The organism is Blautia intestinalis, from assembly GCF_014297355.1.
GTDB classification, from domain to species: Bacteria; Bacillota; Clostridia; order Lachnospirales; family Lachnospiraceae; genus Blautia_A; species Blautia_A intestinalis.
In genome coordinates this window covers 288,357-391,748 of the sequence record NZ_JACOQE010000003.1, presented here as the reverse complement: position 1 = coordinate 391,748, position 103,392 = coordinate 288,357, and the positions used below count along the sequence as shown (strand labels likewise).

At 38.1% G+C, this 103,392-nt stretch carries 88 protein-coding genes and 2 pseudogenes (1 of these 90 cut by a window edge); 10 read left to right on the top strand and 80 right to left on the bottom strand.

Annotation, left to right across the window (positions count from 1 at the left end):
- Positions 1-349 (top strand): tyrosine-type recombinase/integrase (locus H8Z79_RS08145; protein WP_187002790.1); only part of this gene is annotated, 349 nt, incomplete at its 5' end.
- Here the strand turns inward: H8Z79_RS08145 and H8Z79_RS08140 are convergent.
- Entirely contained in the window at positions 287-2,239 is a 1,953-nt protein-coding gene (locus tag H8Z79_RS08140; RefSeq protein ID WP_187002789.1) for a fucose pyrophosphorylase domain-containing protein, read from the bottom strand. The genes H8Z79_RS08145 and H8Z79_RS08140 overlap by 63 nt on opposite strands.
- A 299-nt stretch (positions 2,240-2,538) precedes the next feature.
- Complete coding sequence (locus H8Z79_RS08135; protein WP_118039475.1) at positions 2,539-3,702, bottom strand: ATP-binding protein; 1,164 nt, start codon at positions 3,700-3,702, stop codon at positions 2,539-2,541.
- Positions 3,703-3,940: 238 nt separating this feature from the next.
- Between H8Z79_RS08135 and H8Z79_RS08130 the strand changes: the two genes are divergently transcribed.
- From H8Z79_RS08130 to H8Z79_RS17600, 3 genes and pseudogenes are all read left to right on the top strand, one after another.
- A complete protein-coding gene (locus tag H8Z79_RS08130) occupies positions 3,941-4,123 on the top strand; it encodes a hypothetical protein (protein ID WP_118039476.1) in 183 nt (60 codons plus the stop codon).
- Positions 4,124-4,491: 368 nt separating this feature from the next.
- Positions 4,492-4,835 (top strand): annotated as a pseudogene (locus H8Z79_RS17125) (IS66 family transposase); the annotation flags it as partial.
- Between the two features lie 33 nt (positions 4,836-4,868).
- Complete coding sequence (locus H8Z79_RS17600) at positions 4,869-5,087, top strand: transposase domain-containing protein (protein WP_225876948.1); 219 nt, start codon at positions 4,869-4,871, stop codon at positions 5,085-5,087.
- A gap of 229 nt (positions 5,088-5,316) precedes the next feature.
- Here H8Z79_RS17600 and H8Z79_RS08115 read toward each other — a convergent pair whose 3' ends face one another.
- From H8Z79_RS08115 to H8Z79_RS08020, 20 genes and pseudogenes are all read right to left on the bottom strand, one after another.
- Positions 5,317-5,580 carry a hypothetical protein gene (locus H8Z79_RS08115; protein WP_187002788.1) on the bottom strand — a complete coding sequence of 88 codons (264 nt, stop codon included), beginning with the start codon at positions 5,578-5,580 and terminating at the stop codon, positions 5,317-5,319.
- Positions 5,581-5,613: 33 nt separating this feature from the next.
- The gene (locus H8Z79_RS08110) at positions 5,614-7,167 is read right to left on the bottom strand and encodes a lipopolysaccharide biosynthesis protein (protein ID WP_118039482.1); all 1,554 of its coding nucleotides are present in this window, start codon (positions 7,165-7,167) and stop codon (positions 5,614-5,616) included.
- A gap of 14 nt (positions 7,168-7,181) precedes the next feature.
- The gene (locus tag H8Z79_RS08105; RefSeq protein WP_182279221.1) at positions 7,182-8,402 is read right to left on the bottom strand and encodes a polysaccharide pyruvyl transferase family protein; all 1,221 of its coding nucleotides are present in this window, start codon (positions 8,400-8,402) and stop codon (positions 7,182-7,184) included.
- Positions 8,392-9,609: a hypothetical protein gene (locus tag H8Z79_RS08100; protein ID WP_118039484.1), complete on the bottom strand. Its 1,218-nt coding sequence runs from the start codon at positions 9,607-9,609 to the stop codon at positions 8,392-8,394. Before H8Z79_RS08100 ends, H8Z79_RS08105 begins: the two co-directional genes overlap by 11 nt.
- A 21-nt stretch (positions 9,610-9,630) precedes the next feature.
- Complete coding sequence (locus H8Z79_RS08095) at positions 9,631-9,846, bottom strand: acyltransferase (RefSeq protein WP_270498955.1); 216 nt, start codon at positions 9,844-9,846, stop codon at positions 9,631-9,633.
- 43 nt (positions 9,847-9,889) lie between these two features.
- Positions 9,890-10,192, bottom strand: coding sequence for a hypothetical protein (locus H8Z79_RS08090; protein WP_182279222.1), 303 nt, complete (start codon positions 10,190-10,192; stop codon positions 9,890-9,892).
- A 12-nt stretch (positions 10,193-10,204) separates the two neighbouring features.
- Positions 10,205-11,257, bottom strand: coding sequence for an alpha-1,2-fucosyltransferase (locus tag H8Z79_RS08085; protein ID WP_207662810.1), 1,053 nt, complete (start codon positions 11,255-11,257; stop codon positions 10,205-10,207).
- A gap of 10 nt (positions 11,258-11,267) precedes the next feature.
- Positions 11,268-11,840 (bottom strand): serine O-acetyltransferase, encoded by a 573-nt coding sequence (locus H8Z79_RS08080; RefSeq protein ID WP_118039486.1) that lies wholly within the window; start codon positions 11,838-11,840, stop codon positions 11,268-11,270.
- A 10-nt stretch (positions 11,841-11,850) separates the two neighbouring features.
- On the bottom strand, positions 11,851-12,768 hold the full coding sequence (locus H8Z79_RS08075; RefSeq protein WP_118039487.1) for a glycosyltransferase family 2 protein: 918 nt from the start codon (positions 12,766-12,768) through the stop codon (positions 11,851-11,853).
- A complete protein-coding gene (locus H8Z79_RS08070; protein WP_118039488.1) occupies positions 12,765-13,934 on the bottom strand; it encodes a glycosyltransferase family 4 protein in 1,170 nt (389 codons plus the stop codon). The genes H8Z79_RS08075 and H8Z79_RS08070 overlap by 4 nt, the downstream gene beginning before the upstream one ends.
- A gap of 27 nt (positions 13,935-13,961) precedes the next feature.
- The gene (locus tag H8Z79_RS08065) at positions 13,962-14,696 is read right to left on the bottom strand and encodes a glycosyltransferase family 32 protein (RefSeq protein WP_118039489.1); all 735 of its coding nucleotides are present in this window, start codon (positions 14,694-14,696) and stop codon (positions 13,962-13,964) included.
- The gene (locus H8Z79_RS08060; RefSeq protein ID WP_207662811.1) at positions 14,696-15,772 is read right to left on the bottom strand and encodes a glycosyltransferase family 4 protein; all 1,077 of its coding nucleotides are present in this window, start codon (positions 15,770-15,772) and stop codon (positions 14,696-14,698) included. The genes H8Z79_RS08065 and H8Z79_RS08060 overlap by 1 nt, the downstream gene beginning before the upstream one ends.
- A 5-nt stretch (positions 15,773-15,777) precedes the next feature.
- Positions 15,778-16,773 carry an acyltransferase family protein gene (locus H8Z79_RS08055; RefSeq protein WP_279210228.1) on the bottom strand — a complete coding sequence of 332 codons (996 nt, stop codon included), beginning with the start codon at positions 16,771-16,773 and terminating at the stop codon, positions 15,778-15,780.
- 48 nt (positions 16,774-16,821) lie between these two features.
- The gene (locus tag H8Z79_RS08050; protein ID WP_118039491.1) at positions 16,822-17,610 is read right to left on the bottom strand and encodes a WecB/TagA/CpsF family glycosyltransferase; all 789 of its coding nucleotides are present in this window, start codon (positions 17,608-17,610) and stop codon (positions 16,822-16,824) included.
- A 33-nt stretch (positions 17,611-17,643) separates the two neighbouring features.
- Complete coding sequence (locus tag H8Z79_RS08045) at positions 17,644-18,894, bottom strand: nucleotide sugar dehydrogenase (protein ID WP_118039492.1); 1,251 nt, start codon at positions 18,892-18,894, stop codon at positions 17,644-17,646.
- A gap of 86 nt (positions 18,895-18,980) precedes the next feature.
- Positions 18,981-19,232 (bottom strand): annotated as a pseudogene (locus H8Z79_RS08040) (sugar transferase); the annotation flags it as partial.
- Between the two features lie 122 nt (positions 19,233-19,354).
- On the bottom strand, positions 19,355-19,729 hold the full coding sequence (locus tag H8Z79_RS08035) for a hypothetical protein (protein ID WP_119200814.1): 375 nt from the start codon (positions 19,727-19,729) through the stop codon (positions 19,355-19,357).
- A 37-nt stretch (positions 19,730-19,766) separates the two neighbouring features.
- Positions 19,767-20,486: a hypothetical protein gene (locus H8Z79_RS08030; RefSeq protein WP_187002787.1), complete on the bottom strand. Its 720-nt coding sequence runs from the start codon at positions 20,484-20,486 to the stop codon at positions 19,767-19,769.
- Positions 20,483-22,360 carry a recombinase family protein gene (locus H8Z79_RS08025; RefSeq protein ID WP_187002786.1) on the bottom strand — a complete coding sequence of 626 codons (1,878 nt, stop codon included), beginning with the start codon at positions 22,358-22,360 and terminating at the stop codon, positions 20,483-20,485. Before H8Z79_RS08025 ends, H8Z79_RS08030 begins: the two co-directional genes overlap by 4 nt.
- A complete protein-coding gene (locus H8Z79_RS08020; RefSeq protein ID WP_330607541.1) occupies positions 22,293-23,288 on the bottom strand; it encodes an AAA family ATPase in 996 nt (331 codons plus the stop codon). The genes H8Z79_RS08025 and H8Z79_RS08020 overlap by 68 nt, the downstream gene beginning before the upstream one ends.
- Positions 23,289-23,500: 212 nt before the next feature.
- On the opposite strand from H8Z79_RS08020, the gene H8Z79_RS08015 reads away from it, so the two are divergent.
- Positions 23,501-23,854 carry a helix-turn-helix domain-containing protein gene (locus H8Z79_RS08015; protein ID WP_118486063.1) on the top strand — a complete coding sequence of 118 codons (354 nt, stop codon included), beginning with the start codon at positions 23,501-23,503 and terminating at the stop codon, positions 23,852-23,854.
- A 95-nt stretch (positions 23,855-23,949) separates the two neighbouring features.
- Here H8Z79_RS08015 and H8Z79_RS08010 read toward each other — a convergent pair whose 3' ends face one another.
- The 3 genes from H8Z79_RS08010 to H8Z79_RS08000 all read right to left on the bottom strand — a co-directional run bounded on the left by H8Z79_RS08010 (position 23,950) and on the right by H8Z79_RS08000 (position 27,223).
- Entirely contained in the window at positions 23,950-25,773 is a 1,824-nt protein-coding gene (locus tag H8Z79_RS08010; protein ID WP_187002784.1) for a PIN domain-containing protein, read from the bottom strand.
- A 148-nt stretch (positions 25,774-25,921) separates the two neighbouring features.
- Positions 25,922-26,275, bottom strand: coding sequence for a hypothetical protein (locus tag H8Z79_RS08005; RefSeq protein ID WP_187002783.1), 354 nt, complete (start codon positions 26,273-26,275; stop codon positions 25,922-25,924).
- Positions 26,276-26,287: 12 nt separating this feature from the next.
- Positions 26,288-27,223, bottom strand: a complete 936-nt coding sequence (locus H8Z79_RS08000; protein WP_154252989.1) for a ParM/StbA family protein — start codon at positions 27,221-27,223, stop codon at positions 26,288-26,290.
- A 267-nt stretch (positions 27,224-27,490) separates the two neighbouring features.
- On the opposite strand from H8Z79_RS08000, the gene H8Z79_RS07995 reads away from it, so the two are divergent.
- The gene (locus H8Z79_RS07995; RefSeq protein WP_187002782.1) at positions 27,491-28,111 is read left to right on the top strand and encodes a helix-turn-helix domain-containing protein; all 621 of its coding nucleotides are present in this window, start codon (positions 27,491-27,493) and stop codon (positions 28,109-28,111) included.
- Positions 28,112-28,179: 68 nt separating this feature from the next.
- On the opposite strand, the gene gloA2 is transcribed toward H8Z79_RS07995, so the two are convergent.
- On the bottom strand, positions 28,180-28,557 hold the full coding sequence (gene gloA2 / locus H8Z79_RS07990; protein ID WP_118486058.1) for an SMU1112c/YaeR family gloxylase I-like metalloprotein: 378 nt from the start codon (positions 28,555-28,557) through the stop codon (positions 28,180-28,182).
- Between the two features lie 83 nt (positions 28,558-28,640).
- On the bottom strand, positions 28,641-29,135 hold the full coding sequence (locus H8Z79_RS07985) for a hypothetical protein (protein WP_118486057.1): 495 nt from the start codon (positions 29,133-29,135) through the stop codon (positions 28,641-28,643).
- A 164-nt stretch (positions 29,136-29,299) separates the two neighbouring features.
- Here H8Z79_RS07985 and H8Z79_RS07980 point away from each other — a divergent pair, with 164 nt between their 5' ends.
- Complete coding sequence (locus H8Z79_RS07980) at positions 29,300-29,536, top strand: helix-turn-helix domain-containing protein (RefSeq protein WP_207726337.1); 237 nt, start codon at positions 29,300-29,302, stop codon at positions 29,534-29,536.
- Between the two features lie 95 nt (positions 29,537-29,631).
- On the opposite strand, the gene H8Z79_RS07975 is transcribed toward H8Z79_RS07980, so the two are convergent.
- The 7 genes from H8Z79_RS07975 to H8Z79_RS07945 form a co-directional block, all read right to left on the bottom strand.
- Positions 29,632-30,063: a helix-turn-helix domain-containing protein gene (locus H8Z79_RS07975; RefSeq protein ID WP_119201017.1), complete on the bottom strand. Its 432-nt coding sequence runs from the start codon at positions 30,061-30,063 to the stop codon at positions 29,632-29,634.
- Positions 30,060-30,389 (bottom strand): DUF6050 family protein, encoded by a 330-nt coding sequence (locus tag H8Z79_RS07970; RefSeq protein ID WP_118486054.1) that lies wholly within the window; start codon positions 30,387-30,389, stop codon positions 30,060-30,062. Before H8Z79_RS07970 ends, H8Z79_RS07975 begins: the two co-directional genes overlap by 4 nt.
- Positions 30,389-31,993 carry a recombinase family protein gene (locus H8Z79_RS07965; RefSeq protein ID WP_118486053.1) on the bottom strand — a complete coding sequence of 535 codons (1,605 nt, stop codon included), beginning with the start codon at positions 31,991-31,993 and terminating at the stop codon, positions 30,389-30,391. The genes H8Z79_RS07970 and H8Z79_RS07965 overlap by 1 nt, the downstream gene beginning before the upstream one ends.
- Before the next feature lie 6 nt (positions 31,994-31,999).
- Complete coding sequence (locus H8Z79_RS07960; protein ID WP_187002780.1) at positions 32,000-33,685, bottom strand: recombinase family protein; 1,686 nt, start codon at positions 33,683-33,685, stop codon at positions 32,000-32,002.
- Positions 33,669-35,186 (bottom strand): recombinase family protein, encoded by a 1,518-nt coding sequence (locus H8Z79_RS07955; RefSeq protein WP_187002779.1) that lies wholly within the window; start codon positions 35,184-35,186, stop codon positions 33,669-33,671. Before H8Z79_RS07955 ends, H8Z79_RS07960 begins: the two co-directional genes overlap by 17 nt.
- Complete coding sequence (locus tag H8Z79_RS07950) at positions 35,183-36,829, bottom strand: recombinase family protein (protein WP_119201012.1); 1,647 nt, start codon at positions 36,827-36,829, stop codon at positions 35,183-35,185. The genes H8Z79_RS07955 and H8Z79_RS07950 overlap by 4 nt, the downstream gene beginning before the upstream one ends.
- Positions 36,830-36,967: 138 nt before the next feature.
- A complete protein-coding gene (locus H8Z79_RS07945; RefSeq protein WP_118486049.1) occupies positions 36,968-37,240 on the bottom strand; it encodes a DUF6870 family protein in 273 nt (90 codons plus the stop codon).
- 374 nt (positions 37,241-37,614) lie between these two features.
- Between H8Z79_RS07945 and H8Z79_RS07940 the strand changes: the two genes are divergently transcribed.
- Both H8Z79_RS07940 and H8Z79_RS07935 read left to right on the top strand, forming a co-directional pair.
- Positions 37,615-37,992: a plasmid mobilization protein gene (locus H8Z79_RS07940; RefSeq protein WP_187002778.1), complete on the top strand. Its 378-nt coding sequence runs from the start codon at positions 37,615-37,617 to the stop codon at positions 37,990-37,992.
- Positions 37,979-39,628: a relaxase/mobilization nuclease domain-containing protein gene (locus H8Z79_RS07935; RefSeq protein ID WP_187002777.1), complete on the top strand. Its 1,650-nt coding sequence runs from the start codon at positions 37,979-37,981 to the stop codon at positions 39,626-39,628. The genes H8Z79_RS07940 and H8Z79_RS07935 overlap by 14 nt, the downstream gene beginning before the upstream one ends.
- Positions 39,629-39,712: 84 nt before the next feature.
- On the opposite strand, the gene H8Z79_RS07930 is transcribed toward H8Z79_RS07935, so the two are convergent.
- From H8Z79_RS07930 to H8Z79_RS07805, 26 genes are all read right to left on the bottom strand, one after another.
- Entirely contained in the window at positions 39,713-40,771 is a 1,059-nt protein-coding gene (locus H8Z79_RS07930) for a hypothetical protein (protein ID WP_187002776.1), read from the bottom strand.
- A gap of 136 nt (positions 40,772-40,907) precedes the next feature.
- The gene (locus H8Z79_RS07925) at positions 40,908-41,819 is read right to left on the bottom strand and encodes a YodL domain-containing protein (RefSeq protein WP_187002775.1); all 912 of its coding nucleotides are present in this window, start codon (positions 41,817-41,819) and stop codon (positions 40,908-40,910) included.
- On the bottom strand, positions 41,816-42,067 hold the full coding sequence (locus H8Z79_RS07920; RefSeq protein WP_055056601.1) for a transposon-transfer assisting family protein: 252 nt from the start codon (positions 42,065-42,067) through the stop codon (positions 41,816-41,818). The genes H8Z79_RS07925 and H8Z79_RS07920 overlap by 4 nt, the downstream gene beginning before the upstream one ends.
- Entirely contained in the window at positions 42,064-47,403 is a 5,340-nt protein-coding gene (locus tag H8Z79_RS07915) for a DUF3849 domain-containing protein (RefSeq protein WP_187002774.1), read from the bottom strand. The genes H8Z79_RS07920 and H8Z79_RS07915 overlap by 4 nt, the downstream gene beginning before the upstream one ends.
- Before the next feature lie 54 nt (positions 47,404-47,457).
- The gene (locus H8Z79_RS17675; RefSeq protein ID WP_187002773.1) at positions 47,458-55,626 is read right to left on the bottom strand and encodes a DEAD/DEAH box helicase family protein; all 8,169 of its coding nucleotides are present in this window, start codon (positions 55,624-55,626) and stop codon (positions 47,458-47,460) included.
- A gap of 19 nt (positions 55,627-55,645) precedes the next feature.
- Positions 55,646-57,742: a DNA topoisomerase 3 gene (locus H8Z79_RS07905; protein ID WP_117456761.1), complete on the bottom strand. Its 2,097-nt coding sequence runs from the start codon at positions 57,740-57,742 to the stop codon at positions 55,646-55,648.
- Positions 57,743-57,825: 83 nt separating this feature from the next.
- Positions 57,826-58,509 (bottom strand): CD1107 family mobile element protein, encoded by a 684-nt coding sequence (locus H8Z79_RS07900; protein ID WP_117456760.1) that lies wholly within the window; start codon positions 58,507-58,509, stop codon positions 57,826-57,828.
- Complete coding sequence (locus tag H8Z79_RS07895) at positions 58,499-58,828, bottom strand: DUF4315 family protein (RefSeq protein ID WP_117456759.1); 330 nt, start codon at positions 58,826-58,828, stop codon at positions 58,499-58,501. The genes H8Z79_RS07900 and H8Z79_RS07895 overlap by 11 nt, the downstream gene beginning before the upstream one ends.
- Positions 58,829-58,844: 16 nt before the next feature.
- Positions 58,845-61,313, bottom strand: a complete 2,469-nt coding sequence (locus tag H8Z79_RS07890) for a C40 family peptidase (RefSeq protein ID WP_187002772.1) — start codon at positions 61,311-61,313, stop codon at positions 58,845-58,847.
- 29 nt (positions 61,314-61,342) lie between these two features.
- Entirely contained in the window at positions 61,343-61,654 is a 312-nt protein-coding gene (locus H8Z79_RS07885) for a hypothetical protein (protein WP_055056584.1), read from the bottom strand.
- 95 nt (positions 61,655-61,749) lie between these two features.
- On the bottom strand, positions 61,750-64,569 hold the full coding sequence (locus H8Z79_RS07880; RefSeq protein ID WP_187002771.1) for a VirB4-like conjugal transfer ATPase, CD1110 family: 2,820 nt from the start codon (positions 64,567-64,569) through the stop codon (positions 61,750-61,752).
- A complete protein-coding gene (locus H8Z79_RS07875; RefSeq protein WP_055052947.1) occupies positions 64,547-64,921 on the bottom strand; it encodes a PrgI family protein in 375 nt (124 codons plus the stop codon). Before H8Z79_RS07875 ends, H8Z79_RS07880 begins: the two co-directional genes overlap by 23 nt.
- A gap of 17 nt (positions 64,922-64,938) precedes the next feature.
- Positions 64,939-65,808, bottom strand: coding sequence for a VirB6/TrbL-like conjugal transfer protein, CD1112 family (locus H8Z79_RS07870; protein ID WP_055052948.1), 870 nt, complete (start codon positions 65,806-65,808; stop codon positions 64,939-64,941).
- A 23-nt stretch (positions 65,809-65,831) separates the two neighbouring features.
- Positions 65,832-66,047, bottom strand: coding sequence for a Maff2 family mobile element protein (locus tag H8Z79_RS07865; protein ID WP_005338487.1), 216 nt, complete (start codon positions 66,045-66,047; stop codon positions 65,832-65,834).
- Positions 66,048-66,188: 141 nt separating this feature from the next.
- Positions 66,189-68,084 carry a VirD4-like conjugal transfer protein, CD1115 family gene (locus H8Z79_RS07860; RefSeq protein ID WP_187002770.1) on the bottom strand — a complete coding sequence of 632 codons (1,896 nt, stop codon included), beginning with the start codon at positions 68,082-68,084 and terminating at the stop codon, positions 66,189-66,191.
- Entirely contained in the window at positions 68,081-68,599 is a 519-nt protein-coding gene (locus H8Z79_RS07855) for a PcfB family protein (protein WP_187002769.1), read from the bottom strand. The genes H8Z79_RS07860 and H8Z79_RS07855 overlap by 4 nt, the downstream gene beginning before the upstream one ends.
- A 20-nt stretch (positions 68,600-68,619) precedes the next feature.
- Positions 68,620-69,480: a DUF6017 domain-containing protein gene (locus H8Z79_RS17255; protein ID WP_303168768.1), complete on the bottom strand. Its 861-nt coding sequence runs from the start codon at positions 69,478-69,480 to the stop codon at positions 68,620-68,622.
- Between the two features lie 58 nt (positions 69,481-69,538).
- On the bottom strand, positions 69,539-69,784 hold the full coding sequence (locus H8Z79_RS07845; protein WP_117788142.1) for a hypothetical protein: 246 nt from the start codon (positions 69,782-69,784) through the stop codon (positions 69,539-69,541).
- A complete protein-coding gene (locus H8Z79_RS07840) occupies positions 69,759-69,917 on the bottom strand; it encodes a hypothetical protein (protein ID WP_167338125.1) in 159 nt (52 codons plus the stop codon). The genes H8Z79_RS07845 and H8Z79_RS07840 overlap by 26 nt, the downstream gene beginning before the upstream one ends.
- A gap of 105 nt (positions 69,918-70,022) precedes the next feature.
- A complete protein-coding gene (locus H8Z79_RS07835; protein ID WP_187002768.1) occupies positions 70,023-76,019 on the bottom strand; it encodes a SpaA isopeptide-forming pilin-related protein in 5,997 nt (1,998 codons plus the stop codon).
- A gap of 508 nt (positions 76,020-76,527) precedes the next feature.
- Positions 76,528-77,232, bottom strand: coding sequence for a sigma-70 family RNA polymerase sigma factor (locus tag H8Z79_RS07830; protein WP_118486153.1), 705 nt, complete (start codon positions 77,230-77,232; stop codon positions 76,528-76,530).
- Between the two features lie 165 nt (positions 77,233-77,397).
- On the bottom strand, positions 77,398-77,538 hold the full coding sequence (locus tag H8Z79_RS07825; protein ID WP_167338126.1) for a hypothetical protein: 141 nt from the start codon (positions 77,536-77,538) through the stop codon (positions 77,398-77,400).
- 158 nt (positions 77,539-77,696) lie between these two features.
- Positions 77,697-78,047: a helix-turn-helix domain-containing protein gene (locus H8Z79_RS07820; RefSeq protein ID WP_182439037.1), complete on the bottom strand. Its 351-nt coding sequence runs from the start codon at positions 78,045-78,047 to the stop codon at positions 77,697-77,699.
- A 745-nt stretch (positions 78,048-78,792) separates the two neighbouring features.
- Entirely contained in the window at positions 78,793-79,029 is a 237-nt protein-coding gene (locus tag H8Z79_RS07815; protein ID WP_004612933.1) for a hypothetical protein, read from the bottom strand.
- 185 nt (positions 79,030-79,214) lie between these two features.
- Positions 79,215-79,817 carry a transcriptional repressor LexA gene (lexA, locus tag H8Z79_RS07810; RefSeq protein ID WP_004612934.1) on the bottom strand — a complete coding sequence of 201 codons (603 nt, stop codon included), beginning with the start codon at positions 79,815-79,817 and terminating at the stop codon, positions 79,215-79,217.
- Between the two features lie 111 nt (positions 79,818-79,928).
- Entirely contained in the window at positions 79,929-80,171 is a 243-nt protein-coding gene (locus H8Z79_RS07805; protein WP_044987291.1) for a helix-turn-helix domain-containing protein, read from the bottom strand.
- 149 nt (positions 80,172-80,320) lie between these two features.
- On the opposite strand from H8Z79_RS07805, the gene H8Z79_RS07800 reads away from it, so the two are divergent.
- On the top strand, positions 80,321-80,677 hold the full coding sequence (locus H8Z79_RS07800) for a hypothetical protein (RefSeq protein WP_117456752.1): 357 nt from the start codon (positions 80,321-80,323) through the stop codon (positions 80,675-80,677).
- 45 nt (positions 80,678-80,722) lie between these two features.
- Here the strand turns inward: H8Z79_RS07800 and H8Z79_RS07795 are convergent, their stop codons facing one another.
- From H8Z79_RS07795 to H8Z79_RS07700, 20 genes are all read right to left on the bottom strand, one after another.
- On the bottom strand, positions 80,723-81,445 hold the full coding sequence (locus H8Z79_RS07795; RefSeq protein ID WP_004612937.1) for a hypothetical protein: 723 nt from the start codon (positions 81,443-81,445) through the stop codon (positions 80,723-80,725).
- 83 nt (positions 81,446-81,528) lie between these two features.
- The gene (locus H8Z79_RS07790) at positions 81,529-82,173 is read right to left on the bottom strand and encodes a VanZ family protein (protein ID WP_187002767.1); all 645 of its coding nucleotides are present in this window, start codon (positions 82,171-82,173) and stop codon (positions 81,529-81,531) included.
- A gap of 16 nt (positions 82,174-82,189) precedes the next feature.
- Positions 82,190-83,128 carry a nucleotidyltransferase family protein gene (locus tag H8Z79_RS07785; RefSeq protein ID WP_187002766.1) on the bottom strand — a complete coding sequence of 313 codons (939 nt, stop codon included), beginning with the start codon at positions 83,126-83,128 and terminating at the stop codon, positions 82,190-82,192.
- Between the two features lie 25 nt (positions 83,129-83,153).
- On the bottom strand, positions 83,154-84,992 hold the full coding sequence (glmS, locus tag H8Z79_RS07780; protein WP_187002765.1) for a glutamine--fructose-6-phosphate transaminase (isomerizing): 1,839 nt from the start codon (positions 84,990-84,992) through the stop codon (positions 83,154-83,156).
- A 98-nt stretch (positions 84,993-85,090) separates the two neighbouring features.
- Complete coding sequence (locus tag H8Z79_RS07775; protein ID WP_055299463.1) at positions 85,091-85,285, bottom strand: 4Fe-4S dicluster domain-containing protein; 195 nt, start codon at positions 85,283-85,285, stop codon at positions 85,091-85,093.
- Positions 85,286-85,296: 11 nt separating this feature from the next.
- Positions 85,297-86,157, bottom strand: coding sequence for an acyltransferase family protein (locus H8Z79_RS07770; RefSeq protein ID WP_055299465.1), 861 nt, complete (start codon positions 86,155-86,157; stop codon positions 85,297-85,299).
- Positions 86,158-86,256: 99 nt separating this feature from the next.
- A complete protein-coding gene (locus H8Z79_RS07765) occupies positions 86,257-87,303 on the bottom strand; it encodes a Coenzyme F420 hydrogenase/dehydrogenase, beta subunit C-terminal domain (protein WP_207726335.1) in 1,047 nt (348 codons plus the stop codon).
- Between the two features lie 41 nt (positions 87,304-87,344).
- Positions 87,345-88,202 carry an ATP-grasp fold amidoligase family protein gene (locus H8Z79_RS07760; RefSeq protein WP_187002764.1) on the bottom strand — a complete coding sequence of 286 codons (858 nt, stop codon included), beginning with the start codon at positions 88,200-88,202 and terminating at the stop codon, positions 87,345-87,347.
- Positions 88,203-88,218: 16 nt separating this feature from the next.
- Entirely contained in the window at positions 88,219-89,619 is a 1,401-nt protein-coding gene (locus tag H8Z79_RS07755) for a lipopolysaccharide biosynthesis protein (protein WP_177387069.1), read from the bottom strand.
- 35 nt (positions 89,620-89,654) lie between these two features.
- Positions 89,655-90,764 carry a polysaccharide pyruvyl transferase family protein gene (locus H8Z79_RS07750; protein WP_187002763.1) on the bottom strand — a complete coding sequence of 370 codons (1,110 nt, stop codon included), beginning with the start codon at positions 90,762-90,764 and terminating at the stop codon, positions 89,655-89,657.
- 62 nt (positions 90,765-90,826) lie between these two features.
- Positions 90,827-91,765: a glycosyltransferase family 2 protein gene (locus H8Z79_RS07745; protein WP_187002762.1), complete on the bottom strand. Its 939-nt coding sequence runs from the start codon at positions 91,763-91,765 to the stop codon at positions 90,827-90,829.
- Positions 91,755-92,945, bottom strand: a complete 1,191-nt coding sequence (locus tag H8Z79_RS07740) for an O-antigen ligase family protein (RefSeq protein ID WP_187002761.1) — start codon at positions 92,943-92,945, stop codon at positions 91,755-91,757. Before H8Z79_RS07740 ends, H8Z79_RS07745 begins: the two co-directional genes overlap by 11 nt.
- A 117-nt stretch (positions 92,946-93,062) precedes the next feature.
- On the bottom strand, positions 93,063-94,010 hold the full coding sequence (locus H8Z79_RS07735) for a hypothetical protein (protein ID WP_118616290.1): 948 nt from the start codon (positions 94,008-94,010) through the stop codon (positions 93,063-93,065).
- Positions 94,011-94,296: 286 nt separating this feature from the next.
- Positions 94,297-95,481, bottom strand: a complete 1,185-nt coding sequence (locus H8Z79_RS07730) for a radical SAM protein (protein ID WP_173704260.1) — start codon at positions 95,479-95,481, stop codon at positions 94,297-94,299.
- A 17-nt stretch (positions 95,482-95,498) separates the two neighbouring features.
- Positions 95,499-96,749, bottom strand: coding sequence for a glycosyltransferase (locus H8Z79_RS07725; RefSeq protein ID WP_173704259.1), 1,251 nt, complete (start codon positions 96,747-96,749; stop codon positions 95,499-95,501).
- 27 nt (positions 96,750-96,776) lie between these two features.
- Entirely contained in the window at positions 96,777-98,027 is a 1,251-nt protein-coding gene (locus H8Z79_RS07720; protein ID WP_276529928.1) for a nucleotide sugar dehydrogenase, read from the bottom strand.
- Between the two features lie 33 nt (positions 98,028-98,060).
- Positions 98,061-99,092, bottom strand: a complete 1,032-nt coding sequence (locus H8Z79_RS07715) for an NAD-dependent epimerase/dehydratase family protein (protein ID WP_187002793.1) — start codon at positions 99,090-99,092, stop codon at positions 98,061-98,063.
- A gap of 22 nt (positions 99,093-99,114) precedes the next feature.
- On the bottom strand, positions 99,115-100,260 hold the full coding sequence (locus tag H8Z79_RS07710) for a glycosyltransferase family 4 protein (protein ID WP_187002760.1): 1,146 nt from the start codon (positions 100,258-100,260) through the stop codon (positions 99,115-99,117).
- An 88-nt stretch (positions 100,261-100,348) separates the two neighbouring features.
- Positions 100,349-101,800 carry a sugar transferase gene (locus H8Z79_RS07705; RefSeq protein ID WP_118486136.1) on the bottom strand — a complete coding sequence of 484 codons (1,452 nt, stop codon included), beginning with the start codon at positions 101,798-101,800 and terminating at the stop codon, positions 100,349-100,351.
- A 675-nt stretch (positions 101,801-102,475) separates the two neighbouring features.
- A protein-coding gene (locus tag H8Z79_RS07700; protein ID WP_225876938.1) for a sugar transferase crosses the window boundary here: on the bottom strand, positions 102,476-103,392 show its 3' portion. It continues 361 nt past the right edge of the window; only the last 917 of its 1,278 coding nucleotides appear in the window; its start codon lies off the right edge, out of view; the stop codon is at positions 102,476-102,478.

Below are 103,392 nucleotides of genomic sequence, written 5' to 3'. Positions count from 1 at the left end.
GTATTATGAATACTATCACCTTGACGGAACGCAGGAAGTCCCGGCAGATTATAAAGAAATATCCTTTGTCTGCCTCAGACCGGATGGTAGTCTGGAACTGCCGAGTACACTCGGCATTGTATGCAGGTCAGTGTCAAAGAAGCTGGAAGGATTTGAAGATTTTCACTTTCACCAGTTACGGCACACCTACACCAGCAACCTGCTCTCGAATGGGGCGGCTCCGAAAGATGTACAGGAACTGTTAGGACATTCTGACGTAAGTACCACAATGAATATTTACGCTCACTCAACAAGAAAAGCTAAACGGGATTCCGCAAGACTTCTTGATAAAGTAGCGAGCAATGCTTAAATACAGAGAACTTGCCACTGGCAACTTCTCTTGCATACTTTGGCATAAAATTTCCCTTATTTCCCTTGCGGATTCCTCACAAGGGCAAAAATAAGGGAAAATACATATCATTTCACTATCTAAGGGGCTGGAAAGCCTGTAAAATAAGGAAAGTTCAGGAAATCTCTCCACAAAATCCGATTTGTCAAGTCGCTTCTTCAGCCATTCCCTCTGAATTTTGGTAAGAGTTGTCCGTTTCTGCAGCTTCTGCGCAGGCACCTTATGTCGGATTGCCTTAGTGATCTCGTCCATTGCGACCAGATCCTCCATACGCTTATTCCATGCAATGATCGCATCCGGATCCGCTGCATTAAATCCGGAACAAAGCGATTTTTTCTCTGCATTTCTCCATTGTTCGATATCAGCAGCAGATTCATCATTTACTATTCTGTACAGATTAAGTGCGGCATCTACCCCGTCCTGAATATTATCTGCTTCCGCATAAAGATTGGCTTCCCATAAACTGTGTGCAGAATTTTCCCACAGACGGACTCCAAGCTTCTGCTCCAGTTCATTCAGATCTTTGCCAAACAGTTTATTTTCTTTTGGATTGTCGCCAATACCAAAAATACGTACCACAAAGCTTCCGTCTCTCTGCTTCAGACCATGCAGCACCACATTGTCCGGAATTTCGCGGTCAGAAACTTCAATATAGGACAATACGCAATGATCGCCGATCTTAGAATTCCTATGTACATAGGAAATCTCCAGATAACAGCCTTCTCCGATCGTTGACCGGCTGCTGAGTACGCTGTTATATCCGGCCGTATCTCCCTTAATACTACTTCCGACTATACGGCTCCATCCAAGATCTTTGTACTCATCTACACCGCCGTTCATCAATCCGAGAATCTCACGGGTAGTTCCGAAATGGATAAATTTCGCCGGTGCAAGCCGCAACAGTTTCATTCTGTACGGACGCAACACATTCCATACACGCTCGCGCGCGGCTGTAAGCTCCGGACAAAATTCACCTTCCGGCTTCTCCTTATAGAACTCCTCCAATGTCGAATCCTCAGCCAGAGGATAAAGAAAATCTGCATATAAGGACAATCTTGTTTTTGCATTTACATGTCGGTCATAATCCTCCGGTGCTGCGATCAGAGAATACAGAGATTCCATCATTTCCGTACTGAAAATCAGCGCACCTGTATCAATATCTACACAATCGGAATCATTGACTGCACCAACTGATCTCAGTACCTCTACAGACTTCTTCTGCAGACAGCATTTCACATTTCCATTCTCACCATTCAGGTAAACACCATGGTTCTTGCCTGTCTCAACATGCTCTTTAAAGGAAATCGCAGCTGCGCCGACATTGTTATAATCAATCTGCAAAGGATTAAACAGCAGCAGCACATCGCCTGATAAGAGAACCATTCCCTCGCGGATACGTGACGGTACAGAACTCATGCAGATCATAAATTCATCAAACAATGTAGAATTACGTCCATTCGGCAGTTTATGCGGAACCGGTGAAAAAAGCTTGCCCAGTGCCGAATACTGCGGCACACGTTTACTGTCTCCACCGGAATGAATAACCAGCACACGAAGCTTTTCGAAAGATTCTTCCTTTGAACGGAGATATTTCAATACTTCCAGCGTCGCACCACCAGAGCCCACACGCAATCCATCACGATCAGGAATCGCTACAAATTTTGTGTGCTTTGGAAGAAAACTCTTACGTTCCTCCAGATGCTTCCTGAAACCTTCTGCCTGCTGCTCATTTGACGCGGTCAAAATCACATAATCCCATCTGGGGAATTTTTTCAGTTTTAAAGATCTGTTGTAATCATCCCAGCAATCTCTATATGCCTGGGATAAAAATAAAGATGGTATGTTCTTCATACGTAACTCTCTCCTTAAATATTAATCCTCAATAGTCAGTCTCGTTCTAGTTTACCATATTTCCTATAGCTATCTATGTGTAAGATTTTATTATTATTGCAATCCGCACATTTCATATTCTCATCTCCTGCCAAGCACTATCAAACATTTATTGTAACTGTTCAGTACCCTCACAGTTACGAGTCAAAATGCATTCTAAATCACCTTCGGTGATGGCATTTTGCCTTGTATGTCTCGGGATTTTGGCAGAAAACATGCCAAAACGCCTCGCGGGATACTACCTTCTGAATAGTTACCATTTATTTTCTTATTCCAAGTGAATACTTTGTCATCCGGATGCAGTTTTCTATGCCTTCTCTTACTTGCTGATCATCTTGAATATTCCGAATTTCGATTGGCATACACACTATTTGATTGCGGTCCACTTTCGTTGGTGTATTTGCTCCATATGCATTGGCGGTATAGTTCCAGAGGTCTTTGCAGCCAACAATCGTTACACACACATACATAGCAGTCGAACGTCCCAATTTTTGGTACATTGTTGATGTTCCATATATCAAGTTCTTGAGTTCTTCTACAAAGTCAAATATAATCAAATATCGCTCCGTTTTTAGCTGCTGGCTTTTTGAATTTTGTTCTCTTATCTCAAAATCTATTTTCAGCTCAACAGTACCATTATTAAAAATCTGTAGCTTCTCAAAATCTCGCAGTTTAGAATAATCAGGGAAATAGACACCGTCCACATTTGGAACTGCACGATCACGGATCATACCATTAAACAAATCATCAAAATCCAACTTTCCTTCTCTGTACATATCATACATCGGAACATAATCACTTCTAAATGTGGCTGGAATTATCTGTACAAGTGCAAATGGTTTTTTCGCTTCTGTGATGTGTTCTTCCAGTCGTTCTTTTCTAAAGCTCTTGATATCTTCTGACAGCATTGCAGCGTTTAAGAATCCATTTCGTATCTCTGTATAACTCATTGCCTGTTTTTTATTTCCATGTCTTATATAAAAATGAAACTGTCCTTCTGGTTCTTCTGTAATATATGGTTTATACAACCCCCGTTGAATATGAAGTACCACAACATATTTATCATCTTGTATTGAAATGAACGAAAAGTCAACCTCTGGCACAGTCGGGCGAATTGCCTGCAGTTCATTCCGGCGATCCAATTCAAAGCGATCAATATTAGAAATTGAAATACCCGCTAATATACTGGCTGCTCCAGAACTTTCTCCAATGCCAAAAAAGATGTAGCCCCCGTCTGCATTCGCAAAGGAGCAGACATCATTTCTGAACTCAGCTTGTTTTTCCCTCTTTTTGTCCTTATCTATAAGCGGTGCAAAATTCACCTTATAATCAATAAAATTATTCTCTCGATAGGCATCATTATTAAGAAGAACCTGAAGATCATCTGCGGTCCATTCTCTAAATTCTTTATTATTTATCTTCATGTGGTTTATTCCTCCTATCCAGAGTTGCTTCTTCACATCTGTTAATCTTCATTAAAAAGTGTCTAAAGCTCTGTACGGCACTTTTTCTTTTTAACTGTATCCCATTTCCGGGATCCTCATACGTCCTTTCTCCTGCCTTTCAGCCATAGTCATTTTTACTTTTCTGCCTCTTTTATAAAGTGTCCTTTTTTCACCGCTTCTGGTATAATGTTCTTATTAACACAGGCGGTGACACAACATGATCCAGTTATCAGATGAACAGTTAAATAATCTCGGCAAAGAAGCTCTCGTCGTTATCGTATCTTCTTTACAGGATCAGCTCCCTGCCCTGCGGTCCCAGCTGGATCATGCCAACGCTCAGCTCTCCCTGTTCGATTCCTTCAATGAAGTTGAATATCTGAAACAGAATTCTTTAAAATAAGCTGAGATCACTGGATCTTTTCTGTAACAGTATCGCTACCCCTGCACTGGTCGCTTCCATCATCAATGGTAAGTATACAAATGCCCTTCCTCTGGAACGACAGGGAAAACTTTTAAAACAAATGGTGTCCAGCTTTCCACAAATACCATGGCAAACTGGGTGATCAAAAGTACTTTATATATCTGTCCCTGATTTATGACCGCCTCCATGAACTGATCTATGACAGTAAGGTCATACATGCAGATGAGTCACCGGTAAAAGTTATGCGGATTGATCATGCAAAGATCAAAAACGGCAAGAAAACTTACATGTAGGTCTACCATAAGCTTGCAAAAGAACGCCAGGATCTTAAAGTCACAGGTTGCTGGATCCACACCAGAAGACCTTTTGCAGAATTCATAAAATCTGTCGGTCAGGACACTGCCAGAGGATTGATTGCCCAGGAAGCATACCGTATGATCACAGAGACCATGCACATCGACAATACCTTCGATGATCTCTCAGTTACAGACCGCAAAAAGCAGCGTCAGCTTGTTCTTTCTGAAAAAGTGGATGCTTATTTCGCATGGAAAAACAGAAGTACTTACAGGTGACTCACAACAGCACGATCGGAAAGGCTCTTGCTTACAGCATAAGTCAGGAAGAATATCTTCGTGTGTTTTTATCTGACGGGAATGTCCCAATGGACAACAGCTATGTAGAACAGCCAATCCAGCCTTTTACCATTGGCCGTAAAAACTTCGTAATGATTGAATCTTCCAATGGTACAAAGACAAGTGCGATCTTGTACAGCCTGGTCAAAACAGCGAAGGCAAACATGCTAAATATTTTTGAATATTTCAACCTACTGCTCACCGAGGTTCCACAGCACATGGAGGATAAAGATCTTCATTTTCTTGATGATCTCCTCCCATGGTCACCCAGAGTCCAGAAAGAATGCCCAAGTCGATACAAAAAGTCTTGATTTTTCAATGTGCCTATCTATTCTGTAAAATCTGCTCAATCCTCGCTAGAATGCGGGGATTTTTGATACCCATTACTCATGTTTGAGGATTTACTCTTGGTCCATAAGTTGTTCCTTTCCAACATCACTTTTTCCTTTGCTTATATCCAACTGGTGGGACTGCATCCTTTGGAATATGCCACGGCGATCCTTATTTCAATATGCCTTTGCATTTTAGACTCTTACCTTATTACCCATCTTTTATATAATTATCCATTGTTTCAAGCAATGAATCCATATTATTTTTTCCAAATCCTGCTCTAAAATTCACATATGCTAGACCCTTTTCAATTGTATGATACCATCTAGTAATAACAGCTTCATATTGTTCAAAATTCGAACATTTATTCCCTTTAAAAGCGCACTCATCAAAACGATTCTCGTATTCTTTACTTTTATTGTTCAGTTGTTTTTTTACATCTAATTTACGTTTAATCTTTCCCAAAATTTTCATTTATGTCCAATCCTTTCACTAAAAAGACTTAAATTATCCTTTTATTATTCTTACAATAAAATTCAACCTTGAAGGAAGAACTTTTTCTGCTAATGTGCAAATATATTTGAACTCGGCTGTTTTTCTAAAAAGTATAATGTATATGATATTAGGCAAAATAATACAAATAATTATTTTTATAGCAAACAACCATATACCCTTATCTGGAATTATTGCACAAATAATAAATGCAGGAATGACACCCAAGAACAGTACTATTATATACAGCCCAATTTTTTTCAAATAGTCTTTCATTTTACTTTCATACATCGTAGTAAACAAATTATGAAGCAACCATGGTATACTTATTACAACTTGACTTATAACTGTAGACAAAACAACTCCATATAAACCAAGCCATTTAACCGTCATCAAATTTAACACCAGATTGATTAGGGAACTTATTAATGGACGAAATCTATCCTGATGCCAAATTCCTGCTGCATCTTTGAACATACAAAACATTTTGACAAGCTCATATACAAAGAAATATATACATATACAGATAACAATACTATAATCTAATACTAATTTATCTCCCACCCATATCTTCATAAATGGCTGAAATAAGCATAACAAGCAAACTGTGCACCATCCTGTAAGCCAAAAAATGACAAGTGAAATCGCACTAAAAATCTGATAATTCTTTTCTTTGCTTTCAATAACGAGACTATTTCCAATACCTGCTGCACACGAATCATATATCACTGCAACAAACGCCATCAATGAGGAAATAACAAAATAGTAATTTTGATAAATAGCCAACACTGTAAGACCCAAAAAGGCAGATATCACAACCGTATCTGCTGAAGATGTAATTGTTCCTCCTACTTTTGCTGTAAATAAATCTTTAACCTTTCTATTTATCTCCCTAATTTCTTTATAATCTAGTTTTCCCTCTGGTCTAAAATTAGGAAACATTTTTTGAGCACAAATCGCTGTTACAACATTATTTATAATTTGTGATGCAATAGCAATAATCAAAAAAACATAATAGTTTTTAAATATAACCAACATAGAAATTTGGAGAAAATACTTGAAACTCTCGGCAAATAACGTGATTTTACTTATCACATCATTCCTCTGATGTGCAACGATAATGCAGTTCTTATATGCAAACAACCAATATGTCAAAACTGTCGCTCCCAGATTCAATCCGTATAAAATATATAGATTTAATCCACCTGGAATATCTCCCTTAATCAGTCTTGGCAAAAATGGCACTATAATAATTCCAGCACATAAAATTATCAATCCAATAATACGATAATACAATCTATATAGCCGCATTAAGGCACATATTTTTTTCTCATCATCATCTGCAATAGGTTTATACATACTATAAACCATTGCATTTCCTACCCCTAATTCTGCCATATTAAGAATCTGCAATATAGATGCAAATAGACTATTTAATCCCAAATATCCAACGCCAAGTTGATATATCATAACCGTTCTTATAATAAACGGCATCACGATTTGGTAGATTTTAAGTATTGAACCAAATACTATATTTTTTGATGTATTTTTTGATCTTTCTATTTTCATAAAAAATCTTCCTATTATTCCTCCATAAGTATATCAAAACAATTTTGACCCTGTACTACCTTACGAATACTCGAGATCTTTTGTGATTCTAATAAGTATCTTTCTTCCATCTCTTTTATTGCAGATACAAGTTTTTCCTCTCCAACTCCTTTGCGAATATCTAGCATATAATTATTCTGTTCAAATAAGGCCAATAACTCCACATATTTCGTTGCCCATCCCAATACAATACAAGGAACATCATTTTTATAAGCGTGTACAATTGAATGATATCTCGATGCTATTGCAAAATTCATTTGAGTAACAAATGCACTGTATTCCAGACAATTCAATTCTTGTTCTACTAACTCAACTCTTTCACTGTCCTCAAAACATGATTTTATTTTTCTGCAAAGTTCTAAATCTTCATGCGCATGGCTTACTAAATAAATTTTATATCGTACGTTTATACATTCAATTGCCTTAACAAAAAAAGAAATCACTTCTTTCTCCGTTTTATTTTCCAACAACTTGTAATTCGGCAAAACTGCTATATTAAACTTACCTGTTGCTTTAGGATAAATCAAAGATGGTCTATGGGAAAATACAAGAGAAAAATCCAAATTTTTATTTTCAAGAACTAAGTCTGTTGACACTCTGACATTACTTAATCCGTATTTATTTTGAAGCAAATCTGCACCTTCTTTTTCTCTTGCAAAAATTGTTTTACAATATGGCAGATACTCCTTAATATATTTTTCAATGGCAACCTTAGAGTTATTGTATTCAAACGGTCCGAATGATTGTGGAAACAAATACACTGTTGTATTATGCTTTTTTGCATACCGTATTAAGTTTATATAATTCATATTTGCGGCAATTGGCCAGTTGGATGCCAAACCATAGCCACTAATATCAACAATGGCAGTTTTCGATGTTAAAATTTGATTATAAATCTTCTCGATTTTTTTCAAATCGCCTGTAACCATATTTAATATACAATATTTCAAAAATGATTTTATTTTTTCCAAGCGAAAATCTCTAGCTAAATAACGACGTACTTCAACATTATCTTCTATAAATACAGTTCTTAAATTAGAGTGTTTTTTTTCCTCTAATTTAGCATTTCCAACTAATGTATAAATTTCCGCCTGTGGAAATCTTCTTCTAATTTCGCAAATCGCAATATACATCATTGCTTCTGCACCTTTATTGTTGAAATTACCTCCAACAATCAAAAAAGTATCAAAACTCATTTTGCGCCTCCTCATATGAGTCCATTACTTGCTCCAATAAGCACATAAACACTACAAGTATAAGAAAATTGCTCCAATACCAATGTGCTTCATTCATACATCCAATAATCCAATATAATGGCATTACAAAAAATAAATATACGCCATTTTTCAACAGTTTATACGCATATTTATAAATCTTTCCAAATATAGCAATTATCCACAGAAATCCTATTCCTCCGTAAAAGAACACTATACCAAATACCCCATTATCTACCCAAGATATCCCCTCTCCAGCTCGTGCTGCAACATATGCAGGATGCCACTGCGTATTTATATAGCCAGCTCCAAGAATAGGATGTTCATAAACTGTTTGAAGATAAAACTCTCGGCCAATATCTCTAATAGCTAATGTATCAATTTTCCCAGTTCTGTTAATTGCTGGCAGTATACTTTGTATTACCTCTGTATTGCTAATCATGACAGCAAAAACAACTCCTAATATCACAAAGAGCATTTTTACTGATCCTCCCTTTCTCCAAAGAAGAACGCCTATCATTATAGCTGCAGCGACAGAAATAAAATTCAATCTCATTTTTCCAACTGCAAGAATCACAAGCATAGCAGCGAGAATCACAAAAGAATTAAAAATAATCTTCTCTTTATGAAAAATTTTATCCAAACAAATAAAAATCAACAGACACAATAGTATCGTACTGATATAATATCTAGTTGATGAATACACATTATTCTTTTTCACTGCAAGAAATGTAACCATATTTCTTAGAATGAACTGTCCCAAGTACAAAATTATCTCAGCTATTCCAACTTTATAGATCAGTTTCTCGATTTTTTCATACGCTAATATCTCGTTACCCATCAACTTCCTTATTGGAAAATAGGACAACGCAAAAACTAAAAAGTAACGTTGTGGACGAATTCCCAAACCGATTCCCTGTCCATATAAACGGTAGCTTTGAATCGAACTAAGAAAAACCAAAAATACAGAGAATATCATAATCCACTTAAATCTGTATTTCACTTCATTAGTATTTTTATAATGTTGCGTTACTGCTATGATCCATATTACTGTAATAATAAGAACGCTATCAATTATTGGAACACCCATAATTCTTTGATCTGGTCCAATCAAACTCAAAAAATTTTCACTTAACAATACTGTAAGGATTAGTCCCCAGTATGCTAATGTACTTACTTTTACCAGCAAAAGCGCACCTCCATTTATCTTTTACAACCTCTTGATAAATTGTGCTGGATTTCCAGCCCAAACTTCATCGTGTGGAATAGACTTTGTTACAACAGATCCAGCTCCCACTATACTTCTTTCACCAATTGTGACACCTTTCAAAATAATAGAACGTGTTCCGATAAATGCTCCATCTTTAATCATAATAGGTGCAGCATTTATATTTTTGTCACCATGAATTCTATCTTCATAATTCACAGAGTGAAAATCATTATCATAAATTCTGCAATCAGACCCAATATTAACATCCTTGCCTATCGTTACCGATACCCTTGCCGTAATATGCGTATTGGATAATCCTGAATTTTCTCCTATGGTTATTGCCTCCCCACACAAGATTAAAGACAGTATATTCTCCGCCTATTGGATTTGCGCGCCAGTCTGATACAATACGAACATTTTTCTTGATTTTAAGCAAACCATCTCCGCCGCATAAACGCACTCGACCAAATATCTTTACATCTTTTGATATCTCTGCATGTTTTCTATAAAATTCAAGTTTATTCCATAAATTACAATAGCAATAATATATTTTTCTAAACATTTCTTTTCCTCGTTAGCAATGGTGTGTTGTATTAATTGTAATGTCCGGAGAAACAGTAATCTTAGTTTTGTTTCCAATTAAATATGTTCCCCACCATCCAAATGAACTATTTGTAATAATCGCATGTTTACAAAGACTAATTAATTGCATATCTCTATAACTCTCTTCGCCTTTATTCCAATCCACAAAATATACTTGATCTTTTTCAAAATTCAATCCAAAGATTTTTTCATTATCTTTACACCATTGTACACTTCCTGGATCACAGAAAAAAACAAAAACGGGATTATCTACATATTTTCTAATTAGATTTGTTGCCCTTTGAAAATAGCCATATTTATAACAGCTTCCATTAAAACTCAACATATCTCCACGCCTTGCGTGAATCGCTACCGAATTACAATTTCCCAAAAATCTAGCCATTTCATTATTTTTTTCATCTCGAAACTCAGGAAAAATAAATGTATTCCGAATTGCGGCATCAATTCTCTCAATATCATTATTTCGATACTTAAAAGATAACCATTGACCTGTAAATACATTATCTTGATTTGCATTCAAAAATATATTTTCTCTATTATCTACCTCTTGAAGTTTCTTTTTTTCTTGAATATGATACATTAATCTTTTCAATGTATCACCTAATTTCGTATCCACAATTTTCGAACGAAGTGTTTTCCTTCCTGAGTATCGCGCTAGAAAATTGGGTTCTTCAAAATCTCCTCTTATGTTCTTCACTGGAAATCCACAATCATTAAATGCCTTCGTAAACCAGACTGGATAGTTCCAATTCCTTTTCCAAAACTCACTCGATCGAATTTCTCCCATGAATTTTTCCCATTTTTTTTCGTCGAATCGTTCTCTAATATTAGGTGCATTTATCCCAAATATACGATTCAACTCATATCCATTCCATTGACAAATAATATCATTGCATTCCGGGATGTCATAAATAACAGTTTCAACATAGACATCATCCTCCGGATTCATCATTTTTAATGCTATATATTCGCAAAAGCTCAGCATCTGATTTCCCAAGCCTGATTCTATATGAACAATTTTCATGACGTTCCTCCTAATCCAATCTATCACAAATAAATATCTTAGAGCTATTTTCGCTTATTTTTTTTGCTGGATTTCCTGCAATTGTAATTCCTGGTTCCATAAACGACTTTACAACAACTGCACCTGCACCTATCGCTATATCATCAGCAATAACTATATCTCCTATAATTTTTGCACCGCTTCCAATAAATACATTGTTGCCAATTTGAGGTGCTTTTTCATTCCCAGATGCACCTATATTTACACCTTCTTGCATTCTACAATTTTTACCGATTTTGGCATTGGAATTCACAACGATTGTTCCATAATGTGCAATAGAAAGTCCAGGTCCAAATACATTAAGTGGAATACTAAAACCACATTTAACACTCCACCAATGAAACACTATTTTTCTCATTAATTTATATGGAAGATATAAAATTCCGTTTTTACAGTTAACCGCATACTCCGCTTTTCTTAAAGCTATTTGAAATTTCCACACCTCATCATAGAATGGTCGAGGCTTTTTTTCATTCTCATAAAGCATTAGTGCGATTTTATCTTGTTTTAGATAAAAAAGTAATTCTTCCTTATTTTTTATCATATTTCTCCTATCATTTCACTCTATATAAGAGTGCTACAGGAAATGCAAGGATACTTATACCTTTAGCTTCTGAATTCGCTAGCAATTCTTTTATACTTATTTTTCCATACATTCCATATCTATAGTAATTAATGCAAAAGAACAAACGTTCCTTAAATGGAATTTCTTTTATACCAGAACTTAGATTATCCGCACTAGCTCTTGATTTAGGGCTTTTTTTTGCCATCTCTTTTCCATTTCTGGTAAGACCATCTTCCAAATATTCAGTGATATAAATCACCGAATTAAACCACCTGAATTTATAATCATCTTTGCTCAGCTGATTCCATAAATATCTTTCTGGCATAAAACGCTCGTTAGTGTATGCTGGAAACTTATACTGTTTGAGAATATCTGTCCTTATAATTTCAGCTCTATCCCCAGCAATTTTCATTCCATAGCGATACTGAACTGATGTGGCATCAATAAAATCTCTTTTTTTATTTTCTTCTGTAATCTCAATATTTCCTTCTTGAATATTTCCTGTACTCCACACTTTACCTTTAGAGTCTCCTCGTAAACCAACTACGCCAGCAAACCCACTAAGAAAATCAATTTGATCGCAGTATCTTTTTGAAATTATAAGAGCATCCTCAGTTAGCATATCATCGCTATCAACAATAAAAAACCATTTTCCTCTGGCTTTTTCTGCCCCTATATTTATAGCTACATGCTTTCCTTCATTACACTTATATATATATCGAATATTTATTCTTTTCTCAGAAATAAACTCATTCACTAATTCTTTAGTGTCATCAGTCGATCCATCGTCGATAATCAGCCATTCGAAATCTCGAAAAGACTGTAATTTTAAAGAATTATATAAATCTCTCAACTTATAGGCTCTATTGTAAGTTGGAGTAAATATTGTAAAAAAAAATTCACTCATAATTTTCTCCTATTTTGTTCCTCAATTGCCTCTTCAACTGTTGCTGTCAATCTTTTTCCAACACTTCCCCAATTTAATGAGTCTTGATAAAATGCGAATGTATTCATCGCAAGCGATTTATACATTTCTTTGTCCGTTAAAACAGGAAGAATCTTTTTTACATATTCATTTGCAGTATCATCAGTTTCCAATAAAAAACCATTTCTTTCTGTGACTACACCACTTACTCCTCCTGTATTCGTTGCAATTACTGGAACACCAAATGCGCTTGCTTCAGTATATGCGATTCCTTGAGCCTCTTGTTTACTCGGCTGCAGATAAAAGTCCGATTTCAAAAATTCATTTTGAAGACGTTCATTTTCAGTTGGAATAGATTTATCTAAAAATCCTATCAGTTCAATATATTTTTTTTGAGAATCGTTAATAACCGGCTTGCATCCAACAACAATTAGACGAGAATGATACCCCATTTGATTCAACAAAGTTACAATCTCCAATGCCAACGGGCCACCTTTTCTTTCCCAATTTCTTCCGACAAATAAGAAACGATACTCACCCTTGGATGTCACGCAAGCTCTATTTTCTACCCACTTTCTTATATCATTCATTTTCAATCCATGATAGATATTAGCGCCCCTATTTATTACCACACATTTTTGAGGATCTATTCCATAACACTTTATTGCAGTATTAGTAGCCCATTGTGATGCATAAATTGCACGATTACAATTTTCCAATGCCATCTTCTCTACTAAATTACCATGTTTAAGACTAAATGAAGCCCAATCTTTAGGATTCCAATAGTAATCCAACATTCCACCAAACGATGCATCCGTATAAAATACAATAGGTTTTTTTCCTTTGTAAAATGCACAGAGTACACTTGTTTGAGAAAATACTGCATCAAAATCTAAATTTTTTGATCGTTTCTCAATTTCAGAAGCCATTTTTTTCAATACATAGGGTTCTCGCAGAATATCTGTCTGTTTAGACGAAAGCTTACTTACTATTTTCAAAAAAAATGAAAACCATTTTGGAATATGTAAATCATCAATTACTGTCACTTCATTTCCAGCATCAATCAATGCATTTTTAACAGATACTACTGTACCTGATGAAACTCCATTATCATTAATTTTGTAAGGAGTGATATATAATATTTTCATTTATTTCCCTTCTCTTTACATTTATTATCAATTCTTAGTAGTTCTTCTCTTTACAATTTTTCTAAGAAAACGATATGGTTTTCCTCCTAGTAAGCTAGCAAGAAATTTCTTTATGGCTAGTTGTAGCTTAAAACTACTTGTTCCCCAAGTTGCCATACAGTGATGAACCAAATATGTATTCTTCGTAATTTCAAAGCTTGAATTATCTGCGTCAAAAGCGCCAAATGTTTTATAATTAAACACATGAATATCTCCAATATTTTGTGCCTTTCCGTTTATTATAAGACCATATTTTTTCAGGCATTCAGTAACGTAGACCGTGTTCGCAGTCAGATCATTGCTTCCGTCTTGGTTAATAAAGCTCCTTGTTAAATACGCTTCCAATAATTCATTAATCACCTGACTATCTTTTTGGGCTGCCATAAACCCTGTCATTAATAATGTATCTGATTCAAAGGAAAAAATCTCACTCGCATCCAATTCAGATGTAAAATCTTTCAAAATCTCTACATCTGTATCCAAATAAACTCCACCGTATGTTTTCAAAGCATATAGTCTCGCAACATCTGAAACAAAGGCATATTTTCTCCGCTGATATGCTTCTTCCGTGTATCTACAATAATCTATTGAAAAATTTTTCTCATTCCATTCTATTATCTGATATCCCGGTAAAATATTTTTCCATCCATCAATGTATTTTTGTACTTTTTCCGGTTTATCTAATCCTCCAAACCAACAATAATGAATTATTTTGGGAATCATCACTTCACCTTGCTTTCATACAGTTTTTCTAGTTGTTTGATATGTGCTGCAAACGAATATTTTTCTTTTACAATTTTCTGGCTTTGCTTTCCTGCTTGTTTTCTATACTGATCATTACTAAGTAACAGTACTAAGTAATTCGTAAACCCCTGTATATCTCCTGGATCACAACAATATCCATTCTCTCCATTATGAACAATCTTAGGAATTCCACCAACATTCGTACTTACAACAGGTAAACCATACCCCATTGCATCTAACACAGACATGGGCATTCCTTCGTTATAAGATGGCAAGAAAAAAACATCTGCCTCTTTTAACGCTTTATCCTTTTTTGCTTCACGAATCCAACCAGGGAAAACAATATTATCCATAATATTTTTTTCCCTGATTAATTTTTTTATAGCCTCTTCGTCAGTCTCCGATCCTGCCCCTGCCATAATACACTTAACGTTTGGTATTTTTTCTTTTACACGTTTAATAACTTCCGGTATATCATAACACCCTTTTCGTCTACCAAGTTCGCCCAAAAAAAGAATCATTTCATTGCATTTTCTCTTTTGACGTTGCTCTAAAACGTCCTCATAAAGAGTGCTATAATTTTCTATGACAACTATCTTCTCATTTGAAACTATTTGGCATAGATTTTTTTTCCACTCTTCTGATAAAGCAATCAAGACAGTACACTTGTTATATATTTTTTTTATTCTCTTTTTCTTATTTTCTGAAGCATTCACATAAAAGTCATCAAAGTCTGCCCCATGAATATGATTAATAACCGGCACCTTGGCCCAAGTTGCCATATAAATAAAAGGCATTTTCCGGTAAAATGATGGTCCAAATGAAGAGTGGATATGTACTAAATCTGGTTTATGCAATAAAAGGACTCGAATAAAATGAAGATAGCCACAAATTCCTTTTAAGAGTTTTTCAAACTTACTCCCATCTTTATACGACTCAACATATGTAATATCATATTTTTTTTCTAATTCTGATCCTCTATATCCATTAACAACAGCTGCTATTCCACCTTTTACCATTGGATTTGGAACCACCATACAAATCCGTTTTTTCATAGAATTCACTCCAATATTTTTGTTATTACTTTTTTTGATTTTTTTCCAATAAAGTGCCAAGATAACCACGCCAATAAAAATGTAACACCCAAATATAGCAGCAATGGCATAATCCACGGCAGGTAATTCATCAGCTTGAAATGCACAATTATATTAAGTACAATCCAATGGTACAAAAACATTCCGTATGTGATGTCACATCTGAATCGAATCGCAGGCAACTTATACGCCCCCCCTATAGTAATTAACGGACACAAAACTCCTACAACAATATCAGCATAATATCCAGGAATTGCGAAAGGTATTAACCGAATGAATATATAAAGAACTAACAGTGGGAAGAAAAACTTACTCAATTTAGTCAAAACATCTTCTCTTCGTACGTAACAAAACACTCCGATAAAAAACCATATCGCATATGGTAAAAACACTCTCTCAAGCAGTTTGGCTGGTAAGCCACCCATTTTTTCTGCAATATATCCAGCAAAAATATTAATAGCCACTAACACACCAAGAAAAATATACCATTCTTTATTCACTAATTTTTTCAATTTCGGATATATGACTCCCAGTACAACGTAAAGTTGAATTTCTACAAATATCGTCCATAATGCCCCATTCACGCTTCCTGTTGCAAATTTAACCAAACAAGACGGTGTGTTAGCTATTCCGAATATTTGTGTTCCCAACCACACTATAATAGATTTGTCCAGCTGTTTTCGAACCAGAAGAACAATAACTCCCAGATTAACTACCGTACACATCCACAACTCTGGATACATTCTAAAAACACGTTTAACAAAAAATTCCTTTCTATTTTTTGAACGTTCAAAGGAAGCAGCTATTAAATATCCACTCATTGAGAATAAAATTACCACTCCAGGAAAAAAAGCCGCAACATTTCGCAAGAAATGCATAATTTCAAGTCCTTCTGTTGATAATGTCAAAGCATATCTTGTATAATGAAGCATCATAACTGATAATGCTGCCCAATATCGGATGAGATCGAAGCAATTACTTGAAAATATATTTTTTTACTTTCCCATTTTTTACTTTCCCCTTATCATAGCATTCCAAATAAATTTTGTATTTGTATGCCAGTACCTTCCAAATAACCGCTTTGGATCTTGCAGAAGCCTATATACCCATTCCAAATTACTTTTCTGCATCCACTCTGGTGCCCGATCAATATTTCCTGCATGGTAGTCAAATCCGGCTCCCACACCTACCATTAATCCATTAATTTTTCCCTGATGGACAGCCATCCACTTTTCTTGCTTCGGTGCGCCAAGTCCAATCCACACAAAATCAGGATTGGTTTTATTGATTCTCTCGACAATTGCTTTATCCTCTTCTTCTGTCATTGGTCGAAAAGGCGGGCTATACATTCCTGCAATTTGAATTCCAGGATATGTCTCCATCAGCACTGAGTAAAGCTTTTCGAGTGTTTCATCAGTTGATCCATAAAAATAATGCCGGTAACCTTTTGATGCAGAAATTTTGAAAATTTCCCCCATCAAACTGGGTCCGGTAGTACGTTTCATATTTTTAAATCCACGCTTTTGACCAACTGAAGAAAGTGGCCCACCATCCGGAATCGCCATAATTCCACCATTCTGAACTTTCCGATATGCCTCTTCTTCATACGCAGTAACAGTGGTATGTACATTAGACACACAAATATAATCACCAGCCAAGGCTTTAATATTATTATCCAGATACGTCAACAGCCACTCCATATCAATGGCGGCAATATCCACTCCTAAAATATTACAAGTTGGGATTTCGGCCTTCTTCACAGTGCGATGAAACTCCTTGTTATACGTCGCTGTGTTCATTTTCCTCTACCCTCCTTCTTCTTTCGTTTTCTCTTAATCACGCTGGAAAATATCGCGTGTATAAACCTTATCCTTCACATCATCAAGGCACTTGTCATAGCGGTTTGCGATGATGGCGTGGCTCATTTCCTTGAACTTCGCCAAATCATTGACTACGACAGAGCCGAAGAAGGTCTCTCCGTCTTTCAGGGTTGGCTCGTAGATGATAACAGTTGCGCCCTTAGCCTTGATGCGCTTCATGACGCCCTGAATAGAACTCTGGCGGAAGTTGTCGCTGTTACTCTTCATGGTCAGACGGTACACGCCGATGGTCACAGATTTTTCCTGTTCCTTGTCGTACTCGTTATCTTCGTCATAACCATAATATCCAGCCAGCTTCAAAACACGATCAGCAATGAAATCTTTACGAGTTCTGTTACTTTCCACAATTGCTTCGATCAGATTTTCCGGCACATCGGCATAGTTAGCCAGCAGCTGTTTGGTGTCTTTCGGCAGGCAGTATCCGCCATAACCGAAGGACGGGTTGTTGTAGTGGCTGCCAATACGAGGATCGAGGCAGACACCATCAATGATCTGCTGAGTGTTCAAGCCCTTGCTCTCCGCATAGGTGTCCAGCTCGTTGAAATAAGCAACACGAAGAGCCAAATATGTATTGGCAAACAGCTTGACAGCCTCTGCCTCGGTGAAGCCCATAAACAGAGTGTCAATGTTCTCCTTGATAGCACCTTCCTGCAGCAGACCAGCGAACTCATGAGCAGCCTCAACCAGACGCTCATCACTTAAATCAGTGCCAACGATGATACGAGAAGGATACAGGTTATCATAGAGAGCCTTGGACTCACGCAGGAACTCCGGGCTGAAGATGATATTCTTGCTGTTGAACTTCTCACGCACGGATGCGGTGTAGCCCACAGGGATCGTGGACTTAATGACCATGATGGCGTTCGGGTTATATTCCATGACTAGCTTGATCACAGCTTCGACCGCAGATGTGTCGAAGTGCTGAGTGTGGCTGTCATAGTTCGTAGGAGCCGCAATTACAACAAAATCCGCATCAGCGTATGCAGCCTTTGCATCCAGAGTTGCGGTCAGATTCAGTTCTTTTTCTGCCAGATATTTTTCAATATATTCATCCTGAATCGGAGATTTCCGATTATTGAGCATCTCGACTTTCTCCGGGATAATATCCACAGCAGTCACATGATGGGTCTGGGAAAGCAAAGTCGCAATCGACAACCCTACATAGCCAGTTCCTGCTACCGCAATTTTATAGTCCTTTTTCATAATCCTATATCCCCCTAAAGTTAATTATGTAAGGCTCTCTTCGAGCCAGTTAATTCGTCTTGAAACAAATATGTCTTGCTATTTTTTTACATCGAACCGTCTTTTCTGAATACAACCAGTACTGTTTTTAACAAAATCTTTATATCCAGTCCGATATTCCAGTTTTCGATGTATTCTTTATCAAGTCGCACAACCTCTTCGAAATCTGTAATATCACTTCGTCCGCTTACCTGCCACATACCGGTAATTCCCGGTTTGATAGCCAGTCTTGCCCGATGATGAAGCTCATACAGGGAAGTTTCCGAAAGAAGGGGCGGACGGGTTCCTGCTAATGTCAATATAGGAACAACTTTTTTTCAAAATTAGCTCATAAAGCATAAGATTATTAAATCACCCTCAAAACAAGCATAAAAAAAGAACCTCTGATTTCTCAGAAGTCCTATAATCTTCGTTTTTTCTTCTATTCACTTTCCCCAACTTGCACGACAACAGCCTGTTTTAAGTCAAATTCCACCAGATTATATTCTGGATAATGTGTTCCTGCTATTCGATATGTGGCATTTTCACTCCAGTCACACACTTTCCAGATCATTCTTTGCATCTGAATACTACATATTTTAAAATCCCAGTCCTTTGGATTATATTCTGGCACACGAAAACACTCCGCTTCCTTTCTTTTCGCTGCCTGGACTGCCAGTGTCCTCTTTTCCGGATTAAATAAGAAGCGAATATACTTCGGATCACTTAATTCTTTTATTGTTGATCGAAAAATTCTTATTGTTCCTGTTTTTTGGCACAGAGATACCCCTGTGATGTTTGCTGTGATTTTCGACATCTGCACTCCTCCTTTCAAAATGAGTGCTATTCTTCTATCACCTTGCCGATGAAAATTCTATATAGCCGTCTGTTAAATTAGTTTCCAATGCTTTTTTATGCTCCTCTACTGGCAAACCAAAAGAATCCTTCCATCCTTTTGGATAAAATGGTATTCTATTCAGCTTTCTAGCCACTTTCGCTGCGATTTCATCCTGTTGCTGCTCTGGTGTCTGATTTGTTGATGTAGAAACAGTTGTTTCCTTTGCAGAAGATTCTGCTTTTACTTTTTTCTTTCTCTTAGTGTCCATGAAAATCTCTGTTTCCAATAAATCAAAGATATACATAGTCTCATCTTCATGCGTTATTTTATGTCCCAAAATCTTGTACCGGCAGTCCATGTCCCATCCCATCATGTCATACATCATGGCTGAGAATAATTTGTTTGACATTTTTCTACTTTTTCTTTTATCTGGTTTCGCAATACACCAACGCAAAGCATCCTTATCATTTTCTTCGCATTTACGCACTACCATTCTTTTATTATCCTGATTCACCAAAATTTGAATATAAACCGCATCTTCTAAACCAGCAATACAAGCAGTATTAAATGTCACACTGTCCCTCCGTATTACAACCGCCGGTTCTCGTAAATGGGCAAAAAGCTCCCTTCTTACAACCTGGTAGCCATCATAACTAAAGTCCTGTGCCAGTTCCAGTGCCTTTTGATCTACATTTTCCGTATTATCATTAGCCTGACGCATCATCATTTCACTCATACTGCACACCTCATTTTCTCTATCATGTTCTGTGCTTCATTATCCAGCTTTTTTAAAAGATTTTCCGATATAACTTCCATACCTTCTATTGTTTTAGCTGGACGCAGCACATCCCAGTTCCCGCAATACTTAACTCTATGTAAAAGAACAACTTCCTCTGTCCGACATCCAAAATGATTCTTCCACTGCTTCGGAAAAAGTGTTCTGACAATCTTCTTTATTTTATTTTCTTCTTTATTCTCTGTATCTTTTACACCTTCAGATGTATTAACATCTGGTAAATCTTCCTGAATTATTTCATGTTTAATTACTTCTGGTTCTTCTAAATCGAATAATAAGATTTGCTCATTATTTTCCTTTGAATACTGCCCTCTAAAGCGATATTTACATTCATCATTCCAGTTCATCAAGTCGAATAATGGTTCTGAAAAACCCTTGCAGCTTTTCGGCAAAACCACCCATTTTCCGTTTCGTATAGTTCCCCATTTTACTGCGTTTATATCATCTTTATCACATGGTCTTACAGCAATACACTTTTCAACGGAATTGAATAGTATTTCAACATATTCCACATTTTCAAATTTTTTCAGACAGGCAGTATTAAACGTAACCTTTCCTTCTGAAATTGTCATTGCCGGATTCAATCTGGTAGAAAAGAACTGTGCCCGGACAATCTCATATCCCGATAAATCGAAGCCGCTGTCTTTTCTTTCTTCTTTTTCAGTATCATTTATATCTGTCTGATCAGAATAGGCACTCTGACTTGCTTTTTCATAATCTTCCCCAGTAAATCCTGTCCATGACCGGTTGACAGAAACAAATCCTTTTAACGCTCCTTCATCCACCACTTTTAAATTTGGAAACGGAAATCCCTTCTTAGCATATCTGGCTGCAGTCAGCATCTTCTGTGCCGCATTGTAAATATCCCTGTCAACAATAGCTTCATGGTGGTCTGATTGTCTATACTGGTTACGATCATGACGATTTTTCTTTGCCTTATGGTCAAGATAATTTGGTGTAAATGTTTTTCTGGAAAGTACATCTCCACAATATCGTTCATTTCTCAGTAAACTCACTATGCTGCTACTTGACCACTTGATATTTCCCGGTTTTGTCTTTCTCTTTAGTTGTGTCAGTATGTCTGCAATTTCTGCTGTCGGAAATCCATTAAGAAACAAATAATAGCATAAACGCACTGTTTCCGCTTCTTCCTCATTAATCACCAGATTTCCATCTTCACCAATATCATATCCTAACAATTTAGGTGTAAGAAAGATTCCTCTGGAAAAACGCTGCTCTATGGAAATGTTCATAATCTCACTCTTCGTATGAGATTCTTCCTGTGCAGCTGCCGATAAGACCGCCAGCATCATTTCACTGGTATTATCCAATGTATAAATATGTTCTGTTTCAAAAAATACTCCCACCTGCGGCCGCATATTTGCCAGTTCACGAACCTTTGCAATGCAGTCCACAATATTTCTGGCGAATCTGGAAACACTTTTTGTAACAATCAGGTCTATTTTCCCTGCCTTACAGTCCTCTATCATCTGGTTAAATTCATCCCTATGCTGCAAGGACGTTCCAGATATTCCTTCATCAGCATAAATCCCGACTAATTCCCACCCCTGATGTTCCTTAATCATGTCCTCATAATGATTTTTCTGTAACTCATAGGATGAAGTCTGGTTAACATCATCAGTAGAAACACGGCAATAGGCACAAACTCGCTTCGTTCCTGTATCTTCAAATAGCTTCTCTTTTTGCTTTGCCGGAATAAACTCCAATTCGCTACGATCTACACCTTTATATCTGGCACGAATCTTCTCTTTCCGTTCTTCCTGGCTTACAGCATATCTCTCCTGTTCCGTCATCTGCTGCACCCCTCTCCATGTGCCAATACCATGCATTTCCCTTTTTATATGCCTGGATTCCTGCTTCTTTCTTTGCATTTTGTACAGTTCTTTTTGAGAATCCATACCGGCTCATCTCTTCAAAGATTTTTACGCTCGCTACATCATTCTCCGCCAGAATCGTATGCAAATAATTGACCGCCATATCTTTCTTGGCAGAAGATTTCTGTCCTGCTGCCAACTCATTTATATCTATCTCACATTTACCAATCCACGAAAATCCTTTATCTCGATCCAGTTCAAAAGCTATTGGTTCCCCTTCTGGAGCAAGACTTGATTTAATTGGAAGCATATATCGTTTTGAAGGCTCATCCTTATCCCTGGCAACCAACAACACACTTCTTGCAGCTGCCGCTATATCTATACTTCCAAGTCCCCTGTATATGTTCTTTCCCCCATTGGTTTTGTTCATGTGTCCAACTAAAACAATCGCACAGGCATATTCTGATGCAATGTTTGCCAGCTTTGTCATCGTTTCTCTCATTCTGACAGCACTCTGCATATTCCCATTCTTTCCTATAAAAGCCTGTATCGGGTCCAGCACCAGTAGCCTTGCACCAGTCATTTTTACTGCAAGTTCTATACGCTCATCATCCAGTGTCAAATCCCCATCATCGTCTTTAATAAATGCTACTTTACGACAATCAGCACCAGCTCTTTCCAGTCTTGGCTTTATCGTATCACCCTTGCTGTCCTCAGAACATTGGTAAATCACTGTCATCGGATTCTGTATCTTATTTCCATCTGGCAAAGTAGCACCTTTAGTCAATATTGCAGCTATATGAAGAATCAAGGTTGACTTTCCTTCCCCCGGATCTCCCTGCAATATTGTAATCTTCCCACAAGGAATGTATGGATACCATATCCATTCAACACTTGAAGATTTCACATTGGAATAATATTCAATTCCGCTGAATGAATTATCCCATTTCAAATTTATCTAACCCGCCCATTTTTCTAGTATTAATATACTTTTCTTTTAAACTTCTAGTTATACTTAATTATAATATAACTTATTTGGGAATACAATAAGAAATATCAATTATCAGTTAAAGTTTCCGCAAAACATCAACATTCAGTTAAAGTTTGGGAGGTGACACTTTGGAAGTAGATATTGATTATATTGCAATCGGAAAGCGAATCCGTTCTGCTCGTCTGGCAAAAAAGATGACCCAAGAAACCCTTTCAAATATGATTGACGTTACACCGACCTATATCAGTACCATAGAAAATGGACATACCAAGCTGAGCCTTTCTACTTTACTCAGTATTGCACAAATCCTTGACACCACCGTAGATCAGCTGCTCTATGACAATACGCCGGTACTCATTTCACAATTTGATGCTGATATTAAGGAATTGACAAGTGACTGTTCCAAACAGGAAAAAGATTTCCTGCTGGAAATAATAAAATCAACCAAGGCGGCACTGCGTAATTATAAGCCTGGAAAATAACAAGAGTGCAGAGATTATTGTATCTCTGCACTCTTGTCATATCGCATTGCGTTCTTGCTTCCTTGCGTTCTTAAAGTACCTTTATTTTGTATAATTTATTCTTCTGCAATCATAACCTCGAACTTTTTAGCAATGCTCCATTCATTTGCTATATCTTTTTGAATAGATTCTGCAATGGTTTCCAGTCCATTTACAATGTCACTGTGATAATATTCTATGCTATCCGCTAACCCATTACCAGCATTACCCTCTTCATCAAATTCAATATATCCTACTGTAAGACTCACTCGTCCTTTGGCTATAATATTTCCCTCATGATCTTCTATTGATAAATCAATATCTTCTTGATCTCCAGCTGTTGCCATTCCAGAAAACTCACCAATATTTAATTGATATGTTTCTAGTCCGTTATGTATTTCTATTGTATCCCCATATATAAAGTTATCTGGTAAGCTTTTCTGTTCACTAAGTTTACACAATCTTTCATACGATTGATCCACCCATAAAACAATCTCATCTTTTTCTTCAGAATCTATATCATTTACATTATGCGGAGTTGGAAATCCTTCAACATCTTTTAGAGCAAACGATAATTTTTTTATAACCTCTGATGATTCTGCGTCCTTAATAACTGATAGAAGTTCATCATATACTATCGCTATTTCCTCATACTCTTCGTATAGCTTGTTTATTTTTTCAAATTTTTCCACAATATCATTCATAAATGATGATTCTATCAAATCTTCATCTAAATAATCAGCATAGCAATCTAATGAACATAGTCCTACATCTTCTCTTTCTTGATTTATTAGATCCATTTCATCATTATTTTCGGTTATTTCAAACCTATCACACAACGTATCTCCATTTAAGATTATTTTAAATGGAATAATTCTTATACTGTTTTCTTTACGATTTAATTCAATTCTCAATGCAAATCTTGCTGTATGTTTCTCAAGATTTGTTCTAGTTTCCAAATAAAAATATGCTTTATTTTCAGAATCCCATATTGCATTACCATAATCTTCATAAGAACATGCCACTTCCATATCTACCGTACCCAATAATGTAGCCCATGCTATTTCATCTGTAATTTCATCAATAGTTCTTACACGACAGCTTATGTTTTTAACAGATACAACCTCAATATCGCTATAATCAAATCCACTTTCTATACCATCTTTATCATATGACAACCCATGAACTTCAACACAGTCCTCATTTTTTAACATATTTTGAATTTCAGGAATGTAATTTGCAATCAGGCAATTAATTTCTTGAAGAATATTCTTATATTCTGTCTCCTGAATATTTATTGCATTATATAATTCACCTAATGTTTTATAAAAAATGTGATTTTGGGAATTACCACAAGCTTTTTTTAATCCATTATCGTTGCATACAATCGCAATTACCTCATCCTTACCAAATCTTTTACGAATCTGATTTGCAATAAACGCATCTGGAAATTCCTTTCTTTTTTTCTCTCCAGATTCAAATGGCGGTTTAATATCAAAATAATCATCAACTATATCATTCAAATCTATCAATGACAAATCTAGTATTTCAGGGTTTAAATTCTCCAAAAATTTTCTCCACACATCTAAACTCTTCTCTTGATATTTCTCCTTATCAAGCAACAACAAATCCGTTTTTACCCCAATTTGCTCTAAGAGACCCTTAGATACTATTTTCAGCACCTCTTTCCTTAATCCTCGAAATGCGGAACATATATCTTCACTTGCCCTTACAATATGTTTTTCAACTTCTTTGACAACAATATTGCTCAATACAATCTTTATTTTTCCCGTCTCAACATAATTGATAAGTAAACTCAATGTACTGTCCTTGCTAAAATCCAATTTATTAGAATCAAAAATATTTGTATCTAGCGTAACATACAACGGAAATTTTATCATATATCTTCTCCTACTCATGTAATCGTTTATATTTCTGCCACAAAGTTCTATTTTTATATTAACACAAAATAGCAACACTGTATATCTTCTATACATAATGCTGCTATTTTCTATAAACGCTCCTGCTTATTATGTTATATATGATTTTCTAAAAATCATTCTCAAACATCGACAGCCCTGCCATCATCATTTCCTCATCCATATCCATTCCATCATTCTTCACTTCTCCCTGTTCCTTTTCTGATTCCCCTTCCATATTCATACCCACTTTAAGTTGTTGCATGAACTCTTTATCCTCCAGTAGCTGCCGTTTTAATTCTTCTACACTGACATTTACATTATTATAGGAAGAAACACCTTTATTTTCTTTATGTAGCCAGGCATATACTAATTCTGTAATCAATGCAGTTTTACATCTTTTCTGAGATTTTAGGTATTCCCCTATTTCTTTTTGCCGTTCATTATCTTCATTGAATATCAATACTACTCGTATCTGTCCCACATCTGCACCCCCTTATCTTTTCTGGAGACGCATTGCTGTCAACTTCTCATATCCGATTGCATTTGCTCTGACATCCTCAATAAACTCTATGTATTTAAAATCCGGCGATTTCTCAATCTGTGGTTTCAATAACAGGCTTCCTCCACCAAGAAATACTGCTGGATTGGTTCGGAAATCCGGTACATACGCATGAAGTTTATTTGTAATTCTTTGCATCCAGTCCTCTGCCATTTTCTGAATTTCTCTGATTACTTCTTCATCCAAAATGGTCGCCTCCTGCATTAACACCTGTTCTACATCAGAAGATTCCAGATGAATACCAAAATTCTGCTGAATTACATTGGAAATTTCCGAACGGAGAATCGCCATACCGGAACGATCACTGACTCTGACTGATAAATCTGGCTGTCCTTTTCGGATCACCAGCAAGTCTACGGTTCCATCTCCAATGTCAATGCAGTTAACTGTCCGGTACTGTTTGAACAGACTTGCTTTATAGCACATAACCGCTGCAAAATTTTGAGGACTCACAAATGTATCTTTCAGATAACAGTTAACCGATTTTCCGTTAAACTTAAAGGAGATACCATGCTTGGAATGTTCCATAAAATATCTCTTGAATCCAGGAGCCTGCTGTCCGAAATCTGCCGGCGGAAGTCCAATTCCAAGTACAATATCCTTTCCAGATAAAGTAATTCCCCTGCTCTTGGCTTCTAATGCTAATGCAAATAATGTGAGAATAAAATAATCTTCATCCACTGTTTTATCCGCCTTAAAAGGCATCCTGGTTTCTGACAATGTATAAAATGTTCCCTGATATTCAAGAATGTCCTCATTCATAAATCTTCCAGGTTCAGAAGTATATCTAACCAATCCACATGGAAAATCCACATTGCTTCCCTTCATATTTCCATTTCCATGATCAATTCCAAAAATAATCTCTGCCATATCTACTCTACCCTTTCTTCATTAATGATGTACCTATGTGTCACTTAACTTTAACTGACGAATTTTTGAACCATTTTTTCTTTTATTTTGGTGACAGCTAGGTGTAATTTTACTTGTACTTTTGTGTCTGTCCTGTCAGTTAAGTGTTACTTTTGTATCTATCGTTATTATAAGTGTTACATTTATGTCTGTCAATATTTTTCTGAAACTTTTGTAGCACTTTCTTCTGAAAATATGGTATACTTCTTTCATTGGAGGACTTTGCCTATGAATACAGGAGAAAAAATCAAATATTTTCGGCTGGCTCGTAATATGACACAGGAACAACTTGCACAGGAAGCAGACATCAGTTTCAGCACTCTCCGCAAGTATGAAGCCAATGAACGAAATCCCAAGTACGAACAGCTATCGAAAATTGCCGCTGCACTTGAGATTAGTGTAAATATCTTTATGGATTTTGACATCGAATCCGTATCAGACTTACTTTCCATACTCTTTAAAATGGAAAGTCAGGCAGATTTAGAAATCACTACTACAAAAGAATCAGACCCATCATTATCCGATGATACTCTTTTTCTACATTTCAAAAATAAATATATAAACTCTATTTTAAGAATGTATTATCTTTCCGTAGAAGATATAAAAGACATGGATATTCAACAACAGGAAAAGGCTTTAGCAGAAATCCAGAACAGACTATTAGATAATAATTCAAGTATTCATTCCGATAATCCCATATCCACTGACTCTAAGAAATCTGTTCTTCCTCTTTCTTCTGCCGATCAGATGTGGCTTGAATTATCCTCTGACTGCTCAGAAGAAGAAAAAGAAAAAATGCTCAAAGCAGCCACATTTACAAAGAACTGTTTACGTCATTCAGATAAATAAAAGTGAGTACAAAAAGAGACAGATGTTTATTTGCACCTGTCTCTTTCTTTTCGTTTACACATTTCTCTTTACTCATGAATTTCCAACGGAAGTCCATCTGGATCATGGAAAAAGGTCATTTTCTTTCCAGTATAATCATCAAATCGTACTGGTTCTGTTTCAATTCCTTTCTCATTCAATTCTTTTACGGTATCGTCCACACTCTTCACTTTAAACGCCAGATGTCTTAATCCAAGAGCCTCCGGATAATTTACACGAGCTGGAGCGTTCTTTATAATGAACAATTCTATTTCCTGCTGCCCACATGCCAGATCAATCTTATAATCGTCACGCTCTGCCCGGTAATTTTCCCTGATTATCTGAAACCCCAGCAGATCTACATAAAAGTGTTTTGATCTTTCGTAATCACTTCCTATAATTGCTATATGGTGAATGGTATCGAACATCTTTCCGTCCTCCGTTTTCTTTTCACTGATATGAACTTCATAAATATTTTACCACAGCAAAAGTGAACTGAAAACAGTCTTTCCTAAATAGTTGCTTTCTTCAGCTTTTCTGCCAGTTCAAACCTAAATTCCAGTTCAAGCATATTCTTTCCGTCCCGATCAGAGTTTCCTATATAAACCCAGTCAGCTTCATTAAGTAAGCACTGCATAGTTTCCTTATCTTCAAGTGCTGTTTCTCCGTCACTGAGAAGCCAAATACATCCTGTCTGCAGTTTTATAAGTGCCGACATATCTGGAAATGTCTGAACTTTTATATTGCATCCGGAGATTTTTGAAAACTGCATAGCCTGTTCCGATAAATAAACAAATCTCTGATATTTTGCAGCATTGACAATCTGGTAATGTTCTCTTTTCTTTTGCTCTGCATTTTCCATGATTGCCCGTGCTTCCTGCAATGACTTTTTGCGTTCTTTTTCCCGTTCTTCTGGAGATAATGACTGATCGTGTTCTTCCATTTCTCTTTTCATTTCTTCAATCATTTTCTCCTGCTCATCATAATAAAATTTTTCAATATTCACTTATACAGTTCCTCCCATACACCCTTCATCCTTCTCTTACAATATTCTACTATATTTCCCTTTATTTTACATTACGCCTTGTTAAGATTATATCCTTTATGGTGAATATGTCCACCATATTTTTTATTTTATTCGACAATTATAATTAGAATTAATGGTATTTTATGCCAAAACATAGGAAAGGCGGGGATACCGTGATTGATTATAGTCCGTTATGGAAAACTATGAAGGAATGTGGCATTTCTCAATATACTCTCATCAACCGGGGCATCGACAAACACACTCTCGATCAGCTTCGTAAAAATCAAAATGTCACTGTTCTCACTATTGAAAAATTATGTGATATTCTTCACTGTACACCTAATGATATATTTTCGTTTAAAAAAGAAAATGATTCATAATACCGTCATAGCATAGCATCTTTTCTATGACGGTATTTCTGTATAACCATAACATAATAAAACCGCAAGCTCTCTGGCCTGCGGTTTTATTGTCTTTAAATCTGTATTTGATATTTCCAGTTTAAATATTCCTCATCAGATATAAGCCCCCTTGCTCGTTTTCCCCGTATCACTCCCCATGCAAACAGAAAATCATTGAGTTTTTTATTGTGAAAGTTGATTACAACATCTCCTGTCTTAGAGTTTCTCTCCAACTTCATTTCTGGAAAATAATCTTCCAGTACAAGAAGCCTGTATATCATATCTTCTTCCTTGTAACCAATCGGAATAGCAATATTTCTTGGATCAGCTTCTAACACTTCTGCTATTTTATTCAGCATTTTTTCTTTTGGAGTACGCTTTCCAGTTTCGTACTGTGCCATTCTCGGTCCTGCACTTTCTTCTCCAATCCCTACTGCTATTCCAAGTTCTTTCTGCGTTATTCCTCTTATGTTCCGGATTCTTTTAATGTTCTCGCCTGTACTCATATTTTACTTCGCCCCTTTCGTATTAAAACACTCACTGGAAATGTAATTACATACCAGACTGCTCGTACTGCAATCCCGATTGCAACAATGAAACCAAATACAGCTCCGATAATCACACTCATAGCTGCCATGCCAACTGTTCCAGATAAATCCCATCTTGACGGAATAATAATGAACATATATGGTATCCCTATTGGAACACCATATACCAACATAAACCGGAACCAGTCAATCGAACCATCTACTATAAATATGTACTGTCCAAGCCAGGTAATTGTTCCAAGTAACAACAGCGGTAAAATACCTTTTGTAATAAAACTTTTCATTATGCGATGTCCTCCGTTTTCTTCTTGATCCTATCTGCCATTCCAATAAGCAAATCATCAAATACAAACCTTATCTCTATCTTCTCAGAATCATAAATCGTGATTTCCTCTACAAATGTTTCAGCTATGTGTCTGGTCATCTTTTTCAAAATATTTACTTCTTCTGCATTTTTCTCTACGGTTCTTATATCTTTCATTAAGTCATCTTCCACACTGGTAACTTCTTGTATCTGTTCATATTTATCCTGTATTATTTCTATCTTTTCATTTAGATCTTTTTTATTCTTCAGATAAGTCTCCTGATTCACCACACCTTCAGCATATGCTTCGTACTGCCGTATACGTTCCGCCTTCAATTTTTCTAATTCCTGTTCCATATTTCTTTGCATTGCTGGTAAATTTGTTTTGTTTTTTTCTTCACCCTCTTCCAGTATCTTTGCCATACTTTGAAATATCTCCAGTTGCTTTCGTAAGGCTACAAGCACGATTCTTTCTATTTTGGCTGCTGAATATCTGGTTTTATCACAGGTTGACATACTTCCAACTGCTGCTGTATGCCCACAATACACCACTGGCATTGCTCCATAGTTATACATCATTTTTAATCCGCAGTTTCCGCACTTTACTTTTCCCTTCAAAGAAAACCCTGCATCTCTGGCAAACCCTTTTTGTTTCTGGTTTCCAATCACAAGCTGTGCCAACTCAAATTCTTCATGTGTTACGATTCCTTTGTGATGATTCTCTGTAATAAACTGCTGATGTTTTTTCGTCCTTCGTGTTTCTGAACCACCTACCCGAATACGGGATGTCTTTCCCTGAACTAAGGCACCTGTATACGCATAATTTCTAAGTACCATCCATACAATTCTCGTATCCCAGAGCCATTCTTCTTCTGTTACTTTTCTGTTCCATGCTATTTTCTCATTTCTCTGAACCCTAAACTTTCCTGGAGTAGGTATTCCTCTTTCATTCAATTCATTAGCAATCATCGCTGTATTATAGTCTTTCATCGCCAATTCAAAGACCATCCGCACAATCTTTGCAGGTTCCTCGTCAATCTCCCACTGTCTGTCCTCTGCTTTTTTATATCCAAATGGAATCCTTCCTCCAGTAGATACACCCTGTTTCCATTTTGTCTGGATACAACTTTTATATTTCTTAGAAAGATCTCTGCTGTAAAGTGTATTGACCAGATTAGTGATACTCATTTCGAGTCCCATTGTTTTTCCAACATAATTGTTGCTGTCATACTGTGAATTGATTGCAATTACCCGGACACCCATGATTGGAAATATCTGTTCCAGATAATCTCCAACTCCAATGTAATCTCTACCAAGCCTGGATAAATCCTTCACCAACAGAACATCTATCTTTCCCTTTTTCGCATCCTCTATCATCTCCTGAAATGCCGGACGGTTAAAATTTGTCCCACTGTAACCATCATCTATATATTCTTTAATTTCTCCATCCAGCTCATCCATAGACTCTACGAAACTTTGTAAAAGAAGTCTCTGATTCTCTATACTATTACTTTCATCCTTATTGTTTTTTCCAAGATCTCCATCTGCTAACGACAATCGTAAATAAAATGCTATTATATCCATTATTCATCACTCCATTATCTCCATTACCTTTTGAAATACATCTGAGCATTTCATCCTTACTTCAATCATTCCTTTAGAACTTACAAAAATTTTATCTACCAGCTTGTCTATCAACTTTTGATTGAATGAACGATCATCCAGATATTGTTCCAGATTCTTTTCAACTTCCAGAAATTCTTCTATACTTTTCTCAACCATACGTTTTCTGACCTGTGCCTGATTGATGCCTTCTGTAAGTTTTTCTTTTTCCTGCACATAATGCTCTTTTAATGCTAGATACTCCTGCTCATCCAATAATCCTGTGGCAAAGTTTTCATACAGCGTTGCACTTGTCTCCTCCGCTTTCATAAGTCGGTACTGCATATTCTGAATCTTCACTCTTAACGAAACCAGTTCACCTTTTTCACAAGTTCCTTCCTTCATTTTTTCCAGAACTTCTTTCTTATCACACATAACCTTAATCATATGATGAATCTGATCCATGACTGTTATCTTCAGTAAATCCTCATGAACTTTCTGTCTGCAATATCCCGGCTTACCATCATACTCTTTGCAATAATAGAAGCCCTTTCGTACTCCCTGAGACTGTCCAAAGTTTGTATAACGCATATATGTCATCGTCGTTCCGCACTCCATACATTTTACTTTTTGAGGAAAACTATCTTCCACACCTGCCCATCTGCTACGTCCACGTCTGAAACTTTCCTTCATAAAATCACTTCGCTTTTCCCAGCGTTCCTGCACTTCCTCAAAATCTGGTTCTGCTACAATAGCCTCATGTGTATTTTCATGGATAATCCACTCACTTGGGTCGGTATGATGCTCTGGCATATTCCGGTACTTTGCAGCTTTCCTTTTTCCATATACAGTAGAGCCAATATATGATTGATTTAATAAAATAGTCTTGATTCTGTCCCCAGTCCAGCGGTCTGTTTCTGGAATCTCCATTTCAATTTCGTGTGTTGCTTTATATGCAAATGGAGTCATAATATCCAACATTTTTAATCTCTTTACAATATCACCTGTTCCCTTTCCCATCTGATACCAGCGAAAGATTGCCTGCACGATTGGAGCAGTTTCTAGATTTACCTTCAACTGATTTTTTTCTTTATCAACATAATATCCATAAATGCTTTTTGCGATTTTCATATCACCACGTTGGCTGTGCATTTCAAAAGACAGCACTCTCTTTTTTGACGCATCCTTTGCATACATTTCGTTTATCATGTTTTTTATCGGCATCACCATGCTGTTTCTATCTTCTGCCCTGCTGCTGTCGAATTCATCATTGATAGAAATAAGCCGGACATTCAAACACGGAAAAATGGTTTCTATATAGTATCCAGTTTCTATAAAATTTCTTCCAAACCTTGATAAATCCTTTACGATGATAGCCTGTATCTTTCCCGTCCGGACATCATCCATCAATCGTATAAATTCTGGTCTGTCAAAATCTGTTCCTGTGTAACCATCATCTACATAAGTGTCTACCAGCTTATATTCTTCATGATCCTGGATATACTGATGCAATAACTCAATCTGAGTCTGGATACTTTCATCATTTTCCTTTTCAACAGAAAGTCTGGCATACGCAGCTGTTGCAAGCTGTTTTTGCGTTATTATTGATGCGAAAACCTGTAATTCTTCTTTTTTCTCCTGAACAACATTTGCTCTCCTACTCTTTCGTGCCATCTTCAAAATCCCCCTCAAACCATTTCTGTGGTAATCTTTCTTTCCAATCCTGATATTTAAACTGTACTTCTACCTCTTCATATCTGACGCACTCAATCCGTTCTATCCACGCTTTCACATGCTTTCTCGTGATTTCTTCTGGAACTATCATTTCTGAAAAAGTCTTTATCCAAAGATTATCTTTACTGAAACATTTTTCGATTTCCTTAATCTGTTCCAGATAATCCTGAAGTTTTTCATCGCACTCTTCAAATTCTTCTATATTGACTTCTCTTTGCATTGCATATTCATCTTCTGAAATTTTTCCGGCTATCATGCTGTTATACAAAGGAAGATTTCTGGATTCAATCAAAAGCATTTTTTGAAATATCAATTTTGCTTCTGCCTTTATTTTCAGAATACGGATTTCTTTTTCGTATTCCCAGTCAAAGCTACCGATCATCCCGACAATCCTTTCTGCCTGCCGTTTTTCATTCTCAATTATCTTATGAACTTTCTCATAAACCTCATCAAAGGGAATATGCCCTCTTTCGTATACAATCTCTTTTGGTTTTGGATAACTCAACCGGAAAATCCGAATCTTTAATCTCTGATGTGGATACAGTTTCAATGCTATCCCAGAATCTTTATCAAAAATCCTGTTTGAAAATGGATTAAGTGGCGTTTTCCCTCTGACATGATCACTATATTTCCTCACAGATAATTTTGAATGGGCTTTTTCAAAAGTCTCCTTATCAATAAGGACTGGACAACTAAACATTTTCTTTTTTCCATCAATCGTCCGTTCCCACTCTCCTATGTACTGGCGGTTATAAATAATTCTCTTTACCTGTGCCATTTTCCATGGTGCATTTTCATCCTTGATAGGTCTGCCCCAAAGTTTATTTACATAATTCCCAGAACATTCAATTCCGTCTGCTGTCATTATCTTTGCTGTCTCATTACAGCTATGTCCCTCACAAATCAGCTCAAAGATTCTTCTGACATGTTTAGCTGCTTCCGGATCAATTTCCAACTCCATCTTTCCTTCTTTATATTTGAACCCATACTTCGGATAAATTTTACTTTCGTTATATTTTCTTACCTGATCTGTTGTGAATTTATTTCTGTAAGCCGCTGCTTTCTCATCCAGATATTTATATGTTTCCTCTTCACTCACATCACAGGAGCAAAAATCATCCTCCACTACGGCAAAATACACACTTGCCGGAACAAACATGCTCCTGAACATCTCTGCTGCTACATTGGAATTTCTTCCACATCGAAACATTGAATCCAGAACTACGCAATCAAATTCTCTTGCGATTGCGTCCATTTTCATTTGAAGATATGCTGTTTCTTCATATACATCCTTTTTACGGTCTGAATATTTTTTTCCGAGTGTCCATCCTCTTTTCTTTATGTAGTCCTGTATTCTCTGATTCTGCTGACCGATAATATCTTTTGAAATCTCACCATTCTCCATACAGGAAACCGTCCGGGTATAACTTACGCATCTCATAACTCTCCTACCTTTCTCAGCAGATCACCATTTGCAAACGCATACTTAACAAACTCCGTGATTTCATCTTCATAATTAAAATGAATTTCTATTCTGTCAGTACTATACACAACAATCCTGTCAATCAACATTACTACGGTTTTTCTATCCAAAGATTTTATGTTTCTATATTGTTTAAACTCAGTTACCCATTGCTGTGTACGCATCTCATTCGACAGCATTCTTTTTTTCTTCTCTTCCAATCCTTTCATAGATACTTTTGCATTCTCTATCTTTTTAGAAAAGTTCTGTTTCAGCTCTCGGTATTCCTCTCTGGAAATAATCTTGTCCACCATATCCTGATATAGATTAGCTTTCAGTTCTTCATATTTCTGGATTTCCTTATGAAGAGTTTTCATCTGTGTATCCAGTATCTTCACGCCAAACTGCTGCTGTGGAAGATTTTCTATCTGTGCGATAATCTCATCAGCTTTTACAATCAATGCAACCTGACTTCGGATTGCCTCCAACACTGCTTTTCGCAATTTTATATCACTGATATTATGAGAACTGCATCCCTCTTTCCGTTTATAGGTTGAACAATGATAGTAAAAATATTTCTTTCCTTTTTTAGTCGTTGTCCGTCGTACCAAATTCTGTCCACAGTCTCCACATCGAAGAAGACCAGAAAATTCATAAATACTTTCTTCTTCTGGAGAAGTCCTTGTATCAAGTTCCATCAGTTTCTGCACACATTCAAAGATTTCCTTTGAGACAATCGGTTCATGTGTACCTTCCACTCGAATCCAGTTCTCTGGCTCTATCTTCTGTCGGACATTCACCTTGTAATTAATTTTTCTGGTTTTGCCCTGCACCATGGTTCCTGTATACAGTTCATTCTTTAAAATTCTTAAAACCGATGATACGTCCCATTTTGGTTTTTTCCCTGCCATAAAACCTGAACTGTAATTAAAGCCACAGGCTCTCTTATACTCGGCTGGTATCAGCACTCCCATTTCATTTAATCGTGCTGCAATATTCTTTGCACTATACCCATCAATCTTCATGTTAAAAATCATCCGTACAATTTCTGCTGCATATTCATCAATTACCAGATGGTTTTTATCTTTCGGATCTTTAAAATATCCATAGCCTGCATAGTTTCCTATAAACTGACCTTTTTTTCTTTTTATATCTAACTGACTTCGGATTTTAATTGAGATGTCCCTGCAATATGCATCATTCACTAAATTTTTGAAGGGAACTATGATTTGATCTGAATCGTTTGTCGTATCAGCACTATCATAGTGATCATTCACTGCTATAAACCGAATACCCAAAACCGGAAAAATCTTTTCAAGATACCTTCCTGTCTCAATATAGTTTCGACCTAATCGGGATAAATCCTTGACGATGATACAGTTAATCTTATGATTTCTTGCATCCTCCAACATTCTCTGAAAATCTGGACGCTCAAAATTTGTACCACTGAATCCATCGTCAACATATTCTTTGACCAGTGTAATGTCACTATGTTGCTTTACGAAGTCACGAAGCAAACTTCTTTGATTGCGTATACTATCGCTTTCCACTTTATCTCCATCATCTTTGGAAAGTCTCATATATAACGCTGCTAAAAATGAATTTTGACTTTTTAAATACATAAAGCCATCAACCTCCTAATTTACTCGCTTTGTAGCTGTAAACCAAGAAATTCATGGCTCTTTAGATGCTCTTTAAATTTTGACCCACATCCATGTTAACATAACTTCTGGTCTCTTGCCACACCTTTTTTCAAATTTTTAAAACTTTTTTTCTGGAGAGATACATCTGCTCAAACATGCTTCCAAGGTATCCTGTCCAGCAAAGCTAATCTTTACAATCATTCCATTTGATATATGACAATAAGGATTCTTTACCTGTCTGATATAATCAGCAATTCTTTCTTCCAGCGGAAGCTCTGTATGAATCTCCACATCATCCAGATCAACCAAGGTGCTTTTATCTACATTGCGGATGTCAACTGCTGCCATTTCCTGCAATTCTTCTATCGTCGGCATTTTTCTGTTGTCCATTTCTTTACCTCCTACGATTTCTCTTTTTCCATTAATCACAGGCGGCAGAGGGCAAAAGGTCATATAAATTTTAAATTTTTTTATTTTTTGTATTTTCGTCTGTCTTTTTGGTGTCTCCCACGCATGATTAGGGGAAAGTATTCTCTCTTAGAGCAAGTTTCGCAATGTAGCACAATAACCCCTTCCGGGGTTACTGGCCACTTGCAACTTGATGGGGATTTCGTTTCCCCATACCCTCGACCGCAATCAAAGATATGCGTATTGGTTCCCATTGTCATGGTCACAGCGTGATGATTCTACATCACTTGTTTTCACAGCAAGCTGTAAAATTTTCTCTTTCCCGTGCGGAGCCTTTATGCAGAAAGGAGCATTTAATGACAAGACCAAAAAAAGATGAATCACTTGCCAAGACCAAAGACGTTCACCTGCGTATGAGCGAAACAGAATATGAGATTCTTCTGGAAAGAGCCACTGCATCCAACATGACTGTTTCTGATTTTATACGCAATGCCTTGAACAGTCAGAATGTTATTATCAAATATGAAATCACTGCAGATGTTCCAGAAATAAAAAGACTGATTGGGGAATTAGGTAAGATAGGAAGCAACCTCAATCAGATTGCCCGATATTTTAATCAGGGTGGAATTATCTCCTCAGAAATGAGAACAGAGATAAAAAAATCTCTCCGGGATATTTATGAAATGAAATATGAAGTGATGAGAATGGCAGGTGATTTCCGTGGCAGTGATTAAACATATCGCAAGCAAAAATGCTGACTATGGAGAATCCGAACGGTATCTCATCTTTCAGCATAATGAATACACCCAAAAGCCAATCCTCGATGATGAGGGGCATATGATATTACGAGAGGAATATTACCTGGATGGTCTGAACTGTGACCCGTTTACTTTTGCATCTGAATGTCAGGAACTAAACAGCTACTACCATAAAAATAAAAATTTCAATGAGATCAAGTCTCATCATTACATTATCAGCTTTGACCCAAAAGACAGAGAGGAATGTGGACTGACTGGTGAACGGGCACAACAGCTTGGAATGACTTTTGCAAAGAAGAACTTTCCCGGTCATCAGGCTTTAGTTTGTACTCATACAGACGGTCATAATGAAAGCGGCAATATCCATGTGCATATTGTAATCAACAGCCTTCGGAAATATGACGTACCCCAAGAATCCTATATGGAATTTGACTGTGAATCAAAAGCCGGATATAAACACCACCTAAACACAGCCTACCTTGCTCACTTAAAACAAGATGTTATGGACATGTGTCAGAAAGAGGGCCTGCATCAAGTTGACTTGCTCTCTCCTGCTGAAAGAAAAATCACGGAAAAAGAATACTGGGCACAGCGTCGTGGACAGGAAACACTTGACAAGCTCAACCAGAAAATGCTTGAAGATGGTATCACACCAAAAGAGACTCGCTATCAAACAGAGAAACAGTTTCTCCGGGATGCTATTGATGATGCTGCAAGCACCGCTAAGTCACCAGAAGAGTTTGCACAAATCCTCGATAAAAAATATCATATCATCTTCAAGATCAGCAGAAACCGGTACAGCTATCTTCATCCAGGCAGAAAAAAATATATCACTGGACGAAATCTCGGAACACGATATGAAGAGGATTTTCTATTACAGACATTTAAGGAAAATGAAAAATCACTCTCTGATAGGAAAATGAAAATTGAAGAACCACAAGTTCCAAACACTGTGAAAGATTTGCAGACAGCACTTTCTCCTGATTCTTCCGATATTCCTGTACCGTTCATTTTCATAAAATCAGATCTCCGACTTGTGATAGATTTACAGACCTGTATCAAAGCACAGCAGAGTGAAGCCTATGCTCAAAAAGTCAAACTCTCCAATCTGAAACAGATGGCTCAGACGGTTGCCTATATTCAGGAACATGGATATAACTCTCTTGAAGATTTCCATACGGCACTTGACCAGGCATCCAATCAGACCAGTGCCGCCAGAAAATCTTTAAAGGATACAGAACAACAGCTTAAAGATGTGAATGAGCAAATACATTTTACCGGACAGTACCTTGCATACAAAAACGTATATGCCGACTATCGTAAGAGCCGCAATAAGGATAAATTTTACGAAGAACACCGGGCAGAGCTTTCCCTTTATGATACAGCTCTCCGAACACTGAAAGAAAAATCTGACAGAAATAAGATTCCTTCTATGAAAGCCCTCTATGCTGAAAAAGACCGGCTTATTGAATTGCGAGATACACAACGGGAAAATTTTTCTAACCACCGGGATTATGAACGGGAGCTTCATAGCGTTTCCGCTAATATTGATATAATCCTTGGGAAGAGTCACGAGCAGGAACAATTCCAAAAGAAAGAACCTAATTTGTGAATTTTTTTTATATAAGCTTCATTAGTTATGGGTAGTATTTTTTTATTCTTCTCTCTACCCATAACTAATTCGCAAGCACTCTTCTCAAATCAATTTAGGGTAATGCTCCGAAATATATTCTTGCATAAATATTGGATCAACCGATATATTCATTTCTTTTCCTCTTTGATTCGCTTGATCGTGTTCTTTTTCAAATAAAATTGTATCATTCGGAAGTATATTTAACAATTTTTCATATACCTCTATATCCTTTTTATCTTTTGTCCTAACACTAAAGGGATTAATACAAAATATGCCACAATAATTTTCTAATTTCCATGGATCAAATCCTTCTATTTTTCGTATATGTCCTTCAACTATATTCGTTAAGTAAATAACATCAACTGCATCAAAGTCATTGTGTTTTACATCCTTTCCACTTTTATCATAAAAACTATTTTTAAAATCTTCTGTAAAAATTCCTGTAAATGGATTATATATATATCCCCAATAATCTTGCATTTGCTGCGAAGAAACAGATATAACCAATACATTTATAGAATTTGCTTCATAATTAAATTTTGTTTGACAAGATCTTAAATATTCTATCACTTTATTATCATTTATTTTGGATATATTATAACCTGTATACATTCCGTCTGGCTTATTGATTATTTGAGGAAAAACTTCTTTTTCTAACTTATCAATATATGTTTTTTGTGTATCTTTATTTTTAAAACTGCGAAAAGGTATGTTAACCCCCAATACTTTATCATCATCTTCTTTTACTTGTTTCGGTGTTTTTATTTCAATGTTAAATTTATATCCATATTTTAAAAGTTGTATATCAACATCTGTATTTTCTTGATTTTTTAATTTCTTATCCATTTCGTAAGTATAACTATTTTTAATAGCATAAAGCCAAAAGACCATCTCGGATAACCCCTGTAAGCATTGATCCCTGTCATAGCCAGTTCTAATTCGTAATTTATCGCAAAATCTCTTTACCGCTTTATTATTTTGAAGAACTCCCGCTTTATATAATACAGATATATTTTCCCAAAAAAGACTAACTGACTCATTTGTCATATTTTCCATTATAATATGCTCATTTTGATTTTTTAAATATCCGTATATCTTATTTATTACTTCATTTTCTGTCATAATATTTATATCTCCCATTTAAAGCTTGTATATTTAAACTTCTCAAAATTCATACACCTATTATACAATCCCTCGTTTCTTTTTTTCAACAAAAATGGCCCCGCCACATAAGTAGCAAGACCACTTTCGTTGAAAATTACTTCTTCTTCCTCTCCATCTCCTCTTCCACTGCTCTTTGTTGCTGCGGCTGTCCTTTGCCTTGATTGGCTATCTTTTGCTGATGTTTACGAAGCCGTTTCAGCACAGATCTCCGGGGAGCATTTTTATTTTTTTTCTTTGGAGTATTGTTCATCAGTCCATCAATCATATTGTAGTTGGCTTCTTCTGCCATCTCTGCACTACGAAGATACTCTCCGTTGTCCATGACCTTCTGCCAGTTTGCCAGCTCTGGTTTCTTTTTCTGCTGCTCTGGTAACTGCTGTGTCTGATTCGGTTGCATCTGCTGTTGCCTTTGCTGTTCCTGTTCTTTTGCTATCTGCTGTTGCATAAAGTTCTGGATGTTCCGTCTTGCTTCTTCGTCAAAGCCATTGTAACAGTCATTCATAACTACTGCCCCATCTTCACTGAGAATCACATAGGCGGCTCTTGTCCCATACTCTTCATGTTCCATCAGAAACCATTTTTTCTCATTCATCAAAATATAATCCTGAGCAAGCCATGTACCTTTCTTTCCTTCGATTTCATATCCCGTTGTATCAATGGAAAGTCTGGTATCAGAGGAATTTTTGATTGTGAGAAATTCTGGAACAATGATGAATCCGTCTTTATTAATATAGTAAGCTGTGGTTTTTCCCTCATCTGTGATAACCAGAACATCGCTGCATCCGATGGAATGACCTTTGAAGTTCTTCGGTCGTTGTTTCTGCAGGCGTATTTTTATATCCGCCGGAGTTTCCCCCGGCTGGATTCTTCCAATGTACACCTGCTGATAGTTCTCAATGCTGACGCTCTTTCCTTCGCTTCTCAGCTTTTCATAGGAACGGAAACGAACATCCCGGTACTCTGGTGTTTCTTTTACCTGATATACTGCACACTGACTTGTACTCATTCCTCGTCCTCCTCTTCCAGTTCCGCTTTATAATCTTCCAGATCCATAAGAAAAATCTCATAGCCTTCGTCACTCATGCAGAACAACTTTCTTATGGTATTGCAGACCAGCCCGATCATATCCGCATCCCCTTTCAGAAATGGAATGATATTGTCGATGGCTTCCATCGTGTCATTTCTGTTTCCTTTATCAAACATTGCCGTTACTAAACATTCGTCTGTATCAAAGTTCATTGCCAGATCCATCATAATTCTACATCCCCCTTCTTATGTGCTTTAGGTTTTTCTGCTTCTTTATTTTTCTGCTCCTGTGCTTTTGCCCTTGCCTGAAACTCTTTTAACGACTGCAGCACAGATTTTTTCAGTTCCCCTTTTTCACCCTTTGCAGGCTCTTTGTTTTGTTCCCGGTTCGGTTCTACTGATACGGATTCTTTCTTGACTGGTGTTTCTGAAACTTCCTGTTTCACTTCCACGGTCTGTTCTGCTTCCTGCACTTTTCCATGTTTCTCATTCAGATACTTTTCCATATCGTTAATTGCTTTCTGTACCAATGGGCTTTCCTTATAATGAGGAATCATATCTATCAGTTCCCTGTCCACTCTATCCCAACACATCAGTTCATATTCCCCGGAATAATCCTTATCCCCGTCCTGCAGGTCAAAACCAATCCCTTTGCCTCCATGTAGTCGATCTGCCGGAATACTTTCATAAATCTTAATCGCTTCTTCCAGAGTAAGATTATTATGGTACTCACCCATGACCGGGAACTCCATGCACTCTGCTACATAGAAACTGATCGTAGCTTCTGGCTGTTCCTGCTCAGGCTGTCTGGTAAAGATAGAAAGGGTTTCTGCATTTTCCAGACGGGAAAGTAATGACCGGGCAGTTATCACATCACTGTCTATATCAGATTCTTCCGATACTTCAACGAGCCAGTCCTTTAAACACTCTGTTTTCTTATTCAAAATGTCCTCTGTGATTTTCTCCACCTGTTCTTCCCTGTTCTCAACGGTATCTTTATATTCGTAAGAGTCATATTCATAGCTGAAATTATCTAAATCAGCCGCCAGCTTTTTGATTTCCTGCTGATCAAGGTAAGCATCTGCTTCCTTCATATATTCTGCCAAAGTGATTCTTTCTTCAGCAATAGGATTGATGTCCACCTTAATACCTGCCATTGCTATACCATGAGCATTTAATTCATTGAAGAAACTGTCCTCCCGGATATTGCCACGATAAGAAAGCACCACATCAAGGTCAGAATCATCTCTGTAAAGTTCCTCTCTGCTTCTGGAACCATGCACCCTTGCTGCAAGTAGCTCTACTTCATTTTCTAATCCCATTTCTTCCAGAATACCCTGTGCATGATACAAGACACCCTGTTCCACTTCTGCCCTGCTAAGACCATTTAATGCTACTTCATCTCTTCCAATCTCAGAAGTCGCACGAAGCTCACCTGCCTGTAGTAAATCCTTTGAATGTTGGATGGTCATTGCCTCAAATTCTTTATAGTCCACTTTAACACATTCCATATCATCCATTCTTTCACTTTTCAGGATTTCATAAGTAGCTTTCTGAATGGATGCGTCTGGATTATCGTAATCACCACTCTGGATTTCATGCAAATCAGAGTCATAAAAAATAAAGGAATATCCTTCTTCTGTTGCCTGTATGCTCAGATACCCTTTGCTCTCGGTAAACTGCATTGCGATTCCTTCATAGGTTTGCAGTGCTTTTTCCCTGTGAAATCCTTCAAAAATACTTGCCGGGCAGTTTTTTTCTAATTGTATCCGCTGCATCTGTTCTTCCTGAACTTCTTCCACATCTGCCATCAATTCTTCATAATCCACTACTTTTGCGTCTTCCAATGAGTACCCTTTATCTTCCAAAATATCACCGGCAGCTTCATCTACATAAATTGTCGGATTGTCATAGATCCCTCCATCATCCTCCTGATAATCTTCATTGTAAAATGTATAATCATAGCCATCTTCTGCAGTCTGGATTGTAAAGTATTGTTTTCCAATCTGATATGCAATCTGTACCTCATTCCAGTCCAGCATATTTTCCATTTTATTTACCGCTTCATATATTTCCGGATTCAGCCACCCTCCAATCTGTTCATATGCATGGGTCAGCTGATCTATTCCGTTTTCACATCGGATAAAATCCATGCTTTCCTGCATTGTTTCCGTATTCTGGATACCAAGCACTTTTTCCTGATGATTTGGCAGGCGTAAATATTCCTGCATCGCTTCATCCAGTGATTCATACCGGTTTACTTTTACTACACCCTCTGCATTTACATCTTCCATCACATAAAAATTATCAACGTAATGAATCTCTGGCATTTTCAACTTTATGCCTTCTGGCAGCTGCACCTCACTGACTGCATGGAAATTAAACCGGACATCCGTTCCAGATTCATTTTTTCCTGCCATCGTTTCTTCCCAGGTATCTTTCTGTACTGCCTGTATTTCTTCGATTGTAAGTGTCTGTCCACTCCGCAGGGTTACAACAGAATCTTTCGGGAATTCCATCAAGTCATAAAGTGTTGTTCCATTTTCCTGCAAATATTCTGATACAGCTTCTAACGCTCCTGCATCAAACCCATTCCATAAATCCTCCGCTACAAGCTGTCCATTTTCTGCTACGATAATCCCTGCCACATCGGAGCCAAATTCATCATGTTCCATTAAGAAGAACTTCTCCCCCGCATATTCCTTTTCATCAACCGTATGCCATGTCCCGTTATGTCCTTCTGCTTCATATCCTCTTGTCTCTGCCGTGATTGTCACTTCGTTTTCTCCTATCGCCTGTTCTATCCTCTGCATCCGGATCTCAGCTCTTGCCATGTCGATAAAACCATCCAAAACTGCCGGGTGGCTTTCGATCACATAATCCAGGTTCAGATTTCTACCCCGGCTGACATTTTCCGGGACTTCGATATGCTCCGCCCAGTCTTTGTTCTGTCTGGAAAATCTTCCATCATGGGAAAGTTCACGGATGGTATTTGCCATAACAAAATTCATACGTTCTTCCCCGAAGCGTTCCACGACTTCTTTTGCCGCATCCTGCTTTAAGTGCAGCCCGTCAAAATTCTCCCGGATGGCTTCTTCGATTGCTTTCTTACAGTCCAGGTTTAACTTTCTGGAATCCAGATAAGCATCCACATCCCGTTCTCCCATTGCCTGTTCCAATGTTCCTTTATAAACTGGCGGATATGCCCTGACGGAATTATGTTCCAGCATATTCATTCTCTGCTGGACAAACTCTGGAAGTTCTTGAAATCCAAAAGAATCTACATAATAGGCTGTAATCTCTGCACCCCTGTTTATCACGATCACATCACTTACCGATAAGGAATGACCACGGAAATCTTCCGGTCGGTCAATGTTAAAGCGTTCAAATATATTGTCTAACGTGATCGTTGGCATCCACGGTGCTGCATAAACCATCCGGTAATCCTTTCCGTCAATGGTATAGCCCAGACTCTTTGCGGATTCTATTCCCATAAACTGATAAGTATGCTCATCTCCACTATCCATCTGATAAATGGCAAACCTTCTGCTTTCTCCATGCAGAAGAAGTGTCTCATCAATCTTTTCCGCACTGTCCTGTTCCAGTTTTTCCTGTCTGGCGGCAGCTGCTTCTCTTTCTTTATGTACTTCCCATTCTGCTTCCGTAATACCAAAAATACCGTCATGTCCCAGGATTGCATTTTCTGTTTCTGCAAGAATCTGTCCTGCCTGCTCTGGATTGTCTGGATTTCCATGTAAGAGAAAAACTTCCGTACCCTCACGATACAATTCTACTGCCCTGTTTTTTTCAAGAGGATACATGTGTTCCAGTCGGATTCCTGCTTCGTGCATTTCTGTAAAACCGATCATGCCATCTGGAAAATTGTCAATCTGTGCCTGTGTTTCATTCATAAGGCTTCTCGTATATTCACTTCCCGGTCTGCGGATTGCAGTCATCATACGGTTCACCAGTCCAAGCACTTCGTCTTTGTCATCCATCTTATATGCAAAATTCACAATAAGATTTCTCTGGGAATCTGTGAAGTTTCCCGTATTGGCAGCTTCTGCCGTTTCAATCAGACGGTGGGCATACTGCATTGTTGTTTCTTCTTCAATTTCTGGTTCCTTCACTGGAAAGTTCGCCCTTGCTGCCTGGATCACTTCATACACCAGTTTTGAACCGGCTTCATCATAAGATTCTCTCATGTCCCATACCAGGTCATTCAGTCTGTCCACCTGTCCGGGAAAGGTTTCTGCATATTCACTTACAAATGCCTTTTCTTCTTCTGAAAAAATATGTCTCGGAAACTCTGCTTTTTGCACGATCATCTCTGCCTGCTCTTTCGGAGAAAGGTCAGAAAAAGAAGTAACTCCTGTGTCAGCATCATACTCCACATCATAAAAATCAATCGGATAGTTCTCTCCGTGCCCACTGCTGTCATACAGTGGTGTGACGGCAGCACCTTTTTCTTCCAGAAAACTTTCCAGAGGTTTCTCATTCTCCTCTATCTCACCACTTTCCAGAAGGCTGACATATTCTTCCACATTCTGTTCTAACTGTTCCCTGCTCATATTTTCGATCAGATCATAAGTAAACTCGGAACCCATTCTGCCCGAAAGATGCAGGATCAAATCTTCCTTATGGAAGGTATCCCGGATTGGTCTTTCCATTTCCAACTCGTGCATCCGTGCCTCGATATTCTCAATGACTTCTGAAGATGTTTTTCGGATGGTATCCATAGACGCTTTCAACGCCTTCATATCCCTGCTCTCGCACCAGCTGGCGATATAGGTAAACGAATATTCTGAAGTATCCAGACCAAAGTGGTTGCAGACAATATAGGCAATACTCTCCGCTTCTACTTCTTTTGTTGTCCGGTCTTTTAAAATCCCTTCCGCATCCATTACCTCCCGGTCATGCAGCAATGCGTGGCTCACCTCATGGACTCCTGTTTTCATGGTCTGGACATTACTCATATCTTCCTTTATCGCAATATATTTTTCTGTCTGGTGATAATAGCCTTTTGCTTCCCCTTCCACATTCATCATGCGGATCGGTACAGGAGAAATATTCTGCAATGCCTGCATGAACGTATCATAAAACTGTACACTTCCGGTAAGCTCCGGCACCTCCAGTTCTGCGATCGGTTCTCCCTCTGTCTGGCTGACATCAAACACTGTCGTTATGCGGAATCTCGGTATCACCATCTCCACAATCTCTGTTTCCGGCTGTCCATCATCCCCGATCACAGGCTCTTTTGTTACCGGGTCGATCTTTTCAATCTCCTGTTTCTCCCGGATCGGTGCTGGTGCAATGATCTGGATTCCTTTCTCTCCACGTTTTACATGACGGTTAAACTTCTTCTGCCATGCCTGATACCCTGCCACCAGTGTTGCTTCCGGTTTCTGCATGGTGATCAGCAGCGTGTTATTAAAGCTGTAATTATGGAACTTTGACATAGTATTCAGATATTCGGTATATCGCTCCGATGTAAAGATTTCCTTTACTCCCTGCTCCAGCCGTTCCGATATTTCTTTTAACTGTTTTTCTATATTATTTGCCATAAACAAACCCTCCATTTTATGTCCCCGCCAGAGAAAACTCTGACGGGAAATCTTTTATAACTCCTGTTCGTGTTTTTTCTTTGCAGCTTTCTGTACAGGTGGCTGTTCCGCTGTATTCTGCTGTGCCTTCTCCTGCTTTAAGCGTTCCAGAATAGATGGCTTATGGATTCTGTCTGCTGTTTCCGGAAGTTCTTTTTCTTCTGCAGTATCCCTGCTGTCTGTGCTGCTTCCTTCTCTGCCAATATCCTCATCTGCCATAATCGTCTCATTACCCTTTTCATCCATGTTCAGCAAGGCATTTAACTCGGATAACCGTTCCATCTTTTCATTCAGCTCTGCTTCTTTCGGGAATGGTTTCTTTACCTCTTCCTGTGCAGTAGCAAGCTGCTGTTGTACGGTTTCCAATTTCTGCTCACTTTCCGTCAGCTTCCTGTCAATGGAAGAAAGGGTGTTATGGATACGCTGCATATTTCCTACCGGGTCTTTTCCGATTTCCAGCTTATAAGAACATTTTCCTTTGACCGTCAGTTCAAATGCATTGGAGAACATATTGTAGGAAGCAGATAAAGTAAACCCATGATATTCCCCGACCTTTCCGCCGGTGCTAACGGTTTTTAGCCCTGCACAGGCAGCGATCAACGCTTCGCCTGCTTCTTTCTTATCTTCATAAAGGACATTTCCTACCGTCATGGCAAATGTGTCATTATCCTGTAAATCCACGCTTTTTACTACCTGCGAATCCACCTGCATCCCGGCAATCCGTTCTTTCAATGCACTGATCTGTACCGGGAAATTCTTTGCAATATCGGATTCCAGACGGTAAATCTGACTGGTATGGTTTGCCTTTAAGAGTTTCAGCTTACTCACCTGCACATCCAGATCCATTTTTTCCTTAATATACGGATTTCCTGTAGCAAGTGCCTTGATCTCTGCATAGGACAGTGCCGTATCATCCACATCTTCACATGCCCTGACTGGTGATTTACTGGTCATGATCTGACTGATGAACTTCTGCTTATTCTCCAAAATCTGCCACATATACGCATCAAAAGTGTTCTCCGTCACATATCGGAATATCTTTACTTTGTCATTCTGGTTTCCCTGTCTTAAAATACGTCCTTCCTGCTGTTCCAGATCAGACGGCTTCCACGGACAGTCAAGGTGATGCAGAGCAATGAGCCTGTCCTGTACATTGGTACCAGCACCAAGTTTCGGTGTAGAACCCATTAGGATTCTCACCTGTCCGGCCCGCACCTTTGCAAACAGTTCCGCTTTCTTTGCCTCCGTGTTGTATTCATGGATAAAAGCAATCTCTTCTTTCGGGATTCCTCTGGCAGCCAGTTTGTTCCGGACATCATCATATACGTTGAACGTCCCGTCTCCTTTTGGGGTGGACAGGTCACAGAAGATCAGCTGGGTTGTCCGGTCTGTTTTTCCTTCCTCCCATACCTGGAAAGCATTTTCCACACAGGTATTGACCTTGCTTTTTTCCGCATCCGGAAGGAGTTCGTTCAGAAGCCTTTGGTCTAACGCACATTTTCTTCCGTCATTGGTGATCTTGAGCATATTATCTTCTGTCGGATTTACCATTCCTGCTCTTACTGATTCTGCACGTTCTGAAAATGCTGCTACCATATCCTGCTGTTCTTCACTTGGCTTCAAGACTTCATTGATAAACTCTGCTTCCGGCACGGGAAGATTCAGCATATCAGAAGTCTGAATATCCGCAGCTTCCTTAAAAATGGAGATCAGCTCCGGAAGATTAAAAAAACGGGCAAACCGTGTTTTTGCACGATAGCCCGTTCCTTCCGGTGATAATTCGATTGCGGTTACTGTCTCCCCGAACGTTGCCGCCCAGGAATCAAAGTGTCCCATACCCATACGCATGAGTGTGTCATACTGGAGATAACGCATGATAGTGTAAAGCTCCGTCATACTGTTCGATACGGGAGTACCTGTAGCAAAGGTGATTCCTCTGCCGGCGGTCAGTTCATCCATGTACCGGCATTTCATAAACATATCCGAACTTTTCTGTGCATCCGTCTGTGAGATTCCCGCCACATTCCGCATTTTTGTATACAAAAAAAGGTTCTTAAAACTATGGCTTTCATCCACAAACAGCCGGTCTACGCCTAACTGCTCAAAAGTTACTACATCATCCTTTCTGGTCTGGTCATTAAGTTTCTTCATCCTCGTCTGCAGACTCTTTTTTGTTTTTTCCAACTGCTTGATGGTATAATTCTGCCCTGCCTGATGTGCTGCTTCTTCAATGGAAAACGTAATATCTGCGATCTGATCTTCCAGCATGGCAATCTGCCGTTCTTTTGAAAGAGGGATTTTCTCAAACTGCGTATGTCCGATGATCACGGCATCATAATCCCCTGTCGCAATACGGGAACAGAAACGTTTTCGGTTCGCCGGCTCAAAGTCTTTCTTCGTTGCCACCAGGATATTTGCCCCAGGATAAAGTCGTAAGAAATCACTGCCCCACTGCTCGGTCAGATGGTTTGGCACAACATAAAGATTCTTCTGTGAGAGTCCCAGCCGTTTTGATTCCATACCGGCTGCGATCATCTGGAACGTCTTTCCAGCTCCTACGCAATGAGCCAGTAACGTATTATTTCCATACAGCACATGAGCCACTGCGTTTTTCTGATGCGGCATCAGGGTGATCTCCGGATTCATGCCAACAAACTGAATATGGCTTCCATCATATTCCCGTGGACGGATGCTGTTAAATCGTTCATTATAGATCTTACAGAGATCTTCCCGTCGGTGCAGGTCTTTAAATATCCACTCCTTAAATTCCTCTTTGATCAGTTCCTGCTTCTGCTGTGCCAGCATCGTTTCCTTCCGGTTTAATTCCCGGTGTTCTCCATCGGCATCCTGTACCGTGTCATAAATCTTGGTATCCCGGAGGTTTAAGGCATCTTCCAAAAGGCGGTAGGCATTGGCTCTCTGTGTTCCGTATGTGGAAGTAACAAGAGCATTTCCGTAGCTGTCCACATTCTTTCCCATAACATTCCACTGTCCGGTCACTTCGGCATACTGGACTTTAACCTTGCTCCCTATATAATATCTTGGTGTATGGAATGTCTCTGCCATAAACCGTGTAATGTAATCCTCGGAAATCCAGGTTGCCCCAAGTCTTGCCTCAATCTCTGACGCATCCAGATCTTTTGGCTGTACCTGCTCCAAATACTGCACATTCACCTGATATTCCGGATGATCTTCTGCAAACTGTTTGGCGGTCTGAAGTTTTTCCCTCACATTTCCAGAAAGATATTCGTCTGATGGCTCCCATTTTTCACCGATCGGGTTCTTAAAGATTACCCCTTCCAGTTCTTCGGTAAGCTCCTCTTCTGTTTTTCCGGAAAGCTGTGACATATAGGAAAGGTCAACACCTGCCCTCTCACCAATGGAAACAGCAAGAGCTTCACTGGCAGTATCCACAGAAGTCACCGTTTCTGCCCGGCGGATCGTCCGCTTGCTGAAAATATCCGCTTTCCGTTTCAGTTCTCCCTTATCATCCAGAAATTCCAGAGAAGTCAAAAGACAATAGCTGCTGTCCTGGCTAAATGCCCGCTTATTGGCATTGCTACTGAGAAGACCATATTTTGCTGTAAAGGTATCGTATTCTTCATTGAGTTTTCCCTGCAGCTTTGTGATCTGTTCATCGCTTCCCTCTTCCATCTGGCACTGGATCAGTTCATTCGTAATATCACGAATCTTCACCATCCCTTTGACACGTTCCGCTGTCATTGCCGGAAGCTCCATGCGGTTCATCACAGAGTTTTCCCGGTAATAAACTTCATCATCTACCACAGTAAAACTAAAATTCTTTACCTCCGGGTCTGCCGGGATAGAGACAACATCCTCCTCCAGCTCTGTATCCGAAAGTTCCAGTTCCTTGATCGTGCCATGGATATTCCTAATCGCTTCTTTTAACTGTTCTTCTAAGGTAATGCCTTCTTTTGGTTTTACGGTCACTTCCTGCTTTCCGTACTGGGTACTTTCTGTAGTAAAATCACCAAGCACCATTTCCGGATGCTCTGCAAAATAAGCATTAACCGAATAGCCTTCCGGTGTTTCCTTTAGATTTAACCATTCCGGTTCCTCAAGGGATGCCCTGTCCCTTTTCTGGAAAAACAAAATATCAGAAACAACACTGGTATTGGCATTTCTCTGAAACGCATTATTCGGTAATCGGATAGCTCCAAGCAGTTCTGCCCGGTTTGCGATATATTGTCTCACTGCCGGATTCTGCTTATCCAGCGTTCCACTGGAAGTTACCACAGCAACTACGCCGCCCGGACGGATCAGATCAAGGGATTTTGCAATAAAATAATCATGGATCATAAAATGATGCCGGTCATATCTTCGGTCACTGACCTGATACGCTCCAAATGGAACATTACCTATCACACAGTCGAAAAAGCTGTCTGGATAACTGGTTTCCTCAAATCCCTGCACGGCAATCTTATTTTTCTGGTAAAGCTGTTTTGCGATCCTGCCCGTAACCGGGTCAAGTTCCACACCATACATATTGGCTTTGCTCATACTCTCAGGGATCATTCCCATAAAGTTACCGACACCACAGGACGGTTCCAGAATATTTCCCTGTTTCAGTCCCATATTTTCCAGTGCTTCATACATACTTCGGATCACGGTTGGGGACGTATAAAAAGCATTTAAGGTCGATGCCCTTGCTGCACTGTATTCTTCTGGTGATAAGGTATTCTTTAACTCCAGATACTCATTCGCCCAGCTGCTGTTATTTTCCTCAAATGCCTGTGGGATACCGCCCCAGCCAACATAACGGGATAAGATTTCCTGTTCTTCGGGTGTTGCCAGACGTTCTTCTTTCTCCAAAGTCTGTAACAAATGGATGGCTTCCATATTTGCCTTATACTTTGCCTTCGGACCGCCTGCCCCAAGGTCATTATCCTGAATCCGAAAATTATGCGGTTCTGTTACAATCTTTTCTACTTCCGGTTTTAAATATGGCTGGAATTCTCCCTCATATCCAAACAGTTCATTTTCTCCGGGAATATAATTGCGTCCGGTTTCCAGACACCGGAATACATCGGCAGTCGGTGCATTGCTGACTGCATAAAAATCATCATACGAATACTTTGGGAAATCTTCTGTATGGTAGGTTGATAAATGCAGTTCTGTATTGGAACGGGTCTGTGCAACCAGATCTTTTCCTTCTATTCCTTCCGGCAATACCCCTACTGCTTCAAAATGATACCCCTGATACGCAAAAACACCTTCATCCCAGGACTCCGCCAATTCTTCTACTGTTTTAGCTGTTACCTCTTCTTCTGGTTCTTTTTGTTCCTGTCCCTCAGAAGTTTCTATTATTTCCTGCTCCTGACTCTCTGAAATAGATTCTTCAGCAGTAACTTCTTCCTCTTCTATTTCCTCTACATCTGACATATCTACTACGGTCGGTTCTGTCACTGCCTTCGTATCTAAGAAATCAAACATGGTCATCTGGCGCCCGGATGGTTCCGCAAAAGACGGTTTTACTTCCGGTGTCGGGAAAATCGTATAGGTTCCTTCTGCATACTGGTGGAGTTCTGAAAGAAGTTCTGTTTTCTGCTGATAGTTTGTCCCATACGCTTCAAAATCCAATGGAAGAGCTGCCAATGCTGCATCCATCTTCTGTAACAGTTCCTCTGTCTGCTCTGGATTCTCTAATACTGCCTCCATTTCTTTTCCTGGTTTTTCCCAGAAGAAGTCCTCCGTAAATGGTCTGTCCATCTCTTCCGGAAGACGGTCATAAAAGCGGAGTACCTTGTTCGCCATCTGTTCCCGTTCATATTCCGGCATACGAGCATAATCTTCTGCCTGCAGGAACTGGTCATTCTTGATCAGATAAGCTACTCTGTTTGCAACTTTATTCCAGGATAATAAAATTGACGTATATGGATTCCCATAAGCACCTCTTGCAAGAAACAATCCTTTTCCATCATAGTTTGCATGTGAATCATCGGCACCAGACAGTGCATGACTGCTTCCACCAATCCCATACTGTTCCTTGATAAAACCTGTCCTCGCTCTTTCATCCTCATGCAGCAGATAAAAGGAATACGTCCTAAGCCTGCCCTGTGAATACGCTCCACCTCCTGCAAGATAAGCATCAATCTCATCCTGTGTAATGAACATCGGATGTTCTTTCCAGGCAAACCCATCCCTTGCCTGATAAGGGATGATCTCATCCGCAAACTTCTGAAACTGCTTTGAGATATTTACAGGATTATAATGATGGAAACGCATAATGGAATGATTTTCCTCATAGGCTTCTGCCAGTGCATCCAGTCTTTCATTTAGTTCCGAAAGCCACTGGGAATCTTCCAATTTTTCTTCCAGATAATCTGTGATCTCCGGATAGATACTGCGAAGATGTGGTAAGTCCTCTTCGTCAAAAACAATCTCGGCTACTCCTTCTGCCATATCCCCTTTCATATAGGCAAGAGCCTGGGCGTGTTCTTTTACTGCATTACTTCTTGCTGCATCCAATACAGACTGTGGTGCATATTCACCCTGGTCTAAAAGCTGATGGATACGTCCGCTGACATCTTCCCATGATAAAAATGCCTTATCTAAGATATGGTCTGTAACCGTATGCCCCACTGCGATCTGCATCCCGGTTTCATCAAACCAGACTGAATATTCCTTTCCATCAATCTGAAAGCCTTTTCCACCTTTACGGTATTCACGCTTTACAAACTCCGTATATTCCTCCGGTGTCTGTTCGCTCATGAAATTATAGATGATCCGGAGCTGGCTGGCTTTCCGGTTTCCTCCTGTCCGTAAGATCTCATCAACAACTTCCTCTGGAATCGGGATTTCTCCTGCATAAAGGGCAGCTGCCCTTTCCTCGATGTTCCGCCTTTGTTCATCTGCAGTTGGATATTCGGGCAAAGATAAAGCAGAGGCGATCTCTTCCTCTGCTTTACTCAATCCATCTTCTCTTGTATCTTCGACTAACTGTATACCAATTCCGTCAAGATGCTCTCTTCCGCTGTTGCCATCAGTGCGTTCATGTGTGCTGTCCATGCCATCGGATCTGCTTCCTTGTCCGGTGCCGGATTCTTCTCCAGTAATTTCTCCATCTAGCTGTCCATTCTCTCCTGTGCTGCTTTCTCGATCTGTTCCAGATGGCTGTTCAGCTTCCCGGTCAGGAACAGGCTCTGATAAAGGCTGTTCTTGTGTTCCTTCAGAAATGTCCTCCGCAGCATCCCGTATTTCCCGATCGTCACTTCTTCCTCTTCGACGGTCAGATTCGGAAACAGGTAATCTCCCTTGCGATGATATGTCAGTTCCATAATCGGTTCCTCCTTCATTTTCAATATTTTCTTCTTTTTTCGTTTCTGCATCCCGGTTTTTAGTTTCACGCATTAACGTGGTAAAGTTATTATAATTCCTTTCATTGGAATTTTCAACCTCTTTTCTCGCTTCTTCCAGAGAAATTTTATGTACGGTCTTTCCAATATCAATCAGAATACTCTCACTGAGCTGGCTTGCCGTATTTCCAAGAAAGGTGAGAACTGACAGACGGTTATAATCTGTGATATGCATGAAGTCCTCTTCTTCCAGAAGTTCCATCGGATCAAGCCCGCATCGCCTGGAAAGCAGATAGTAAACACTGTCTGTTGCCAACTGACGGAAATCACTGCGAATCGTCACCTCGTCCAGATCTTCCAGATAAGTACCTTCTACAGCATATTCCAATCCGTCTAGGTATTCCTCCAGATTATCACTGACCATTTCCCTTGCGACTGCCATCAATGCATCCTGCAAAGTTGCTGTATCCTTTTCTTCCAGAGCATAGACCTCTGCCAGATGGGTGAGGATCTCTTCTCTCTGATGTTCCTGCATCTGCCAAAGATACGGGCTTCTGCCCCCGGCTACCATGTGGGTATCCGAAATATCAAACACATAACGGAGTCTGGTATGCTGCCCTGTTTCATCAAGCAGGGCGATTCCCCTTGCACCACGGTTCACCCATCGGAACATCTTTTCATTCCATAATTCCAGTGATGCACAGGCCGTTGCTTCCGGATGCTGTGCATGGATCAGAAGCTGGTCTGAAAAAGAATAACGATATAACCTTGATGCTGTGTCCATATAATCCATCCAGTCTCTGGGGGAACCGCTCACTGATACAGCATGTTCCTGTGCCAGATCCCGGATGTCCTGTAATTTAGACATATCGCTTTACCTCCTTGTCTTATTTCTTTTTCTTCTTTGGGAATTCCAGATGGAATCTCGGCTTGCCATCCTCCAGTGTGAGTAACAGATCTGCATCAAATTTCATATCTTTCTTTTTAGAATACAGACCTTTTACATGGGTACAAGCCTTATCAAGAAGTTCTCTTGCCATCTTTTTATCCAGATTTTTCTCCATGCTTCCCAAGAAACGGTTTTCTTTCCAAAGGGCAAAATCACACTGACGGTTTGAGCAGTAAAAATTCTGTTTGCCCTCGAAAACATCACAACCACAGACCGGACATTTGCCGATCACTTCCCTTGCAGTCTGGAATCTCCTGCGTTCCTCTTCCGGTATCTCCCTGCATACCTCTAAAATCTTACGGACAAGAGAAGTAATCTCTCCCATGAACTGAGTATCTGTAATCTGTCCCTTTTCCATCATCAACAGCTGGTTCTCCCATTCCGCTGTCATTACTGCTGATTTCAGATACTCTGGCATGACCTTTACCAATTCCTTTCCCTCGGTACTTGGCAATATCTGCTTACCCTTTCTCTGTGCATAACCGGAAGAAACCAATTTTTCAATGATACTTGCCCTTGTTGCCGGAGTCCCCAGCCCTTTCTTTTCTGTTTCAGAATCAAACTCCTTATTACCGGCTGTTTCCATTGCAGCAAGGAGCGTATCTTCATTGAATGGTTTCGGCGGAGAGGTATAATGTGTGGTTTTCTCTGCTTTTACTGGAAAAAGCCTCATTCCTTCTTCATACCCAGCAGGAATCGAAGTCTCTTTTTCCTTTTCCTCCACTGGTTCCGCTTTGACACACAGCTGTTTAAATGCCTTTTCTACTTCCTTAAATCCCATCTGTACTGGAATCTTCCCTCTGGCTTTAAAATCATGTTCCTGGCACTTTACCGTAATATCTGTCTGCTCATACAGATATTCTTCTCCAGTTGCCTGTACCAGCTGCTGACAGATCAGCATCATCAGATTCTTTTTATCTGCCGGTAAATCAGCAATTCCTTTCTCCACGACTTCTTTTGTCGGAAGAATCGCATGGTGATCAGATACCTTTGCATTGTTGATTACCCTTTTTATGCCATGTCCCAACTGTCCATAATCTACAAACGAAAGTAATACTGGCATTTTTTCTACCAGTTCCTCTACCGAATCTTTCATATCCTCCGTTACAAACTGACTGTCTGTTCTTGGATAAGTAACCAGCTTTTCTTCATATAATTCCTGTAGCATATCCAGTGTACGTTTCGCTGTATATCCAAAGTAACGGTTGGCCTCTCTCTGCAGGCTTGTCAGATCATAAAGTTTCGGTGGAAATGATTTCTTACGTTCTTTCTTCATCTGTGTGACCACAGCGGTCGAACCATTACATAACGCTGCAAGCAGCTCCGCAGCTTCTTCATTTGCAATGTTCTCGGAAACTACTGTAAGTTTTCCATCTGTCAGTGCTACCTTATAAAACGCTTCTTTTTGAAAATGCTCGATCCTCTCCTGCCGTTCTGCAAGCATGGCAAGGGTTGGGGTCTGTACCCTGCCCACAACCAATCGTTTAAAATATCTCGTGGTGTATGCTCTGGTTCCATTCATTCCAATCAGCCAGTCAGCCTGTGCCCTGCACACCGCAGCCATACAGAGATTCTTATATTCTTCCTCACTTTTCATTGTCTGAAAACCTTTCTGAATGGCGGCATCTTCCATCGAGCTGATCCACAGACGTTTCACTGGTTTCCTGCATCCGGCAAGCACATACACCCTTTGAAAGATCAGTTCTCCTTCTCTTCCTGCATCACAGCCATTGACCAGATACTCCACATCACTTCGATTCATCAGAGTTTTTATGACTTCAAACTGCTTCTTTTTATCCTTGGAAACTTTCAGCTTCCATGCTTCTGGAAGGATTGGCAGATCATCAAACTGCCATTTTTCATATTTCGGGTCATATTCCTCTGGCTGTGCGTATTCTGCCAGATGTCCTAAGCACCAGCTGACAATACAGCTTTCTCCCTCCAGATAACCGTCCTCCCTCTTATAAGCGGACAGATTTTTCGCATAACTTTGTGCTACACTTGGCTTCTCTGCGATCACTAAAAATTTAGACATAATCCTTTCCTTTCTACCAAAAAAGGCAGCCAAGATTTCTGGCTGCCCCTGTCCTTATTACTGTTTCCATCTTTTAAAAACGCTTATTCTTCTTTTTCATCGTCCTCTTCATTTACATACGGACCGTCTGAAAATTCAAGCTGTTCACTTACATAATCTTCGTCCTTACTGCGTCCATGTTTCTTATAGACTGCGATTCCTGCAAAGCCTAAGATTGCTGCAACTACGATAGCTGCAAGACCTTTCACATTCATTCCGCTTTTCTCTTCTTTCTTCACTTTGGTTTCCTCCTCTGCTGCTGGTGTAGTCTCCGGTGTGGTTTCCGGGATCACTACGGTTGATTCTTCAGTTTCCTTGTCTTTTTCTGTTTCATCCAGAAATTCTGCCAGATCGTTCTCATCAACCAGAGACATCATATATACGTTCTCTGTATTACTGGAACGGTCAATGACCATGTAAAAAGTATTCCCCTTTTTCGTCTGGATAGTAAGGAACTGTTTTGTATCATCATTTTCCTTATCATCTACAAGCTGGGCATTTCCCGGTGTAGAAAAAGCAGAATTATTACTCTCTCCGGTAACTCTTCCCGTATCCTCTGCTTTCTCCGTATCTTTATTCTTTTCTGTTGTTGTCTCTTCCACCACCGCTGTCGTTGTCTCTTCTGCCGGTGGATTTGCATTTGCATAAACAGTAGCAATGGACGTTCCCGAAATCATTGTTACCGCCATAGCAATTATCAGAAGTTTCTTTACCACTTTATTCCTCATCGTCTAAAACCTCTCTTTCTGCCACCTGCCCCACAGGTGGTCTGTTATCGCTTTCTTTTTGGGGTGTCTCCTTGGTATCCTCCACTGTGATACCGCCGTCCTCATTCATCTGAATCGTAACGGTTCCTTTCTGAATCCCGTCAAGCAATACCAGTAACTCCCGGCTGTCCAGTTTCATAGAACGGAAAGATTTGATGATCTCCACATCTTCCATCTGCTGTTTTAATGTATTCTGCCGTTTCAGATGTTCCTGCAGCTCTGCAATCTTATCCTCTGTCTTCTGAATATCATCCAGAATCTTTTTTAATTTCATGTTCATCTGCCTGTCACCTCCTCTAATGCAGACGACCAAATGCCATAAAATGTTCCTGCCAGTAGGCACTTGCGATACTTGTATATTGCACCGGCTTACCACAATGGATCATCATGTTATTGCCGACATAGATTCCAACATGACTCGCTCCACTTGTGTTATAAGTGCCCTGGAAGAAGATCAAGTCTCCCGGTTTTGCTTCCGATGGAGATACCTGCGAACAGTGAGAACGAAGTCCGTCGGCAGTACATCTTCCAATATTCCATCCATTTCCACAATTATTGATAACCCAGCTTACAAATCCGGAACAATCAAATCCACTTGGGGAATAACCACCCCAGACATAAGGAACTCCCAGATATTTCTCTGCTTCCCGGATCATCTTTGCAAACTGTGGATCAGATAAAGCATCTGTCGGTATGGTATAACCAAATCCTCCACTTCCGGTGGGTATGCTGTTTAAGTCAAACAGGTAATCACGATTTCCATAATATTTGTTATATGCATCGTATCTTTCCTGTTCTTCTTCCGTCATGCGGCTTCTCAATATGGTATCCAGATTGCGGTTTGTCATCGTCACATCCAGACGGTTTACTTCTTTCGTTGTCGTAACCTGCACTTCCTGGCTTCCATTGCTGTCTGCTATGTATGCCTCCCATGTCTGGTGCCCATGTGCGGAAGCTGCTGCATGATTATCATAATAAACATCAAACTGAACACCATATCTTGCAAAAGCTCCGGTATCTTCTACTACATATTCCACACCATTCATAATGACATGGGTTCCCATCGGTACAAAAGGATTCGATGCATCTACTGCGATCGTATGATTAGCTGTCGGCATCGCACCGCTGGCTGTCGGTCCTCCACTCCACTGCCCACAGCAGATGGAGCAGTTACAATACCCACTGGTGACAACCTGTCCCAGTGATTCTCCTACCCGGACTGTCTTTGTTTCGGTAACTGTCTCTCTGGTAGAATCTGTCGTAATACCATACTGCTGACGGAAAATGGACTCTATCTCCTCTGCTACTTCATCATAAGTAAAACCACCGTATTTAACTGTCAGATAAGAGATCAGCTGATATGGATTATGTCCGATCTCATCAATCTGGTACCGGTATTCATCGTAATCCGGATGCGTGGATTCCATCTGATTGATCTGCGTATTTAAGGCTTCTTCTAATGCCCGGTATGCATTTTCAGCGGCATAAATGTCCTCATCTGTACTGGAATAACTGGTGGAAATAATGGCAGACGAAGCTCCCTGCAGGGATGCACTGCAACTGGTAAAACTTGCTGCAATCAAGACAAAGATCAATCCAAAGATAGCAACTGTAGCAAAAATCCCACGGTTTTGTGCCGCAATCATTTTGACCGCATCTTTCGCCTTTTCTGTAAATTTCTGTGCTGAAGTAATCATGGCATCCTTTGCCTTTTTACTCTGCTTTGCTGCCTGATACTGTTTCTGATAGCGTTTCTTCTGGAACAGTTTTTGCAATGCAGATTTTCTTTTCTGCTCCGCTTCCTTCTTCACCATATTTTTTGCTTCATTTCCATAAACAGATTCAAACATCAGCCTGCTTTTTTCTGCTTCATCAAGAACGCTTTCTTTCAGTCTTTTTGTCTGTTCCCTCCTTTGCTTTAAGCGTTCCCTTGTATAAATGGATTTTCTTGCAAGGCTTTCTCCTGCAAGCTCTGCCCGGTGTGCCCCTTCTACCGCAGCATTATCCTCTTCTGCCTCATGGGTTTTCCAATGAGCCGCCGTAGCCGCAGCATCTTTCACGGCAGATGCAGAACTTCGGATACCGATACCGGCTCCATGTACCATGCCATCACTTTCATCGTCAAACGATAATCTGGAACTCTTTTTCCGCTGTTCTTTCAGCACACGTTCCCGCTTCGATTTGCCTTTGATCTCCTCCGAAAATCCATCCAGAGACTCTTCTGCCACTTCTGAAGTTTCCCTGTACCGGGCAGCTTCTCTCTTTGCCGTCTTGCTTTCTTCGGACGCCTCCTTTTCCTTCCGTCTTTCTTTTGACGCATAATCTCTGACCATCTTTTTCTTACGGAGATCCCGGCTGTCTGCAACCGTTTCCAGATAAGCCCGTTCTCCCCTTGGCTGTCCACGGATGCTCTCACTGCGAAATGCGGATTTCGTTGCAGCTGTGCTTTCATCGGCTACTTGTTCCCCATCCAGTTCTCCATCTATATCTTGTTCTGACTTCTCATCCAGTACAGTTTCTCTACTATATCTGGCTTTTGGGGAACTTTTCTCCGAATGTTCTGTTTCCCTTTTTCCATTGCTATGCTCACGCCTTCTCTTACTGAAATCCAGTTCATCCTTTTTTTCACTACGGGAAACCTCTGTATCCATGTCCCGTCCAGTGATCCTTTTTTCTTCTTTATTCCGAAGATTCTCTTCTCTAAGACCATCACGACTCATCTTCTGGACGGTTTTATCTCTCGCCTTATACTCATGCTCCTGCAAATCTCACCATCCCCTTTACTGTTTACCTGTTATTCTGCTTTATCCTGATAGTTCTCCCATTTTTCCAGTACCTCATCTGCCAGTCCTGCAATGGAATCTGTCAGCTTATCTGTAAGCCTTTCACTCAATGTTCCTCTTGCAGCCAGACAGGAAGTAATCCCCATAAAGTCAATCAGTTCCGCTAAATACAGCAGATCATCTAACATCTCGCCAAACACCTCCTCCCCGTTACTGTCCTTTCCTTTTTCTAAAAGTTCTTTATAATTGTCTGCACAGATCCTCTCTGCAAATACACAGCAAGGTTCTCCATTGCATCTCTCAAAATTCGTATAATCTCTCATGTAGTAATCCTCCATTTCATTTTTGGGCAGAAAAAAGGCCGGAAATCCTTTCCGGCTCATCCCCTGCTTTTGTTCTATTTTGTTTTTTATATTTTTTAATCATCTCTTTCTCCGATACCAAGTTTTTTACGCTTCTCTACCTCATCTGGCTTAGAAGTCATCAACGCATACAGCATCAGAGAATTATCAAATTTATCCTTAAACGGGATAATGGTACTGCCATAAAAGACCAGTCCCTCACCTTCTCCACTGTTGGTAACATAAGAAAGCTGATGTGGTGAAATGTTCAGCTGCTTTGCAAGAATCTGCCTGTCACCGGATGCCTGGTTTAACATCAGGATAAAGTCAGAATTTTCAAAGATATTTTCTATCTCACGGCTGGCAAGCAGGTCTTTTACATTCTGTGTGATACCCGTCGGAATACCGCCCCATTTACGGAATCGCTTCCAGATCTCCACGCTGTACGAAGCTGTCTGCTCTTCTTTTAAAAGCAGATGAAATTCATCAATGTAATATCTGGTACTCTTATTCGCTGAACGGTTAATCGTTACTCTGTTCCATACCTGATCCTGTACGATCAGCATACCAAGTTTTTTCAGCTGTTTTCCTAAGTCTTTGATGTCGAAACATACCATGCGGTTATTCAGTTCCACGTTGGTTCTGTGGTTGAATACTTTCAGAGAACCGTTAACGTAGATTTCCAATGCAGTCGCAAGACGCTGTGCCTCCTGCTCTTTCTGCTCACGGAGAAGATTATATAAATCCTCTAAGATTGGCATCTTTTCCGGTACTGGGTCAGAAAGGAAGTCCTGATACACCAGACGTACACAACGGTCAATAACTGTTTTTTCTACCGGCTCCAGTCCATTTTTCCCACCAACTACCAGCTCACAAAGAGACAGGATAAAATCGGACTTTAAGGAAAGTGGGTCATCATCATCTGCATAATCCAGATTGATGTCCATCGGATTGATATAATCATGGCTGGTTGGTGAAATGCGGATAACCTGTCCATGAAATGCCCGGAACAACGGATAATACTCTCCTTCCGGATCACACACGATAATGTCATCTTTTGTCACGATAAATGCGTTGGTGATCTCACGCTTTGCCGCAAATGACTTACCGGCACCCGGTGTACCCAAAATCAAACCATTCGGGTTTTTCAGTTTCTTTCTGTCTGCCATGATCAGGTTATTGGAAAGGGCATTTAAACCATAGTAAATGGATTCCCCGCCCATAAACAATTCCTGTGTGGTAAACGGAACAAAGATTGCCGTAGATGTTGTAGTAAGTGCCCTTTTGATCGGCACAAGATTCATAGCAAGCGGCAGGCAGCTCATAAGCCCCGGCTCCTGCTGATAATCCAGACGTTTCAATGCACAGTTATATTTCTGTGCAATACCGGCAGTCTGGAATACGACATTTTCAAGCTCCTGCTTTGTCTCTGCCGTATTTAAAAACAGTGCCGTTACAAGGAACATCCTCTCATTCCTGGACTGTAAATCTTCCAAAAGTCTCTTGGCTTCTCCACCATATGTATTTAAGTCTGATGGGATAATGTCCATGTCATATCCGGCACGGACTGCCTTTTTCTGCTCCTCAATCTTCATCCGGTTAATATCGGTCACCTTGCTCTTTACCAGCTTGATCGCTTTCATCTGGTCAATGGACTGGATATGGAAATTCACCATAAGGTTACTGTCCATCTCCAAAAACTCTGCCAGCATCTTGTCTGTAAGCTCCGGTGCAAGAATCTGAAGATAAGAAACGGCTCCTATCGTTCCACCCATCTGAAAGTCTTTTCCATTCTTAAATACGAAGCTGGTCGGTGCGATATAATCCTTTGTGCTAAGACCTGTCCGAAGTACCTCATCATAAGAAAAATGGAAAGGGACTTTACTATCCTGATTGAATGTCTCGTACATGATCTGCAGCCTTTCCGTTCCATTCAGCGGATAAGCTGTCACTCCAAGAATCTTGAAGTTATTCATAATATCCGACTCGATACGTTCCAGCTTCGGTCGTGCTTCCCGGATATTCTCTGCTTCAATACCAAACGTGATATACTTGGTACGCATCAGACCATTATTTCCTTTCGCCAGCTGATTATTAAGCATCTGTGCAAACTCCATACGCAGATCATCAAACTCATCCTCCTGCGGATTGATATGGATAACCTTTTCATACTCCGCCATGTTGCTGTGCTGATTGATAAAGGAAAGCTGAAAATGAATCGTGCTGTCAAAATAATTTAAGAAGTCACACCAGTTTTCAAAGATCGCATTTTTATCCTCATTCTGAGCTAACTGGTAGTTGATGTCATAAAAACGGATGGTCTTGGAATAAAATCTATCCTGCACACGGCAGATACCATCTCTCCCCATCTCATGATAAGGAATGGACTGCTGTGCTGTAATCCGTTTATCTTTGGCAGTATTTGCCACTTTCTTTTCTGTGGTTCCGCCTTTTCCTCCCGAAACCTTCTTTCCTTCCGGCTGCTGTCTTGGCGGTGCTGTAGATAAACTGCTCTTTTTCTTCTTTGCACTTTTCTTTGCTTCACGCATTGCCTGTTTCTCTGCTTTCGCCGCAAGCTTCGCTTCTTTCTTCGCATTTTTCTTATCGGCTTTTTCATGCTCTTTATGAAGTTTCGCTTCATATTTCTGTGCCCTTTTCAAAGCCTTCTTTTCCCTGCGGGTCAGCTTTCTGTTTGGTCGGCGTACCCCTCTCTGTCTTTCCAATGCTTCATAACCTGTTACCATTGGCTCGCTGTGCAGTCTGCCGCTTACCGGCTTACTACTGACCGCCGGATCTGGAATATCATCTCCACCATCCTCTTCATCCAGCCAGTAATCATTTGGATAACGTTCTTCTTCCAGTCTCTGCGGCTGTCTATCGTTTTTTCTTTTTAACACTCTTCTGTCCTCCCTTCTTTTTTCTGACCATGATAAATTTCTTCTCATACAGATTTTCCATCTGATACTTCCGTACCGGAGGACGGATAAATTTCACGGTGATCATATTTTTCAAAACCTTTTCTAACGGAAGTCCATCCTTTTCATACATGGCAAATAAAAATGCCGGAAGCATCAAAAGGCACATCCCGGTGGCTGCGTTACTGGAACCGATGATCCCTCTGGTAAGGAAATAAAACGGGACTCCCACTGCCGCTGCAATCCCAAAACAGATCAGCTGCCGTTTGGTCAGGTTGAAGATGATCTTATTTTTGACCTTGGTTAAGTCTTTAGGCACTGATACAAATGCCATTGCCAGTTCCTCCTTTCTTAGTGAGCGTTGAAGATACTACGGGCAAAGTTTCCTGTTTTCATCAAACTGAAACAAAGGATTACCGTGTATGCCATCACGCCGAACAATGCAGAATGAATGTTATCTGACATCTGAATATTCGCTACTAAGACTGCGTAAATTCCCACGCAGACCATCATAAAGAATCCCTGAAATGCCAGTGCAAACAATCCACGAAGATAGTTGTTTCCAATCTGCCCCCATTCCCGGTTAGACATGGTTGCAAATGGAATAGCTCCAACGGACGAATAGAGATAGATTTCAATCATACGCCCATACAAAATCACTGTAATAAAGACTGAGATAACCTTCATACACAGGCTCACAAGCATTGTTTCCAGTGCCAGTATGACAAGTTCACCGATTTCCATAGATTCCATTGCCGTTTCCATCGTGGTAATCATCGTATCTATATTGATCGCTGTATCGGAACTGATGACACCAGCTGCCCGGCTCACTACTGACTGCCCGACATCAAATACCGCCATGGTAATCGTGAATGTATGGCTGACGATCCAGACTGCCACCCACATCTTGAAAAAATATTTAAAGAACATCCATGTATCAATGTCATGCATATTGTTCTTTTCTGTTAACATGGAAATCAGCTCATAACAAAGCACAAAGGTAATAATCATACCGGCAATCGGTACAATGACCGAATCGGAAAGATTTTGTATCATACTGTAAATGTTCCCATTCCAGCCCTGCGGTGTCTGCCCAACCTGAGCAGCAATCTGACCGGTCTTTTCATTGACATCGGTATACATTGTTGTCAGGTTGGAACTTACCATGCCTGTCAGAAGATTCCTCATCCATTCTTCAATCGCTTCAAATATCCGATCCATGAGTCATCTCCCTCCTAAGTTTCTCAGCTAAACAAACCGGAAAGTAACGGTACAAGCTGGGTGCCGATCAAAACAACACCACCTCCCGCCATCAGCTGCTTAATCCCCTGGGATTTTGCACCTGGGTTGTCATTACCATATCCTTCCAGCAGGTTGATGACACCCCATACTGCAAGACCAGCTCCGATCGCTACTACAAGAGTCTGTAAAATATTAATTGCCTGATTAAAAAACGCCATAGTCGTTGTCTCCTTTCAAATCATTGCTTTTTATCAGTTTCTATCTATGTTTTAAGAAGTCTCTTCCGGCTCTGCCCTTATGGGCGGCCTTTCATGATCTCTCAAATCCATCACCTCCCTATAAGGGCAAAGAAAAAAGAGCTATGTGTTTAAATCTTTCACATGCCCTGCTTCCTTGTTTTCTGTATTTAATTCTTCTGCCAGACTTTCCTCTGAAAAGGCATACAGGTCAAATTCCTGTGTCCTTGTCAGCTTCACTTCCATCCGATGCCGCATATACGCTTCCACATCAAATTCATTTTTCTTATCATAGTCCGACAATTCCTTGTATCGTTTATGCTTGGTAATATCAAACTTGTCACTGAAAAACGGTCTGACACCTCGAAGCTGCAGGATACATTTACTGCCATCCATGACCGCAAGCTCGTCCCGGCTCATCAATTCCTTTCCTGTTTTCTGATAATTCATCCCATAAGAACGGCTCTGTCCACGGGTATCAGAAGTGTTGTATAAATCAATCGTTTCCTTTCCCAGTGTCTCGGAAATCTCCTTTAATGTAGAACTTTCCTTGCCGCCAAGGAACAACATCGTATCGCAGTTACCTAAAATAGTTTCAGCAGCATCTTTATAGATGGTCTTGAGCTGTGACTGCGACTGGAGGATAATGGATGCTGAAATCTCACGGCTACGAATAGTTGCGATCAGCTTGTCAAATTTCGGGATTTGTCCGATATTTGCAAATTCATCAGCTAATATTCTGACATGATATGGTAATCGTCCATGGTGTACATCGTCTGCCCTGTCACATAACAGGTTAAATAACTGGCTGTACATCATTGCCACAACAAAGTTAAACGTATCATCGGTATCTGAAATAATGATAAACAATGCTGTCCTCTGATCTCCTACCATATCCAGTTCCATTTCATCATAGCTCATGATCTCACGAAGCTCCGCAATATCAAATGGAGCAAGTCTGGCTCCACAGCTGATCAGAATCGACTTCGCTGTTTTGCCGGCGGCTAATTTATATTTCTTATACTGACGTACTGCAAAGTGTTCCGGTTCTTCTTTCTCCAGTTCCTCAAACAGCATATCTACTGCATTTTTAAATGTCTCATCATCTTCCCTTGTTTCCGATGCGTTGATAAATTCAAGCAGCGTTGCAAAGTTCTGTTCCTCCTCCGGTGCTTCATACCAGATATAGCCAATCAATGCACAGTACAGAAGCCTTTCTGCCTTCGTCCAGAAATCCTCACTGGACTTCTCCCCTTCCCCTTTGGTGTTTACCATGATAGTATTCACCAGTTTCAGAATATCTTTTTCTGAATGGATATAGTGGAACGGGTTATAATGCATACTCTTGGAAAAATTGATCGTATTCAATACTTTCACTTTATATCCATGCCGTACCAGCATCTTTCCGCACTCAATGATGATCGTTCCCTTGGGGTCCGTGACCACATAACTGATATATTTTCCCATCTGCATCAGATTTGGTTTTACATAAAACCGGGTCTTTCCGGAACCAGATCCGCCAATTACAATCACGTTCTTGTTCCTTGCAAATTTCGGATTCTTGGGTCTGCCGTTCATAGTCAGCCGTTCGGTCATGGTAAGGAGAATATTGTTCTCAAATATTGGGTCGATAAAGGGTGCAATGTCTTTTGCTGTCCCCCATCTAGCCGAACCATACTCCACTCCCTGCCGGAACTTTTTGGCATTTTTCCCTTTTAGATAAACCATGAGCTTCACTTCCACGGCTCCGGTCAACCCAACCAGCAATTCATTTTTATGCATACTTGGAAGAATCCTGCTAAATGCCAGCTGGAAATTCAAGATCAGCACCATCAGTCTTTCTATCATGGAATTACCTGCACAGTATTGATACAACCATGCCAGCTTATTTCCCACATAAAAAATCATGATATACGGAAGATTCAGCAGAATGATCCGAAGCAGCTTATGTACATCCACCGGCGGTAATCTCTCCAAGTATCCTTTTCCTACACCAAGCAACTTCTGTAATCTGCTCATAATGACGGCTCTTTCTCCTTTCCTTTTGTTTTCTCCAGTTCTCTGTGCTTTTTAAGCGACTTGGAAATCGCCTGCTGAAGCTTTTTCCTTACAGATGGCTTTTTATCCTTGTTCAGCGATTGTCCTGTATATTCTTTAAAAGCCGCAGTCATTACATCTGCATCTCTGGCTTTAAAGAACACATAATATCTTGGCGGATCAGCGTTCACATCTTTTTTCAGGCTGAAATCAATGCTGTACTTTTTAGCTACACGCTCAAACGATTTGATATTTCCATCCGTGATCTCAATATTGGAAAGCTGTACATTCTGCTTCATCAGCTTATCCATACTCTGCTTTCCCTTATAGGTTTTATCCTCTTTATCCTGCTTAGGCTGTTTCTGCCCCTGCAGCTTTTGTTTCTCCTGTTCCATCTTAGTAAGAGCTTTTTTCATTGCTGCCTTTAACAGATTCGCAGTAACCTTCCCACATCGGATACAAAGCGATACGGTTTTTTCATTTACTTCATCCTGCACTTATCTCACTCCTCCTTTCCTTATTCTTCACTGTCACCATACATATCGTGCTGTACCAGTGCGGAATAATAATTGCTGATCGTAAGTGGTGCGTTATATAAAACTGTCAGTAAATACTGCCGGATATTGATTACCTTACTGGTGTTCTCCTTCAAGCATTTCAGGACAAACCGGATGTGTTCAGAATTTAGTTTCAAAAACTGACTTTTAACCACATCCTTTGGCTTTCTGTCCCCACCTATCCGTATCATTTCCTGTTCGGAACAGACAGTATCCACAATCAGTTCCACAATCTCGTTCAGCATATCCCGGTTATACACATCAACCAGATATTCATACCCAATGTTAGTCAAGATCATCTGGTGGTATACCTCTCTTTCCATTCGTTTCCTGTGCATTTCTTCACTCTCTTCAGAATAGAAAGAAAGATACTCAGTATCACTCCTATCAGTGTCACTTATTTCAGTCTTATTATCCTCAGTATCATTACCCGGCATTTCTGACATATCCGTACCTGTCATTTTGGCATTTCCAGAAATGTCATTTTGACGTGTCTGGATATTCCTTTTATACATATCCTGTTGCGTACATTTGCGTACATAAATCCTATCCGGTCTTCCTAACCCCTGCCGTATCCTCGTAATCAATCCAATTCCTTTCCGACTGTCAAGCTCTGCTAACAGATTCCCTACCTTTTTCAAGCCACATCCCATCATGCCGGAGATCTGCTCCTGGGAAAAATAGATATATACCTTTCCCTCTTCATCCAGCCACCGGTTCTTTATAGATAGCTGCATACGGTCAAGCAAAAGTCCATAAAGCAATTTCGCTTCACAGGAAAGGCTCTTAAACTGCGTATTGGTAAAAAGGACTTTAGGCACACGGTAAAAAGAATAGGACTCCGCTTCTTCACCGTAATGATACGGAAATTCATATGTATTATCCTGTGTTCCGATGTTCCTTCACTTCTTTCATAGCCTTCACAATGCAGTAACCCAGACAGGGAGTATGTTTTCCATAAGGACAGCCTTCACATGGCTCCCAGTGAGTTACCTTCCTGCGAAGTGGCGGAGAAGAAATACGATAAAAACATTCTTTCCTTTTGCATTTCTTTCTCCCTGCACTAAAGAAGTAACAATACGCACAGTCCGAAGGCTTATCACTTGCATACCCTACTTCTGTCATCTTCCTGCTCCTTTCCTTCTCTCAGCTTGTTATACTGTTCATCGGATTCCTTTCCAACTCTTATGCAGCAATATAAAACAAACCCATATACCAGGAATACGATAATCCCTGCAACGATCAATACTGTTTTCATCCCATTTCTTCTCCCTTCACTTTTTTATCAGTATTGGCAAAAAGGGCATCTATGAAACACTTGTCCATAAATGCCCTCTTCCTCTTTAAGAAATCTTAGGATCTCTTATTTTTTCTTCTTTTTGCGGAGAATCACAGTACCTCCGACTCCTGCCATTCCAACTCCTGCAAGCAGGATCCAGAAAAGGATCGGTGTGTTATCTCCTGTCTTCGGTGAAGTAGATGTCTTTGTTGTCTCAGTATCTTTTGTTTCTGGTGTTGATGTTGTTTCTGGTGTTTCTGGTGTTTCCTCTGGAGTCTCTGTTGGTGTTTCCGTCGGCTTCACTTCGTCCTTCATCACTACTTTCTGAATCTCTCCTGTATCTTTTACTGTAAACTTCACATCTTCTGCTACCAGGTATCCATCCGGTGCAGTCTCTTCCCGAAGTGTATATTCTCCAATCGGAAGCATTTCAATATAGTGTGGTTTTTCCTCAGATGTCCAGCTCTCTACTGTCTTTCCATCTTTATCAAGGATTGTCAGTTTTGCTCCTGGCAGTTCCTTACCAGAAATATCAGTCTTGGAAATCTGCACTTTTGTCACATCATCCTTCATTTCCACCTTCTGTACCTCACTGGTATCTTCAACCGTAAAGGTAATGCTCTCTGCTGTAACATAGCCATCCGCTGGAAGTGTCTCTGTCATGGTATACTTCTTACCAACTGTCAGTTCTTTAATGATATGTGGCTCTTTTCCGGAAGTCCATTCATCCACGGTATTTCCACTTTCATCGGTCACTTTCAGTTTTGCTCCCTCAATCTCTTTTCCATCCGTCAGAGATGTCTTGGTAAATTCTACGGTTGTTGCCTCATCTTCAAAAGTAAACTCATAGGAAAGAGTCTCTTTTTCAGCCCCACCATACTCAAAAGTAAACTCCTGTACCTGATCTGTAGTCGCAAATCCCGGTGCTGGTGAAGTTTCCTTCACATAGTAGGTATGACCAAGAGGAAGATCCGCAGTAAAAGTCAGTTTTCCATCTTTATCTGTAGCCTGTTCCTCAATCACCGTATCCGCTTTCAGGATTACATCACCTTTTGCATTGACAATATCATCCTTATTGCACAGAGCAAATACGGCTCCTTCCAGTACACGGTCAGAATCTTTCGCTTTTTTCAGCACTTTCACTTCTGCCTTCTGACGTTTGTTCTGCCAGTCCGCAGAGTAAGTAACTTCCGCAGTATTCTGATCACGGTAAGTCAGGTCAACCTCACGGGTTTCTCCATCAAGAACATAACCGTTTGCTGTCTCTTTCTCTTTGACATAGTATTTGCCAAGAGGAAGATCAGTCAGTTTTGCCACACCAGTCTCATCCGTTGTAATGGTTGCTACCAGTGCATCCTTTTTATAATAATCCTCACTCTCACCATCAGCCGCTTTAATATCCTCTAAGGCATAAACTTCAAAAGTAACCTCTTTCAAGGAACCAGAGAAATATTCAAACAGGTGCTTAATCCAGCCACCAACGGAATCCAGTACAGATACTTTGTCCAGGAACTCACCTTTTTTATTGATGATCAGTGTTCCAGTCGGTACGTCATCTTTCATTTCCACCTTCTGAATTTCTGCAGTATCCTCCACAGTAAATGTGATTTCTTCTGCCATCAGATAACCATAAGGAGCCATTTCTTCACGAAGTGTATAAGTCTCCCCTGCAGTCAGTCGTTCAATCAGATGTTCTTCCCCTTTTACAGATTTCCATGTATCTACCACATTTCCATCTTTATCAAGCACTGTAAGAGTGGCACCAGAAAGTTCTACTCCTGTAGTAATATCTGACTTCTTGAATGTTACTTTTGTTGGCTGGTTCTTAAATATAGATTCCAGTTTTACCACTTTCACATCCTGTCCCTGATATTTCGCAGTTACTTCCAATGTCTCAAATGAAGATACATAACCGGCAGGAGCCGCAAGCTCTTTGATATAGTAGCTTCCGAATGGAAGATCCAGTTCAAATACTGCCTTTCCATCTTCATTGCTGACTGCTTTTCCAAGCAGAGTGTCTGCTTTCACAGCTACTTCTCCATGAGCAAGAATATCTTCCTTTGCATAAAGTCCAAATTCTGCACCTGCTACAACCGTCTCATTCTCAGCATCCTGTTTTACCACGGATACCTCTACTTTCTGACGGTCATTCTCAAAAGCTGCTGTCTGCTCGATCACTGGTGTTTTCTGGTCTTTATAAGAGAAAGTAACAGTCTGTGCCTCTTCGTTTAACACAAAGCCCTCTGGTGCTGTCTTTTCGACAACCTTATACGTTCCAAGCGGAAGGTCAGCAATCTGAGCCTTTCCGTCTTTATCGGTCGTAACCGTTCCCACTAATGCTCCAGAAGCATATTCCAGAATACGGCTGCCCTGGTCATCTTTCTGGAAATCTGCTGTGTAAATGTCCTCAGCTGCATATACTTCAAAAACTGCACCTTCCAGATTTTCTTTCTGGTAAGTGAAATCATCCTTAAATCCATTCAGAACTTCACCCTGCTTTACAATGTTCAGTTCCCCTTTGACCGGATGGTTTTCATAAGCGATCTCAATAATGACATCGCCAGAAGTTCCGTCCATCTGATATGCAGTGTTGGAATCTACATTCACCTCATAGTAATTCTCATTCAGAGTATATCCATAAGGTGCGTTTACTTCCTCAATGCGGTAATGCCCGATTTTAAGATTCTGCGGAAGGATCAAATATCCCTGCTCATCTGTAAAATAGGATTTATGTTTTACTGTAGTCGGATAAGTCGTTACCTGCTCCACATATTTCTCAGTGTTCATGTTGAAAATCTTGAACTCTGTATTCTTCTGAAGCACTGCTTTCTTTGTCTCGTCATCCTGTTTGATGATTTTCAGCTTCGCTTCAAATTCTTTATCCAGCATCACTCTCCACACCTGCGGAGTGCTTGGATGGTTCTCTGTAATCTGTACAATGAAATCATCTACCGGAGTATAGTTATGCGGAGTTGTTGTCTCACGGACAATATATGTTCCATAAGGAATTGCAATACTGCAGGCATAACCTTTCTCGTCTGTAAAAATTTCCGTTGCACTGTTTTCTCCGATTACTACTGGTTTGGCAGAATCAAAATCATAGCTGCCATCTTCATTTACTTTCAGGGAAGATACCAGATAAGCGGTAAATCCTGCCCCTTTCAGTAAGTCTGCATCGGTCTTTCCGTTGTTCGCTGCTTTAATGATCTGGAATGGCTGTTTCATCACCTGCTCCAGAGACAGACAATCACGTTTTACTTCTGCTACAAGGTCACCCTCGTAATTGCAGACCAGATCATGTTCTTCCTCATCTGCCAGATAACCGGTTGGAGGAGTGATCTCTTTTACATAGTAATTGCCAAGATATAATCCATCCACAGAAGCCTGTCCATTCTTATCTGTCGTAAGAGTGGCAACCTGTTCTCCTGCTTTATAGACCACACCAGTCGCACCGTCCGGATGCACAATATCCGCACGGGCATAAAGTCCGTACACTGCTTTTTCCAAAGTGGCATCGCCCTGTGGAACTGCCTTTTTGGTTTCCTTATCCTGCTTCTGCAGAGAAATCTTAGCTGTCACACGTTCATTTTTGAATGTATGCTTAAATGTCTGTTTTGCCTCTTTATCATTTGTATATGAGAAAGCAAACGTATAAACATCTTCTGTATTTCTCACATAACCTTCCGGAGCCTGCACTTCCTTCACATCATAAGAAAATCCAAGTGGCAGGTCTGCTGTAAACTTTGCTGTACCGTCTGCTCCTGTTGTCGCTTTCTGGATCAGCGTACCTTTCTTCACAACAACTGCACCATCTGCATTGGTAATATCACTTGCAGAATAAAGTCCAAAGATTCCTCCATCCAGAGGATTTTCTGTATCTTTATCCTGTTTTGTAACAATCACTTCTGCTTTCTGTCTGTCGTTCGTAAAAGTTGTCTCAGAAAAAACAACATCCACATTTTGTCCGGCATAAGAAAGAGTTACCTTCTTCTCCTCTCCGGCATTATAAAATCCTGTCGGAGCCTGCTTTTCCTTTACAACATATGTACCAAGATGCAGATTTTTAAGAACGATGGCACCATTTGTATCTGTTGTCAGATTCTCTTTTACCAGATCTCCCTTACTGTAAACTTTTGTACCGTAGGCAGTTTTAATATCTGCTCCGGCATACACATCGTAAACCGCACCTTTCTGTCTGCGTTTCTCATACTTAAATGTTGTACCGTTCTCTGTCACATCTGCACCAACCAGTACCTCACCTTCTTTATAAACGGTAAGCTGTCCCAGCTGTTCTTCATCTGAAACTGTAACGGTTGTAGTCTTGCTGACTTCCAGTTTCACATTGTAAGCAGTTGCATTGATACGGTATCCGCTTGGAGCTGTAATCTCTTTTAGATATATGGTATCCTGTGTCTTAACGATCTGCACAGACGCTTCACCATTTGCATCTGTTGCCGGTAACTTTGTGATCAGCTTCGTACAGTTTGCATCGCTGTATAAGCCAAACACCGCCCCGGACAGCTTCGCATTCGCTTTGGCATCTTTCTTAATCACCTTAACGCTTGCATACTGTACCCAGGTTACTTTAAAGTCCACATATTTCTCATCATCCACACCTTCACCAAATACCAGTGCTAAGTCCTGTGAACCTGACCCTGTGCTGATCTTATAAGCAGAATAGTCTTTGGTTACGCTTCCTTTCATCGTAGCTGACCAGCTTCCTGCAACATCCTGCACCTGTGTCAATGGTGCTGATAAATAAAACTTCGTTCCACCACTGATCTCTACGGCTTCCCCGGCTTTACTTGTCTTTCCGGTTGTTACATTATGAAGCTTCACGCCACTTGGAAGTTTCATCGTGATACTCTGTAGTTTGTCTGCCTTAAATGTAATCTCCTTTGTTCTCTGGCTGCTGCCATCTACATAAGCAGTTACATTTGCATCCGAAAAACTCATATCGACATCCGGGATCTCCGGCTGTGAAATACAGTAGTTATACAGTTTCATAGCAAGTGTTTTTGCTTTGCTGCTTGCTCCGGAAAAAGCGGAATCTCCACCATTTGCATAAGATGCAGCAAGATGAACCAGAATAAATCTGGCACCTGCACTTAAATTGCCATAACCGTTCTCTTCTGTAAAGAATCCTTCATCACCTGCCGCCTTCGTTCCATAATAGCAAACCTTAGCCAGTTTCTTACCGTCACTCAGCTTTGTAATATCGTATGTTCCGGTTCCAGGACTGGATTTCTCCGGCTGGATACAATAAGCGGTTGCGGAAACATTTCCGAACTTCACGGTGTACTGATACGTCAGATAACTTCCATACCCATAATCAGAATAATGATAGCAGTTTCCTCTGGTTACTGTTACTTTCTTGGTGCTTCGGCTTGATGCTTCCCTTGCCATAAAAGTAACCACTTCCCCTTCTTCCATTGAATAAAGGTCAATACCACTATCCTCTGCCTGATCCATTACTTCAGAAACAGTTAATCCAGACTCTTCATCTGTTGTGACTTCCTCCTCTTCTGCCAGATCTGTTACTATTTCCGTCTGCCCTTCTGCATCGGCATCTTCTTCCGCATTACCAGAATCTTCTGTCTCGCCAGCATTTCCTTCACCGACGGTATTTTCAGAAGTATTTGGTTCTGTCAGCTGTTCCGTTTCCGGCTCTTTTACGGTTACATTTCGGCTGATACGATAAGAAGGATTTCCACTGACCGGTTCTACCTTATAAACTGCTTTATAGGTATCTGCCTGGTATGTGTCAAAATCATCTCCTGCTTCATTCTTCGCTTCATACAGCTCTACTTTCACTTTGGCATCATTGATTCCTTCAATACCGGAAAAATCCACCTTAATGTCAAAATCAGAACCATAATCAATGCTGTAATCATTGGCAATTAAAATCTCATCCTCAGCCAGTTTATCTTTCACTGTTTCCAGTTCCGGATACTGTGCTTCAAAAGACGATGCTGCCTTTTCCGGTTCTGCTGCATAAGCAGTTATTGGCTGTGCCACAGCACTTGCAATCGTAATAACAGATAATACGCCAGACATTACTCTTTTCAATGTCCCTTTCATTCTCAATACCTCACTTTGCTTTATTTTTTCTGTTACCGGTTTACAGGCTTTCACCTGTCTGATACAATCAAATCATAGGCATCACCCCATTTTAAATTATTTGTGCCAAAATCATTACTGATGACAGCACAGTCATACGCCGGAACCTGCAAAAGCAAAAGCTCCGACGCATGGTCTACTGTCATCGCCCGGCGAACCGGGCATAACAAAAATAAGGATTGAGCATTTCCGATCAGAAGAGAACTTCCACTGGCCGCAAAATGCGTAGCTGAGCTTTCATCCTCTCCTGACCTTTTATTCAGTTATCAAGGTACGGCGGATTGGGATTAAATCATTTAGAAATGTTGTCTTGAATGACTTTGCCCTCTTTCCACTAATCACAGGCGGCAGAGGGCAAAAGGTCAGAAAAATTTCAAAAAAATTTTTTAGAATATAAATGCTATTTAGAATTGAAAATTAACTTACAGGGAAACTGCTTTACACATGCAGCTTCCCCTTCTCATTTTACTTATCTTTTTTTGCCATCTTCATCATAATTTTTCTCTATTTTATTAAGAGCATATTTCAATATTTCTGTTACGGCATTTCTCTTTACTCCATTTTCCTTTGCAATCTGTTTATGTGTTTTCTGATTCCAGTAAAATTCCTGAACTACTTTTTTCTGCTTATCACTAAGTACACTCATCATCTCTTCTGCAATCTGCTGACGGTTCACACGTTCTTCTACATCCATCAATTCATCTTCCATTCCTTCAAAATCCTCAGAAATGCCATTGAATGAAATGCAGCGTCCCCGATCACGAGTAGCCAGATTATGTGCCAGCCGGTCCTCGCCAATCAGCATCAGACGCAGATACCATTCTTCCTTTTCAAAAAAGCTTTCCTCTAATTCACAGAAATACTTCTTCTCACGAAGTCCTGTCTCTGGATTCCAGGTATTATACTTCTCATCTTCTTTTCTCTTCTTTTCTGTCACAGAAGAATAACCATAACCAAGTTCCAGATTTACCGGGAATACCGTTGCTCTGTTTCCGATACCATAAACCGCATATCCGGACTGATATACGATAATATGTACCTCATTCACACCTGCTCCTGTTGTTTTATGAGCAACTACCGGTGATTCCCCTGTACGAAGCTGCTTCGGTGTAGGAAGTTTCTCTCCTCTCTTTGGTGTGTCGATCAGTTCTTTCAATGTTCTTAATGTCAGCATAATTGCCACCTTTCCCGCAGAAACCGGTGACAAAAAGAAAGGCAGCTAAGCTAAATAGACCCCGATTCCGCTAATTTTTTTTATTAGCGGAACCGAAGCTCCAACCTGCTGCCTTCTGTATGGAAAAATCTGCTGCACAATCACAGTGTTAAGATTCAACCAACATTATTTACTTCTATTTACTACTGATACGGTATCCGTCTTGTTCTCTTTTTCTTTCTGACGGATTTCCTTTAATACATCTGAATAATCACCAAAGGCATCGTAGGGACACCTGCGGCGAAACTCCAATTCTTCCTGCGTCATGAGCTTTTCCTCCTCCATTTGATGTAATAAAATTCTAACAAACATCTGTCCGAAACTCTTCACAGCCCATAATGTAATTTTTTATTATTTCACAATCTGCAATGTTGACATAAAAAAAGTGATATAAATAATCTCTATAAAAAAGATTACTTATATCACTATGTATTTGGTAAAAGCCGCTTCATACAGGGCATTACCATATTAAAAATAAGTTCTTGATCTGCCTCACTTAATTGTTTCATCATATGTTCAAATTCAAAAAATTTATTAGATGCTGTCTTTGCCTCACCCGGCAATAATTTGTTTGGTGTAACATCCAGTACTTCGGCTATACGAAACAGCTTTTCCAATTTCATTTCTGATTGAGCTGTTTCTATTAGGTAAATGGTATTCTGTGTTACACCTATTGCCTCAGCAAGTTCAAGCTGAGACATCTTTTTCTTTTCTCTGTAATGTCTGATCTTCCTTCCGACTTCCTGTAAGTTTTCAGATTTTGAGACTTGTGGCAATACCATTCACCTCCTTTGTAAATAAAAAATAACCCCAAAGCAAATAATTAGATTTAATCTAAAAATGGGCAGACTTCTAGCGTAATATTACACTAATCATCCTTACAATCATATTTTTGGTACAGCACCTAATAAATTGTTGCCATCTTAGTGCAGCGATTTATTAGATGCTGTACCAATTTTTTAATCCATTTCTTTGACTAAATTTTTCTAATTATTTGCTTTAGGGTTATATCTATTACATATACGGAGTTTGATACCCCTCACAAATCTCAACTGAATAAAAATATTTCCAAAAATCTTAAAATACGTCCATAAAAATTAATCTAATCCTTAATTTCATTGTCGCATTGTTATATCCCTCCTGCTATAAAATTTTGGAATTAATAAGTCATTAACTACCGAAAAAAATAAAGTTATTTGAAGTTATGTGGTAGTTAGAAATAGATTAACATACTTGTTATTTTTTGTCTAGTGTTTAAATGATTTAATCACTACTTAAAAAAAGAAAACCCGACAAAACACTATGCTTAATCGCTATGTTGATAATATATAGGTATACTATCTCCATAAACTTCCTGCATATGTTTTGCCGGGTTCCTGATGTTTCTGTGCCATCTCCAACACGTTCAGCAAACTCTTGAATATCCATGCTGTATGTGAAGATTCCTGCCGTCTAATATTACAGATTCACGGATATTCTCATTCCTGCATATTAAATTGTATCACTATACTTTACTTCTTCTCATTCTTCCGTATCCCGGAGAACTCCTACCAGATGTGACATATACATCTCTAAGCGATCAACTTCTTCCTTCGACCGCTTCTTATTCATATCAATGCCAACAACTACACCCAAATCTGCAAATGCTGTCAGCTCTCTATGACATCTCTGGCAACGCACCTCTGAATAGGTAAAAAGGCTTTTCTGGTTCACTTTGCCGCATACCGGGCATGTAACAAATAATGGTTCTTTGCTCATCAATAATCCTCCAAGTAATATCTACACAAACTATCACTCAAACGGATAAGGGAAATGAAAACCGTTGATGAGTTAATAGCAGGCGATTCCGTAGCACCGAAGCCATGCCACCTGCTATATGATCTTCCCCTGGGATTGGCTCTGACAATCTCATCGCAACCTACACCTGCTACTGTTCATGTCATCTACTCCAATGACTTGATCACATGAACAGCAACACCCTGAACAGTACAATTTTGTGTATAAATATCCGGGTACTTCGGATTCTCCGGATGCAACCGTACACACCTTCTTTCTGTATCAAGGAAAAACCGCTTTAATGTGGATTCATTATCTACAAGTGCTACAACAATGTCTCCATCCGAAGCTGTATTCTGCTTCCGAATTACAATCATATCTCCACTGTTGATACCTGCTCCAATCATAGAATCTCCACTGGCCCGCAAGATAAAGAACTCACCCTCTCCAAATAATGAAACAGGAAGAGAAACATATTCCTCAATATACTCTTCCTCCAGCTGCGGCATACCACAGGATACTGACCCAAGTACTGCCGCCGGCTTCGTAAGTAGAGATATTTTATTCGTTCTCTCAGTAACAATCTCCCCATTGCGGTAGCTTAACATTCCTCTGTCATTCATAGCAACAAGGTACTTGTATACTGTACTCTTGACTATACCGAGCGCATCTGCGATTTCGCTGGTATAAGGTGAACGATGATTCAGCAACTGAAACTGTTCTGCATAATCCATAATCTGCTTCATCAATTCTTCGCTTTTATGCCGCATCTTTTCACCTTACCTTTCTATCGGAAACGTTGCGTTTCTGATAGAAATAATTATACCGAACAAATTTTCGTAAGTCAATATGTTTTTTCAATTTTCCGAACATATTTTCTTTCATTCATCCTCAAATTCCATTTCGTTCATTTCTGGAAAATCCAGTAACTCAGAAACAGTCATATTAAATCCCATAGCAATCTTACGCAAAGTCTTCAGCTTTGGATTCTTTGTTTCTCCTCTCATCATACTATTAAGCGTTGATTGCGTAATCCCTGACAATGTAGCAAGTTTATTTGTCGTTATCCCTCTCTCAACACACAGATCAGTTAATCTCTTTATTATGGCATCTGAATACGTCATGCAAATTCTCCTTAAATCACAATATATATTCAGTATAAATGATTTCCCCTTCATTTATTAACGGTATACCGTTGACATTTCTGCAAACCGATGATAAATTAACGTTATACCGTTATTTACTTGTACAACTTTAAGGAGGAATTTATCTAATGAGCAAAAAAGAACAGAAACTAAAAAAGAATCTCTATAAAGCACTCACAGAATATTTCATTCATAATCCTAAAAACAATCTGACATCATCAGAAAGTTTTCTGGATCAGCTTGCAGCTTTTCGTATGGAAACAACATTACCTATTGCAATAAAGCACGATGTAAAATATCAAAAAGCTCAGAAAAAATGCAATAAAGCCAATGAAAAAATACGGGATCTTAATCTAACTCCTCAACAATGGGACACTGTTGATGCCGCTATCACTGCTGAAAACATTTCATCTATAGAATATATACGGGTTGCCTATAAACAAGGAATCATTGATGCATTTTCTATTTTACGAGAAACTCTTTAATATATCCATGTTAATCTAATCGCTAACAGACAATGAAGCAGGGATTTATCTCTGCTTTCCCATTTTCTTCTCTATTGCTTCCGGAACTCGGATTAAGCCAAATCGCCATAGTATCGGATAAATATATGAAACTCCTCTAATATCTCCAAGTGCCTTCGGCTTCTTCACTTCTTCTGAAATCCTCTTACTATTTTCAAACGCCAGCACCACACTACTCCAGGCAAGACTCTTACTTTTCTCTCGCCGGTCTATCAGCAACTCTCTGTTATACTCTCCGTTTTTACCAACCTTTAATTTATACCGGAACGGTAATCCTGTTGCCGTTTTAAATGGATACTCCTGAAATGCAATAACCGCTTGCCACAGATTTTCCTCTGATAGTGTTTCCTTTAGAAGCCGAACCTGCTCCTGTCTGATCTTATATGTCCGGCATCGTTCCGCATTTAGACTTATCTCTGTTGCATTATAAAGTCCCTTAGTGTAGGGCAAATAGGAATGAACTGATGCTCTGGAAAGACCCGTGAGTTTCATAATCTCCGAAATCTTTTTTCCTGACTGATGCAGATTATTAATTTCTGTACATATATCTGATGTGAACACATCAGCAGTAATAAGTAGCTTACGAAGTTTCAGCAGGCTAATATTTAACTCATCTGCCAGTGATCTTAAGGAAGCTGCTTCTTCATAGGCATCTCTTAATTCTTGAAGAAAATTATTAAATTGAAGTTCTGGATTATATTCTGGTTTCTTTTTTGGTCTTCCTGCCATTTTATAACTCCTATTTCCATGTGAATCCAATCAATTTGCACCTAAAACAGAGGATTCCCTGCTCCGGACTAATGCCCCGATTGCTATCCTCTGTTTCTTATTTTATTTTTTCGCTTTCCCTTTCGACAATATCCCAAATAATAGATGACACCACCTACTGCTCCACCAAGTGTATTATAGGTCAGATCTGATATTTGGAATGTTCCAAGATGGAATAATAGCTGAGTAAATTCTATCATAAAAGAAAATACTGCTACAACTTTTGTGGCTTTCCAAACGGTCTTTCCAAATCTAATATTCTCAGATTCATCAAGTAATTCTTTTCGAAATGCCCATAATAGTAAAATAGAAAATGGAACAAATAACATGAAATTCTCTATAGATTCTGTTGTAAACTGTCCATCTTCATATAATCCCCATCCTCCAAAAATCTTTCCAAGCGAATCAAACCATATCTCACGATTTAAAACTGTTCGGAGTAATATCATTGCTGTATAAAAAGCTAATAAGAATGTCCGGCGAAAATTTGAAGAACTTTTAAATGCTCTCCACCATGTTGCAAACATATTTCGGATAAAATTATTCTTTTTCCACCCATGCTCCTTACCATATAAATATAAGAACATTGTTAAAAAGGCAAGGAGAACGGCAGCCCAAAAGGGCTGATAAAGTGCTGATAATACATTATATACTATTTTATTAAATATTTCGATTATCTTACTTTCCATTGTTCTCCTTCACTGCTTATTTCAAATCTTCAAACAAATCTTTTTGATATACACCAGCTTCTATCAGCTTGGCAAATGATTTCACTACATAGTCTTTATCCTCTTTATAGGTTACCCCAAACCATTTGTCATTCGTATCTAACACTTTTACAGAAACTCTACCTGCCTGAAGAAGTTCGTCTATGTAGATTGGCAGTAAATATTCTGCTTTCATAATATCTTTGTTTCCCATATTTGCAAAGAACTCTTTAAATCCATCTTCTAAAATCTGCATGAATTCCGGTGTAAGTCCCCACATATTCATGGATGCGTAGGATTCAGCATTAATTGAAGTGAGCTGTCCATCGTTGTCTACTGCTGCACCCTCTGAAGTCTTGACAATATTGGAAGTTTCATGTACTGCTGTGAGATAACCTTCCTCATTTGTCTCACAAATTCCTCTAGTAACAGCACCATTCTCACTTAAAGTATTCTTTAAAATGAAACCTGCCATACAAAACTGATTCGCTTTTTCCGGTGTGTAGCCTACAAGGAAATCATGAAGCTTAACAAATGCTTCTTTTCCATAGTAGTCATCTGCATTGATAACTGCAAATGGCTCATGCAGGACTTCTTTACAAGCAAGAACAGCTTGTCCTGTTCCCCAAGGTTTGGTACGTCCTGCTGGAAGCTCCACACCTTCTGGAAGTTCATTTAATTCCTGATATGCGTAGGCAATCTCTACATCAAGATCTTTACAAATCTTTTCAATACGATCACCGATTGCTTCTTTAAAGGCATCCTTAATATCTTTACGGATAATAAAAACTATTTTGTTGAACCCTGCTTCTATTGCATCATGGATAGAATAATCCATGATGATTTCTCCATTTAAACCAACTGGAGCAAGTTGTTTGATTCCACCACCGAATCGGGAACCGATACCGGCAGCCATGATAACTAATGTTGTTTTCATAATTTGTTCTTTCCCTTAAAGATAATTATTCTACAGTTACACTTTTCGCCAGATTTCGTGGTTTATCTACATCCAAGCCTTTAGCTACACTGATGTAATATCCCAGTAACTGTAATGGAATCACTGCAAGTGATGTTGCAAAAAGTGGATCTGTCTTTGGAATATAAACCGTAAAATCCACAGTGTCTTCAATATCATATCTTCCAAAAGTAGTTAACCCCATCAAATATGCTCCACGACTCTTACACTCCAACATATTAGAAATTGTTTTTTCATATAATTCTGACTGAGTTAATACACCAACTACCAAAATATCATCTTCAATTAAGGAAATTGTTCCATGTTTTAATTCTCCGGCAGCATATGCTTCTGAATGAATGTAGCTAATTTCTTTCATCTTTAAGCTACCTTCCATACAAATCGCATAATCAATGCCTCTTCCTACAAAAAATACATCATGTGCATTTACCTGCTTTGAAGCAAACCATTGAATACGTTCTTTATCCTTTAAAATCTTTTCAATTTTTTCTGGTAAAGTTTTTATCTCTCTAATAAGTTCAACATATCTTTCCTCTGAGATTTCTTCTCGAACTTTTGCAAATTGGATAGCCAACGCATACGTTGCAACAAGCTGTGTGCTATATGCTTTTGTTGTAGCAACAGCAATCTCTGGACCGGCTAAAGTATAAAATACTGAATCGGCTTCTCTAGCAATAGATGATCCAACTACATTTACAATTCCTAATGTTCGTACTCCTTTTTCCTTTGCCTCCCGAAGTGCTGCTAAACTATCTGCTGTTTCTCCCGACTGGCTTATAACTACTACCAAACCATTCTTGTCAAGCAATGGTTTTCTGTAACGAAACTCCGAACCAAGTTCTACACGAACAGGAATTTTTGCTAAATCTTCGATTACATATTGTGCTGCAATTCCAACATGGTAGGCTGATCCACATGCAACAATATACATCTGGCTAATCTTCTTTATATCTTCTTCTGAAAGACCAATATCTGTCAAATCAATAAAATTCTCTTTTACAACAGAATTAATTGTATCTCCCACAACTTTAGGCTGCTCATGGATTTCTTTCATCATAAAATGTTCGTATCCTGCTTTTTCAGCCGCTTCTGCGTTCCAGTCAATAGTTTTTAATTCTTTCTCAATTTCATCTCCATCAAGATTATAGAAAGTAATTTCGCCCTTCCTTACACGAGCCATCTCCATGTTACCAATATAATATACATTTCTTGTATATTTTAAAATAGCAGGTACATCAGATGCGATATAAGATTCTCCATCTTCAATACCAAGAATCATTGGACTATCTTTTCTTGCGACATAAATTTCTTCTGGATATTCATTAAACATTACGGCTAAAGCATATGAACCACGAATACGCACCATTGCATGATTAATTGCATCTACTGGTGTCCCCTCATATTTTTTATAATAGTAATCAACAAGCTTCACTGCGACTTCCGTATCAGTATCAGAATAGAATGCATAGCCCTTTCTTACAAGTTTCTCTTTCAATTCCTGATAATTCTCAATGATACCGTTATGTACTGCTACAACATTTCCATCATCACTTCTATGCGGATGAGCATTATTCTCTGATGGTTCTCCATGAGTTGCCCACCTAGTATGACCAATTCCACATGAACCAATTACTGCTTTCCCATCATTGGTTTTTTCAGCAAGAATTTTAAGTCGTCCCTTTGCTTTTATAATATCAACATCCCTATCTCCATCACGAACTGCAATTCCTGCAGAGTCATAACCACGATATTCTAACTTAGACAAACCATCTAATAAAATAGGTGCTGCCTGTTCTTTACCTGTAAATCCTACAATTCCACACATAATTATTTACTCCCTTTTACTTGTAATCTTGCCTTATGATAAATCTTATAGCAAAATTATTATCTTAGCTTTTACTTTATTGTTTCCCTCTTATTTTATTATGTTTCTTTAAATGGACATACCTTCAGACATTGATAGCATTTAATACACTTCTTTTCGTCTATCTGAGGATATTCAAATCCTTCTTCATCTTCAATCATTGAAATTGCCATTTGAGAACAAATTGCATAACAAGCGGTACACCCACAACATTCTTTTTTTTCTTTAAATAGTACAGGTATTTTCCTGTCCATCTTTTCCTCCTTTATACGCCTATTATATAAGCATGTTTTCCTAGTATTCTATGTGCCATCATAACGCACACTGTAGAAATCATGATTACAAATATTGCATTTATCGGAAATACATTTGCCATTGGAACTAACTTATTTAAGATTCTAATTATCAACATATGACACAGATATATTCCAAAAGAATTATCGCCCAAAACTTTTAAAAATTTTTTTAAAACAACTGGTTGCTCATTCAAATTTAAATCACCAGCTTCTATGTATATGTATGCACTTATACAAAAAAGCCCCGTTGTTATAATAGAACTCATTTTTAATTGTGTTGTCGCCATATCAAAGTTTCCCATCCAATACCAAATAAATCCTTCAACACCTTGAATTACCAATGAAAACAGGCACAAGTTAGTTAAACATTTTGGGGATAATTGTAAATTGATATACCCATTTTTTAAACTTACCCCTAAGTAATAAAATCCAAACCAAAAAACAAATAATTCACCCTGAAATGGAAAGCCTAATTCAATATTAAACCACAAGCTTATATAACGAATTAGAAAAATGCTAACGGGTGTTACAAACCACCCTAATTTAGAAAATCTACTTCGCAAAAGTTTAAACGTAACTGGTATTAATAGTACCATCTGTATATAAACCAGAATAAAATAATATATTCCATTACATTTTGACATGAAAACATCCGGTATAAAGGTATTTATTCTACGATTCACTATCGCAAATATAAATGACCAAATTATATAAGGAACAATTATTTTTTTAATTCTGCGATATATTATATCTCTATATACTCCATTTTCGTTTTCTTTGGTTAAATAACCAGAAAGAAATATAAACATACCTACTGCAAAATTAACCAATGGCCGAATTATTACTCCGTCCCCCCCCACGCATATGTATTATATGTATGGATAACAATTACTGCAATAATTGATAACCCTCGCATTATTTGTATTTTTTTATTCATTCTTCTCTCCCACATTGAACTGCATTAACATACCGTAATCAAGATTTGACTTTATACCCCCCCGTCTTGCTCTTTTAAGCACCGGTTTTAATATCTTCTTAATAGCATTTTTTATTCTTTGTTTTATTGGCAAAGATAAATAACTTTTTCTTAACTCTTCAAAATCCATTTTCTTCATATCTATAAAAAAAGTCTCTCTCTCTTTTGGTCTATAAACAGAACGGAACTCTGCTGGATTTTCTTTTGTAGCATCGTCATATTCTACTTCCATAACTTTTACAGATGACTTAGATATGAGCCTGTTAAATATTTTTTCTCCTTGATTCGTTCGAACAATTACCAAAGATGTTCCTTTACTATCATTCATTTCTGGAGCAATAGTGTCAATCCCCCAGAAATCTCCTATCGTTAAATCTGATAATCTTAATGTCTTTGCTTTACATTCATAGCAGGATGGTCTAAGGCAGAAATCACTTAAAAACATTTGCATATACGGGTCTTTGCTTTTAGAGATATAAACTTCTTTAGACGAACCATACTCCTTCATTCCAAAGTTTTCCCATCCTTGATCTTTACATCTAAAATTAACTTTCTCCATCTTGCCTTGCATTTTATTTTCCATATAACCTACATATTCTTTCCACAATGCAGGTGATGGAACCCCATGGCAAATAATATCAACACAAATAAGATTTTTATAATCTTTCTGAAGAAATTTCTTTAATCCATTAATTTGACATCCTGTTCCAGTAAATAAAACCAATCTATTTAACACTAAATTTTCACGAACATTCTTAAAAATATTTTTAATTTTAGCTTGTAAATATTTGGATCCCAGGAGTTTCTCTAAATCTTGCTTTTCTGTAATGCCAATATACTCAGCTTCTGTGCAAGATGCATTCATTGCAACTCCATAAACAATTCCTTTTTTTTCAAGAACCTCATTTGCCAACAAAGAAAAAATTGCACCTGAAGAGCTTTTCATCCTTATGTCATTGTCATAATATGCCGCATACGCTTTTTTTTCGTTTATCGCCATATTCTATCTCCCTCCAAACTGTAAATTTCCCCAAATACACCTTATTTAATCTTATCCAAATCCATGAGTTCTCCCCATTTCAAATCTGTCTCAAGCGTAATATCCGTATCAAAACCGCCTTGATCAAAAAAGGTCAGTTCTCCAAAATAAATTTGCCCATCTATATTATATAAATCCACTCTCATATGAACCAAATTCTCTGAGAGTTGTTCGGCAATCCTTATCATTTTTTCATAGTTTTCCGGTCTTTCCACATTTGATTCAGGTTCTAATTCCGGTTTTTGATATAATAAGCGATTCCACCCTTTATCATAAAAACGAAAAGTTGGATGTCCAGATGCCCTATTCGTACATACCATCACGCTATCCATTTTTCCATTAAACATAAAAAATTTATAATCATTTGGTACCGTATTCGTTATCATTTTTTCTGCTATAATCCGATGCTTCAAGTTTTTATATGGCCATTCTCTGCATAGATAATAATAATTATTTTTTAAACTCTTTTCCAATACATTTTTTGTTTTATCTATATCCATATTGTTTTTATCATTTATAAGTACTACTCCACCAGAATCATGTGTTGTTTTTAAAACAAAATTAGATGGCAATTTTGAAAAGTCTATATCTTCAAAACGATCCCACACACCGTAAGTAGGTATAACATATTGTTCACCAATTTTATCTGCAACATATTTTTTTGCCTCATATTTATCTACCATTATTTGGTAGTGTTCTTTTCGGTCATTTATTTTCAACCAATTAAGTTTTTCATTATAGGATCTTGGATTACTCAAATCCAGCTTTCTCTTCAATTTACTAAAAAAAACCATTCTTAAATAAATTGAATCCGGCAAGACTTTAGCTAAATTTACAAAAACTTTTTTATATAATTTCATATGTTTTTCCTTTCATTTACTTTCTTTTGACAAATTTATGAATTATCGCTTTCATTTCCTCACGATACATAAACGAAGTTATTATCAAAGAAACTATTCCAAATAAAAATGCCTGTATTTCACCAAATGAAATAAGAATAAGTGAATGTATGATTAGCAATACAAACGAAAAAATATTACGCTTGAAACTTATCCCTATGTTCATTTCTATTTTCATATCACGTGCCCTTATCAAAAGCACAGCAAAATATCCTAAACAAGTTCCAATCGCAATTCCCTGCATTCCAAGCGGCCTAACTAAAATAAAATTGAATAAAAGATTGGTCGCAGCACCTAATGCAGTTGTAATAAAAACTTTATTTGTTTTAGCCCCTACCGTATACACAACACTAAAGAAAGAAGCATAGCAACTAATAATTGTTGACACCGATAATAAAGGTACATATTCCCATGCTATGGCAAACTCTTTGCTCATAACGCCTACATAAACCGGCTTAATAAGCATAACAATTCCAATTGTAATAAATACCATTCCAAATGACGTAACATTGAAAACATTTTGATAAAATCCTTTTTTGTCTTCACTTGATTCAACCTCAATAGCAGACATTTGCCAGGCCTGAATAAACAAAGAATAGACCATATTTATGATTTGAGGTATTTTTAAAGCAAGTGAATATATTCCATTTGCACTATCCCCCAAAAAGTAATTGATAATATATTTGTCACCAGCTGCCATAATCCACCACATTAAACTGTTCGGGACTAACGGGATACTATATTTCAAAATCATTTTCAATATTTTTTTATCAATACATTTAAAGGAGACAACTTTAAAAAAATCACTGAATACAAGAATATATATTGTGCCAATAACTGCTGCTAACAACGTCGCATATAAATATCCAGCCATTCCCCACTTAAAAACTAAAAGAAAAAGTACATTGAATCCCAATGTCGTAGCTGTTGTAATTAGACCAAAAATTGTAAATTTTACATTCTGATTTATTGCCCGAAAATACTCACTATATATCTGATTAAATGTTCTAACAACTAGAAGAGCAACAAATATCCAAATATATTCATCAAATTTGAAAATCATTTTATACACTGGAGTAAATGCTATAGATATTGCAGCTCCAAATAAAAAAACTGCAAAGCAATTACTTGCTGCTTCTTTTGGCGTTAAGTCTTTTCCAAGAACAAAACGTATAAGTGCTTCATTAACCATCATAGTTGAAAATGGAATTACCATGCCTAATGACGTTATAAACAAATCAATTGTTCCATATTCTGCTGTTGTCAACACATATGTATATAATGGAACAATCAAAAAGGTTAATATTTTACTTCCAAAATTACCCACTGCAAAAATTGCGGTATTATATACTAATTTTTTATAATTATTCTCACTCATTTATTTAACCTCGCATTATCCTTTTTGTACTATCATTATTCATCTAATGCATGGTGAATAAATCTGTATGCCTTTTCCCTTTCCTTTTTTAACGACTGATTGGTTATTGAAAAATCATATTCAAACTTGACATCTTGAAAGTTTCCAGTATAATGCAGTTTTTCCAAATGAAATGTTTTTAATAAAGTGTTTATTCTACTTCCCATTCCTGTATGTTTCCCATTTCTATCAAATACTAGAAATGGTCTATTATATAAAATTGAGAAAACCGACGCATGAAATGAATCTGTACATACAAATTCAGCTGTTTTTATAAGATATACAAACTCAGACGGTCCACAACAATAAAATTCACTTTCTAAATTAGATAAATCAATAATTTCACAATCTTTTTCTGCTGCAATTTTATGTATAGCACTTATATATTCCTTTGTTTCAGTTCCCAAAAAATAGCAAACAATATATTTATCCGGAAGCATTTCCTTTGGTTTTTTTACAATTCGATCCCATTCTTCTTTTTGTAACATCATTGTTGGATCAATCAATATTTCTATGTCCTGGCGATTTGTTATTCTTTCTATAATATTTTTTGCGGCCTCCTCTCTTACTGATATTGCATCAAATTTCGAAATATACTGTTTCACTCTTCCTTTATAGTCTAACGGTATCTCTTCTATTCCGAATGATGCACTTATTGCAATCTTTTTTTTCTGAGTAAAAGTAAGCAAATCCAAATCACTCAGTCCACCATAAATCGGATTCCATATCTGATCTGAACCGACAAAATAGTAATCATATTTATCAAATTCTTGCAATCTTGAGAAAGAAAAAAAATGTTTTGAGTTTGCAATTTTTTTGTTAAATTCCAAAAAGTTTTTCTTTCTTTCTTTAGGATCTTTTGGATCAACGCAGTCCTTTATTTTGTCTCCTTTTAAAATATAACGGAACCAACCTTTTATGTATAATTTTATTACTTCAGTATGATTCACCTTATTGTTATTCAAACAAGGAACATTTACAATATTAACTGTATTTAATCCTTCTTTTTTCAGAATCTCTTGCACCGCATAGTTTTGTAGTTTATTTCCAAAATTTGAATTACCATACAGTGAAACGATTGCTGCTGTTTTTTTATTATTATTCATAATTAATCCTCTATATAAGTTCCTTATAGCCCAAAATATAACAATATATAATTTCAACACTCTTATTCATACTTTTTTTTGCTAATCAATAAAAGTATCCTATATATTAATATTTTAATATGTTTTTTCCCACTTGGTTTTATAACAACTTTATTTTTTTTCAAAATTCCAGCAATTTTTTGAATATTTTCATTTATTACCTTTGAATTATAAGAAGTATCATTTTTCACTCGTGCTTTCCAATACGTGGTAAAAAGAAGTGCCATCCATAATTCTAAACTATATCTAAGTGAGCTTCTCTCCAATTTTGCATGTACCATCAAAATCATCTTTAATGATCTTGCGAAAGATTCTGCCGTAGGTTTTGAAGATAATGAGGATGAATCAACATCATGATATATAGTATAATAACATTTAGATGAATAGAAATAATTATTGCATTTATCCAAATAGATATATGTGGTATATAAATCTTCAAATATAGTTGACTCATAAAACATATCTTCTGTTAATATACTTTTTCTAAAAATCTTTGCCCCCAAACCCGGTCTAACAACCTCATCTAATTCTTCAATATTGTGCAATCCTTCCCTAGTCTCATTGAATCCTGGAATAATATCTTTCGTATCGCCAATAATATCCTCTCTATCAAAAAAAAGAACATCTATTTTTTCATTTTTTTCAAACAAATCATTAATTTCTCTAAATACATCAGAAGTCGTAACCCAATCATCACTATCCACAAAGAAAAACAAATCTCCTGACGATTTTTCAAATCCAAATTTTCTTGTTAAACCTGGTCCCGTATTTTCTTTCGTGTACGCCTTGATTCTACTATCCATTTCTTGGTATTTTTTCATCAATAAATAACTATTGTCTTTTGAGCTATCATCCACTAATATTAATTCATAATCCTCATATGTTTGACTCAAAACAGACTGTACTAATTTATCTAAATATCTTTCTGCATTATATACAGGTACAATTACACTAATTTTCATACCTCTTCCTTTCCTTGTAAGCTTGTCCTAAAATAATTCCATATGCAACAGCTATTGGCTGTATAATATTTGATTCTTCAAAAAAATAACTAAACGCACTTAGGAAAATCGTAATAATCAATAACATCCCCATAACTGGAGCATACTTATTTTTTTCTCGTATAAACTTTATTTCTATAATAATTAAAAATAAAACGAATAATACTAATAATGATAAGCCTATTATTCCATAATCATATAGGTACTCTATGTAACTATTATGTGAAAAGCGAGAAAATCCGCCTGGTCTAAGACGATAATAAACACTTTGAAAACCATGTCCCCAAATTTTTTCTCTTAAATTTGACACATTAAATGCTTGAAGAGTAATCGCCCAAATAACATCTCGACCGCTCCCTCCATCCGTACTTAATTTTGAAAAACGGTCAAAAATCTCAAGCCCCGATCTATTTTCAAGATACAATACTGCTCCACTACCTATACAAATAGCAATAAAAAGATACATATATCTTTTCCATTTTTCTTTCAACGACCCTTGTATGTGTGCATCTAATACTAGCATCACGAATATCCCTAAAATTAATGCTATCGTACCAGTTCTTTTTGTTGATGCGACAGATATAGCAACACATAATAATATACACAAATTTCGCGAGTTCTTTCCTTTAACAAAAATGACAACCAGTGGCAATGCAGTTAAACAATAATATGTTAGAAATACTACCTGCCCTATATTTCCATTTCCTGCTAAATGTATTTTTATAAGGAATACAGAAATAAGACACATTATAAAGTAATATATTAATGTCTTATTTTCAGTATTTTTATTCATTTCATTATGACAAGTAAAGTTATAATACACAATAACACTTAACGGCCAAATAAATATATCAATTGGCGTATAAGGTAAATAAATTGAATCATTTAATATAGTAATTACACATTGATATACAACTAGAATCCCTAAAATCAAAGTAATACAATTTATTGATTTTCTTTTTAATGTTATCAATTCCTCCAAAAAATAACACAGCAAAACTATTGCCTGCATACCAAATCCCAAAAGTCTTATAGTGCTATTTTGGTTTGTTTGATATAGCATTTTAAGCATGATGGAAAAAAACAAACAGTTATATGATAACCACATTAAAATTTTATTAGGTTTTATTTTTAGTTCCACAAATATTCCTCCTGAATAAATGACCATTTCATAATTGAAATTATAATTTTTGTTATATTTTTATGTATTACATTCAATTTTCTATCATTTATTATTCAGTGTCGAATATTTATGTCGTTACTCACATTTTCCTAAAAAAGCTCCTATCATCATAGCTATCGGTACCGCTATCGGATGCACGAAAGCAGATTCTGCCATTGATACAATTATCAAATAACATATTCCACTCATTGCTGCAGCATAATATGAATTTTCTACTCTTCTAATTCCTTGGATTGCTTTGAGTAACATCATTACTGCAAAAATGTACGAAAACAGTCCAAAATATCCTGATTGCCCTAATATCATTGGCCAAAACGAATCACTTATAAATTGTGATGCCCCGATGCGTAACCCATTAATATTAGATAATCCATATGCTGCATATACCGATGAATAGTATACTCCAGAATAATATGAACCGAATGTAGCAAATCCTGCACCTAATGGAAACATATCTCTTGCAATTTCAAACGCTTTTGTAAGTAATTGATACCTAGCAGAATCCGGAATGATTGAACTGAAAAAATAATATTGTATTTGATCCCATCCTAAAATCACAACCAAAGGAATAAATAGCAACATTGTTCTCAGCGTTATTTTTTTCTTTCGAACAAACACAAAATAACATATTAATATGATTGCAAGTGCGGCTCCAAAAGCTTTGCTTCTTAAAGTAGAACACATTATGAGCAATAGCATTATTATATATTTCTTGCTTCCTGTTACATAATTTTTAAGTGAAAGGAGAATCATAATCAAAAACACACAGCAAGCTACAAGTACCGTTGGATGCGTGTACATCAATTGTTCAGATCTTAAACCATATCTTTCTGTCGCTTGGAAAATGTGAAGTGAATAATCAATAACAATTAACACTCCATACAATATCGTAATGCATTTTACATGAAAATATATTTTGCTTGCATATTTTTGCATATCTATTTTTGCAAAAATCTTTTTTCCAACATATAATGCAAGCCAAAATTTTATACATAAAAATGCATCCGATACTTCTGCTTTCAATATACTTTGATATCTATAAATGACACTAGATAGAAAACCAAAACATAAGAATACTAGAATGAACCTAGCATACCCCCCCATGTACATTTTTGTATTTTAAGTTTAAATTGATTCTTTTTTAGTTCAAATACAAAAACAGGGATAGATAATACCGCAAATAGTTCATCCATATAACCAACAACGGGTATATACTGTTCCATCCAATCTTTGAATACAAATATATATACTAGACATATGAAAATAGCATATCGCTTTGTAGTCTTACTTTTTGTTATAGAATACATTTTTATTTCTCCATCTGTTTTGCAATATCTTCATCAACAATCTGTTCTCCAGATTTATGTTTCAGTTGCTCTTTCGAAGCTTCACTTAATCCATTGTTAATTACACAATTAACATCACACGTACTACATTTATCAAGTTCTTCTTTTGTGACTTTTCCATCACGATAGTCACAGCAAATACGATTTTCATACATACTGTATGGTGTTTTACTAAACAAAGATTTAAATTTATGTATCAAAACCCATGTTGCTGGTTTCCAGATATATTTGTGCATAGCAGGTGAAACAGAGCCAATCATCCAACAATCACGATCACAGCAACGAACTTTCTTTCGTACCTCTTCTGCCTGTGGACTATTCCACAGTTCATCCCAAGACTGATTATTTAAATTACCCATAACTTCTTTATCCTTAGTTCCATTGCAAGGCATAACATCACCATATGGATCAATAAAGAATGTATCAAAACTCATATCACATGGAAGAAGTCTTTTTTGACCATAAATATAATTAATTAATCCATGATTAAAATATGCTCTAAACCATTTTTTAGGACTATTGCTACGTAACAACTCATTAACTAACTTTTCAAAATTTTTTGCAACCATTGGTCGGTCATGTATGATATTTTTTGCTTCTACGAAATAAAAACTATTATGTAAAGAAGCCGTTGCAAATTCCATTCCCATTTCATTACTAATTTTATATAGCGGTACAAGATCTGGTGCATTTTTATCCTGTACAGTCATACCAAACCCAACATCTTTCATACCCATTTCTCTAAGTTTTTTTAATGTGCCATATCCACGCTGATAACCGTTCTGGAGACCTCGTATTTCATTATTTGTCTCCTCAAGTCCTTCGATAGAAATACGTATACCAATATTAGGAAATTCTTTACAAAGATCTACAATACGATCTGTAAAAAATCCATTAGTTGAAATAACAATACGATCAGATTTTTTATATAACTCACGTACAATATCTTTCAAATCTGTTCTAATAAAAGGTTCTCCGCCTGTGATATTCGTAAAATACATTTTCGGCAATTTTTTTATTGTATCCAAGCTGATTTCCTCTTCTGGCTTAGATGGTGCTTTATAACGATTACACATTGAACATCTTGCATTACAACGATATGTAACGATTACTGTACCATTTAATTTTTTTTCTGCATTTTTTTTCATTTTTATTAATTACCTCTTTACTTTCTACTCTTGACAGCCTCATTAAAAATCTTCATCAAATCTTCATAATGTGTTTGTGGTGCAAATCTACTTTCAAGCCTTTTTCTACTAGCTTGCCCCATCTTTTTAACCAAGGTATCATCATCTAACATCTTAATTTTTTTTATAAGATCTTCAACATTTGATGGTTTAAATAAATATCCATTTTCTCCATCAATAACTAATTCAGGAAGACTTCCTATATTACTAGCAATAACTGGCTTTGAATATTGAAACGACTCTAAAGCAGTATTAGGTAAGTTATCATACCAAATTGAAGGAATTAATGTAAATCTAGCTCCTTTAATAACATTCTCTAGTTCCGCTCCACTCTTAAACCCAAGAAATTCAACATTCTTCATTTTATGATTCTCTACATATTTTTTCAGCCGTTTTGCCTCATCTGTTGTATCATCTCCCATAATTTTAACAGTATATTCAGGCAGTTTTTCATACGCTTTTATAACAGTTTCAACTCCCTTTTCTTCAGTAACACGTCCGAAATATAGTCCATACGATCCAATCTGCTGTTTCCCTATTGTTGTTTTACTTGCTGTAAAAGTAGGAATGCAATGAATTCTTTTTTCTTCAAATCCATTTAATGATAATTTTTTCTTCAAAAATTCTGATGGTGTTATAAATGCATATACATTTTTATATACATTTATCATTTTATGAAATTTCATAGAAAACACTCTTACAACAGATGCAAATAACGATCCTTTCACACATCTCTTTTTAATACAACTCTTATATCCCTTTGATAAACACTCCTCACAGACTTTCTTTTCATACATAAAATCAAATCTTGGACATAACAGAAAATAATCCGATAATCTTAATACAACAGGGACTCCCATTTTATTTGCACCTGTAATTACACTCGGAGACAATTTATTAACAAAATGAATAATATATACTAAATCTGGTTTTACATCATTTATTTCTTTTTTTAGTGCCTTTTCTACTTCACGAGAATAAATACTTCGTGTAAGTAACTGCCAAATTGATTTAGGTGTCTTTTTCACTTCATCAAAATATGTTGTATCTCGTCCACCAATTGGTTCTACAAAGTATTTTGAATATTCTGTTTCGACATTTTTATTGGAATGTATGGAAAAGGGTATAACCTCATGTCCATTATCTTCAAGCATCTTTTTAATATTAAACATATATTTTTCAGGGCCACCTGAAATGAAATATCTATAATTTACAATAAGTATTCTCAATGTCTTCTCCTTTCACTTTCAAATTCATCAATCCCTTTGAAAAATATCTCTTGTATATACTTTGTCTTTAACATCATCCAAACAACTATCATAACGATTAGCAATAATTGCCTGACTCTGCTTCTTAAACTCATCTAAATTATTAACTACTCTACTTCCAAAGAAAGTTTCTCCATCTTTCAGTGTAGGCTCATAAATAATAACCGTAGAACCTTTTGCCTTAATTCTCTTCATGACTCCCTGGATAGAACTCTGACGGAAATTATCACTATTACTCTTCATCGTGAGACGATATACACCTACCACAACATCTTTTTCTTTGCTTTCATCCCAGTCATCATTCGCTTCATATGCTCCAGCAAGTTCCAATACTCGATCAGCAATAAAATCCTTTCTCGTTCTATTAGACTCAACAATTGCTTCAATAAGATTTTCAGGAACATCTGCGTAGTTAGCAAGCAACTGCTTTGTATCTTTTGGTAAACAGTATCCACCATATCCAAAAGATGGATTATTATAATGTGTTCCAATACGAGGATCGAGACATACTCCATTAATAATCTGCTGTGTATTCAGACCTTTCATTTCGGCATAAGTATCTAACTCATTGAAATAAGAAACCCGTAATGCCAAATATGTATTTGCAAACAATTTGACTGCTTCTGCCTCTGTAAAGCCCATAAATAAAGTATCAATATCTTCTTTAATAGCACCTTCCTGTAAGAGCTGTGCAAACGTATGTGCAGCTTTTACTAAACGTGCATTATTAATATCTGTTCCAACAATAATTCGGCTTGGATACAAATTGTCGTATAACGCCTTACTTTCTCTTAAAAATTCCGGACTAAAAATAATATTATCACAATGAAATTTTTCTCTAATACTTGTTGTATATCCAACAGGAATAGTCGATTTAATAACCATAATCGCTTCCGGATTATATTCAATGACTAATTTTATAACTGCTTCTACTGCAGAAGTATCAAAAAAATTCTTTTTGCTATCATAATTTGTTGGAGCTGCAATAACAACAAAATCTGCATCCTTATAAGCTTCTTCTGCATCCAATGTAGCTGTTAAATTCAAATTTTTTTCTTCTAAATATTTTTCAATATAATCATCCTGAATTGGAGATTTCTTATTGTTAATTAACTCTACCTTTTCTGAAATAATATCTACTGCTGTCACCTGATGATGCTGACTCAATAAAGTAGCAATAGATAATCCAACATATCCTGTCCCTGCCACAGCAATTTTCAATGAATTAAAATCTCTCATTTTTTCTCTCTTCTTCCTATTCTTAAAATATATTTACATATAAAACTCTTTGTACCATTCTGCAAACTTGCGTAATCCTTCACGTAAAGTTGTCGATGGCTTAAAACCATAGTCCCTTTCCAATGCTTGCGTATCAGCATATGTCACAGGAACATCTCCCGGCTGCATCGGAACAAGTTCTTTATGTGACTCAAAATCATAATCTTCTGGCAAAACCCTTGCTCTAATTAATTCTTCCTGAAGAATTTGTACAAAATCTAATAAGTTCTCTGGATGATTATTTCCAATATTGTAAACAGCATATGGCGGAATCGGCAAACCATCTTCTCCGTTCTTTTTCTCTGGTGCCCCCTGCATTATCCGTACAACGCCTTCCACAATATCCTCAACATAAGTAAAATCTCTTTTACAATTTCCATAATTAAAAATTTTAATAGTTTCTCCATTTAACAATTTATTTGTGAATCCAAAGTATGCCATATCGGGTCTTCCTGCCGGTCCATAAACAGTAAAGAAACGTAAACCAGTTGATGGAATATTATAGAGTTTTGAATATGCATGAGCCATCAACTCATTGCTTTTTTTCGTTGCCGCATATAACGATACTGGATTATCTACTTTATCATCTGTACTATACGGAACTTTCTTATTACTTCCATATACTGAAGAACTCGATGCATATACCAAATGTTCTACCGGATAATGTCTACATCCCTCTAATATGTTATAAAATCCAATCAAATTACCTTCTATATATGCGTCTGGATTTGTAATAGAATATCTCACACCTGCCTGTGCCCCTAAATTCACAACCACTTGAGGAGTATACTTCTCAAAAATCGAATTAATAAGTTCCTTATCTGCCAAATTTCCTTTTACAAAGGAAAATGTCTTACTAGATGAAAGTTTTTCTAATCTATATTCTTTTAAACGAACATCATAATAATCATTCATATTATCGAGTCCAACTATTTTTATTCCTTCTATTTCTTTTAATAACCTTTCAGCCAAGTTTGATCCAATAAATCCAGCTACACCTGTAATAAAAATCGTCTTGTTTTTCAATTCAATAAATTCTTTGCTCATTTTATCTCCTATACAATTCTAATGTTCTCTCCACAACATCATCCCAATTATATTTTTCACAAATATAACCTGCTGCTTCATCTTTATATTTCTGTACCTGTTGTGCATCCTCACATGCTTCTTGAAGCTTACTCTGCAAATCTGCTACATTACTTTTTTTAAATATGATTGCCTTATCTTCCACTACAGAAGCACATTCATCTATGTCAGATACCAAACAACAATTTCCATAACTCATTGCTTCTAAAAGACTTAATGGCATTCCCTCTAAATCGCTTGGTAAACTATAAATATAAGCATTGCTGTATAGTTCATCTAACAACTGTCCCTGAACAAATCCGGTAAAAATAATTCTGTCATCGTCTTTTGCCATTTCTTTTAACTGGTTAGCAAATTCATCAGTATCCGAACTGCCCCCTGCAATGACTAACTTCTTATCTGTTTTTACGTTCTTAAAGCCTTCAATCAGATAAGTAATTCCTTTTTCCGGAACAAGGCGTCCTAAAAATAAAATATAATCATCTTTCTTTAAACCAAATTTCTTGTCAATAAGTTCTGCCTTTCTAATAACTGGACGATTCACACCATTAGGGATAAACTTTGTATCACGTCCATAAGTCTCTTTAAAATAATTTTGTACTCCCTCACTGAGAACAATAATTTCATCTGCAAATTTAACAGCACATTTTTCGCCAAGCATAATATATGTGCTGGCTAACTTGCCCCATTTTGCTCTTTGATGATCAAGTCCATGAATCGTAGCGATACAACGTTTTCCAAATAATTTTGGCAACCATAACATTGCACATGGTCCTTCTGCATGAAAATGTACCACATCATATTTTCCAAACGCTGCTGCTACCGCTGCAAAAAATGAAGCACTCATCGCTGCTAGTCCTTTTTTATCTATCGTTGGTACATATTTCATTCGGATACCTTTATATTCTTTTAATTTCTTCTCATCAAATTCTTTACCACTTACATGATGTCCATTACGGTTATATACTGTTATCTTATGTCCTAGTTTTGCCATGCGAACCGTTAATTCTTCAACGACAATTTCAATTCCACCTTGACGACTCGGAATTGTCTTATGTCCAAGAACTGCAATTTTAAGTGGAAAAGTATTAATTTTCCTTTTATTCATAACTTCCTCTTATTATATTTATTACTTATCTATTATTACCTTCTGTGGCTTAAATTCTATTTACGGAAATCAAGCCACAATCATTTCATCACATAGATCCATCTTTTCTAAGAACTACCATTACTGTTTTAAGCAATATTTTTATATCTAGCCCAATGTTCCAATTTGTGATATACTCTTTGTCAAGACGAACCACTTCTTCAAAATCAGTAATGTCACTACGTCCGCTGACCTGCCACATACCGGTTATTCCTGGCTTAATTGCCAATCTTGCACGATGGTGCAGCTCATAAAAATTCGTTTCCGAAATCAAAGGTGGCCTGGTTCCAATTATTGACATATCACCTTTCAACACGTTAAAAAACTGCGGAAATTCGTCAATGCTTGTTCTTCTAATAAAATCCCCAATACCAGTCTTATGTGTTCCATCTGGAAGAATCTTATTTCCAATAACTCGTGGGTCAAAATCCAATTTGAACATCTTTTCATCACCCAGCTTGTTATCTTTCATAAGTTCAGCCTTACGTTCTTCTGCATCCATATACATGCTTCGGAACTTATACATTTTGAATCTCTTTCCATTCTTTCCTACACGTTCCTGTGCAAAGAAAATCGGTCCCGGTGATGCTATGTAAATTGCTGGAGCAACAAATATAAACAAGATTCCAGTAATCAGGCATCCTACCAAACCTCCGGCAATATCCATCAATCGTTTCAGCATCAGATCTCTTGTAGATGCATAGTTAATACTGGTAGTCAGTACTGTATAATCTCCAACTTTTTCTACAAACTGTTTTTTCCCCGGCACGCTTTGTACCTTTGCAAGATTCAGATGAACGGTTACTCCGGTTTCTGTAAACTGCTCGATCAGTTCTTTTGGATATGGAACTACACCGGATGTCACAATCAGAACTTCATCAATCCATTCCTTGCAGACATATTCAGCAGCATTTTCCATATTTGCAACTACTTTCACACCATCAATATACTTTCCTGTCATTTCTTTATCTATGACAGCAATTCCAGCAATCTTATACCGGGCATAATTATGCTCTTTCATGCTCTCTACTACTGAACTCACTACATCTGCTGAAACAACAAGAAGTAAGGAACGATTTTCACCATCTTCCATTTTCTTTCTAAGCAAATGTTTCCACAGCTCTCGTACCAGATAAGTAAGTAGAATATAGATAACGATATTCAGTACCAATGCCAGTCTGGAATATTGTTGTCCTTCCTGAAGCATAAACAGATAAAGCAATAAACATGCTCCGAGAATTATTCCATGCTGTGCTGTTACAACAAAATCTTTATAGTAGCCTCTTTTCAAAACGTTTTTCAATGTTCCCATCGCAAACAGTACTACCAAATCTGCTACTTCCATAAAGACAGCCATATTTCTGTAAAGAATTAGCTGGTATGGATTAGCTCCATATCCGCTTAACGCATACGCCAAAACGAACGCCACCTGCAAGCAGATTAAGTCCAAGATGATAAAATCCACATGTTTTATCCATCCTGTAGAATCTTTTCTATACATACTTTCTTTCCCCTTTACTCATTTTTCAGATCCCATTACGTTCGTTTTCAACTAACTGCTACAATCCTCTGACTTACCAACGAACAAAGACTTTTTATAAGAAAATACGCAGTCCTTCACAGAACTTTGTATATTACATTCAATACTACTAAGAAACAATCTATGCCCGGCACATAACCCAATTATCAGGGCAGGCAAAGCACAATAAAAAAATGGATTTCGATTAATTAAGAAATGTGATGCTATTTGATAATAGATAGCAGCCATAAGCAGACAGCCTATAGAAACTGCCAGATAGATTTTCCGATGTTTCATCAGATTCTTGCCATATTCAATTTTTCCGTTTGCTTCTTTCCCACTATAAGGGGCTAGGGAATTGCATTTGCACTCAGCGATCCGCTTCTGCTTCATTTTTCATACCTCGCTTTACCCCCCCCCCACACATACACACTCTGGGGGATTTTAATTTTTTAGTTTTTCATTGTTCATATCTGCAACTAACGTCCCTTAGCCTGTCATTCTTTTCAGACTAACAGGCTCAAGTTTTCTCCTTTTCGATTTTTTTATTGCTCTGTGATTGGGTCAAACTGAGCATCCAAAGAGCCATCCAATATCTATGAACCGCTATAATGTGACCCTGCTGCAGCAATGAAAAATCGAATTATCATAAAACGCTTAAGCCACACATGCCGCATAAATACTGGAGTTTTCTCTGGTTGTCCCTATTATATCTCGGACTCCGATGATCGACATGTCTCCTTTTAATACATTGAAGAACTGTGGAAATTCATCCAGACTTGTCCTTCTGATAAAATCTCCGATACCTGTTTTGTGTGTACCGTCCGGGAGAATCTTATTTCCGATAACACGTGGATCAAAGTCAAGCTTGAACATTTTTCCATCGCCTAATTTATTGTCTTTCATAAGCTCTGCCTTACGTTCTTCCGCATCCATATACATGCTTCGGAACTTATACATTTTGAACTTCTTTCCGTTCTTTCCCACGCGTTCCTGCGAGAAGAAGATCGGTCCCGGAGACGCAATATAAATGGCAGGTCCTACGAAGATGCAAATAATCCCTGTAAGGATGCATCCGACAAGACCGCCGGCAATATCCATCAAACGTTTCAGCATCAGCTGTCTGCTTGACGCATAGTTGATGCTTGTAGTCAGAACCGTGTAATTTCCAACCTTTTCTACAAACTGTTTTTTACCCGGAACATTGGTGATCTTTGCCAGATTCAGATGTACGGTTACTCCGGTTTCTGTTAATTTGGAAATTAAATCAGCCGGATATGGGAGTTCTTCTGAAATGACGATCAGCACTTCATCGATCCATTCCTGACACACGTACATAGGAGCAACTTCTTCATCAGCGACTACCGGTACACCATGGATTTCTCTTCCTGTCCAGTCGGCATCAATTACAGCCGCACCCGCAATGGTAAATCTGGCATAATTATTTTCCTGCATGTTCAGGACAACCTTCTCGGCCATATCCTTTGAGGTAATAATGAGCAGCTTCCGTTCTCCGCCATCTTCCATCTGCTTTCTGAGAAGCTTCTTCCAAAGTTCCCTTGCCAGATAGGTAA

Coding starts and splice junctions, on each gene's coding strand:
- H8Z79_RS07710 (WP_187002760.1), bottom strand. CDS start 100,260: ATGAATAAAAGGAAAATTAATACTTTTCCACTTAAAATTGCAGTTCTT.
- H8Z79_RS07870 (WP_055052948.1), bottom strand. CDS start 65,808: ATGGATCGGATATTTGAAGCGATTGAAGAATGGATGAGGAATCTTCTG.
- H8Z79_RS07785 (WP_187002766.1), bottom strand. CDS start 83,128: ATGAAAACAACATTAGTTATCATGGCTGCCGGTATCGGTTCCCGATTC.
- H8Z79_RS07825 (WP_167338126.1), bottom strand. CDS start 77,538: ATGACGCAGGAAGAATTGGAGTTTCGCCGCAGGTGTCCCTACGATGCC.
- H8Z79_RS07745 (WP_187002762.1), bottom strand. CDS start 91,765: ATGAAAATTAGTGTAATTGTACCTGTATATAATGCAGAAAGATATTTA.
- H8Z79_RS07940 (WP_187002778.1), top strand. CDS start 37,615: ATGACAAGACCAAAAAAAGATGAATCACTTGCCAAGACCAAAGACGTT.
- H8Z79_RS07750 (WP_187002763.1), bottom strand. CDS start 90,764: ATGAATAATAATAAAAAAACAGCAGCAATCGTTTCACTGTATGGTAAT.
- H8Z79_RS07950 (WP_119201012.1), bottom strand. CDS start 36,829: ATGTATTTAAAAAGTCAAAATTCATTTTTAGCAGCGTTATATATGAGA.
- H8Z79_RS08135 (WP_118039475.1), bottom strand. CDS start 3,702: ATGAAGATAAATAATAAAGAATTTAGAGAATGGACCGCAGATGATCTT.
- gloA2 (WP_118486058.1), bottom strand. CDS start 28,557: ATGTTCGATACCATTCACCATATAGCAATTATAGGAAGTGATTACGAA.
- H8Z79_RS07925 (WP_187002775.1), bottom strand. CDS start 41,819: ATGAGTACAAGTCAGTGTGCAGTATATCAGGTAAAAGAAACACCAGAG.
- H8Z79_RS07900 (WP_117456760.1), bottom strand. CDS start 58,509: ATGAGGAATAAAGTGGTAAAGAAACTTCTGATAATTGCTATGGCGGTA.
- H8Z79_RS07835 (WP_187002768.1), bottom strand. CDS start 76,019: ATGAAAGGGACATTGAAAAGAGTAATGTCTGGCGTATTATCTGTTATT.
- H8Z79_RS17600 (WP_225876948.1), top strand. CDS start 4,869: ATGATTGAATCTTCCAATGGTACAAAGACAAGTGCGATCTTGTACAGC.
- H8Z79_RS07845 (WP_117788142.1), bottom strand. CDS start 69,784: ATGACAGAAGTAGGGTATGCAAGTGATAAGCCTTCGGACTGTGCGTAT.
- H8Z79_RS07920 (WP_055056601.1), bottom strand. CDS start 42,067: ATGATGGATCTGGCAATGAACTTTGATACAGACGAATGTTTAGTAACG.
- H8Z79_RS07765 (WP_207726335.1), bottom strand. CDS start 87,303: ATGGCGATAAACGAAAAAAAAGCGTATGCGGCATATTATGACAATGAC.
- H8Z79_RS08140 (WP_187002789.1), bottom strand. CDS start 2,239: ATGAAGAACATACCATCTTTATTTTTATCCCAGGCATATAGAGATTGC.
- H8Z79_RS08105 (WP_182279221.1), bottom strand. CDS start 8,402: ATGAGTTTTGATACTTTTTTGATTGTTGGAGGTAATTTCAACAATAAA.
- H8Z79_RS07995 (WP_187002782.1), top strand. CDS start 27,491: ATGAATACAGGAGAAAAAATCAAATATTTTCGGCTGGCTCGTAATATG.
- H8Z79_RS07815 (WP_004612933.1), bottom strand. CDS start 79,029: ATGAGCAAAGAACCATTATTTGTTACATGCCCGGTATGCGGCAAAGTG.
- H8Z79_RS07865 (WP_005338487.1), bottom strand. CDS start 66,047: ATGGCGTTTTTTAATCAGGCAATTAATATTTTACAGACTCTTGTAGTA.
- H8Z79_RS07755 (WP_177387069.1), bottom strand. CDS start 89,619: ATGAGTGAGAATAATTATAAAAAATTAGTATATAATACCGCAATTTTT.
- H8Z79_RS08000 (WP_154252989.1), bottom strand. CDS start 27,223: ATGGCAGAGATTATTTTTGGAATTGATCATGGAAATGGAAATATGAAG.
- H8Z79_RS08035 (WP_119200814.1), bottom strand. CDS start 19,729: ATGTCGAAAATCACAGCAAACATCACAGGGGTATCTCTGTGCCAAAAA.
- H8Z79_RS08050 (WP_118039491.1), bottom strand. CDS start 17,610: ATGAACACAGCGACGTATAACAAGGAGTTTCATCGCACTGTGAAGAAG.
- H8Z79_RS08065 (WP_118039489.1), bottom strand. CDS start 14,696: ATGATTCCCAAAATAATTCATTATTGTTGGTTTGGAGGATTAGATAAA.
- H8Z79_RS07760 (WP_187002764.1), bottom strand. CDS start 88,202: ATGAAATTATATAAAAAAGTTTTTGTAAATTTAGCTAAAGTCTTGCCG.
- H8Z79_RS07905 (WP_117456761.1), bottom strand. CDS start 57,742: ATGTCTAAATTTTTAGTGATCGCAGAGAAGCCAAGTGTAGCACAAAGT.
- H8Z79_RS07730 (WP_173704260.1), bottom strand. CDS start 95,481: ATGAAAAAAAATGCAGAAAAAAAATTAAATGGTACAGTAATCGTTACA.
- H8Z79_RS08060 (WP_207662811.1), bottom strand. CDS start 15,772: ATGAAAAAACGGATTTGTATGGTGGTTCCAAATCCAATGGTAAAAGGT.
- H8Z79_RS07980 (WP_207726337.1), top strand. CDS start 29,300: ATGCCAAAACATAGGAAAGGCGGGGATACCGTGATTGATTATAGTCCG.
- H8Z79_RS07795 (WP_004612937.1), bottom strand. CDS start 81,445: ATGGCAGGAAGACCAAAAAAGAAACCAGAATATAATCCAGAACTTCAA.
- H8Z79_RS07955 (WP_187002779.1), bottom strand. CDS start 35,186: ATGAGATGCGTAAGTTATACCCGGACGGTTTCCTGTATGGAGAATGGT.
- H8Z79_RS07775 (WP_055299463.1), bottom strand. CDS start 85,285: ATGGACAGGAAAATACCTGTACTATTTAAAGAAAAAAAAGAATGTTGT.
- H8Z79_RS07800 (WP_117456752.1), top strand. CDS start 80,321: ATGAGCAAAAAAGAACAGAAACTAAAAAAGAATCTCTATAAAGCACTC.
- H8Z79_RS08115 (WP_187002788.1), bottom strand. CDS start 5,580: ATGAAAATTTTGGGAAAGATTAAACGTAAATTAGATGTAAAAAAACAA.
- H8Z79_RS07705 (WP_118486136.1), bottom strand. CDS start 101,800: ATGTATAGAAAAGATTCTACAGGATGGATAAAACATGTGGATTTTATC.
- H8Z79_RS07830 (WP_118486153.1), bottom strand. CDS start 77,232: ATGCTGACATTAAGAACATTGAAAGAACTGATCGACACACCAAAGAGA.
- H8Z79_RS07915 (WP_187002774.1), bottom strand. CDS start 47,403: ATGGCAAATAATATAGAAAAACAGTTAAAAGAAATATCGGAACGGCTG.
- glmS (WP_187002765.1), bottom strand. CDS start 84,992: ATGTGTGGAATTGTAGGATTTACAGGTAAAGAACAGGCAGCACCTATT.
- H8Z79_RS17675 (WP_187002773.1), bottom strand. CDS start 55,626: ATGTCTAAATTACAGGACATCCGGGATCTGGCACAGGAACATGCTGTA.
- H8Z79_RS08045 (WP_118039492.1), bottom strand. CDS start 18,894: ATGAAAAAGGACTATAAAATTGCGGTAGCAGGAACTGGCTATGTAGGG.
- H8Z79_RS07970 (WP_118486054.1), bottom strand. CDS start 30,389: ATGAAAAGTTTTATTACAAAAGGTATTTTACCGCTGTTGTTACTTGGA.
- H8Z79_RS07960 (WP_187002780.1), bottom strand. CDS start 33,685: ATGGCACGAAAGAGTAGGAGAGCAAATGTTGTTCAGGAGAAAAAAGAA.
- H8Z79_RS08030 (WP_187002787.1), bottom strand. CDS start 20,486: ATGAGTGAAATGATGATGCGTCAGGCTAATGATAATACGGAAAATGTA.
- H8Z79_RS08070 (WP_118039488.1), bottom strand. CDS start 13,934: ATGAAAATATTATATATCACTCCTTACAAAATTAATGATAATGGAGTT.
- H8Z79_RS07875 (WP_055052947.1), bottom strand. CDS start 64,921: ATGGCATTTGTATCAGTGCCTAAAGACTTAACCAAGGTCAAAAATAAG.
- H8Z79_RS07930 (WP_187002776.1), bottom strand. CDS start 40,771: ATGACAGAAAATGAAGTAATAAATAAGATATACGGATATTTAAAAAAT.
- H8Z79_RS07885 (WP_055056584.1), bottom strand. CDS start 61,654: ATGAGAGATTATACGAATTTTGAGAGATGCAATGGAGAACCTTGCTGT.
- H8Z79_RS07895 (WP_117456759.1), bottom strand. CDS start 58,828: ATGAACATGAAATTAAAAAAGATTCTGGATGATATTCAGAAGACAGAG.
- H8Z79_RS07805 (WP_044987291.1), bottom strand. CDS start 80,171: ATGACGTATTCAGATGCCATAATAAAGAGATTAACTGATCTGTGTGTT.
- H8Z79_RS07975 (WP_119201017.1), bottom strand. CDS start 30,063: ATGAGTACAGGCGAGAACATTAAAAGAATCCGGAACATAAGAGGAATA.
- H8Z79_RS08025 (WP_187002786.1), bottom strand. CDS start 22,360: ATGACGGAACAGGAGAGATATGCTGTAAGCCAGGAAGAACGGAAAGAG.
- H8Z79_RS08110 (WP_118039482.1), bottom strand. CDS start 7,167: ATGAAAATAGAAAGATCAAAAAATACATCAAAAAATATAGTATTTGGT.
- H8Z79_RS07945 (WP_118486049.1), bottom strand. CDS start 37,240: ATGGACAACAGAAAAATGCCGACGATAGAAGAATTGCAGGAAATGGCA.
- H8Z79_RS08085 (WP_207662810.1), bottom strand. CDS start 11,257: ATGAAAATTGTTCATATAGAATCAGGCTTGGGAAATCAGATGCTGAGC.
- H8Z79_RS07720 (WP_276529928.1), bottom strand. CDS start 98,027: ATGAGAGATTTTAATTCATTGAAAATTGCTGTGGCAGGGACAGGATAT.
- H8Z79_RS07840 (WP_167338125.1), bottom strand. CDS start 69,917: ATGAAAACAGTATTGATCGTTGCAGGGATTATCGTATTCCTGGTATAT.
- H8Z79_RS07790 (WP_187002767.1), bottom strand. CDS start 82,173: ATGGAAAGTAAGATAATCGAAATATTTAATAAAATAGTATATAATGTA.
- lexA (WP_004612934.1), bottom strand. CDS start 79,817: ATGCGGCATAAAAGCGAAGAATTGATGAAGCAGATTATGGATTATGCA.
- H8Z79_RS08010 (WP_187002784.1), bottom strand. CDS start 25,773: ATGATAAAATTTCCGTTGTATGTTACGCTAGATACAAATATTTTTGAT.
- H8Z79_RS07965 (WP_118486053.1), bottom strand. CDS start 31,993: ATGGATATAATAGCATTTTATTTACGATTGTCGTTAGCAGATGGAGAT.
- H8Z79_RS07860 (WP_187002770.1), bottom strand. CDS start 68,084: ATGAGCAGATTACAGAAGTTGCTTGGTGTAGGAAAAGGATACTTGGAG.
- H8Z79_RS08080 (WP_118039486.1), bottom strand. CDS start 11,840: ATGATAAAAAATAAGGAAGAATTACTTTTTTATCTAAAACAAGATAAA.
- H8Z79_RS08075 (WP_118039487.1), bottom strand. CDS start 12,768: ATGAGTGAATTTTTTTTTACAATATTTACTCCAACTTACAATAGAGCC.
- H8Z79_RS08090 (WP_182279222.1), bottom strand. CDS start 10,192: ATGTTTAGAAAAATATATTATTGCTATTGTAATTTATGGAATAAACTT.
- H8Z79_RS08130 (WP_118039476.1), top strand. CDS start 3,941: ATGATCCAGTTATCAGATGAACAGTTAAATAATCTCGGCAAAGAAGCT.